The sequence below is a fragment of the Saccharothrix ecbatanensis genome (assembly GCF_014205015.1).
In the GTDB taxonomy this organism is placed as follows: Bacteria; Actinomycetota; Actinomycetes; order Mycobacteriales; family Pseudonocardiaceae; genus Actinosynnema; species Actinosynnema ecbatanense.
Window position 1 is genome coordinate 6,084,814 of the sequence record NZ_JACHMO010000001.1, and the last position, 114,249, is coordinate 6,199,062.

Annotated in this window: 113 protein-coding genes and 1 tRNA gene (2 of these 114 cut by a window edge); 45 read left to right on the forward strand and 69 right to left on the reverse strand. The window is 70.2% G+C overall.

Annotation, left to right across the window (positions count from 1 at the left end):
* From F4560_RS25885 to F4560_RS25905, 5 genes are all read right to left on the reverse strand, one after another.
* A protein-coding gene (locus F4560_RS25885) for an MFS transporter (protein ID WP_184924047.1) crosses the window boundary here: on the reverse strand, window positions 1-1,330 show its 5' portion. 41 nt of this gene lie to the left of the window's left edge; the window shows 1,330 of its 1,371 coding nt (coding positions 1-1,330); the start codon lies at window positions 1,328-1,330; its stop codon lies off the left edge, out of view.
* 171 nt (window positions 1,331-1,501) lie between these two features.
* Window positions 1,502-2,371 carry a lysophospholipid acyltransferase family protein gene (locus F4560_RS25890; protein ID WP_312869479.1) on the reverse strand — a complete coding sequence of 290 codons (870 nt, stop codon included), beginning with the start codon at window positions 2,369-2,371 and terminating at the stop codon, window positions 1,502-1,504.
* The gene (locus F4560_RS25895) at window positions 2,368-3,138 is read right to left on the reverse strand and encodes a GNAT family N-acetyltransferase (RefSeq protein ID WP_184924049.1); all 771 of its coding nucleotides are present in this window, start codon (window positions 3,136-3,138) and stop codon (window positions 2,368-2,370) included. The genes F4560_RS25890 and F4560_RS25895 overlap by 4 nt, the downstream gene beginning before the upstream one ends.
* A 158-nt stretch (window positions 3,139-3,296) precedes the next feature.
* Window positions 3,297-4,256, reverse strand: a complete 960-nt coding sequence (locus tag F4560_RS25900) for an electron transfer flavoprotein subunit alpha/FixB family protein (RefSeq protein ID WP_184924051.1) — start codon at window positions 4,254-4,256, stop codon at window positions 3,297-3,299.
* Between the two features lie 14 nt (window positions 4,257-4,270).
* Window positions 4,271-5,053: an electron transfer flavoprotein subunit beta/FixA family protein gene (locus F4560_RS25905; protein ID WP_184924053.1), complete on the reverse strand. Its 783-nt coding sequence runs from the start codon at window positions 5,051-5,053 to the stop codon at window positions 4,271-4,273.
* A 278-nt stretch (window positions 5,054-5,331) separates the two neighbouring features.
* On the opposite strand from F4560_RS25905, the gene F4560_RS25910 reads away from it, so the two are divergent.
* Both F4560_RS25910 and F4560_RS25915 read left to right on the forward strand, forming a co-directional pair.
* Window positions 5,332-6,174: a DegV family protein gene (locus F4560_RS25910; RefSeq protein WP_184924055.1), complete on the forward strand. Its 843-nt coding sequence runs from the start codon at window positions 5,332-5,334 to the stop codon at window positions 6,172-6,174.
* Window positions 6,175-6,246: 72 nt separating this feature from the next.
* Entirely contained in the window at window positions 6,247-6,390 is a 144-nt protein-coding gene (locus F4560_RS25915; protein WP_184924057.1) for a hypothetical protein, read from the forward strand.
* Here F4560_RS25915 and F4560_RS44960 read toward each other — a convergent pair.
* Window positions 6,387-6,836: a hypothetical protein gene (locus F4560_RS44960; RefSeq protein WP_184924059.1), complete on the reverse strand. Its 450-nt coding sequence runs from the start codon at window positions 6,834-6,836 to the stop codon at window positions 6,387-6,389. The two genes, F4560_RS25915 and F4560_RS44960, sit on opposite strands and share 4 nt — an antisense overlap.
* Between F4560_RS44960 and F4560_RS46695 the strand changes: the two genes are divergently transcribed.
* From F4560_RS46695 to F4560_RS25940, 4 genes are read left to right on the forward strand one after another with little or no spacing between them, the layout of a single operon-like run.
* Window positions 6,718-8,616: a pentapeptide repeat-containing protein gene (locus tag F4560_RS46695; protein WP_376775430.1), complete on the forward strand. Its 1,899-nt coding sequence runs from the start codon at window positions 6,718-6,720 to the stop codon at window positions 8,614-8,616. The genes F4560_RS44960 and F4560_RS46695 overlap by 119 nt on opposite strands.
* Window positions 8,585-9,331, forward strand: coding sequence for a class I SAM-dependent methyltransferase (locus F4560_RS25930; protein WP_184924063.1), 747 nt, complete (start codon window positions 8,585-8,587; stop codon window positions 9,329-9,331). The genes F4560_RS46695 and F4560_RS25930 overlap by 32 nt, the downstream gene beginning before the upstream one ends.
* An 11-nt stretch (window positions 9,332-9,342) precedes the next feature.
* Entirely contained in the window at window positions 9,343-10,803 is a 1,461-nt protein-coding gene (locus tag F4560_RS25935; RefSeq protein WP_184929392.1) for a 1,4-alpha-glucan branching protein domain-containing protein, read from the forward strand.
* 25 nt (window positions 10,804-10,828) lie between these two features.
* Window positions 10,829-12,079, forward strand: coding sequence for a glycosyltransferase family 4 protein (locus F4560_RS25940; RefSeq protein WP_184924065.1), 1,251 nt, complete (start codon window positions 10,829-10,831; stop codon window positions 12,077-12,079).
* A gap of 16 nt (window positions 12,080-12,095) precedes the next feature.
* Here the strand turns inward: F4560_RS25940 and F4560_RS25945 are convergent, their stop codons facing one another.
* Window positions 12,096-13,037: an NADP-dependent oxidoreductase gene (locus F4560_RS25945; protein WP_184924067.1), complete on the reverse strand. Its 942-nt coding sequence runs from the start codon at window positions 13,035-13,037 to the stop codon at window positions 12,096-12,098.
* A gap of 150 nt (window positions 13,038-13,187) precedes the next feature.
* Between F4560_RS25945 and F4560_RS25950 the strand changes: the two genes are divergently transcribed.
* The gene (locus F4560_RS25950; RefSeq protein ID WP_281391957.1) at window positions 13,188-13,511 is read left to right on the forward strand and encodes a winged helix-turn-helix transcriptional regulator; all 324 of its coding nucleotides are present in this window, start codon (window positions 13,188-13,190) and stop codon (window positions 13,509-13,511) included.
* Here F4560_RS25950 and F4560_RS25955 read toward each other — a convergent pair.
* Window positions 13,508-14,254 (reverse strand): acyltransferase, encoded by a 747-nt coding sequence (locus tag F4560_RS25955; RefSeq protein WP_184924071.1) that lies wholly within the window; start codon window positions 14,252-14,254, stop codon window positions 13,508-13,510. The two genes, F4560_RS25950 and F4560_RS25955, sit on opposite strands and share 4 nt — an antisense overlap.
* Before the next feature lie 115 nt (window positions 14,255-14,369).
* Here F4560_RS25955 and F4560_RS25960 point away from each other — a divergent pair, with 115 nt between their 5' ends.
* Window positions 14,370-15,311 carry a nucleoside hydrolase gene (locus F4560_RS25960; RefSeq protein WP_184924073.1) on the forward strand — a complete coding sequence of 314 codons (942 nt, stop codon included), beginning with the start codon at window positions 14,370-14,372 and terminating at the stop codon, window positions 15,309-15,311.
* Window positions 15,312-15,439: 128 nt separating this feature from the next.
* A complete protein-coding gene (locus F4560_RS25965; protein WP_184924075.1) occupies window positions 15,440-16,291 on the forward strand; it encodes an alpha/beta fold hydrolase in 852 nt (283 codons plus the stop codon).
* A 64-nt stretch (window positions 16,292-16,355) separates the two neighbouring features.
* Here F4560_RS25965 and F4560_RS25970 read toward each other — a convergent pair whose 3' ends face one another.
* From F4560_RS25970 to F4560_RS25985, 4 genes are read right to left on the reverse strand one after another with little or no spacing between them, the layout of a single operon-like run.
* The gene (locus F4560_RS25970; RefSeq protein ID WP_184924077.1) at window positions 16,356-17,513 is read right to left on the reverse strand and encodes a THUMP-like domain-containing protein; all 1,158 of its coding nucleotides are present in this window, start codon (window positions 17,511-17,513) and stop codon (window positions 16,356-16,358) included.
* Window positions 17,513-18,466: a class I SAM-dependent methyltransferase gene (locus F4560_RS25975; protein WP_184924079.1), complete on the reverse strand. Its 954-nt coding sequence runs from the start codon at window positions 18,464-18,466 to the stop codon at window positions 17,513-17,515. The genes F4560_RS25970 and F4560_RS25975 overlap by 1 nt, the downstream gene beginning before the upstream one ends.
* Window positions 18,456-19,235, reverse strand: coding sequence for an enoyl-CoA hydratase/isomerase family protein (locus tag F4560_RS25980; RefSeq protein WP_184924081.1), 780 nt, complete (start codon window positions 19,233-19,235; stop codon window positions 18,456-18,458). The genes F4560_RS25975 and F4560_RS25980 overlap by 11 nt, the downstream gene beginning before the upstream one ends.
* Window positions 19,236-19,271: 36 nt before the next feature.
* The gene (locus F4560_RS25985; RefSeq protein WP_184924083.1) at window positions 19,272-20,120 is read right to left on the reverse strand and encodes an ABC transporter ATP-binding protein; all 849 of its coding nucleotides are present in this window, start codon (window positions 20,118-20,120) and stop codon (window positions 19,272-19,274) included.
* An 80-nt stretch (window positions 20,121-20,200) separates the two neighbouring features.
* Between F4560_RS25985 and glgX the strand changes: the two genes are divergently transcribed.
* From glgX to F4560_RS26005, 4 genes are all read left to right on the forward strand, one after another.
* Complete coding sequence (gene glgX / locus F4560_RS25990; protein ID WP_184924085.1) at window positions 20,201-22,309, forward strand: glycogen debranching protein GlgX; 2,109 nt, start codon at window positions 20,201-20,203, stop codon at window positions 22,307-22,309.
* Between the two features lie 258 nt (window positions 22,310-22,567).
* Window positions 22,568-23,146 carry a cysteine dioxygenase gene (locus F4560_RS25995; protein ID WP_184924087.1) on the forward strand — a complete coding sequence of 193 codons (579 nt, stop codon included), beginning with the start codon at window positions 22,568-22,570 and terminating at the stop codon, window positions 23,144-23,146.
* Entirely contained in the window at window positions 23,143-23,529 is a 387-nt protein-coding gene (locus F4560_RS26000) for a rhodanese-like domain-containing protein (protein ID WP_184924089.1), read from the forward strand. Before F4560_RS25995 ends, F4560_RS26000 begins: the two co-directional genes overlap by 4 nt.
* 234 nt (window positions 23,530-23,763) lie before the next feature.
* Window positions 23,764-24,888 carry a hypothetical protein gene (locus tag F4560_RS26005; RefSeq protein ID WP_184924091.1) on the forward strand — a complete coding sequence of 375 codons (1,125 nt, stop codon included), beginning with the start codon at window positions 23,764-23,766 and terminating at the stop codon, window positions 24,886-24,888.
* An 83-nt stretch (window positions 24,889-24,971) separates the two neighbouring features.
* On the opposite strand, the gene glgP is transcribed toward F4560_RS26005, so the two are convergent.
* The 4 genes from glgP to F4560_RS26025 all read right to left on the reverse strand — a co-directional run bounded on the left by glgP (window position 24,972) and on the right by F4560_RS26025 (window position 30,191).
* The gene (gene glgP, locus F4560_RS26010; RefSeq protein WP_184924093.1) at window positions 24,972-27,542 is read right to left on the reverse strand and encodes an alpha-glucan family phosphorylase; all 2,571 of its coding nucleotides are present in this window, start codon (window positions 27,540-27,542) and stop codon (window positions 24,972-24,974) included.
* Between the two features lie 141 nt (window positions 27,543-27,683).
* Entirely contained in the window at window positions 27,684-28,559 is an 876-nt protein-coding gene (locus F4560_RS26015; RefSeq protein WP_184924095.1) for a hypothetical protein, read from the reverse strand.
* A complete protein-coding gene (locus F4560_RS26020; RefSeq protein WP_184924097.1) occupies window positions 28,556-29,890 on the reverse strand; it encodes a hypothetical protein in 1,335 nt (444 codons plus the stop codon). The genes F4560_RS26015 and F4560_RS26020 overlap by 4 nt, the downstream gene beginning before the upstream one ends.
* Window positions 29,883-30,191, reverse strand: a complete 309-nt coding sequence (locus F4560_RS26025; protein WP_184924099.1) for a DUF6403 family protein — start codon at window positions 30,189-30,191, stop codon at window positions 29,883-29,885. Before F4560_RS26025 ends, F4560_RS26020 begins: the two co-directional genes overlap by 8 nt.
* 144 nt (window positions 30,192-30,335) lie before the next feature.
* Between F4560_RS26025 and F4560_RS26030 the strand changes: the two genes are divergently transcribed.
* The 7 genes from F4560_RS26030 (at window position 30,336) to F4560_RS26060 (ending at window position 41,145) form a co-directional block, all read left to right on the forward strand.
* Window positions 30,336-31,160, forward strand: coding sequence for an inositol monophosphatase family protein (locus tag F4560_RS26030; RefSeq protein WP_184924101.1), 825 nt, complete (start codon window positions 30,336-30,338; stop codon window positions 31,158-31,160).
* Between the two features lie 222 nt (window positions 31,161-31,382).
* Window positions 31,383-33,368: an alpha-1,4-glucan--maltose-1-phosphate maltosyltransferase gene (locus tag F4560_RS26035; protein ID WP_184924103.1), complete on the forward strand. Its 1,986-nt coding sequence runs from the start codon at window positions 31,383-31,385 to the stop codon at window positions 33,366-33,368.
* Window positions 33,369-33,471: 103 nt separating this feature from the next.
* On the forward strand, window positions 33,472-35,283 hold the full coding sequence (gene treS / locus F4560_RS26040) for a maltose alpha-D-glucosyltransferase (RefSeq protein ID WP_184924105.1): 1,812 nt from the start codon (window positions 33,472-33,474) through the stop codon (window positions 35,281-35,283).
* A 5-nt stretch (window positions 35,284-35,288) separates the two neighbouring features.
* Entirely contained in the window at window positions 35,289-36,629 is a 1,341-nt protein-coding gene (locus F4560_RS26045) for a maltokinase N-terminal cap-like domain-containing protein (protein ID WP_312869480.1), read from the forward strand.
* Window positions 36,626-38,782: a 1,4-alpha-glucan branching protein GlgB gene (gene glgB, locus F4560_RS26050; protein ID WP_184924107.1), complete on the forward strand. Its 2,157-nt coding sequence runs from the start codon at window positions 36,626-36,628 to the stop codon at window positions 38,780-38,782. The genes F4560_RS26045 and glgB overlap by 4 nt, the downstream gene beginning before the upstream one ends.
* 107 nt (window positions 38,783-38,889) lie before the next feature.
* A complete protein-coding gene (gene tnpB, locus F4560_RS26055; protein WP_184924110.1) occupies window positions 38,890-40,260 on the forward strand; it encodes an IS607 family element RNA-guided endonuclease TnpB in 1,371 nt (456 codons plus the stop codon).
* A gap of 90 nt (window positions 40,261-40,350) precedes the next feature.
* The gene (locus F4560_RS26060) at window positions 40,351-41,145 is read left to right on the forward strand and encodes a class I SAM-dependent methyltransferase (protein WP_312869481.1); all 795 of its coding nucleotides are present in this window, start codon (window positions 40,351-40,353) and stop codon (window positions 41,143-41,145) included.
* A gap of 2 nt (window positions 41,146-41,147) precedes the next feature.
* Here F4560_RS26060 and F4560_RS26065 read toward each other — a convergent pair whose 3' ends face one another.
* Window positions 41,148-41,603: a hypothetical protein gene (locus tag F4560_RS26065; RefSeq protein WP_184924112.1), complete on the reverse strand. Its 456-nt coding sequence runs from the start codon at window positions 41,601-41,603 to the stop codon at window positions 41,148-41,150.
* Between the two features lie 99 nt (window positions 41,604-41,702).
* Between F4560_RS26065 and F4560_RS26070 the strand changes: the two genes are divergently transcribed.
* Together F4560_RS26070 and F4560_RS26075 are read left to right on the forward strand one after the other, a co-directional pair.
* Complete coding sequence (locus F4560_RS26070) at window positions 41,703-43,082, forward strand: neutral zinc metallopeptidase (protein WP_184924114.1); 1,380 nt, start codon at window positions 41,703-41,705, stop codon at window positions 43,080-43,082.
* Between the two features lie 64 nt (window positions 43,083-43,146).
* A complete protein-coding gene (locus F4560_RS26075) occupies window positions 43,147-44,580 on the forward strand; it encodes a neutral zinc metallopeptidase (protein WP_184924116.1) in 1,434 nt (477 codons plus the stop codon).
* Window positions 44,581-44,706: 126 nt separating this feature from the next.
* Here the strand turns inward: F4560_RS26075 and F4560_RS26080 are convergent, their stop codons facing one another.
* Genes F4560_RS26080 through F4560_RS26090 form a run of 3 tightly spaced genes read right to left on the reverse strand, consistent with a single transcriptional unit; the run spans window position 44,707 to window position 46,905 of the window.
* Window positions 44,707-45,693 carry a tetratricopeptide repeat protein gene (locus F4560_RS26080; RefSeq protein WP_376775345.1) on the reverse strand — a complete coding sequence of 329 codons (987 nt, stop codon included), beginning with the start codon at window positions 45,691-45,693 and terminating at the stop codon, window positions 44,707-44,709.
* Between the two features lie 42 nt (window positions 45,694-45,735).
* Window positions 45,736-46,581 (reverse strand): SCO6745 family protein, encoded by an 846-nt coding sequence (locus tag F4560_RS26085; RefSeq protein WP_184924118.1) that lies wholly within the window; start codon window positions 46,579-46,581, stop codon window positions 45,736-45,738.
* Window positions 46,582-46,602: 21 nt separating this feature from the next.
* Window positions 46,603-46,905 (reverse strand): MTH1187 family thiamine-binding protein, encoded by a 303-nt coding sequence (locus F4560_RS26090; RefSeq protein ID WP_184929396.1) that lies wholly within the window; start codon window positions 46,903-46,905, stop codon window positions 46,603-46,605.
* A gap of 42 nt (window positions 46,906-46,947) precedes the next feature.
* On the opposite strand from F4560_RS26090, the gene F4560_RS26095 reads away from it, so the two are divergent.
* Complete coding sequence (locus F4560_RS26095) at window positions 46,948-47,451, forward strand: MarR family winged helix-turn-helix transcriptional regulator (protein ID WP_033437496.1); 504 nt, start codon at window positions 46,948-46,950, stop codon at window positions 47,449-47,451.
* 45 nt (window positions 47,452-47,496) lie between these two features.
* Window positions 47,497-48,528, forward strand: coding sequence for a phosphotransferase (locus tag F4560_RS46285; protein WP_221483647.1), 1,032 nt, complete (start codon window positions 47,497-47,499; stop codon window positions 48,526-48,528).
* A gap of 83 nt (window positions 48,529-48,611) precedes the next feature.
* On the opposite strand, the gene F4560_RS26105 is transcribed toward F4560_RS46285, so the two are convergent.
* The 5 genes from F4560_RS26105 to F4560_RS26125 form a co-directional block, all read right to left on the reverse strand.
* Window positions 48,612-48,926 (reverse strand): DUF3817 domain-containing protein, encoded by a 315-nt coding sequence (locus tag F4560_RS26105; RefSeq protein WP_184924120.1) that lies wholly within the window; start codon window positions 48,924-48,926, stop codon window positions 48,612-48,614.
* A 94-nt stretch (window positions 48,927-49,020) separates the two neighbouring features.
* Window positions 49,021-50,064 (reverse strand): ABC transporter permease, encoded by a 1,044-nt coding sequence (locus F4560_RS26110; protein ID WP_184924122.1) that lies wholly within the window; start codon window positions 50,062-50,064, stop codon window positions 49,021-49,023.
* Entirely contained in the window at window positions 50,061-50,975 is a 915-nt protein-coding gene (locus tag F4560_RS26115) for an ABC transporter ATP-binding protein (RefSeq protein WP_184924124.1), read from the reverse strand. Before F4560_RS26115 ends, F4560_RS26110 begins: the two co-directional genes overlap by 4 nt.
* A 117-nt stretch (window positions 50,976-51,092) precedes the next feature.
* Entirely contained in the window at window positions 51,093-53,357 is a 2,265-nt protein-coding gene (locus F4560_RS26120; RefSeq protein ID WP_221484681.1) for a GH92 family glycosyl hydrolase, read from the reverse strand.
* Between the two features lie 79 nt (window positions 53,358-53,436).
* Window positions 53,437-56,652, reverse strand: a complete 3,216-nt coding sequence (locus tag F4560_RS26125; protein ID WP_312869483.1) for a GH92 family glycosyl hydrolase — start codon at window positions 56,650-56,652, stop codon at window positions 53,437-53,439.
* 216 nt (window positions 56,653-56,868) lie between these two features.
* On the opposite strand from F4560_RS26125, the gene F4560_RS26130 reads away from it, so the two are divergent.
* Both F4560_RS26130 and F4560_RS26135 read left to right on the forward strand, forming a co-directional pair.
* A complete protein-coding gene (locus F4560_RS26130) occupies window positions 56,869-57,852 on the forward strand; it encodes a LacI family DNA-binding transcriptional regulator (protein ID WP_184929399.1) in 984 nt (327 codons plus the stop codon).
* Window positions 57,849-58,913 (forward strand): class I mannose-6-phosphate isomerase, encoded by a 1,065-nt coding sequence (locus F4560_RS26135; protein WP_246477884.1) that lies wholly within the window; start codon window positions 57,849-57,851, stop codon window positions 58,911-58,913. The genes F4560_RS26130 and F4560_RS26135 overlap by 4 nt, the downstream gene beginning before the upstream one ends.
* Before the next feature lie 12 nt (window positions 58,914-58,925).
* Here F4560_RS26135 and F4560_RS26140 read toward each other — a convergent pair whose 3' ends face one another.
* Complete coding sequence (locus F4560_RS26140; RefSeq protein ID WP_184924129.1) at window positions 58,926-59,747, reverse strand: NAD(P)H-binding protein; 822 nt, start codon at window positions 59,745-59,747, stop codon at window positions 58,926-58,928.
* Window positions 59,740-60,177, reverse strand: a complete 438-nt coding sequence (locus F4560_RS26145; RefSeq protein ID WP_184924131.1) for a nuclear transport factor 2 family protein — start codon at window positions 60,175-60,177, stop codon at window positions 59,740-59,742. The genes F4560_RS26140 and F4560_RS26145 overlap by 8 nt, the downstream gene beginning before the upstream one ends.
* A gap of 92 nt (window positions 60,178-60,269) precedes the next feature.
* Between F4560_RS26145 and F4560_RS26150 the strand changes: the two genes are divergently transcribed.
* Window positions 60,270-60,860, forward strand: a complete 591-nt coding sequence (locus F4560_RS26150; protein WP_184924133.1) for a TetR/AcrR family transcriptional regulator — start codon at window positions 60,270-60,272, stop codon at window positions 60,858-60,860.
* A 29-nt stretch (window positions 60,861-60,889) separates the two neighbouring features.
* On the opposite strand, the gene F4560_RS26155 is transcribed toward F4560_RS26150, so the two are convergent.
* Window positions 60,890-61,888, reverse strand: coding sequence for a hypothetical protein (locus tag F4560_RS26155; protein ID WP_312869484.1), 999 nt, complete (start codon window positions 61,886-61,888; stop codon window positions 60,890-60,892).
* A 152-nt stretch (window positions 61,889-62,040) separates the two neighbouring features.
* Here F4560_RS26155 and F4560_RS26160 point away from each other — a divergent pair, with 152 nt between their 5' ends.
* Window positions 62,041-63,534, forward strand: a complete 1,494-nt coding sequence (locus F4560_RS26160; protein WP_312869485.1) for an alpha/beta hydrolase — start codon at window positions 62,041-62,043, stop codon at window positions 63,532-63,534.
* Between the two features lie 15 nt (window positions 63,535-63,549).
* Here F4560_RS26160 and F4560_RS26165 read toward each other — a convergent pair whose 3' ends face one another.
* From F4560_RS26165 to F4560_RS26190, 6 genes are all read right to left on the reverse strand, one after another.
* Complete coding sequence (locus tag F4560_RS26165; RefSeq protein WP_184924136.1) at window positions 63,550-64,197, reverse strand: response regulator; 648 nt, start codon at window positions 64,195-64,197, stop codon at window positions 63,550-63,552.
* 12 nt (window positions 64,198-64,209) lie between these two features.
* Complete coding sequence (locus tag F4560_RS26170) at window positions 64,210-65,787, reverse strand: sensor histidine kinase (RefSeq protein WP_184924138.1); 1,578 nt, start codon at window positions 65,785-65,787, stop codon at window positions 64,210-64,212.
* A 44-nt stretch (window positions 65,788-65,831) separates the two neighbouring features.
* Window positions 65,832-66,233, reverse strand: coding sequence for a pyridoxamine 5'-phosphate oxidase family protein (locus F4560_RS26175; RefSeq protein ID WP_184924141.1), 402 nt, complete (start codon window positions 66,231-66,233; stop codon window positions 65,832-65,834).
* Between the two features lie 342 nt (window positions 66,234-66,575).
* On the reverse strand, window positions 66,576-67,085 hold the full coding sequence (locus F4560_RS26180; protein ID WP_184924143.1) for a hypothetical protein: 510 nt from the start codon (window positions 67,083-67,085) through the stop codon (window positions 66,576-66,578).
* Window positions 67,086-67,116: 31 nt separating this feature from the next.
* On the reverse strand, window positions 67,117-68,082 hold the full coding sequence (gene meaB / locus F4560_RS26185; protein WP_184924145.1) for a methylmalonyl Co-A mutase-associated GTPase MeaB: 966 nt from the start codon (window positions 68,080-68,082) through the stop codon (window positions 67,117-67,119).
* 4 nt (window positions 68,083-68,086) lie between these two features.
* Window positions 68,087-69,274: an acetyl-CoA C-acetyltransferase gene (locus F4560_RS26190; RefSeq protein WP_184924147.1), complete on the reverse strand. Its 1,188-nt coding sequence runs from the start codon at window positions 69,272-69,274 to the stop codon at window positions 68,087-68,089.
* Window positions 69,275-69,398: 124 nt separating this feature from the next.
* On the opposite strand from F4560_RS26190, the gene mce reads away from it, so the two are divergent.
* Window positions 69,399-69,836, forward strand: a complete 438-nt coding sequence (gene mce / locus F4560_RS26195) for a methylmalonyl-CoA epimerase (RefSeq protein ID WP_184924149.1) — start codon at window positions 69,399-69,401, stop codon at window positions 69,834-69,836.
* A 56-nt stretch (window positions 69,837-69,892) separates the two neighbouring features.
* Here the strand turns inward: mce and F4560_RS26200 are convergent, their stop codons facing one another.
* Window positions 69,893-70,489, reverse strand: coding sequence for a TetR/AcrR family transcriptional regulator (locus tag F4560_RS26200; RefSeq protein ID WP_184924151.1), 597 nt, complete (start codon window positions 70,487-70,489; stop codon window positions 69,893-69,895).
* Between the two features lie 305 nt (window positions 70,490-70,794).
* The gene (locus F4560_RS26205) at window positions 70,795-71,157 is read right to left on the reverse strand and encodes an SPW repeat protein (RefSeq protein ID WP_184924153.1); all 363 of its coding nucleotides are present in this window, start codon (window positions 71,155-71,157) and stop codon (window positions 70,795-70,797) included.
* A 209-nt stretch (window positions 71,158-71,366) separates the two neighbouring features.
* On the opposite strand from F4560_RS26205, the gene ccrA reads away from it, so the two are divergent.
* Together ccrA and F4560_RS26215 are read left to right on the forward strand one after the other, a co-directional pair.
* Entirely contained in the window at window positions 71,367-72,695 is a 1,329-nt protein-coding gene (gene ccrA / locus F4560_RS26210; RefSeq protein WP_184924155.1) for a crotonyl-CoA carboxylase/reductase, read from the forward strand.
* 69 nt (window positions 72,696-72,764) lie between these two features.
* Window positions 72,765-74,039 (forward strand): chromosome segregation protein, encoded by a 1,275-nt coding sequence (locus F4560_RS26215; protein ID WP_184924157.1) that lies wholly within the window; start codon window positions 72,765-72,767, stop codon window positions 74,037-74,039.
* Between the two features lie 162 nt (window positions 74,040-74,201).
* Here F4560_RS26215 and F4560_RS26220 read toward each other — a convergent pair whose 3' ends face one another.
* Complete coding sequence (locus F4560_RS26220; protein ID WP_184924159.1) at window positions 74,202-74,912, reverse strand: alpha/beta fold hydrolase; 711 nt, start codon at window positions 74,910-74,912, stop codon at window positions 74,202-74,204.
* 49 nt (window positions 74,913-74,961) lie between these two features.
* On the opposite strand from F4560_RS26220, the gene F4560_RS26225 reads away from it, so the two are divergent.
* Window positions 74,962-75,498 carry a GNAT family N-acetyltransferase gene (locus F4560_RS26225; protein ID WP_184924161.1) on the forward strand — a complete coding sequence of 179 codons (537 nt, stop codon included), beginning with the start codon at window positions 74,962-74,964 and terminating at the stop codon, window positions 75,496-75,498.
* On the opposite strand, the gene F4560_RS26230 is transcribed toward F4560_RS26225, so the two are convergent.
* Complete coding sequence (locus tag F4560_RS26230) at window positions 75,474-76,232, reverse strand: alpha/beta hydrolase (RefSeq protein WP_184924163.1); 759 nt, start codon at window positions 76,230-76,232, stop codon at window positions 75,474-75,476. The two genes, F4560_RS26225 and F4560_RS26230, sit on opposite strands and share 25 nt — an antisense overlap.
* 99 nt (window positions 76,233-76,331) lie before the next feature.
* Complete coding sequence (locus tag F4560_RS26235) at window positions 76,332-76,625, reverse strand: Rv1322 family protein (protein WP_184924165.1); 294 nt, start codon at window positions 76,623-76,625, stop codon at window positions 76,332-76,334.
* A gap of 52 nt (window positions 76,626-76,677) precedes the next feature.
* Between F4560_RS26235 and F4560_RS26240 the strand changes: the two genes are divergently transcribed.
* Together F4560_RS26240 and F4560_RS26245 are read left to right on the forward strand one after the other, a co-directional pair.
* Window positions 76,678-77,094, forward strand: a complete 417-nt coding sequence (locus F4560_RS26240; RefSeq protein ID WP_184924167.1) for a hypothetical protein — start codon at window positions 76,678-76,680, stop codon at window positions 77,092-77,094.
* 5 nt (window positions 77,095-77,099) lie between these two features.
* Window positions 77,100-77,312, forward strand: a complete 213-nt coding sequence (locus F4560_RS26245) for an FmdB family zinc ribbon protein (RefSeq protein WP_033439483.1) — start codon at window positions 77,100-77,102, stop codon at window positions 77,310-77,312.
* Window positions 77,313-77,792: 480 nt separating this feature from the next.
* Here F4560_RS26245 and F4560_RS26250 read toward each other — a convergent pair whose 3' ends face one another.
* The 5 genes from F4560_RS26250 to dhaK all read right to left on the reverse strand — a co-directional run bounded on the left by F4560_RS26250 (window position 77,793) and on the right by dhaK (window position 82,660).
* Window positions 77,793-78,401 carry a DUF3558 family protein gene (locus F4560_RS26250; protein WP_184924169.1) on the reverse strand — a complete coding sequence of 203 codons (609 nt, stop codon included), beginning with the start codon at window positions 78,399-78,401 and terminating at the stop codon, window positions 77,793-77,795.
* Between the two features lie 58 nt (window positions 78,402-78,459).
* The gene (locus F4560_RS26255; protein ID WP_184924171.1) at window positions 78,460-80,238 is read right to left on the reverse strand and encodes a 3-hydroxyacyl-CoA dehydrogenase family protein; all 1,779 of its coding nucleotides are present in this window, start codon (window positions 80,236-80,238) and stop codon (window positions 78,460-78,462) included.
* 135 nt (window positions 80,239-80,373) lie between these two features.
* Window positions 80,374-81,033, reverse strand: a complete 660-nt coding sequence (gene dhaM / locus F4560_RS26260) for a dihydroxyacetone kinase phosphoryl donor subunit DhaM (protein ID WP_184924174.1) — start codon at window positions 81,031-81,033, stop codon at window positions 80,374-80,376.
* Window positions 81,030-81,659 carry a dihydroxyacetone kinase subunit DhaL gene (dhaL, locus tag F4560_RS26265; protein ID WP_184924176.1) on the reverse strand — a complete coding sequence of 210 codons (630 nt, stop codon included), beginning with the start codon at window positions 81,657-81,659 and terminating at the stop codon, window positions 81,030-81,032. The genes dhaM and dhaL overlap by 4 nt, the downstream gene beginning before the upstream one ends.
* Window positions 81,659-82,660 carry a dihydroxyacetone kinase subunit DhaK gene (gene dhaK, locus F4560_RS26270; protein WP_184929402.1) on the reverse strand — a complete coding sequence of 334 codons (1,002 nt, stop codon included), beginning with the start codon at window positions 82,658-82,660 and terminating at the stop codon, window positions 81,659-81,661. Before dhaK ends, dhaL begins: the two co-directional genes overlap by 1 nt.
* A gap of 131 nt (window positions 82,661-82,791) precedes the next feature.
* Here dhaK and F4560_RS26275 point away from each other — a divergent pair, with 131 nt between their 5' ends.
* Window positions 82,792-83,793, forward strand: coding sequence for an ABC transporter substrate-binding protein (locus F4560_RS26275; RefSeq protein ID WP_184924178.1), 1,002 nt, complete (start codon window positions 82,792-82,794; stop codon window positions 83,791-83,793).
* A gap of 236 nt (window positions 83,794-84,029) precedes the next feature.
* Here the strand turns inward: F4560_RS26275 and F4560_RS26280 are convergent, their stop codons facing one another.
* From F4560_RS26280 to nucS, 8 genes are all read right to left on the reverse strand, one after another.
* Window positions 84,030-85,535 carry an aldehyde dehydrogenase family protein gene (locus tag F4560_RS26280; RefSeq protein WP_184924180.1) on the reverse strand — a complete coding sequence of 502 codons (1,506 nt, stop codon included), beginning with the start codon at window positions 85,533-85,535 and terminating at the stop codon, window positions 84,030-84,032.
* A gap of 78 nt (window positions 85,536-85,613) precedes the next feature.
* Window positions 85,614-86,609 carry a DUF3558 family protein gene (locus F4560_RS26285; protein ID WP_184924182.1) on the reverse strand — a complete coding sequence of 332 codons (996 nt, stop codon included), beginning with the start codon at window positions 86,607-86,609 and terminating at the stop codon, window positions 85,614-85,616.
* 262 nt (window positions 86,610-86,871) lie between these two features.
* Window positions 86,872-87,162: a hypothetical protein gene (locus F4560_RS26290; protein WP_184924184.1), complete on the reverse strand. Its 291-nt coding sequence runs from the start codon at window positions 87,160-87,162 to the stop codon at window positions 86,872-86,874.
* 45 nt (window positions 87,163-87,207) lie between these two features.
* Window positions 87,208-88,893, reverse strand: coding sequence for a sodium:solute symporter family protein (locus F4560_RS26295; protein ID WP_184924186.1), 1,686 nt, complete (start codon window positions 88,891-88,893; stop codon window positions 87,208-87,210).
* A 190-nt stretch (window positions 88,894-89,083) separates the two neighbouring features.
* Window positions 89,084-89,389 carry a hypothetical protein gene (locus F4560_RS26300; protein ID WP_184924188.1) on the reverse strand — a complete coding sequence of 102 codons (306 nt, stop codon included), beginning with the start codon at window positions 89,387-89,389 and terminating at the stop codon, window positions 89,084-89,086.
* Window positions 89,390-89,622: 233 nt separating this feature from the next.
* Window positions 89,623-91,230: a TROVE domain-containing protein gene (locus F4560_RS26305; protein ID WP_184924190.1), complete on the reverse strand. Its 1,608-nt coding sequence runs from the start codon at window positions 91,228-91,230 to the stop codon at window positions 89,623-89,625.
* Between the two features lie 110 nt (window positions 91,231-91,340).
* Window positions 91,341-91,401, reverse strand: a tRNA-Ser gene (locus tag F4560_RS26310).
* A gap of 141 nt (window positions 91,402-91,542) precedes the next feature.
* The gene (gene nucS, locus F4560_RS26315) at window positions 91,543-92,202 is read right to left on the reverse strand and encodes an endonuclease NucS (RefSeq protein ID WP_184924192.1); all 660 of its coding nucleotides are present in this window, start codon (window positions 92,200-92,202) and stop codon (window positions 91,543-91,545) included.
* A gap of 93 nt (window positions 92,203-92,295) precedes the next feature.
* Between nucS and F4560_RS26320 the strand changes: the two genes are divergently transcribed.
* From F4560_RS26320 to F4560_RS26330, 3 genes are all read left to right on the forward strand, one after another.
* Entirely contained in the window at window positions 92,296-92,832 is a 537-nt protein-coding gene (locus F4560_RS26320) for an NUDIX domain-containing protein (protein ID WP_184924194.1), read from the forward strand.
* On the forward strand, window positions 92,829-93,530 hold the full coding sequence (locus F4560_RS26325) for a GNAT family N-acetyltransferase (protein ID WP_312869486.1): 702 nt from the start codon (window positions 92,829-92,831) through the stop codon (window positions 93,528-93,530). The genes F4560_RS26320 and F4560_RS26325 overlap by 4 nt, the downstream gene beginning before the upstream one ends.
* Window positions 93,531-93,595: 65 nt before the next feature.
* Entirely contained in the window at window positions 93,596-93,943 is a 348-nt protein-coding gene (locus F4560_RS26330) for a DoxX family protein (RefSeq protein WP_184924196.1), read from the forward strand.
* Here F4560_RS26330 and F4560_RS26335 read toward each other — a convergent pair.
* Window positions 93,940-94,713, reverse strand: coding sequence for an enoyl-CoA hydratase-related protein (locus tag F4560_RS26335; protein ID WP_184924198.1), 774 nt, complete (start codon window positions 94,711-94,713; stop codon window positions 93,940-93,942). The two genes, F4560_RS26330 and F4560_RS26335, sit on opposite strands and share 4 nt — an antisense overlap.
* 56 nt (window positions 94,714-94,769) lie before the next feature.
* Between F4560_RS26335 and F4560_RS26340 the strand changes: the two genes are divergently transcribed.
* Window positions 94,770-95,597, forward strand: a complete 828-nt coding sequence (locus F4560_RS26340) for a hypothetical protein (RefSeq protein ID WP_184924200.1) — start codon at window positions 94,770-94,772, stop codon at window positions 95,595-95,597.
* Window positions 95,598-95,611: 14 nt separating this feature from the next.
* Here F4560_RS26340 and F4560_RS26345 read toward each other — a convergent pair whose 3' ends face one another.
* On the reverse strand, window positions 95,612-96,562 hold the full coding sequence (locus tag F4560_RS26345; RefSeq protein ID WP_184924202.1) for a GlxA family transcriptional regulator: 951 nt from the start codon (window positions 96,560-96,562) through the stop codon (window positions 95,612-95,614).
* A gap of 72 nt (window positions 96,563-96,634) precedes the next feature.
* Between F4560_RS26345 and F4560_RS26350 the strand changes: the two genes are divergently transcribed.
* Entirely contained in the window at window positions 96,635-97,150 is a 516-nt protein-coding gene (locus F4560_RS26350; RefSeq protein ID WP_184924204.1) for a cysteine hydrolase family protein, read from the forward strand.
* Between the two features lie 35 nt (window positions 97,151-97,185).
* On the opposite strand, the gene F4560_RS26355 is transcribed toward F4560_RS26350, so the two are convergent.
* Window positions 97,186-99,177, reverse strand: a complete 1,992-nt coding sequence (locus F4560_RS26355) for an ethylmalonyl-CoA mutase (protein WP_184924206.1) — start codon at window positions 99,175-99,177, stop codon at window positions 97,186-97,188.
* A 131-nt stretch (window positions 99,178-99,308) separates the two neighbouring features.
* Here F4560_RS26355 and F4560_RS26360 point away from each other — a divergent pair, with 131 nt between their 5' ends.
* Window positions 99,309-99,599 (forward strand): hypothetical protein, encoded by a 291-nt coding sequence (locus F4560_RS26360; RefSeq protein WP_184924208.1) that lies wholly within the window; start codon window positions 99,309-99,311, stop codon window positions 99,597-99,599.
* A gap of 3 nt (window positions 99,600-99,602) precedes the next feature.
* On the forward strand, window positions 99,603-100,658 hold the full coding sequence (locus F4560_RS26365; protein WP_184924210.1) for a sulfite oxidase: 1,056 nt from the start codon (window positions 99,603-99,605) through the stop codon (window positions 100,656-100,658).
* 74 nt (window positions 100,659-100,732) lie between these two features.
* Here the strand turns inward: F4560_RS26365 and F4560_RS26370 are convergent, their stop codons facing one another.
* Both F4560_RS26370 and murA read right to left on the reverse strand, forming a co-directional pair.
* The gene (locus tag F4560_RS26370) at window positions 100,733-101,209 is read right to left on the reverse strand and encodes a peptidoglycan-binding domain-containing protein (RefSeq protein ID WP_184924212.1); all 477 of its coding nucleotides are present in this window, start codon (window positions 101,207-101,209) and stop codon (window positions 100,733-100,735) included.
* A gap of 110 nt (window positions 101,210-101,319) precedes the next feature.
* Complete coding sequence (gene murA, locus F4560_RS26375; RefSeq protein WP_184924214.1) at window positions 101,320-102,576, reverse strand: UDP-N-acetylglucosamine 1-carboxyvinyltransferase; 1,257 nt, start codon at window positions 102,574-102,576, stop codon at window positions 101,320-101,322.
* A gap of 95 nt (window positions 102,577-102,671) precedes the next feature.
* Here murA and F4560_RS26380 point away from each other — a divergent pair, with 95 nt between their 5' ends.
* Complete coding sequence (locus tag F4560_RS26380; RefSeq protein ID WP_184924216.1) at window positions 102,672-103,244, forward strand: cob(I)yrinic acid a,c-diamide adenosyltransferase; 573 nt, start codon at window positions 102,672-102,674, stop codon at window positions 103,242-103,244.
* Window positions 103,245-103,250: 6 nt separating this feature from the next.
* On the opposite strand, the gene F4560_RS26385 is transcribed toward F4560_RS26380, so the two are convergent.
* Complete coding sequence (locus F4560_RS26385; protein WP_184924217.1) at window positions 103,251-103,613, reverse strand: winged helix-turn-helix transcriptional regulator; 363 nt, start codon at window positions 103,611-103,613, stop codon at window positions 103,251-103,253.
* 92 nt (window positions 103,614-103,705) lie between these two features.
* Here F4560_RS26385 and F4560_RS26390 point away from each other — a divergent pair, with 92 nt between their 5' ends.
* Window positions 103,706-104,572 carry an NAD(P)-dependent oxidoreductase gene (locus F4560_RS26390; protein WP_184924219.1) on the forward strand — a complete coding sequence of 289 codons (867 nt, stop codon included), beginning with the start codon at window positions 103,706-103,708 and terminating at the stop codon, window positions 104,570-104,572.
* Window positions 104,573-104,593: 21 nt separating this feature from the next.
* Here the strand turns inward: F4560_RS26390 and F4560_RS26395 are convergent, their stop codons facing one another.
* Window positions 104,594-105,025 (reverse strand): DUF2550 domain-containing protein, encoded by a 432-nt coding sequence (locus F4560_RS26395; RefSeq protein WP_184924221.1) that lies wholly within the window; start codon window positions 105,023-105,025, stop codon window positions 104,594-104,596.
* Between the two features lie 21 nt (window positions 105,026-105,046).
* Window positions 105,047-105,412, reverse strand: coding sequence for a F0F1 ATP synthase subunit epsilon (locus F4560_RS26400; protein ID WP_184924223.1), 366 nt, complete (start codon window positions 105,410-105,412; stop codon window positions 105,047-105,049).
* 140 nt (window positions 105,413-105,552) lie between these two features.
* Here F4560_RS26400 and F4560_RS26405 point away from each other — a divergent pair, with 140 nt between their 5' ends.
* On the forward strand, window positions 105,553-106,299 hold the full coding sequence (locus F4560_RS26405) for an IclR family transcriptional regulator (protein ID WP_312869487.1): 747 nt from the start codon (window positions 105,553-105,555) through the stop codon (window positions 106,297-106,299).
* A gap of 193 nt (window positions 106,300-106,492) precedes the next feature.
* On the opposite strand, the gene atpD is transcribed toward F4560_RS26405, so the two are convergent.
* From atpD to F4560_RS26450, 9 genes are all read right to left on the reverse strand, one after another.
* Entirely contained in the window at window positions 106,493-107,929 is a 1,437-nt protein-coding gene (atpD, locus tag F4560_RS26410; protein ID WP_221483650.1) for a F0F1 ATP synthase subunit beta, read from the reverse strand.
* Complete coding sequence (locus F4560_RS26415; RefSeq protein ID WP_184924227.1) at window positions 107,922-108,857, reverse strand: F0F1 ATP synthase subunit gamma; 936 nt, start codon at window positions 108,855-108,857, stop codon at window positions 107,922-107,924. Before F4560_RS26415 ends, atpD begins: the two co-directional genes overlap by 8 nt.
* Window positions 108,858-108,864: 7 nt before the next feature.
* Window positions 108,865-110,511 (reverse strand): F0F1 ATP synthase subunit alpha, encoded by a 1,647-nt coding sequence (gene atpA / locus F4560_RS26420; protein ID WP_184924229.1) that lies wholly within the window; start codon window positions 110,509-110,511, stop codon window positions 108,865-108,867.
* Window positions 110,512-110,569: 58 nt separating this feature from the next.
* The gene (locus F4560_RS26425) at window positions 110,570-111,406 is read right to left on the reverse strand and encodes a F0F1 ATP synthase subunit delta (RefSeq protein ID WP_184924231.1); all 837 of its coding nucleotides are present in this window, start codon (window positions 111,404-111,406) and stop codon (window positions 110,570-110,572) included.
* Window positions 111,407-111,416: 10 nt separating this feature from the next.
* On the reverse strand, window positions 111,417-111,962 hold the full coding sequence (locus tag F4560_RS26430) for a F0F1 ATP synthase subunit B (RefSeq protein WP_184924233.1): 546 nt from the start codon (window positions 111,960-111,962) through the stop codon (window positions 111,417-111,419).
* 32 nt (window positions 111,963-111,994) lie between these two features.
* Window positions 111,995-112,249 carry an ATP synthase subunit C-like protein gene (locus F4560_RS26435; protein WP_312869488.1) on the reverse strand — a complete coding sequence of 85 codons (255 nt, stop codon included), beginning with the start codon at window positions 112,247-112,249 and terminating at the stop codon, window positions 111,995-111,997.
* 64 nt (window positions 112,250-112,313) lie between these two features.
* Window positions 112,314-113,093: a F0F1 ATP synthase subunit A gene (atpB, locus tag F4560_RS26440; protein ID WP_184924235.1), complete on the reverse strand. Its 780-nt coding sequence runs from the start codon at window positions 113,091-113,093 to the stop codon at window positions 112,314-112,316.
* Between the two features lie 150 nt (window positions 113,094-113,243).
* Entirely contained in the window at window positions 113,244-113,702 is a 459-nt protein-coding gene (locus F4560_RS26445) for a Cg1360 family ATP-synthase-associated protein (RefSeq protein WP_184924237.1), read from the reverse strand.
* Window positions 113,703-113,767: 65 nt separating this feature from the next.
* A protein-coding gene (locus F4560_RS26450) for a glycosyltransferase family 4 protein (RefSeq protein ID WP_184924239.1) crosses the window boundary here: on the reverse strand, window positions 113,768-114,249 show its final stretch. 679 nt of this gene lie beyond the right edge of the window; the window shows 482 of its 1,161 coding nt (coding positions 680-1,161); its start codon lies off the right edge, out of view; its stop codon occupies window positions 113,768-113,770.

The window sequence follows — 114,249 nt, forward strand, 5'->3', positions numbered from 1 at the left end:
CCGCACCGAGCACCGAGACGCCCACCATCAACAGGTCGAACGGCAGCACGGCGGCCGTGGGGGCGGCGGCCGAGGCGATGGTGGTGATCAGCACACCGCCCAGTCCGACCAGCAGCGCGGCGCCCAGCATGTCGCTGATCTGGAGGGCCGAGGAGTTGAACCCCCGGTCGACCTCGGACGACGCGCCCAGCGTGAGCACGCTCAGACTGGACATCGCCATCCCCATCCCGGCTCCGGCGACCGCCCACAGGATCGGCGTGGCCCAGGCCGGGCCCCACGAAGGTGCGATGAGCGTCACGCCGGAGATGCCCACGGCGTTGAGCACGAACCCCCAGCGGACCAGCTTCTCGCGCGGGATGTCCGGCCTGCGCGACTGCCACCAGGCGGCGCTGGACCAGCCGAGCGCGCTGAGCGTCAACGGGATGCCGGCGGCGATGGCCGAGTAGCCGTGCACGGCGGTCAGGGTGAGCGGGATGAACGCCTCGGCGGCGAAGAACGAGCCGGCCAGCAGCCCTCGGGCCAGGATCGTCACCGGCAGGCCGCGACGCGCGGTGAGCGTGCCCTTGGGCAGCAGCACGCGCAGTGCGGGAGCCAGCGCGACCAGCCCGGCCGCCCCGATCGCCAGGTTGACGGCAGTCGGGTGCTGGGCCGCCCAGCTCAGGGCCGCGACACCGAACCCGGCGCCGAGCGCGGCCAGCGGAAGTCCGCGCCGGGTGTTCTGGTCAGGCGTGTGCGGGGGCAGGTTCCGCAGCACGGGCACCAGCAGGAACACCCCGATCAGCACGAACGGCGCGAGCCCCAGGAACACCCACCGCCAGCTCACCACCTCGGTCAGCCACCCGGACACCGCCGGCCCGACCAGCGACGGCACCACCCAGGCGGACGCGAGCATGCCGAACACCGTCGGCCGGTCCCGTTCGGGGTAGACGAGCCCGATCAGCACGTAGACCGCGACCACCTGCGCCCCGCCGCCGATGCCCTGGAGCACCCGGCCGAGGAGCAGCTGGGTCATGTCCTGCGCGAGACCGGCGACGATCAGGCCCACGAGGAACAGCGTGGGCCCGATGAGCAGCGACGGTCTCGGCCCGCGCAGGTCGCTCAGCCGCCCGGACAGCACGGTGGCGACCACGCTGGCGGCCAGGAAGGCCAGGAACGGCCACGCGTACATCTCGTTGCCGTCGAGGTCCGCGACCATCCGCGGCATGGCCGTGCTGACACCCATGTTCTCGAACGCGAGCAGCGTGACGAGAAGGATGATCCCGACCGTCGGCCCCCGCCGTTCGGGCGTCCACAGATTGCTCTTACCGGTCGTCTCCGCTGTCGTCGTCACGGCTCAATGGTTCAACCTCTACCCGGGTGGAGGTCAAGGCCATATGACGCAGGTCGGCCAGGTGCGCAATCCGGGCCATGACGCCGTCCCAGCGCCGCCTCGCGACCGCGGCCTCTGGCAGTGCACCTGAGGCCGAGTCGCGGGTGACGCCGGTCAGCCACCCGCGTCCGGTCAGGCCGCCCGGGTCCGGTCGGCCACCGCGTGCACCGGTTGCACGGGCAGTTCGACCGACCCGAACGCGACCCGTTCCGACTCCTGCTGGACGAGCGCCGCCAACTCCCGGCGCGTCGACGCACGACCCGGCGCGACCTCGTCCAGCACGTGCACCTCCACCACCAGCCCACGCGCGCTCAGCACCCGTCGCATCGAGTCGACCAGCGTGTCGGACCCGATGAACGCCGGCCGCGTGGACGGCGTCGTGCCCTGGAGGTACCGCAGCACCACGGGCCGCACCGGCACACCGGCGTCCAAAGCCGCCTGGAACAGCGCGGGCCGGTAGCGGCCGGACGCCACGCCGCACCACGTCGTCCCCTCGGCGTGCACGCCGACCGCCGCGCCGTCACGCAGCGCCGCGGCCAACTCGGCCACCGTCCCCGGCAGCAGCGACAGCCGCTCCCGGTCCAGGTAGACCGTGCGCGCCGCGGTGATGAGCCGACCGAGGACCGGCCAGTCCCGGATGTCCCGCTTGGCCACCAGCCGGATCGGCTGCACCGCGTCGATCGCCAACTCGTCCAGCCACGACACGTGGTTCGACACGACCAGCACACCGCGTCCCGGGTTGTCCTGGAACACCGGCCCGATCACCCGCAGCCGCACGCCGAACGCCCCCAGCAGCGCCCGGAACCACCGCCGCAGCAACACCGTCCGGGCGTGCCCGCGAACGCACAGCACGGCCAGGACCACGAGAGCGCCACACAGCATCACCGTCGTCGCCGCCATCGCCCGCCACACCGCCCGGACCACCCCGACCGACGCCGACGAGTGGTCCACGCACCCGTCACCACAGGGCGAGACGGGCATCCACGGGTGCTTCGCGCTCACGCCGTCTCCCCGAGGAAGAACTTCAGATAACGCTGGTCCACCCGCTCCATGCCCAGCAGCACCGGCAGGTCGGCCACGCCGAAGTCGGCGTCCAACGCCGGCCGCCCGCACACCCACGCGCCCAGCCGCAGGTACCCCTTGAGCAACGGCGGCAGCACGGTCTTGTCCGGCCGCGCGACCGAGTCCACGTCCCAGGGCGTCAACGGCGTCACGCGGTACTCCTCGGGCGCGTGGTGCTTGGCCGCCACGACGTCCCACACGCCCGCCGCGAACGACCCGCCGTCGTGCAGCGGCACGGACGCGCAGCCGATCAGCCACGAGTGCCCGGAAAGCAGCATGTACCGGGCGATACCGGCCCACACCAGCGACACCACGGCGCCGTTGCGGTGGTCCGGGTGCACGCACGACCGCCCGGTCTCCACCAGGGACGACCGCAGGGGGTCCAGGGCGGACAGATCGAACTCGCCGTCCGAGTACAGCCGCCCGGCCTCGGCGGCCCGCTCCGGCGGCAGCATCCGGTACGTGCCGACGATGTCGCCGGTCCGGTCGTCCCGCACCACCAGGTGGTCGCAGAACTGGTCGAAGTAGTCGACGTCGTGCCCCGGCACGGAGGTGCGCAGCACAGCGCCCATCTCGGCGGCGAACACCTGGTGCCGCAGCCGCTGCGCGGCCACGACCTCGTCGCTGTCACGCGCGACCAACAGGGAGTAGCGCGGCGCGTCGGAAGCGGCGTCACCGGTGCTGACAAGCAGTTGCGGCTGCGTCATGGGTCTGGTCTACCGACCGGTTGGCGACCGGGAGCAGGTCGTTCCGATGACGCCTCAATGGCAGGTCGGTTAAACCCTGGTGAGGCCGCGAACGACACGGGGGCCGCGCCACCGCGGTGGCGCGGCCCCCGTGGGGTCCGATCGGACGAACGTGCAGGTCAGCCCTTGCGCTTGCCGACCTCGTCGGTGAGCTGCGGCGCGACCGCGAACAGGTCGCCGACGACACCGAAGTCGGCGATCTCGAAGATCGGCGCCTCCGGGTCCTTGTTGACGGCGACGATGGTCTTGGACGTCTGCATGCCCGCCCGGTGCTGGATCGCGCCGGAGATGCCCAGCGCGATGTACAGCTGCGGCGAGACCGTCTTGCCGGTCTGGCCGACCTGGAACTGGTGCGGGTAGTAGCCGGAGTCCACCGCGGCACGGGACGCGCCGACGGCCGCGCCGAGGCTGTCGGCCAGCTTCTCCACGACCTCGAAGCTCTCCGCGCTGCCGACGCCACGACCACCGGACACGACGACCGAAGCCTCGGCCAGTTCCGGGCGGTCGCCGCCGACGACCGGCTCGCGGCCGGTCACCCTGGTGACCAGCGCCGGGTTGGCGGCGGGCGCCTCGACGGCCTGCTCGACCGCGTCGGCCGGGGACTCGGTGGCCTCCACGCCGCCGGGCCGCAGGGCGATGACCGGGACGCCGTTGGTGACCTTGGACTTCACCGCGTAGTCGCCACCGAAGATCGACTGCGTGGCGACGCCCTCGCCGTCGATGTCGACGGCGTCGTAGAGCAGACCGGAGCCGAGGCGCACGGCCAGCCGGCCCGCGACCTCCTTGCCCTCCAGCGTCGCCGCGACCAGCACGGCCGCCGGCGACGAGGTGCCCGCGACCGCGGCGAGCGCGTCCACCTTCGGCGTGACCAGGTGGTTGGCCGCGTCCTCGGACTCCACCGCGTACACCTTCACCGCGCCGTAACGGCCCAGCGATTCCCTCACCTTGCCCGCGGTGCCGGGCGACCCCACGACCACCGCGGCCGGGTCGCCGAGACGGCGCGCGGCGGATAGAAGCTCAAAGGTGACCTTCTTGACCTCGCCGTCGACGTGGTCGACGAGGACCAGGACTTCAGACATTCGATTCCCCGCCTTCAGATGAGCTTCTGGTCGACCAGGTACGCGGCGATCTTCGAACCGCCGTCACCTGCGTCCTCGACACGCTGACCGGCGCTGCGCGGCGGCTTCGGAGCCGCCTCCAGCACCTGCGACCAGGCGGCGCCGAGACCGACCTCGCCCGCGTCCAACCCGAGGTCGGCGACCGTGAGCGTGGTGACCTTCTTCTTCTTGGCCGCCATGATGCCCTTGAACGACGGGTACCGGGGCTCGTTGATCTTCTCGGTCACGCTGACCACGACGGGCAGGCTCGCTTCGAGGTGCGAAACGCCCTCGTCGGTCTCCCGCTCGGCCTTGATGGTGGAGCCCTCGACGGTCACCTTGCGGACCTGCGTCACCTGCGGCACGCCCAGCAGCTCGGCCAGGATCGCCGGGATCGCGCCCGCACGGCCGTCGGTGGACTCGTTGCCCGCGATGACGAGGTCGAAGCCGTCGAGCGTGCCGATCGCCTTGGCGAGCACCTTGGCGGTGCTGAGCACGTCGGAGCCGTGGAGGGCTTCGTCGGAGACGTGGACGGCCTTGTCCGCACCCATGGAGAGCGCCTTGCGGATCGCGTCGGTAGCGCGGTCGGGACCCATCGCGACGACGGTCACCTCGCCGCCGTGCGCCTCCTGGAGCAGCAGCGCCTCTTCCACGGCGCGCTCGTTGATCTCGTCGAGCACGGCGTCCGCGGAGTCGCGGTCGAGGGTGTGGTCGGCGTCGGCGAGCTTGCGCTCGGACCAGGTGTCGGGCACCTGCTTGACCAGGACGACAATGTTCATGGGTCCTCTTCGACCTCCTGCGGACGGGCGGCGACGCGGGTTGGCGACGGTAGTTGCCTGCGGTCGCCGGATTGTTCGTGACCCTGCCATGTCATCACCGCGTTGGCATGGTGGTGTCGGCCACCCCGATGTTACCCACGAGTAGCCGGGGTGCAAACAGGAGCAAGCACCCACGACGCGTGATGATGCTCACTGACGGCAAGAGCGCATTCGGACAATGTCGTACCTCTCGACGGCGGCGTTACAGACCCTCCCCCTACTCGACTAGGTTCGAACGCATGTTCCGGCGAGTAGCGATTGTCACGGACTCCACCGCGTGCCTGCCGCAGCAGTTGACGGACCAACTCGGGGTTCGGGTGGCGCAACTCCAGGTTCGCATCGGATCCGTGGTGGACGACGAGGCCCGCGTGCCCGTGCCGAAGCTCGTGGACGCGATGCGCGGGCAGGTCGACGTCGGCACCTCGCCGCCCGACCCGGGCGCGTTCTTCTGGGCGTACTCCGACGCCGCCGCTTCGGGCGTGGACGCGATCGTGTCCCTGCACATCTCGACCGCCCTGTCGCAGACCGTGGAGGCGGCACGTCAGGCCGCCACGCAGGTGCGGGTGCCGGTGCACGTGGTGGACACGCAGACGTGCGGCATGAGCCTCGGGTACGCGGTGGTCGCCGCCGCCACCGCGGCCGCCGCGGGCGGTGACGCGAACCGGGTGCTGGCCGCCGCCCAGCACAGCCTCCGCAACAGCACCGAGCTGTTCTACGTGGACACGCTCGAATACCTGCGGCGCGGTGGGCGGATCGGCCGGGCCGCCGCCCTGCTCGGGTCGGCGCTGTCGATGAAGCCGCTGCTGACCGTGGCCGACGGGCAGATCACGCCGCTGGACAAGGTGGTCGGCGGTGAGCGCGCGATGCGCAAGCTGATCGACATCGCGGTGAAGCGCGCGGGCCGGGAGGCGGTGGACATCGCGGTCGAGCACTTCGACGCGTCCGAACGCGCCGGGAAGGTGCTCGAAGCGCTGCGCGAGAAGCTGCCCAACGTGCGGCGGTTCCTGGTCACCCAGGTCAGCTCGGCGATCGGCGCGCACGTCGGCCCGGGCGCGCTCGGCGTCACGGTGTCGCCCGTCTAGCGTCACCCGTTCAGCCAGTTCAGGAACTCGGAAACGGGTTTGAGCGTTGAGCTGACAGGGAAGGAGGTCCGTATGGCATCTCTGTTCAGCAAGATCGCCGAGTTCGCCCGCAGTCCCAAGGGCCGCCGCATCACCGACCAGGTCAAGCACGCGGCCAACGACCCGCGCAACCGGGCGAAGGCGCAGCAGCTGCTGCGCAAGTTCCGCAAGCGCTAGTTCCCGAGAGCCGGTTCCCCGCCCAGCGCGGGCTTCGGCGTGTCGACCGCCTGTCTCGGCAAGTCACGGACCACGGGCGTGTCGCGGACCACGTGCATGTGGCGAACTTCGTCCTGCCGCACGGGTTCCTCGGGTTCGGGGTCCGGTTCCGGGTCCGGCACGAGGGACAGCCTGGGCCGTGACGGCTCGGACGGCGGCAGTGCCGGCGGGATGCCCATGACCGGGTTGCGGTGGATCGGCCGGGTCGCGAAGTCCGCCGGCAGCCGCCGCAGGTCGATCATCGGCGTGAACCGGTCTGTCGGGTCTGTCCGGTCTGTCGTCGACGGTGTGGGCGCGGCCTGCGGGGGCGGCTGTTCGCGGTCACGCCTGAGCACGACGGACGTCAGCAGACAGCCCAACGCGAACGCCAACGCGCACAACCCGACCACGAACACCACGCCCGACACCACCGCACTCCCCTCAAGCACCGACGCGCCGCCCGTCAGTGCCCGTCTGCTCCGAACTCGCCCGCGAACCTTTCCGCGCCGAACCCTTCGGCTCCTTCTGCGCCGAACCCGTCTTGGCCGAACCGGTCTTCGCCGACCCACCCGAGGCGGGACCCACCTGGGCCGCGTCCTGCTGCGCGGAACCGCCCTGCACCGAACCCGTCTGGGCCGAACCCGTCTGGGCCGGTCCCACGGGTTCCGCGCTCACCCGTGCGGAACCCGCCTGTGCCGAACTCGTCTGCGCCGGGCCCACCTCGGCCGGACTCACCTGAGCCGGACTCGGCTGCCCCGAACTCGGCTGGACCGCGCTCACCTGAGCCGCACTCACCTGAGCCGTGTTCACGTCGGCCGCGTTCACCTGGGCCGCACTCACCTGCTCCGGAGCCACCTGCCCGGCGCTTGCCTGCCCGGCGCTTGCCTGCCCATCGCCTACCTGCCCGGCGGTCGCCTGCGCCGCGGTCGTCTGCTCGGGAATCAGGTTCGGCACCCGGTCCGCCGCCTCGTCCAGCGCGATCCGGGCCGCCGCGACCTGCGCCGCCACCGTCTGGCGCAGCTCACGCAGCGCATCCGCCTGCTGCTGGATCTCGGCAGTCCGCCGCGCCGTCTCACGCACCGCGAGCTTGATCAGGAACGCCGCCCGCGCCTTGACCAACTGCTCCTGCTCCGCGAAGTGCCGCTCGGCCTCGTGCCGCTGCCTGGCCATGGTCAGCTCGAAGAAGTTCTGCGCCTTGGTCCGCTTGGCGTCGGACTCGGACTCCAACCGACCACACCGCTCCTCGGCCTCCCGCACCAGCCGCTCACCCTCCCGCTCGGCCTTCACCACGGCGGCGGCGCACTCGGCAGCGACCTCCTCCGCGCGTGCCTTGAGGTGCGCCTCGACCTCCACCTGACGGCGTTCCAGGTCGACTTCGTGCTGCTCCAACTCGGCGGCCCGACGGTTGGCGGCCTCACGCTGCTCACGGGCGCGGGCATCGGCCTCGGCGCACCGCTCCGCCAGCTCGTCCTCCACCCCGCGCCGGTACTCCGCCATCTCGGCCTCGGTGCGCTCACGCAGGGCCGCGACATCGCGCTCGGCACGCAGGCGCAGGTCGTTCGACTCCTCCTCGGCCATCATGAGCATCCGGTGCATGCGCTCGCCGGCGCCCGTGGTCGTGCTGGGCGACATCTCCAGCCGCTCGATCCTGGTCCGGGCGTGCTCCAGGTCGCGCCTGGTCATCTCCAGCAGCTTGCGCAGGTCGGCCGCCTGGGCCAGCGCCTCGGCGCGGTCGAGGCCGAGGTACTTGAGCTGTTCTTCGAGGTTCTCCAGGTGCTCGATCACCTGACCCCGGTGGAATCCCCGGTAGACCACGTCGAAACCCGTGTGCAGCGGAACAATCTCCGGCTCTTTCGCACCCATGGCGGCCCCACTCGTCTGAAGATTGGCCGAGGTGCCGAGCGTAAGGCACCCGAGCGGCTCGTGACCACCCTCGACTACCCGCTCCGGACACCGTCCATGCGCGCCGCTGGCAGCGGAAACACCTATGGGGAAGATCTACTCAGGATCGCCGGACGTCACCCGATAGTGTTATTTGGACAAAGGAATCCACCGAAAAAGAATGCGTGCCGCGATAATCACCAACCTTCGGCAATCCATAAGTTCACACGAAACAGTGACGTCTCAGTTGGCGGGCGATGCCTACCCGTGAGTAACGAGGAACTAGGCTGGTCGGGTGACCGTCGAGCCGCTGCCCCTCACCGGTGAGCGCACCGTCCCCGGCATCGCCGCCGAGAACTACTGGTTCCGGCGGCACGAGGCGGCGTACCTGGATCTGGTCCGGCACTGCGCCGGCGTGGTCGTGCTGGAGGCCGGCTGCGGCGAGGGTTACGGCGCCGCGTTGATCGCCGAGCACGCCGCGCGGGTCGTCGCGCTCGACTACGACGAGATCACCGCCGCACACGTCGGCCGCGCGTACCCGGAGCTGGCCGTGCTGCGCGGGAACCTCGCGTCGCTGCCGCTGCGGGACGCGAGCGTGGACGTGGTGGCGAACCTCCAGGTCATCGAGCACCTGTGGGACCAGGAGGGCTTCCTCGCCGAGTGCGCGCGGGTGCTGCGGCCCGGTGGGCGGCTGCTGGTCACCACGCCCAACCGGATCACGTTCTCCCCCGGCCGGGACACCCCGCTCAACCCGTTCCACACCCGTGAGCTGGCACCCGCCGAGCTGGCCGAACTGCTGGTCGGCGCGGGCCTGCGGGTCGAGGTGCTGGCCGGTCTGCGGCACGGCCCCGGGCTGCGCCGGCTGGACGAGCGGTTCGGCGGGTCGATCATCGACGCGCAGGTGGCCGTGGTGGTGGAGGGCGGCGAGTGGCCCGCCGACCTGCTGGGCGCGGTGGCGTCGGTGCGCAGCGAGGACTTCGAGATCACCACCGACGACCTGGACGCGAGCCTTGACCTCGTCGCCGTGGCGGTGCGCCCGTGACGCACGAGGGGATGTTCTGCCTGGTGCTGCACAGCCACCTGCCGTGGCTCGCGCACCACGGCGCCTGGCCGGTCGGCGAGGAGTGGCTGTACCAGGCGTGGGCGCACTCGTACCTGCCGGTGGCGGACCTGCTGGAGCGGTTCGCCGCCGAGGGCCGCGAAGACGTGCTCACGCTGGGCGTCACGCCGGTCCTGGCCGCCCAGTTGGACGATCCGTACACGCTGCGGGGTGTGCACGACTGGCTCGGGAACTGGCAGCTGCGGGCGCACAGCGCGTCGTCCCGGCTGCCGGACCTCGCTTCGCGCGAGCACCGTTCGTCAGCTTGGGCGTTGGAGCGGTTCGAGACGCGGTGGCGGCACGGTTTCTCGCCGTTGCTGCGGTCCTTGGTGGACTCGCGGGTGGTCGAGCTGCTGGGCGGACCGGCCACGCACCCGTTCCAGCCGCTGCTCGACCCCCGGCTGCGGGAGTTCTCGTTGCGGACCGGGCTCGCGGACACGGCGTACCGGATCGGGTCGACGCCGGAGGGCATCTGGGCGCCGGAATGCGCCTACGCGCCCGGTCTTGAGGACGACTACGCGCGGGCCGGTGTGCGGCGGTTCCTGGTGGACGGGCCGTCGCTGCGCGGCGACACGTCCGCCGGTCGGCCGGTCGGCTCGTCGGACGTGGTGTGCTTCGGGCGTGACCTTGAGGTGTCGTACCGGGTGTGGTCGCCGAAGGTCGGCTACCCGGGCGACCCGGCGTACCGGGACTTCCACACCTACGACCACCCCAGCGGGCTCAAGCCGTCCCGGGTGACGGGGAAGAACGTCGCGCCGTCGGACAAGCGGCCGTACGACCCGGAACTGGCGGCGGACGCCGTGCAGCGGCACGCGGCGGACTTCGTGGACACGGTGGTGCGGCGGCTGCGGGCGTTGAAGGAGCAGCACGGCAAGCCGTCCCTCGTGGTCGCCGCGTACGACACAGAGCTGTACGGGCACTGGTGGCACGAGGGTCCGGCGTGGCTGGAGGCGGTGCTGCGGCTGATGCCGTCGGCGGGGGTGCGGGTGACGACGCTGCGCGGCGCCGTCGAGGCCGGGCACGTCGGCACGCCGGTCGAGCTGCCGCCGTCGTCGTGGGGCACGGGCAAGGACTGGCAGGTGTGGAACGGGCCCCAGGTCGGCGACATCGTGGACGGCAACGCTTCCGTGCAGCGGGACCTGCTCGCGCTCGACTTCTCGGGTGTGGTGCGCGACCCGGTCGCCGACCAGGCGGTGCGCGAGGCGCTGCTGGCGTTGTCGAGCGACTGGGCGTTCATGGTCACCAAGGACTCGGCCGCCGACTACGCCCGGTACCGGGCCAAGCTGCACGCGGACCGGTTCGCCGAGCTGGCGGCGCTGCGGCGGGCCGGACGCGGGCAGCGGCGGGCGGCCGAACTGCGGCGGGTCGACGGTCCTTTCGGGCACCTCGACGCGCGGGGGTTGGCCCTGTCGTGACGGTGCGGAGATGCGAGGATGGCCCATGCGCGTGCTGATGTTGTCGTGGGAGTACCCGCCGGTCGTCGTGGGTGGGTTGGGTCGGCACGTGCACGCGCTGGCCGGTCACCTGGCCGCGCAGGGGCACGACGTGGTCGTGCTGTGCCGCCAGCCGGCGGGGACGGACGCGATCACGCACCCGACGTCCGACTCCGTGGTCGACGGGGTGCGGCTGATCCGGGTGGCCGAGGACCCGACGCACCTGGTGTTCGAGCGGGACCTGGTGGCGTGGACGCTGGCCATGGGCCATGCCATGACGCGCGCCGGGTTGACGTTGCTGCGCGGTTGGCGGCCGGACGTGGTGCACGCGCACGACTGGCTCGTGACGCATCCGGCGATCGCGTTGGCCGACGCGTCCGGCGCTCCGTTGGTGGCGACCGTGCACGCGACCGAGGCGGGGCGCCACAGCGGGTGGCTGTCGCAGACGTTGAACCAGCAGGTGCACTCGGTCGAGTGGTGGCTGGCGAACCGGGCGGACGCGGTGATCACGTGCTCGTCGGCGATGCGGGCCGAGGTGGCGCACCTGTTCGACGTGGAGCCTTCGTCGGTCACGGTGCTGCACAACGGCATCGAGCCGCGGCGGTGGCGGGTGCGTTCGAGCGACGTGGCCGCCGCCCGTGCCGCGCACAGTCCGGGCGGTGCGCCGTTGCTGCTGTTCTTCGGGCGGCTGGAGTGGGAGAAGGGCGTGCAGGACCTGCTCGCGGCGCTGCCCCGGATCCGGCGGGCGTGGCCGGGCACCCGGCTGGTCGTGGCCGGGTCGGGGATGAGCCGGGACTGGCTGGTGGAGCAGGCGCGCAAGCACAAGGTGCGGCGGGCGGTGGACTTCGTCGGGCACCTGTCGGACCGCGCGCTGGCGGCCACGTTGGCGGCGGCGGATTCCGTTGTGCTGCCGAGCAAGTACGAGCCGTTCGGCATCGTGGCACTGGAAGCCGCCGCCGCCGGCACCCCGCTCGTGGCGTCGACCGCGGGAGGTCTGGGCGAGGTCGTGCTGGACGGCGTCACCGGCCTGTCGTTCGCGCCCGGTGACGTGGACGGTCTGACCACGGCGGTCCGGTCCGTGCTGGACGACCGCCCGTCGGCCCAACGCCGCGCCCGTGCCGCGAAAGCCCGCCTGGCGACCGACTTCGACTGGTCGAAGATCGCCGCCGACACCGCCGCCGTCTACCGGTCCGCCCGCGTCCACGACCATCCCGCGTTCGGCCGCCCCAAGATCCCCACCGGCAACGTCTTCCTCTGACGGGACGCCCGAGCCCTCAGAGGGTGAGGACGATCTTGCCGGTGGTCCGGTTGGCTTCACCGAACTCGTGCGCCTTCACGACGTCCACCAGCGGGAACGTTTCGGCGACCAGGACGTTCAGCTCACCGCGTTCCACCAGTCCGGCCACGTGCTGCAGCCCGGCGTGGTCAGGGGCCACGAAGAACGTGGTGGCCCGTACGCCCAGTTCCTCCGCCGCCACCCGGAGTTCCGGCAGCAGACCGGGGTTCGTCATGCCGACGTACACGCCGCCCGGCTTGAGCACCCGCATCGAACGACGCACGTAGTCGTCACCGCCGATCAGGTCGAGCACCGCGTCGACGTCCTCCAGCTCGGCGAAGTCCCGGGTCGTGTAGTCCACCAACTCGTCCGCGCCCAACTCGCGCAGCAGGTCGTGCTTCGCCGCACGCGCGGTGCCGATCACGTGGGCGCCCAGGGTCTTGGCGAGCTGCACGGCGAGGTGCCCGACACCACCGGCTGCGGCGTGCACCAGCACCCGGTCACCCGGCTTGACCTTGGCGGCCTCGGTGAGGGACTGCCACGCGGTCAGCGCGGCCAGCGGCAGGGCCGCCGCGTGGACGTGGTCGACGTTGGCCGGCTTGCGGGCGAAGTGCCTCGCGGGGGCGGCCACGTACTCGGCGTACGCACCGGCCGCGCGCGGGAAGTGGGGCATCCCGAACACCTCGTCGCCGACCTCGAACCGGTTCTCCCCGGCCGGCACCGACACCACCACGCCGGAAACGTCCCAACCCGGCACCCACGGCGTGGTCAGCCAGTAGCCGTCCTTCCGCACCTTCCAGTCGACCGGGTTCACGCCGGCCGCGCGCACCTCGACCACGATCTCGTCCAGTCCCGGCACCGGCCGCGCGACGTCCCCGACCTTCATGACCTCGGGCTCGCCGAAGGCCTCGACCGTCACCGCTCGCATCTCGTTCGTCATGGTCAACAGCTTCACAGGGGTGGTACCTCTTGTGAAGAAGGCACCTGAATGGTATCTAGGTACCTTGTGTATACCGTCCCTGACCTGCGTGCCCATGGCGGCGCGGACGCGTTCCTTCGGAATTGCGCGTCACGTGCCGTTCTCGACCTGTTGACCAACAAGTGGGTGTGCCTGGTGATCGGCGCCCTGCGGCCCGGCACGTTGCGGTTCGGCGAACTCCGCCGCCGGCTCGACGGCATCACCCAGAAGATGCTCACCCAGACCTTGCGCGACCTGGAACGGGCGGGCCTCGTGCACCGCGCCGTCTACCCGAGCGTCCCACCGCGGGTGGAGTACAGCCTCAGCCCGTTGGGCGCCAACGTGGGCGGTCTGATGGACGCGATCCGGGTCTGGTCGGAGACCCACATCGACGACATCCGCCGTGCGCAGGAGGAGTACGACCGGAAGGCGGGCGAGGAGTTGCAGCCGGTCTAGGAGCCGTTCCGGGACTGCTCCAAGGCCTCCTGGGCCTTGCGGGCCATGTCTGCGACGGCGGCACGGCGCACGGCGTCGGCCTCGTAGTCCGCGCGGCGGTCCTTGACGACTTTCGCCGGGATGCCCACAGCGATCTTGAAGTCGGGCACGTCGCCCCGCACCACGGCGTGCGCGCCGATCACGCACCCGCGCCCGATCCGCGTGCCGCGGGTGACGGTGACCTTCGTGCCCAGCCAGCAGTCCGGCCCGATGCGCACCGGTGACTTCACGATGCCCTGGTCCTTGATCGGCAGGGTGACGTCGGCCGTCACGTGGTCGAAGTCGCAGATGTACACCCAGTCGGCGATCAGCGTGGCCGCGCCGATCTCCACGTCCAGGTAGCAGTTCACCGTGTTGTCCTTGCCGAACACGGCCTTGTCGCCGATCCGCAACGACCCCTCGTGACAGCGGATGGCGTTGCCGTCCCCGATGTGCACCCACCGGCCGATCTCCAGCCGCCCGTAGCCGGGCCGGCAGTGCAGGTCGATGTTCTTGCCCAGGAACACCATCCCGCGCAGCACCACGTGCGGGTTCGCAATCCGGAACCGCAACAGCCTCCAGTACCGCACCAGGTACCACGGCGTGTAGGCGCGATGCCTCACCACCCAGCGCAGTGACGCGAGGGTGAGGAACCTGGCCTGCGCCGGGTCACGGCGCGACCGACGCCACCTCGTCCACACCGGCGCACCCCACATGCTCGTCACGCAGGCAGGGTAACTGTGACATCGCCGCTGCTCCGCAGACGGCGGCCAGGTCGCCCGCATCGATGCCCACCGGGGCCACCGCCCGCCGTCTGCGGAGCAGCGGCAAACTAACCGAGTGACTACTCCGCTCATCATCGACACCGACCCCGGTGTGGACGACGCCCTGGCCATCGCGCTCGCCGCCGCCAGCCCCGAAGTCGAGTTGATCGGGGTGACCACCGTCTTCGGCAACGTCTCCCTGGAGAACACCACCCGCAACGCCTTGCGGCTGCTGGCACTCCTGGGCCGTGACGACGTTCCGGTCGGCGTTGGCGCGTCCCGACCGCTGATCCACCCGCACCCGCACCTGTCCAGCGCGCACGGCGCCGACGGGCTCTCCGGCTACGCCCACACCCTCCCCGAACCGACCCGCGGCCCGGACCACCGTGACGCCGTCACGCTGATGCGTGAACTCCTCGAACAAGCCGACCGTCCCGTCACGATCGTCCCCATCGGCCCGCTGACCAACATCGCGCTGCTGCTCGCCGCGCACCCCCACCTGAAGCCGAAGATCGGCCGACTCGTCGTCATGGGTGGCGGGGTGCAGGGTGGCAACGTCACCGCCACCGCCGAGTTCAACCTCTGGAGCGACCCCGAAGCCGCCCGCCGCGTGCTGGTCGAGGAGGACGTGCCGACCACGCTCGTCCCGATGGACCTGACCCGCCGCTGCGCGGTGAGCGCCCAGTGGTTGACCGACCTGGCCAAGACCTCCGACGTCGCCGCCACGCTCGTCGGCCTCACCCCCGACTACCTGGAGACCTACCGGCGTTTCCTCGGCTGGGACGGGATGGCGGTGCACGACGCGGTCGCGGTGGCGGAGGCGGTTCGGCCGGGAATCCTGACGAGCACCCCGTTCCCGGTGGACGTCGACTGCTCGTTCGGCCCGAACCGGGGCGCGCTCGTGGTGGACCAACGGCTGGAGGTGGACAAGCCGAAGACGCTCGACATCACGATGGACGCCGACCTCGACGGCCTGCGCTCGTTCCTGTTCGAGAGGCTGGCACATCTGGCGGGCTGACTGCTCCTGACAGGATCGTTGGACGTGTCCGTAGCAGATGACGCCGCGCACGTTCGGCACCGCGTGCAGCAGTGGCTCCAGTCCGATGTGCTGCGGACCCGGTCACGGCCGGATGTGAGGATCGCGGCATGAACTCGATCTTCGTCTTCGTCCACGGCACAGGCGGCAACTCGTTCCAGTGGGCGCCCATGACCCGCGAGTTGACCCTGCGCGGCCACCGGGCACTCGCCGTCGACCTGCCCGGCCACGGCTTCGGCGCCACGTTCACGGCGGCGTACCAAGCACCCCAGGACCCGGCCGCGCTCGCCACCGCGCCGGCCGGCGCGGCACGGGTGAGCCACGCCGACGCCGTCGCGCACGTCATCGACGTGGTGCGGCGGGCGGCCGAACTCGGGCCGGTCGTGCTGGTCGGGCACAGCCGGGGAGGGATGACCGTGACATCGGTGGCGAACGCGGTGCCCGACCTGCTCCACCGGGTCGTCTACCTGTCCGCGTGGTGCTGCGTCGAGCTGGGCGCCGCCGGGTACATGGCGGAGCCGGAGAACGCGTCGAGCCTCCTCGACGACCTCGCTGACGTACTCGCGGCCGACCCGGCCGACCTGGGGGCATTCCGGTTGAACTGGCGCACCGCTAACCCGGCCGTGCTGACGAAGCTGAAGACCGCGCTACTGGACGAGGGCACGGAATCGGAGTTCCTGGCCGCCCTGAACACCCTGGAGCCGGACGACAGCCTGGACTCGGGCGACGACCGCGTCGATCCGACCGTCTGGAGCCACCTGCCGCACACCTACATCCGGCTCACCGCGGACCGATCCCTGCCGATCGAACTACAGGACCGGTTCATCCGCGAGGCGGACGCCCTGACGCCGGGCAACCCGTTCGACGTGCACAGCGTCCACACCAGCCACCTCGGGCCGCTCGTCCACCCGGAGGAAGTCGCCACCCTGCTCTCCGGGCTGGTGATGCCCGGCAGCAGCTGACCCCTGCACGCCCACCGGACAACACCCCATCCGACAAGATCAAACTATCGACGAGGTCATTCTGTTAGGACTTCCCAGTGCGCTCGGCGTGCGCGAGTAGGTAGATCGGGCGGCGGCCGACCCTGGTCAGCGCCACGGTCGCCTCACCCGATCCGCTGAGCTTCAGCCTCGGCCGCAACGCGTTCGGGTCAACGTCCAGGCCGCGCACCAGGATCTCCAGCCGCCCGACGTCGTGCGCCCGCAGCACCGACCGCAACGTCTTCTCGCTGTAGTGCCCGTGCTCCACCACCCGGAACGCCCGCACACCCGGCGGCGGCGTGGGACCGGTCAGGTAGGCGATCCGCTCGTCCAGCTGCGCCAACCCGTGCCGCGCCGCGTAGTGCCGCACCAGCCCCGCCCGCACCACCGCGCCGTCCGGGTCGACCAGCCACTCGTCGGGCTCGCCCACCGGGCAGTCGTCCGGGTCGGCGGAGGTGATCGTCCACTCAGGACCGTCCGACCGCAACACGGTCGCACGCCGCGACACGCCCGGAGTGGCCAGGCCGCGCGTCCACAGGCACGCCTCGCGCACCTGCCCGTCCAACGACACCAGCTCGACCTCGTCCGCCCACGGCGCGACCGCGAAGTCCACGCCCGGCGCGCACTTCACCGCCAGGTCACGCCCCGCATACGCGTCGGCCAGCTCGTCCAACGGGGGCGCGAAGTCGGCCGGGCGCCACGTCCGCCGCCCGGTCGCGTCCCGCCGCGCCGGGTCCGCGATCACCGGGACACCCCGCGACACCGGCCGCAACGCGTCCGCCCGCACCAGCGGCACCCCGTCACCGAGGTTGTGCCGCGCCATGGCCAGCCGCACCGGGTCCAGGTCCGACCCGATCGACCCCTCGGGCAACGCTCCCAAGTCCGCGCCGATCGAGCACGTCACGTCGTGCGCCGGACCGCTGAACCGACGTGCCCGGTGCGCCGCCACCTGATGCGGTGTGGCCTGTTGCAGGGCTTCGGAGGTGAAGAGCCCGTCCCTGAACAAGACCTTGGACGCCTTGCGGCGCAACAACAACGTCTCCAGCACCGCCGCGAAGTGCGTCGGTGACACCTGCTTCGTCAGCTTCACGTCGTCAAGCCGCGACGCGGGCGTCAACGGCAGGTCGGCCAGCGACGACAACGCGGCGCGCCCGGCATCGGAACGCAGGTACGCCACGTCGTCGAGGCTGAACGCGTACCCCATCAGACCGGCTTGCGGCCGGTCACGGAGACGTTGTAGAAGACCTCTCGCGGCAGGACCTTGGACAGCACGTTCTCGTCCACCCAGGCCAACCGCTGCCACGTCTTGTACGCGAACATCGCCCAGCCGTAGCCCAACTTCTCGCGCGGCACGGCGGCCTCGAACGTGCGCACCGGCCAGCCGAACAGCGCCGCCGACAGCTCTTCCGTCACCGCGCGCACGCCGACCGCGCCGGCCGAACGCGCCGTCCGCTCCAGGTCCGCCGGGTCGAACGTGTGCAGGTCCACCACCGCTTCGAGCGCCGCCGCGCGGGACGACTCGTCCAGCTCCTCCTGCGGCCGACGCCAGTCGCTCAGCGGACCGAGTTTCGTCACGTTGGTGGTCAGCCACCACGTCAGCTGCCCGAGCTTGCGGGCGTAGAAGTTGCCCACGTTCGTCGGGTCGCCGGCGAACACGAACTTGCCGCCCGGCTTGAGCACCCGCAGCACCTCGCGCATCGCGGCGGCCACGTCCGGGATGTGGTGCAGCACCGCGTGCCCCACCACCAGGTCGAACGTGTCGTCGTCGTACGGGATGCGCTCGGCGTCGGCCACCCGGCCGTCGACCGGCAGCTCCAGCTGCTTGGCGTTGCGCAGCGCCACCTCGACCATGCCCGGCGACAGGTCCGTCACCGAACCGCGCTCGATCACGCCGCCCTGCATCAGGTTGAGCAGGAAGAACCCGGTGCCGCAGCCCAGCTCCAACGCGTGCTCGTACGGCCCGACGTCACCCGCGACCGCGCGGAACCGGTCGGTGGCGTAGGTGATGCAGCGCTCGTCGTACGAGATGGACCACTTCTCGTCGTACGTGTCGGCTTCCCAGTCGTGGTAGAGCACGTTCGCCAGTTTGGGGTCCTTGTACGCCGCCTGCACTTCCTCTGCGGTCGCGTGCGGGTGGGGCTTGGGATCAACGGCCACTGAACTTCGCCTTCCCCGGCCCGTTCTCGATGAACGACGCCATGCCTGTCTTCTGGTCCTCGGTGGCGAACATCGCCGCGAACAACTGGCTCTCCAGCTTCAGGCCGTTGCCCAGGTCGGTGTCCAGCCCGCCGTCGATCGCGGCCTTCGCGGCGGCGTACGCGCGCACCGGGCCGTTCACGAACTGGCCGGCCCACCGGCGGGCCGCCTCGTACACGTCGTCCGGCGCCACGACCTCGTCCACCATCCCGATCCGCAACGCCTCCTCGGCGCCGACGAACCGGCCGGTGTAGATCAGGTCCTTCGCGCGGGACGGGCCGATCAGCCTCGGCAGGCGCTGCGTGCCGCCCATGCCCGGGATCACGCCGAGCAGGATCTCCGGCTGGCCGACCTTGGCGTTGTCGCCCGCGATCCGCCGGTCCGCGCACAGCGCCAGCTCGAAGCCGCCGCCCAGCGCGTACCCGGTGATCGCGGCCACGGTCGGCTTCGGGATCTCCTCAACCGCGCGCAGCGCCGACGTGAACGAGCCCGCGCGGGACGCCATCTCGGCGTACGACAGGTCGGCCATCTCCTTGATGTCCGCACCCGCCGCGAACACCTTCTGCCCGCCGTAAACGATCACGGACCACACGTCGGCGCGGTCGGCCGCCTCGTGCGCGGCGGACCGGATCTCCTCTTGGACCTGCCTGTTCAGCGCGTTCATCGGCGGGCGGTCCAGCCGGATGGTGCCGATGCCGTCCTCGACTTCGAGCCTCACGAACTCAGCCACAGGTCCTCCTCGACCTCCGCAGGTGCGCCTCGCAGGTTACCCCTCGGTAGCCTTGCGGCGGGCGAAGTACCTGTCACCCGACCGTTGGAGCTCCAACGGCTGGTCGAACGTCTTCGACAGGTTCTCCTCGGTCAGCACGTCCGCCAGCAGGCCCTGGGCCACGATGCCGCCGTCGCGCAGCAGCAGCCCGTGCGTGAAACCGGGTGGGATCTCCTCCACGTGGTGCGTGACCAGCACCGTCGCCGGCGCGTCCGGGTCGAGCGCCAGCTCCGAGAGCCGGGCCACCAGGTCCTCGCGACCACCCAGGTCGAGGCCGGCGGCGGGCTCGTCCAGCAGCAGCATCTCGGGGTCCGTCATCAACGCGCGGGAGATCAGCGTGCGCTTGCGCTCGCCCTCGGACAGGGTCCCGTAGGTGCGGTCGGCCAGGTGCTCGATGCCCATCGTGGCCAGCAGCTCCTTGGCCCGGCCGATGTCGAGCTTGCCGTATTCCTCACGCCACCGGCCCAGCACCCCGTACCCGGCGCTGACGACCACGTCGACGACCTTCTCCTCGGCCGGGACGCGCCCGTTCAACGCCGACGACGACAAGCCGATGCGGGTCTTCAGCTCGGACATGTCGGTCCGGCCGATCCGCTCGCCGAGCAGGTGCACCGTGCCCCTGGTCGGGTGCAGCTCGGCGCCGGCCAGCCGGAGCAGCGTGGTCTTGCCGGCCCCGTTGGGCCCGAGCACGACCCAGCGCTCGTCCAGCTCCACGCTCCAGTCGACGTCCCCGACCAGCGTGGTCTTGCCACGTCGAACCGAAACACCCTGCATGTGGATGACCAGATCTTCGTTTTCCACGCCTGCCCTCGCCCCGGTCGATGCCTCGCCGGCACAGTGTTTCATTGCCTCGGCTCCACGCCGGCGGCGACCTCGCCGCGTGCTGATCCCCAAACCACCCCTCCGGACTGGAAAGATCCGGGGGTATGGCTGCCGACTCGATCCTGCTCGCGGGCCGACCGTTCCCCCTCGGGGCGTACCCGGAGGCCGGAGGTGTGCGCTTCGCGGTCTCGGCACCGCCCGCGGACGCCGTCGAAGTGTGCCTGATCAGCGAAGACGGCACGGAGGAGCGGGTGGAGCTGACCGAGCGCACGTTCGGCGTGTGGCACGGTCTGATCTCCGGCGTGACGCCCGGCCAGCGGTACGGCTACCGCGTGCACGGCCCGTACGACCCGGGCCGCGGCCTGCGGTGCAACCCCGCCAAGCTGCTCATCGACCCGTATGCGACGCGAATCACGGGCACGCTGACCGACCTGGACGCGGCGCTGGGCTACGTGGACGACCCGATGCTCGGCGGCCCGTCCCCGGTCGACTCGCTGGGCAGCGTGCCGCTGTCCGTGGTCACGTCGCCCGGAGGGCCGGACACGGGCGTGAAGCCGGACGTCCCGTTCGAGGAAGCGGTGATCTACGAGCTGCACGTGCGCGGGTTCACCAAGCTGCACCCGGCCGTGCCCGAGCACCAGCGCGGCACGTACCTGGGGATGGCGCACCCGGCCGTGGTGGAGCACCTGGTGCGGTTGGGCGTGACGTCGGTGGAGCTGCTGCCGGTGCACGCGTTCGTGGACGAGCCGCCGCTGATGCGGGCGGGCAGGCACAACTACTGGGGCTACTCGCCGCTGAGCTACTTCGCGCCGCACCCCGGCTACGCCAGCGAGCCGGGCCGGGAGGTGGAGGAGTTCCGCACGATGGTGTCCGCGATGCACGCCGTGGGCATCGAGGTGATCATCGACGTGGTCTTCAACCACACCTGCGAGGGCGGGCCGGAGGGTCCGACGCTGTGCTACCGGGGCTTCGACGCGCCCGGCTACTACCTGCACATCGAGGGCGGCGGCACGCTCGACATCACCGGCTGCGGCAACACGACCGAGGCCGGGTCGCCGCAGTTCGTGCGGCTGGTGACGGACTCGCTGCGGTACTGGGCCACCGAGATGGGCGTGGACGGGTTCCGGTTCGACCTGGCGTCGACGCTGGGCCGGCCCGGTGGCGGCCGGTTCGACCGGGCTTCGGCGATGCTGACCGCGATCACGAGCGACCCGGTCCTGTCCCGGTGCAAGCTGATCGCGGAGCCGTGGGACGCGACCGGCGACGGGTACCGCGTGGGCGATTTCGGCGTGCAGTGGGCCGAGTGGAACGGCCGTTACCGCGACACCGTGCGCGACTTCTGGCGTGGGATGACGAACGTGCGCGACCTGGCGTACCGGCTGTCCGGGTCGTCCGACCTGTACGCCGACGACCTGCGCCGGCCGTGGCAGTCGATCAACTTCATCACCGCGCACGACGGGTTCACGCTGCGGGACCTGGTGTCCTACAACGAGAAGCACAACCTCGCCAACGGTGAGGACAACCGTGACGGCACGAACGACAACCGGTCGTGGAACTGCGGTGTGGAAGGCGACACGGACGACGCGGCGGTGCTGGCGCTGCGGGCGCGGCAGGCGCGGAACCTGTTCGCCACGCTGATGCTGTCCACCGGCACGCCGATGCTGGCGGCGGGTGACGAGCAGTGGCGCACGCAGGACGGCAACAACAACGCGTACTGCCTGGACGACGAGACGTCGTGGATGGACTGGAAGCTCGCCGGCGAGGGTGAGGCGATGCTGGCGTTCGCCCGGCGGGTGATCAACCTGCGCGGCGCGTCGCCGGCGTTGCGGCAGCCGCAGTTCTTCGACGGCCGGACCACGGCGTCCGGTGCGCCCGACCTGGTGTGGTTCCGGCCGGACGGCGAGGAGATGGCCGAGACCGACTGGTTCGACGAGGGCCGCAGGTTCCTCGGCATGTGGATCGACGGGTCGAACAGCCTGTCCCGTTCGCGTGACGGCGAGTTGGTGTCGGACGACTCGTGGCTGCTGCTCATGCACGCCGGGGCGGAGCCGATCGACGTGACGCTGCCGGGGCCCGAGTACGGCGGGCGGTACGAGCCGACGCTCGACTCGACGACGGCGGACGGCTCGCCGTCGGTGGCCGGGACGCTGGGCGCCGGTGCGACGGTCGTGCTGCGCGGTCGCTCCCTGTTGCTGCTCCGGGTGCCGAACTGACCGGTCCGGGTTGCCGGAAACGTCGGCCACCGAGGCAATCCTGCCTGGTGGGAGGCTGTGCGCGGGTCGTGGGTTTCGTGCCACCATGCCGGGGTGGCCCGCCCGTTGCTGACTTGGCGTGACCGCACGATCGACCTCCTGCTGGTGGCGTCGTGCGGGTGTAGCCGGACGCGACGCGGCCGGTCGTCCTGACGCTTGGCGCCGCGTCGCGTCTTGATCGCTACCCCGCCCGATTCGTAGCCATCAGGAGCGACCCCCGTGACCGCGACTCTCGCGCGCGCCGACCTGCACCCGAAACTGGACGTGCGGTTCCTGCGCGACCTCATCCACCCCGAACGCGACCTGTGGACGCCGCGCGAACTGCGTGAGCTGACGTCCGCGGTCGCCTCCGAGCTGACCACGCCGTTGCTGGACATCCTCGACTTCGACCCGGATCGGCGCTGGTGGGCACGGCTCGGGCTGACCGGTGGCGTCGAGCTGTGGCTGCTGAGCTGGCTGCCAGGTCAGGGCACCGAGCCGCACGACCACGGTGGCGCGGCGGGCTCGTTCAGCGTGTTGACCGGTGAGCTGGCGGAGGACTACCGGTACCCCGGTGGGCCGATCCGCAGCGCGTCGCGTCCTGTCGGGAGCGTTTTGGGCTTCGGGGCGGGGCGTGCGCACCAGGTGGTGAACCGCGGCGCCGTCGGTGCGGCGAGCGTGCACGCCTACTCGCCGCCGTTGGTGCCGACGCGGGAGTACGCGAGCCTGGCGGACGTCCCGCACGAGATCCCGCCGTTGCCCGCCCGGCGGCTGCCGTTGGAGCAGCTGCGCGTCCTGGCCGACCTGGAGGGTCCGTGAGTGCCGAGCAGTTGCTGGACGAAGCCCGTCGTGACCTGACCCGCGTGCCGCCGGACCGGCTGGCGGAGCTGTCGGACGTCTTGGTGATCGACATCCGCCCGCACCACGACCGTGCCGCCGAGGGTGAGGTCCCCGGCTCGATCCCGGTGGAGCGGATCGTCCTGGAATGGCGGCTGGACCCGTCCGGCACGCACCGCATCACCGGCTTCACCGCCGACACCACCGTGGTCGTGCTGTGCAACGAGGGCTACGCGTCCAGCCTCGCCGCCCGTGACCTCCAACGCGTCGGCCTGCCCAACGCCACGGACCTGATCGGCGGCTTCCGCGCCTACGCCGCCGCCGGCCTCCCCGTCCGCCCCGGCGCCACCCAAGCCGTCACCTGACCGCCGTCCCGTCCCGTCCCGAGCGTTGAATTCACCCGTCCTGAACGTAGGACTCACCCGTCCCCAACGTAGGACTCACCCGTTCTGAACGTAGGACTCACGCGAGGTTGGGGTGAGTCCTACGTTCAGGACCCGTGAGTCCTACGTTCAGGACAACCGTGTCCTACGTTCGGAACGGATGAATTCAACGTTCAGGACCGGAACCGGGGCTGGGGCGGTAGCGTCTCCAGGTTCGTGTGGAAAGTGCTGACCGGGCTGGTCCTGGTCGTCCTCGTGGTCTGGCGGCCGAGCGTCGCGACGTTCGGCGGGGCCGCGTGCGGCGTGTTGGCCGTGCTCGCCCTGCTGCAACTCGGGTTGCTGGTGGGCGCCGGGCTGTTCGGTGTGCGCGTCCCGTTGGTGGAGATCGGGGTCGGCGGCGAGGTCCGCACGTGGACGCGGCCCCACCTGCGGGTGGTGTGGCGGACGATCCCGCTGCTCTTCGCGGTCGGCCTCACGTCGGTCAAGGCGCACGCCCGCCGTCGGCTGTGGCTGACCGGGCTGACGTCCCTGCTGCTGACCACCGCGGCCACCACTGTGGTCTGGCTCGGCGCGCTGGTCTGGTCCGACTCGGACCAGCCGTTCCTGCGCGGCTTCGCGGTCGCGGGCACGGCGGTGCTGCTCAACTCCCTGTGGCCACGACGCGGCGCGGGCACCACGTCACCCGGCTGGTTCGTGTTCGCCCTGCCCCGCGTGACCGGCCGCACGGCCGCCGAGTTCGACGCCACGCCGATGGTCAACCAGGTGTCCGACGCGCTCGGCGCCGGTGACCTGGACCGGGCCGAGGTGATCGCGAACGACCTCATCGAACGCCACCCGACCCTGCTGGTCGCGATCGGCGCGCACCTCGCTGTGCTGACGTTGCGCACGAAGTACGGCGAGGCGCTGCAACTGGTCAGCGGTCTGATCGGACGCACCGACCTGGAGCAGCGGGACATGGCGTTCGTGCTGGCGGAGATGGCCAGTTCGACCGCCAACGCGATCGAGGGCGGCCAACTGCCCCTGGACGTCGGTCTCCCGGCGGCGAAACGGGCCGTGGACGGCGCGATGCAGTTCGGCTACCCACGCCACCGGTGCACCGGCACGCTGGCGCAACTGGCGTTGATCGAGAACGACCACGCCGCCGCGCTGACCCTCGCCACCCAGGCCAGGAACAGCAGCGAAAGCGGTTTGGCCCGCGCCGACGCCTTGGCCACGATGGCCCGTGCGCAGATGGCGTCGGGCGATAACGCGGCGGCCCGCGTGACGCTCGTCGAGGCACAGGAACTGGCCGGCTGGATGCCCCGCGTCGCGGAAACCACCGCCCGGCTCGGCATCAGCTGAGGACTGAGCACTGAGCACTGAGGACTGCGACAAAGCGGCGCCCGCCCCGAGATCCGAGGCGAGCGCCGCTCCCAGAAAAGAACTCAGTTCGCCAGCACGACCCGGCCCAGCTCGGCCGGTGACGCCAGCAGGTCGTGCCGGGGCAGCACGCGCACCGTGTAGCCCACCGCGCCCGCGTGCGGCAACGGCACCTCGATCTCGTAGTTCCCGTTCCCCGCGTAACGCATCCCGTGCGTGACCACGTCATACAGCTCGTCCGAGTCGCCCACGCGGCCCAACGCCACCTGCACGTCCACCTCGGACGGCTCCAACCCGGCCAGCTCCACCCGCGCACGCACGGCCACCGGCGAACCGAGGTTCGGCGTGACCGACCCGTTCAGCGACATCTCCGACTCCAGCACCCGCACCCGCGTCCACGACGCCCGCAGCCGCTGCCGGTACGCCGCCAACTCCTTCGCGCCACGGAACCCCTCACCGACCACCGAAGCAGCCGACGACGCGGCGGGCGCGTACAGGTTCTCCACGTACTCGCGCACCATCCGCGACGCCTGCACGGCCGGGCCGAGCGACGCCAGCGTGTGCCGCACCATGGCCAGCCACCGGGTCGGCACGCCGTCGTCGCCCCGGTCGTAGAACAGCGGCGCGACCTGGTTGCCGAGCAGGTCGTACAGCGCGGCGGCCTCCAGGTCGTCACGCCGGGTCGGGTCGGTGATGCCGTCGGCGGTCGGGATGGCCCAGCCGTTGCTGCCGTCGTACAGCTCGTCCCACCAGCCGTCGCGGATCGACAGGTTCAGCCCGCCGTTCAGCGCCGACTTCATGCCGGACGTGCCGCACGCCTCCAGCGGGCGCATCGGGTTGTTCAGCCACACGTCGCAGCCCCAGTACAGGTACCGGGCCATGGACATGTCGTAGTCGGGCAGGAACACGATCCGGTGCCGCACGCCCGCGTCGTCGGCGTAGCGCACGATCTGCTGGATCAGCGCCTTGCCGCCGTCGTCGGCCGGGTGCGACTTGCCCGCGACGACCAGCTGCACCGGCCGTTCCGGGTGCAGCAGCATCGCGCGCAGCCGCTCCGGGTCGCGCAACATCAGCGTGAGCCGCTTGTACGTCGGCACGCGGCGGGCGAAGCCGACGGTCAGCACGTCCGGGTCGAACACCGAGTCGGTCCAGCCCAGCTCCAACGCCGACGCGCCGCGCTGCAACCACGACGCGCGCGTGCGGCGGCGGACCTCGCCGACCAGCTTGGCGCGCAGCTCGTTGCGCAGCTCCCACAGCCGCTGGTCGGTGACCGGCTCGAACCCGTGCAGGCCGACGCCCGAGTCCTCGGAGTCGCCGAGCAGCCTGCTCATCTCGGTGGCGGCCCACGTCGGACCGTGCACGCCGTTGGTGACCGAGCCGATCGGCACCTCGGACGCGTCGAAGCCGGGCCACAGGGCGCGGAACATGTCACGGCTCACGCGACCGTGCAGCTTGGACACGCCGTTGGCGCGCTGTGCCAGCCGCAGGCCCATGTGCGCCATGTTGAACAGGCCGGGGTTCTCCTCGGCGCCGAGGGCGAGGATGCGCTGGGTGTTCACGCCCGGCAGCAGCGTCTCCGGGCCGAAGTAGTGCTGGACCAGGTCCACCGGGAACCGGTCGATGCCCGCCGGGACGGGCGTGTGCGTGGTGAACACCGTGCCCGCGCGGACCGCCGCCAACGCCTGGTCGAAGTCCAGGCCCTCGACGGTGACCAGCTCGCGGATGCGTTCGAGGCCGAGGAACCCGGCGTGGCCCTCGTTGGTGTGGAACACCTCCGGCGGGGTGTGGCCGGTCAGCTCGCAGTACGTGCGCACGGCCCGCACGCCGCCGATGCCGGCCAGGATCTCCTGCCGGATGCGGTGGTCCTGGTCGCCGCCGTAGAGGCGGTCGGTGACGCCGCGCAGGTCCTCGTCGTTCTCCTCCACGTCGGAGTCGAGGAGCAGCAGCGGGATGCGGCCGACCTGCGCCTTCCAGATCTTGGCCCGCAGCACCCGGTCGCCCGGCATGGCGACGTGCACCAGGATCGGCGCGCCGGACGGCTCGGTGAGCAGCTCCAGCGGCAGGCCGCGCGGGTCGAGGACGGGGTAGTGCTCGATCTGCCAGCCGTCCAGGCTCAGGCCCTGCCGGAAGTAGCCGGACCGGTAGAGCAGACCGACCGCGATCAGCGGAACGCCCAGGTCGGAGGCCGCTTTCAGGTGGTCGCCGGCCAGCACGCCGAGACCGCCGGAGTAGTTCGGCAGGGCCTCGGTGACGCCGAACTCCATGGAGAAGTAGGCGATCGCCTTCGGCAGCGGCTGGAGCTCGTAGTTGCCGTGCTCCCGACGCTGCTGGACCTCGTCCTGGCGGCGCTGGAACCAGCGCGGCCCGGTCGTGTAGCGGTGCAGGTCGTCGGCCAGCGCGCGGGCGTGGGCGAGGAACTGCTCGTCGGCGGACAGCGCGTCGAGGCGTTCGGGCGCGACCACGGAGAGCAGGCGCAGCGGATCACCGCTGTCGGCCCACAGCTCGGGGTCGACCGACGCGAACAGGTCCTGGGTCGGCTGGTGCCACGTCCAGCGCAGGTTCGTGGCGAGGGTGCCCAGGGCCGTCAACGGCTCGGGCAGGCTGGCTCGGACGGTGAACCGGCGAAGTGCTCGCATGGCGTCGGACCTTATCCCCCATCCAGCGGTGCGGGACAACCGTCACCCGGACCGATGCAGGGACCGATACAGCTTCACCTGCGGTTACAGGCTCCCGCGTGTTCTTTCGTACACACCCCGTCACTGTTGACGCAACCAGCGTCATCCGGTCAGGGTCGCGCACCGCTCGCTCAGCTCACGGACTCGGGCCGTGAGCGCGTCCAGGTCTCCGTCGTGCGCGTCTGCGTCGGCCACTGCCACCAGCAACCGCGAGTAGTCGGCCATGAGCGCCCGGAACCGCCGGTCGAACTCGTGGCCCTGCCCCGCGGTGTGCCGCCGGTCCAGGTCGATGACCTGCTGCGCGAGGACCGCCGTCTCGGCGCTCAGCACGCTGCGGGCGTCGGCCGACTCGTCCCGTCGCGCCGCACGGGTCACGGCGAGCCTGCCGGCGCGGCGCGCACCCGCGTAGAGGGCGAGCGAACCGGCCACCACGGCCCCGAGCGCCGCCGCCGCGACGAGGTACCGGGGCAGGGACGGGTTGATGGTGCGGGCGCCGTCGGGCAGGGTGCCGGCCTTCACGAGGAGGTCGTAGTTGACCACCGCGACCTTCAGCGCCTCCAGCGGCCGGTCGGGGAACTGGTCGACACCGCGGCCGATGACCGTCTCGGCGACCGCCGCCCGGCCGAAGTTCCCGTCGTCCCGGTCCGGGATGAGGGCGCAGCCGTAGCGCTCGTAGTCGTCGTCCTCGCGGCTGAGCACCAGCACGATCGTGCCGTCGGCCGCGCGTTCGACGTCGGCGCAGGCCGCCCGCCGGTCCGCGCCGGACGGGAGCAGCACGACGACGAGCCGCCGGTTGCCGATGACCCGCTCGGCCGCCGCCTGGTCGATCCCGGTCCCGGGCGCGGCGTAGACCGAGGACGACCGCACCTGCCGCGCGATCGGCCCGTCGAGCACGCCGCCCGACCACAGCGCCCACCCGGCCAGGACCAGGCAACCGAGGACCGCGACGCCGAACGGCGTGCGGAGGAAGCGCTTCACACGAGCCTCCCCGCGAGGTAGACGTCCGGTCGGTAGTCGGCGCGGCCCAGCGCGCGGGCGGCGGCGTCCAGCTCGGCCTCGGCGCCGTCCAGCAGGGTCCGCACGTGCCGGTCCGGCAGGTCGTTCGCCAACGCCTCCCCCGCCGCGCCGAGCTTGCCGATGCCCCGGGTGAGGTGCGGGTCGCGGGTCAGGCCGGACACCTCGACGGCCAGCGCCGTGAGGCCGGCGAGACGCGCGTTCGTGCTGTTCACCGGCGCGCGACCCGTCCTCCGGAGCACGGTCCGGGCGGACAGCGCCAGGAACACCACGACGCAGCCGGTGAACAGCCAGGGCAGCGCGGGCAGCGCCACCCGCAGCGGATCGGGCGGCTGGTAGGGCAGCGGGCGGTCGAACAGGCCCGCGTAGCGGACGTCGGCGACGCGGGCGAGGTAGGCGGCGAGCACGTTGCGCTGCGGGTAGTCGTAATGGCTGAGCCGGTCGCCGAACTGACCGTAGAAGCTCGCGGCGACCAGCTCGTCGAAGTCGGCGGCGTGCGGGCCGTGGTACTCGATCCACCACCCGTAGAGCACCACGATCGGGGTGTCGGGGAACAGCCCGGCCAGCGCGGGGCCGTACTGCGGCACGGGTTCGCCGAACGGCTGCCGCGGCAGCGCCACGTACAGCGCGGGGCGGTCCGGGAAGGCGGCCGACGCGGACTGCTCGGGCACCCGGTCGAGCGTCGCGCCCTCGGCGGTGTGCACGCCCGTGCGACGCAGGTCGTCGGCGACGGCGGCCAGTTCCGCTTCGGTCGGGTCACGCCACGTGTGCTGGTCGACCGACTCCGGCTCCGGCCGGTCGTTCAGCGCCGCGATCAGGGTCACGAGCTGGTCGGTCACGTCACCGGTGGCGAACTCGGCCCGCCAGCCCGCGACCCGGTCGGCGGACGACTGGTACAGCCCGCCGCTCACCTGGGTGCCGATCACCCGGACGGTCACGTCGTCCACCTCGCGGACGCTCTTGCGCTCGTCCTCGTCCAGTCCGGGCGGCGCGACCAGGATGCGCACGTCGTCGTCACCGATGACGTCCCGCACGCGCTCGTCGTCCCACGACGCGATGGCGCCCGGCAGGCGGACCACGTCGTCGGCGCGCACCAGGGCCGCCATCTCGTCCACCGACGGCACGGTCACGTCGCCCAGCTCGCCCGCCTCCCCTTCCCCGATGGCGGCGGACGGCGAGGGCGACCGGCCGTAGCTGACGTCGACGTCCTGCCCCTGGGAGAGCAGGAAGACCACCAGGACGGCCACCGCGGCGGCCAGCGAGCCCCAGCGCACCCACTCGGTCCGCTTACTCATCGGCGGCCCGCCACAGCGCGTCGGCCCGTTCCGCGCAGTCGGCGGCGGTCCGGGCCGCGGCCGTGCCGCCACGGTCGGCGACGAGGGCTTCGGCACGGGCCAGCAGCCGCTCGGCCTCGGCCACCTCACCGCGCGCCGCGTCCCGGCTGATCGCGGCGCTCCCGATCGCGGCCCGAGCCGCCGACCAGGCGACCAGCCGCTCCCGTTCCCGTGCCCGGAATCGGGGAACCACCACCACGGCGAACCCCGCCGCCACGATCAGCGCGCCGCCGATCGGCCACACCAGCCAGGTCAACGACATGCGCAAGCACTCCACGTGGTCGGACGAGCGAAAACTGGATCGGCCGATTCTCCACAACCACGTCCCGCTGTCCATCCCCCGGCACGACGCGCGGCCCCATCAGCGAACGTCGACGCCACACAGTGCACGAGGCACAGTGGACGGGTGCCGGACTCCGATGCCGAACTCGCCGTCCGATCCGCCGTGGCCGGGGCCGACGTCGTCCGGTCGTTCTTCGGCGGTCCGCTGGAGCGGATCGCCAAGGAGTCGGGCGACTTCGCCACCGAGGCGGACGTCGCCGCCGAACGCGCGATCATCGCCATCCTGCGCGGCGCGCGTCCCGAGGACCGGATCACCGGCGAGGAACTCGGCGACGTGGGCCCGCCCGCTTCCGCCCGGTCGTGGCTGGTCGACCCGCTGTGCGGAACGGCCAACTTCTCCGCCGGCACACCGCTCGTCGCGGTCAACGTCGCTCTTCGCGTCGGTGAGGGCATCGTCGCGGCGGCGGTGGCCGACCCGTTCTCGGGCGAGGTGTTCTGGACCGACGGCGAGGTCGCCCGGGTCCGTGCCGCAGGCCAGGACGTGCCACTGGCGCCGGACGCGGCGAGTCGCCTGGTCGACGTCAACGTCGACCCGCCGTTCCCGAACCGCGACCGGTTCCTGGCCGCGCGACTGCTGCACGACCGGGCGTTCGGTGACGCGTTCGGCGCACGGGTGCTGTCGACATCGCTGGCGCTGGCGTGGGTGGCCGCCGGGCGGCGAGTGGCCTACGTCACCGACGGGGACGTGCGCGACAGCGTGCACTTCGCGGCCGGCATCGCGCTGTGCCGGGCTGCGGGGTGCGTGGTGACCGGTCTGGCCGGACAACCTCTCCACCACGGCGCCCAAGGGCTCGTGGCCGCGTCCGACGGCGCCACCCACAGGACGCTCATCCGGATGATCACCGGCCAGGCAGACCCGCACGGGTGGCCGGTGGATGTCGATCAGTGAACGACTCGGCGGATCGTCGCCCGAACGGTAGCGGCGTGGCAACGGAGCGGTAACGATCAAGAGGTGGGATTCTGTCTTCCATGGCGAGACGAATGCCGTCACCAAGTTTGGTGATCCACCCATAAGGGGTAGGACCAAACAGGAGTCCGGTGATGTTCCATCCGATCGCTGCGGGCAGACTTGCACGTGCACGCGTCACACCAGGTGAGAAGGGCGCTGCCGATGAGCGGACGACTCGGGATCGATGACGTCTCCCCGACCGTGAGCAACGGTCGCTACCCGGCGAAGGCCGTGGTCGGCGAGCACGTTCCGGTCGAGGCGACGGTGTGGCGGGAAGGGCACGACGCCGTCGCCGCCACCGTCGCGTGGCGGGGACCGAACGACCGGGTCGCCAGACAAACGCGCATGGTCCCGCACGGCGTCGGCCTCGACCGCTGGGCCGCCACGATCGTCCCCGACGCCGACGGCGCCTGGACGTTCCGCGTGGACGCCTGGAGCGACCCCTGGGCCACCTGGCTGCACACCGTCGAGGTCAAGATCGCGGCCGGCCAGAGCGCCCAGGACCTGGAGAACGACCTCGAATCCGGCGCGCGCCTGCTCGACCGCGTGAGCCGGCGACCGGACCGGCGCAAGGACAAGCCCCTCCTTGTCAACGCCGCGAAGGCGTTGCGCGACGAGCACCGCCCGCTGCCCGAACGGGTCGCGCCGGCCCTAGCCGGCGACGTGCGCCGGATCATGCACGACCACCCGGTGCGCGAGCTGATCACCAAGGGCAGGCCGCAGAAGGTGTGGGTCGACCGGAAACGGGCGTCCTTCGGGTCCTGGTACGAGTTCTTCCCCCGCAGCACCGGCGGCGTGGACGAGGCGGGCGTCGCGGTGCACGGCACGTTCGTCACCGCCGCCAAGGAGCTGGACCGCGTCGCGGCGATGGGCTTCGACGTGGCCTACCTGCCCCCGATCCACCCGATCGGGCGAGTCAACCGCAAGGGACCGAACAACGCGCTCACCGCGACCGAGGACGACCCGGGCTCGACCTGGGCCATCGGCGCGGACGAGGGCGGGCACGACGCGATCCACCCGGAGCTCGGCACGATCGAGGACTTCGACGCGTTCGTGGCCCGCGCCCGCGAACTCGACCTGGAGGTGGCGCTCGACCTGGCCCTCCAGTGCGCCCCCGACCACCCGTGGGTGCTGAAGAGCCCGGAGTGGTTCACCACCCGCCCGGACGGGTCCATCGCCTACGCGGAGAACCCGCCGAAGAAGTACCAGGACATCTACCCGGTCAACTTCGACAACGACCCCCAGGGCATCTACAACGAGGTGCTGCGCGTCGTCCTGCACTGGGTGGACCACGGGGTGCGGATCTTCCGGGTCGACAACCCGCACACCAAGCCGCCGGACTTCTGGGCGTGGCTGATCTGGGCGGTCAAGGACCGTCACCCGGACGTGTTGTTCCTGTCCGAGGCGTTCACCCGCCCGGCCCGCCTGTACGGGCTGGCGAAGCTCGGCTTCACGCAGAGCTACACCTACTTCACCTGGCGCACGACCAAGGAGGAGCTGACCGAGTTCGGCGCCGAGCTGGTCGAGCACTGGGACGAAGCGCGGCCCAACCTGTTCGTCAACACCCCGGACATCCTGCACGAATCGCTCCAGCACGGCGGTCCGGGGATGTTCGCGCTGCGCGCGGCGCTGGCGGCGACGATGGCGCCGACCTGGGGCGTGTACTCGGGCTACGAGCTGTTCGAGCACGAGGCCGTCCGTCCGGGCAGCGAGGAGTACCTGAACTCCGAGAAGTACCAGCTCCGGCCCCGTGACTACGCCGCCGCGGTGGCGGAGGGCCGGTCGCTGGAGCCGTGGTTGCGCAAGCTGAACGCGATCCGCCGGGCGCACCCGGCGTTGCAGCAGATGCGAACACTGCGGTTCCACCACGTCGACAACCCGGCGTTGATCGCCTACTCGAAGCAGGACCCGGGCACGAACGACACCGTCGTCGTCGTGGTCAACCTGGATCCGCACAACGCGCAGGACGGCACCGTCTGGCTGGACCTGCCCACCCTCGGCGTCGAGTGGCACGAACGGCTGATCGCGCACGACGAGGTCTCCGGGGAGACCTGGGACTGGGGTCACGCCAACTACGTCCGCCTCGAACCGTGGCGCGCGCCCGCGCACATCGTGGGCGTCCAGCGCAGGTTCAGCGTCGTCAGCTAGGAAAAAACCAGCCCGGTCCCCTTTACCGAGTCCCCGTGCCCGCCGAAGAGCACGAGGGACGATCGAACGCACCCCCAATGAGGTGGGACGAGGTGGAGCACATATGCATGAAGAGGCCCGACCCGACGCGGCGCTGGTAGGTCTGGAGAACGTGCCGCACACCGGTGAGGCCATCGGCGCCGACGGTCTGCTGGTGGAGCCGCAGGCAGAGGACTTCCGGTCGGCCAAGCTCGTGCCGCGCGAACGCGACTGGTTCAAGGGCGCGGTGTTCTACGAGGTGCTGGTGCGCGCGTTCAGCGACTCCAACGGCGACGGCACCGGCGACCTGCGCGGTCTCGCGTCCCGGCTGGACTACCTGGAGTGGCTCGGCGTCGACTGCCTGTGGCTGCCGCCCTTCTACGCGTCGCCGCTGCGTGACGGCGGGTACGACATCTCCGACTTCCGCGCGGTGCTGCCGGAGTTCGGCTCGGTCGACGACTTCGTCTACCTGCTGGACGAGGCGCACCGCCGCGGCATCCGGGTGATCACGGACCTGGTGCTCAACCACACGAGCGACGCCCACCCGTGGTTCCAGCAGTCGCGGACCGACCCGGACGGCCCGTACGGCGACTACTACGTGTGGAGCGACGACGACCAGCGCTACGCGGACGCGCGGATCATCTTCGTCGACACGGAGTCCTCGAACTGGACGTACGACCCGGTGCGCGGCCAGTTCTACTGGCACCGGTTCTTCTCCCACCAGCCCGACCTGAACTTCGAGAACCCGCACGTGCAGGAAGCCATGCTGGACACCCTCCGGTTCTGGCTGGACCTGGGCATCGACGGGTTCCGGCTGGACGCCGTGCCGTACCTGTTCGAGCAGGAGGGCACGAACTGCGAGAACCTCCCGCGCACGCACGACTTCCTCAAGCGCTGCCGCAAGGTCGTCGACGACGAGTACCCCGGTCGGGTGCTCCTCGCCGAGGCGAACCAGTGGCCGTCGGACGTGGTGGAGTACTTCGGCAACCCCGAGGTCGGCGGCGACGAGTGCCACATGGCGTTCCACTTCCCGCTGATGCCGCGCATCTTCATGGCGGTCCGGCGCGAGTCGCGGTTCCCGATCTCGGAGATCCTGGCGCAGACGCCGCAGATCCCGGACGGCTGCCAGTGGGGCATCTTCCTGCGCAACCACGACGAGCTGACGCTCGAAATGGTGACCGACGAAGAACGCGACTACATGTACACCGAGTACGCCAAGGACCCGCGGATGAAGGCCAACATCGGCATCAGACGCCGACTGGCCCCGCTGCTGGAGAACGACCGCAACCAGCAGGAGCTGTTCACCGCGATGCTGCTGTCGCTGCCCGGCTCGCCCGTCCTCTACTACGGTGACGAGATCGGCATGGGCGACAACATCTGGCTGGGCGACCGCGACGCGGTGCGGACGCCCATGCAGTGGACCCCGGACCGCAACGCGGGCTTCTCCAGCTGCGACCCGGGCCGGATCTACCTACCGGTGATCATGGACCCGGTGTACGGCTACCAGGCGCTCAACGTCGAGGCCCAGCTGAACAACCAGTCGTCGCTGCTGCACTGGACCCGGCGGATGATCGAGGTGCGCAAGCAGCACCGCGCGTTCGCCGACGGCGACTTCACCGACCTCGGCGGCTCCAACCCGAGCGTGCTGGGCTACCGGCGGCGGTGGCGGCGGCCCGACGACCGCGAGGACGTCGTGCTGTGCGTGAACAACCTGTCGCGGTTCCCGCAGCCGGTCGAGCTGGACCTGTCGGAGCACCGCGGCAGCAGGCCCGTCGAGCTGACCGGCGGGGTGGTCTTCCCCACCGTGGGCGACCTGCCCTACCTGCTCACCCTGCCCGGTCACGGCTTCTACTGGTTCCAGCTCGTGGAAGCCGGCGACGACAGCGAGGCGAGGTGAGGGACGTGACCGAACCGCACGATCTGGTCGACAAGGTGATGACCGAGCTGCCCGAGTGGCTGCCGGCGCAGCGGTGGTTCGGCGGCAAGGACCGGCCGGTCACCTCTATCCGTCCACTTCGGACGTCCGTGCTGCGTGCCGAGGAGCCGGTGCTGGTGCACCTCGTGGTCGAGGTGGAGCAGCCCGACCGCAAGGAGCCGTACCAGCTGCTGGTCACCGACCACGTGGAGAACTACGACGCGACGGCCGTGCCGGAGCTGACCGGCGCGCTGCTCGACCTGATCGCCGAGGGTGGCGAGGTCGAGGGCCTGAAGTTCGAGCACGAGCCGGACGTGGAGATCACCACGGGGCTGCGCGGTCGGCCGATCACGTCCGAGCAGTCGAACACGTCGATCGTGTTCGGCAGCCAGTACATCCTCAAGCTGTTCCGCAAGCTCACCTACGGCGACAACCCCGACCTGGTGCTGCACCGCGCGCTGCACCAGGTCGGCTGCGAGCACATCGCCCAGCCGCTCGGGTCGATCACCGGCCGGCTCGACGGCCACACCACCACGGTCGGCATGCTCCAGCAGTTCATGCCCGACGCCGTGGACGGCTGGGCGATGGCCACCACGAGCGTCCGCGACCTGATGGCCGAGGGCGATCTGCACGCGGACGAGGTGGGCGGCGATTTCGCCGGTGAGGCCCATCGGCTCGGGCAGGCAGTGGCGACCGTGCACGGGGATCTGGAGCGCGCGCTCGGCATCGAGCACGCGGACGCGGCGGACATCGACCGGACCGTGCGGGCGATGACGTCGCGGCTGGACGAGGTGGTCGGGGCGGTGCCGGAGCTGCGGCCGTACGTGCCCGCGCTGCGGGAGGCGTTCGAGCAGGCCAGGGACACCCCGGACGCGGTCGTCACCCAGCACATCCACGGCGACCTGCACCTCGGCCAGGTGCTGCGCACCGTGCAGGGGTGGCTGCTGATCGACTTCGAGGGCGAGCCCGGGTCGCCCATCGCCGAGCGCACCGCGCTGCGCTCGCCATTGCGCGACGTGGCGGGGATGCTGCGATCCTTCGACTACGCGGCGCACCAGCTGCTCGTGGGTCAGCCGGAAGACCACCAGCTGACCGTGCGGGCGTTGGAGTGGTCGCGGCGCAACCGCGCGGCGTTCACCGAGGGCTACGCGGAGGCGGCGGCCTCGTCCGTCGGCGACCCGCGCAAGAGCGGCCACCTGCTGCGGGCGTTCGAGCTGGACAAGGCCGTGTACGAGGTCGCCTACGAGCACGCGAACAGGCCGGAGTGGTTGACGGTGCCGTTGTCGTCGATCGCACGGATCACTGGAGAGGGAGCGGTGCAGTCATGATCTCGCCCGAGGACGTCGACCGACTGCTGGCCGGGGCGCACCACGACCCGCACTCGGTGCTCGGCGTGCACCACGTCCCCGAGGGCGTGGTCGCGCGGGCGCTGCGTCCGGGCGCGTCCGCGGTGGCCGTGATGGCGGGTGACAAGCGCTTCGAGCTGGACCGGGTCACCGACGGGTTGTTCGCGGGCGAGCTGCCCGAGCACCCCGGCGACTACCGCCTGGACGTCGAGTACGGCGGCACGGTCGTGGAGGTGGACGACCCGTACCGGTGGCTGCCCACCGTCGGCGAGCTGGACCTGCACCTGATCGGCGAGGGTCGGCACGAGCGGCTGTGGGACGTCCTGGGCGCGCGGGTGCGCACCTACGACACGCCGAACGGCACCGTCTCGGGCGTCTCGTTCGCCGTCTGGGCCCCGACGGCGCGCGGTGTGCGGGTGTGCGGCGACTTCGACGGCTGGGACGGCCGGGCCAACCCGATGAGGTCGCTCGGCTCGTCCGGCGTGTGGGAGATCTTCATCCCCGGCATCCCGGCGGGCACCAAGTACAAGTTCCGGATCCTCGGCCGCGACGGCGTGTGGCACGAGAAGGCCGACCCGATGGCGTTCGCCACCGAGAGGCCGCCGGCCACGGCTTCCGTCGTCACCCAGTCGACCTTCGAGTGGGGCGACGCGGAGTGGGAGGCCAAGCGCGACGCCACGCAGTGGATCGACGCGCCGGTGTCCGTGTACGAGGTGCACCTCGGCTCCTGGAAGCCTGGCCTGGGGTATCGCGAGCTGGCCACCGAGCTGGCGGACTACGTGGTGGACGCCGGTTTCACGCACATCGAGCTGATGCCGGTGGCCGAGCACCCGTTCGGCGGGTCGTGGGGCTACCAGGTGACGTCGTACTACGCGCCGACGTCCCGGTTCGGGTCACCGGACGACTTCCGGTTCTTCGTCGACACGCTGCACCAGCGCGGCATCGGCGTGATCATCGACTGGGTCCCCGCCCACTTCCCGCGCGACGCGTGGGCGCTGGCGAAGTTCGACGGCTCCGCCCTGTACGAGCACGAGGACCCGCGCCGGGGCGAGCACCCCGACTGGGGCACGCTGGTGTTCGACTTCGGGCGCAACGAGGTGCGGAACTTCCTGGTCGCGAACGCCCTGTACTGGATCGAGGAGTTCCACATCGACGGCCTGCGGGTCGACGCGGTGGCCTCGATGCTGTACCTGGACTACTCGCGCGAGGAAGGCCAGTGGCTGCCGAACCAGTACGGCGGCCGGGAGAACCTGGACGCGGTCCGGTTCCTCCAGGAGCTGAACGCCACCGTGTACAAGCGCCACCCCGGTGTGGTGATGGCGGCGGAGGAGTCGACGGCGTGGCCGGGCGTCTCGCGGCCGACGCACCTGGGCGGGCTCGGGTTCGGGTTCAAGTGGAACATGGGGTGGATGCACGACTCGCTGCACTACCTGTCGCGCGAGCCCATCCACCGGTCGTACCACCACAACGAGATCACGTTCTCGCTGGTGTACGCGTGGAGCGAGAACTTCGTGCTGCCGCTGTCGCACGACGAGGTCGTGCACGGCAAGGGGTCGTTGTGGCAGCGGATGCCGGGTGACGACTGGAACAAGGCGGCCGGGCTGCGGTCGCTGCTGGCGTTCATGTGGGCGCACCCCGGCAAGCAGCTGCTGTTCATGGGTGGCGAGTTCGGGCAGCGGGACGAGTGGTCGGAGGGCCGGTCGCTGGACTGGCACCTGCTGGAGTCACCGCTGCACGCGGGGCTGCTCGGGCTGGTCTCGGACCTGAACCGGGTCTACAAGGCGTCGCCGGCGCTGTACAGCGCGGACAACAAGCCGGAGGGGTTCTCGTGGATCGACGCGAACGACTCGGCGGGGAACGTGCTGAGCTTCCTGCGGGTCGGCGAGGACGGTTCGGTGATCGCGTGCGTGGCGAACTTCGCCGGCATGCCGCACCACGACTACCGGATCGGCCTGCCGCTGGCCGGGCGGTGGCGTGAGGTGGTGAACACCGACTCGGAGGTGTACGGCGGGTCCGGGGTCGGGAACCTCGGCGGGGTGGTGGCGGAGGAGGAGCCGTGGCACGGGCGACCGGCTTCGGCGGTGCTCCAACTGCCGCCGGCGGGCGTGGTCTACCTGATGCCCGAGGGGTTCTGAACTGCTGGCGGGTTGCTGAGTGTCCGTGAGCGAATGCGTGTTTGTGTGAGGGTTCGATTCGACATCCCGGCATGGGAGTCGTACGCGTGTTCGATACGATGGGCTGTATGGGTGGCGGGGTGGTGATCCATGCGTACCGGTTCGTCCTGGATCCGAGCCCGGGTCAGGACGACGCGCTGCGGTCGCACTGCGGTGGGCGACGCTACGCCTTCAACTGGGGCTTGGCGCGGGTGAAGGCGAACCTGGGGCAGCGGGAGGCCGAGAAGTCCTACGGCATCCCCGCCGACCGGCTCACGCCGTCGGTGTCGTGGTCGGCCTACAGCCTGCGCAAGGACTGGAACCGCGCCAAGGACGCGGTCGCGCCGTGGTGGGCCGAGAACTCGAAGGAAGCCTATTCTTCCGGCCTGGCCAACCTCGCGACCGCGCTGGGCGACTGGGCCGACTCCCGGAGCGGGAAGCGGCGTGGCCCACGGGTTGGGTTCCCGGGATTCAAGGGCAAGCGGTCCGGGTTGTCGTGTCGGTTCACCACCGGCGCGTTCGGCCTGATCGACGGCGACCGGCGGCACGTGAAGCTGCCCCGCATCGGCGCGGTCCGCACCCATGAGTCCACCCGCAAGCTCGCCCGGCACGTGGAGCGCGGCGCCGCCCGCATCCGCTCGGCCACCGTGTCGCACCGGGCCGGCCGGTGGTTCGTGTCGTTCTCCGTGGAGATCGCCCGCGACGACCCCGCACCCACGCGGCCCGACTCGGCAGTGGGTGTCGACCTGGGAGTCAAGTCCCTGGCGGTGCTGTCGACCGGCGAGACCGTCCCGAACCCCCGCCACCTTGAGACCGCCCGGCGGGACCTGCGCCGCCTGCAACGCCAAGCCGCCCGTCGCGTCGGTCCGGACAAGCGCACCCGACGGCAGCCATCGCAGCGATGGCGCACGACCCAGGCGCGCATCGCGCGGCTGCACACCGCCGTGGCGAACGCGCGCCGCGACGGGCTGCACAAGCTCTCGACCCGCCTGGTCCGCACCCACGGCACGGTCGTGCTGGAAGACCTCAACGTGTCCGGCATGACGAAGAACCGCCGGCTGGCCCGGCATGTCGCCGGGGTCGGCATGGCCGAACTCCGCCGTCAGATCGAGTACAAGGCGGCATGGTCGGGCGTGCGCGTGCACCTCGCCGACCGCTGGTATCCCAGCTCCAAGACGTGTTCGGGTTGTGGCGCGGTGAAAGCCAAGCTTCGCCTGTCCGAACGCACCTTCCGCTGCGACGCGTGCGGTCTGGTCCTGGACCGGGACCTCAATGCAGCACGCAACCTCGCCGCGCTCGCGCGACGCGAGACGTCCTCCCCGAGTTGCGGGGCGACGATAAACGAGCCCGCTGGAAACCCACGTCAGACCCGCGCCACGCGGGCAACGGGTACCGCCACGGGAAGACCCGCACCGACCGGTGCGGGCCAACGTCGACACGGCAACGTGTCGACTGCCTGAACACGCTGGACTCACGTTCACTCACACTTCAGGTAACGGACCGACTGATCGATCCGGTAGTGGCGGTGCCCGCCGTGCGATCCTTGATCGGTGACAGGCGAAGTGTGGGCGGTCGGCGAGGCTTACGAGGCGTACGTCGGGCGCTGGAGCCGTTCCGTGGCGGGGCTGTTCCTGGACTGGCTGAAGGTGCCGGAGGGCCGGCGCTGGCTGGACGTGGGGTGCGGCACCGGGGCGTTGACGGCCGCCGTGCTGCGGGTCGAGGAGCCGGCGGAGGTGGTCGGCGTCGACCCGTCCGACGGGTTCCTGGCCACGGCGCGGGACCGGGTGACGGACCGGCGGGCGAGCTTCCGGGCCGGTGACGCGCGGTCGCTGCCGTTCGCCGACGACGAGTTCGACGCGGTGGTCGGTGGTCTGTCGCTCAACTTCGTGCCGGATCCGGGTCGGGCCGTGGCCGAGTTCGCCCGCGTCACCGCGCCTGGTGGCGTCGTGGCGGCGTACGTGTGGGACTACGCCGAGGGCATGGCGATCACGCGGTACTTCTGGGACGCGGCCACCTACCTCGACCCCGCCGCGAACGACCTGGACGAGGGCCGGCGGTTCCCGCTGTGCCGACCGGAGCCGTTGCAGGAGCTGTGGGCCGGGGCGGGCCTGGGTGCGGTGGAGGTGCGGGCGCTGGTCGTGCCGACCGTGTTCGCCGACTTCGACGACTACTGGCGTCCGTTCCTGGGCGGCCAGGGCCCGGCCCCCTCGTACACCGCGTCCCTGCCGGAGGACCGCCGCCGAGCGCTCCGCGAACTCCTCCGCACCCGCCTGCCCACCAAACCCGACGGCTCCATCCCCCTCACCGCCCGCGCCTGGGCAGTCCGAGGCACCACCTCGGGGTGAGGTCAGCGCCCGGCGAACCAGGCGTCCCGGCAAGCCTCCTGTTCGGCGACCGTGCCGATCAGGCCGGCCGGGTCGGCCTGACCGCCCGGGATGTCGGCGAACGTGTCCACCAGGTCTTCGTCCGTCGCCGTCGGCCCGCCAGGGCGCAGCACGTACACCTTCAACCCGCCGCCCATGTCCCGCGCCATGCCGCTCGGCCAGGTGTCGCGCCGCGCCCCCTGCACCACGACCGCCCAGCCCTCCGGTTCCAGTTGACGCCGCAGCCGGACCAGCGCCTCGAACGCGTCGGGGCCGGTGGCGGTGAACCGGTCCCGATCGGGCGCCAGTTCCACCCGGTAGGTCGGCCGCGGCCCGTCGTAGCCGTCCAGCCACACCCGCAGCGGCACCCGTTTCCGCACGTCGGCACGCACCACGAGCACTTCACGATCGACCAGGGGCCTGGGGTGGACGTCATTCACCCCACCATCCAAACGGATGACGACGCTCGCTGACAGGACATTTCCGGCCTCGCTGCCAAGCGGACCGCAGCAGGGGCCACGGGCAGGCACAATGGACCGATGCGGCGCGCATCGGCTCGGCTGGTCCTGCTGGCGACAACCCTGCTGCTGGTCACCACCGCGTGCACCCAACTGGTCCCGGGCAGGCCGACGGCGGGCGAGTCCGTCACCAGGGGCACGGTCGACCCGAGCTTCATCCGGGGCACCGACGGCGGCCCCATCGACCAGCTCGCGGCGACCGCCCTCACGGACATCGACGCGTTCTGGGAAGAAGCCTTCCCGCAGACGTTCGCCAAGCAGTGGAAACCGCTGGAAGGCGGCATCTACTCGGTCGACACCACGGATTCGTCCGCCAAGCCGCCGCCGTGCACCGAGAAGGCATCCGACGTCGAGGGCAACGCCTTCTACTGCCCCAGCGCCGACGCCATCGCCTGGGACCGCGCCGCGCTGCTGCCCGTCCTCAAGGACAGCTACGGCGACGCCGCCGTGGTGATCGTGCTGGCCCACGAGATGGGCCACGCCGTGCAGAACCGGATGGGCATCACCCCGGAGGCCGAGCGCCGCCAACCGCAGCGGTTCCCCACGATCCTCACCGAGGCGATGGCCGACTGCTTCGCGGGCGCGTTCGTGAAGTGGGTGAACGACGGCAAGTCCGAGCACCTGGACATCGGCTCCGACACGTTGGACTCGGCGCTCGGCGCGCTGATCACGTTCCGCGACCCGGTCGGCACGTCCGCCAACGACCAGTCCGCGCACGGCAACGCGTTCGACCGGGTGTCCGCGTTCCAGGACGGCTACCAGCAGGGCGTCAAGTTCTGCGCGGCCATGACGGTGGAGAACCGGGCGTTCACCCAGGAGGCGTTCACCACCGCCGACGACCGCGAGCGGGGCGGCAACCTGCCGTTCGACGAGATGCTGGAGTTCATCACCCCTGACCTGAACGACTACTACGAGAGCTTGTCCACGCAGGCCGGCAAGACGTGGGCCGACCCGAAGGCCACCCCCACCGAGGAGGAGCCGGACTGCTCCGGCGACCAGGGCCCGGTGGCGTACTGCCCGGCGGACAAGGCGGTGGAGTTCGAGGTCAAGGCGGACCTCCCCGAGCTGCACGCCGAGATCGGCGACTACGCGACGGGCGTGCTGCTCGCCAGCCGGTACGCGTTGGCCGCGATGCAGGCCATGGGCGTCGAGCTGGAGGGCGAGGAAGCGGCGACCACGGCGTTGTGCCTGGCCGGCGCGTACACGCGGGAGGTGTTCGTCCGGCAGAAGGGGTTCGGGTTGTCGCCGGGCGACCTGGACGAGGCGGTCCGCGTGCTGCTCGCGTACGACTACGCGGCACGGGACGCGACGGGCTCGGCGGCGCTCGATCCCGGGTTCAAGCGGGTCGACGTGTTCCGCGGCGGCGTCATGGAGGGAACGAAAGCCTGCGGTTTGGCGTAGCCGCGCGGGCCGGCCAAGTAGGGTTCGCACTCGGATCGGCACGGACCTGGGATGGGGCTTGGGCATGGCTCGACGGGCTTGGGTAGCTGCGACGCTCGTCGCCGCGTTGGTGTCGACCGGGTGCACCCAGGTCGTGAGCGGGGCGGGCCGGTCGGAGCGGCCGGACGTCACCAAGGTCGCCGGGTTGGACATCACCACCGGTGAAAGCGGCGCGAAGCCGGGGGTGGCGGACGCCGACCTCCAGGTGGAGGGTGGCGACGGCGGCGAGATGGACCGGCTCGCGATCAACACGCTGGCCGACGTCGAGGAGTACTGGGCCGAGCAGCTGCCCGCGCGGTTCAACAAGGAGTTCCAGCCGGTGAAGCGGCTGGTGTCGTACGACTCCAACGGCGAGGGCGTGGAGATCTGCCGCACCAACACGGCGGGTGTGGCGAACGCGTTCTACTGCTCGCTGGACGACTCGATCGCGTGGGACCGCGGTGAGCTGCTGCCGATGCTGGACGACGCGTTCGGGCCGATGTCGGTGGTGACCGTGCTGGCGCACGAGATGGGTCACGCGATCCAGTACAAGCTCGGTGAGATCGGCGGGATCAACCAGGCCACGCCGTCGATCATCAAGGAGCAGCAGGCCGACTGCTACGCGGGCAACTTCTTCCGGTGGGTGGCGGAGGGCAAGTCCAAGCACTTCCGGATCTCGACCGGGCCCGGGTTGAACCAGGTGCTGGCGACGATGTTCTTCATCCGGGACGCGGCGGGGACGTCGGCCGAGAAGCAGGGCGCGCACGGCAGCGCGTTCGACCGGGTGGCGGCGTTCCAGTTCGGGTTCGCCGGTGATCCGACGCGGTGCGCGCAGATCGACGAAGCGGAGATCAAGGCGCGGATCACGCAGCAGAAGTTCGACTCGCAGGACCAGGACAAGGGGCTGGGCAAGGGCAACCTGAAGGTGGACGACCAGAAGTCGCTGGACCTGCTTGAGGAGTCTTTGCAGAAGGCGTTCAACCAGTCGGGCGCGACGCCGCCGTCGTTGACCGATTCCGCGTCGGACTGCCCGGACGTCTCCGAGACGTCGCCCGCGTCGTACTGCCCGGCGACGAACTCGATCTCGATCGACCTGCCGGACCTGGTGAAGATCGGGACGCCGCCGAAGCGCGGGCAGAAGGGCGGCATCGGCGACTTCGCCGCGTTCGCCGAGGTGGCGTCGCGGTACGCGTTGTCGATCCAGAAGGCGACCGGGTACGAGTTGGAGGGGCCGGCGGCGGGGTTGCGCACGGCTTGTCTGACCGGGGCTTGGGCCGGGGCCACGAACCAGAACGGCGTGCGGCTGCGGTTGTCGTCCGGTGACCTGGACGAGGCGGTGGCCGAGTTGCTGGCCGACAAGAGCCTGATCGCCGCCGACGTGAACGGGACCGTCGTCCCGTCCGGCTTCGCCCGCGTGGAGGCGTTCCGGGACGGCTTCTACCAGGGCTCGGGTCTCTGCACCCGCAAGTACTCGGGCTGACCGCGCGGGAATTGTCGGTCCCTGCCGGCAGGATTAAGAACAGGGGTCCCCCTGGGCGGAGGACCCCTGCGAAGCAAACAGTGTGAACGAACCCGGTTCGAAGCGGACCGGTGCGCTGCGGGTTGGTCAGTACAGAGCGCTGGCGAGGTTGCGGCGGGCCTTGGTCACGCGTTCGTCGTCCGGCGGGAACAGTTCGAACAGGTTCACGAGGTGTTCGCGGACCTTGTCGCGGTCCTCGCCGTAAACCCGGCGCACCGTGTCGATCAGGCGCTTGAACGCCTTCTCCACGTCGTTCGTCGCCAACTCCAGATCGGCGGCGGCCAACTGGGCGTCCAGGTCGTCCGGGTTCCCGTCGGCCTTCGCGATCGCGTCCGACGGCACGGCCTCGGCCCGCGCGGTGAACCGGACCTGTGCCAGCGCGGCCTTGGCCTCGGCGTTCGCCGGTTCGGCCGCCAGGATGGCCTCGTACGCGGCCTCGGCGGCGGCGAAGTCGCCCTGCTCGAACGCTTCCTCGGCAGCCGTGAAACGCGCGTCCTCCGGCTCGGCCATCGGCTCGTCATCGCCGACGGGCGACGCGCCGCGGTTCGCTTCCGCCGCCTTGATGCCGGGCAGTCGGTCACGCAGGGCGTCCAGCAGGCGGTCGATCCACTGGCCGAACTCCGCCTCCGGCAGCGGGCCGGCGAACGCGTCGATGGGCTGACCGCCGGCGATCGCCACGACGGTCGGCACCGACTGCACGCCGAACACCTGGCCGATCCGCGGGTTCGCGTCCAGGTCGACCCTGGCCAGCAGCCAGGTGCCGCCGCCCGCCCTGGCGGCGCGTTCGAGCACGGGTGAGAGCTGGCCCGCCTCGGGGCTCCACGTCGCGGTCAGCTCGACCACGACCGGCACTTCCAGGGAGCGCTCGACAACCGACTGGAACGTCGCCTCGGTGACGTCCAGCACCCACGGGCTCGGACCGGCGTCCGAACCTCCGGCCCCGCCCGGCGGCGGGGGTGGGGTGGCGGCGCGCTGCCTCGCGGCGTCGGCACGGGCCTTCAGCGCGCCGAGGTCGACCGCCCCGGACAACGCGGCGGACATTGCGGCGGTCTTTCGGGGGTCTGGCCTTGTCACGCTCTCCATCCTGGCACGAGACCGACCGCGGGACGCGCGCGGCTAGCCGGGGAGTTGCGCGACCGGGTCGATCGCCATCGGGTTCGTCCGCATGGCCTCGTTCAGGTGCCCCAACCGGCGGGCGATCGGGGTCATCAGGTCGACGAACCGGGCGGCGCCGGGCTCACCCAGGACGTCCCACGGACGGGCGGCGGCCTCGTCGGTACGACGTTCGACGTCCTCGCGGAGCGCCCGACCGGCCGACGTGAGCCCGCCGTCGAACAGACCTCGCCCGGTGAGCGACGCTTCGGCTTCCCGCCACTCCTCCTCCGACCAGCCCCGCGCCACACGCATGTAGGCGGGATCGAGGCCCTTGTCCGCGCTGAACAGCACCAACGTCTCGCACGGGTTCAGGTCAGCGGCCACCAAAGCGGCGATGTGGCCGTCACCCCTCGACTCGCGCAACGTCGTGCACGCCTGCCACAACGCGAGGTGGGGTTCGTCGGGAACGGGCAGCGCGCGGTTCGCCGCGGCGAGCACCCGACCCGCGATCGGCGCCGCTTCAGCCGCCTGTCCGGCCAGGTCGGCGGCCTCGGCCACGTCCAGGCTCTCCAACATCCGGCGCAACGCCCGGTCGACGCCTTCCAGCCGTGCCTCGACGAACCTGGCGGGCTCGGCGACCCCCCACGCGTCGGGCAGCGCGCGGGCCACCATGCGCGGGTGGAAGCTGAAGAACGCGGCGGTGACGATCTCCGGCGGCACGGCGCCGAGCGGTGCCGCGCGCTGGGCGAAGTAGCCCATCCAGCCGCCCTTGCAGCCCAGCGCGTCGGTCACCGCCCGCGACTCCGGCGAGAAGTACGTCACGTCGTGGTAGGTCTCGAAGCGCAACCACAGGTCCCGGGGCGTCATGCCCGGCAACTTACCGACGCGTCACGCCTCGCCGGCGAGGTGACGTTCGACCCGCTCCACCTTGGCCGTCAGCTGGCACGTGAAGCCGGGCCGGATGTCGGCCTTGAGCACCAGGCTCACCCTCGGAGCGGTGGCCTGCACAGCCTCCGTCGCCTTCTTCACCACCGCCATCACCTCGTCCCACTCGCCCTCGACCAGCGTGAACATGGCGTTGGTCTCGTTGGGCAGGCCGGACTCCCGGACCACCCGCACGGCCTCGGCGACGGCCGCGGCCACCCCGTCGGACTCCCCGCCGAGCGGGCTGACGCTGAACGCGACGAGCACTGCTGCCTCCTGCGTGTCGGTACCCACTGGTAGCTTCGCCGCATGACGTCGCAGCCGTTGCCGTTCGACCCCATCGCGCGCGCCGCCGAGCTGTGGGAGAAGCGGATCGGCCCGTCGACGGCGATGGCCGCGGTCACCAGCGTCATGCGAGTACAGCAGATCATCCAGTCCGCGGTGGACGCCGCCCTCAAGCCGCACGGGCTGACGTTCGCGCGGTTCGAGGCGCTGGTGCTGTTGACGTTCGCCCGCACGGGCAGCCTGCCGATGCGGGTCATGGGCGAGCGCCTCCAGCTGCACCCGACGAGCGTCACGAACATCGTGGACCGGTTGGAGGCGGACGGGCTGGTGCGCCGCAACCCGCACCCGACCGACCGGCGCACCACGCTGGTGGAGATCACCGAGGCGGGGCACAGCAGGCGTGAGGCCGCCACCGAGGCCGTGACGAGCGTCGACTTCGGGTTGCGCGGGCTGACCGACCGGCAGACCGAGCAGCTGACCGACCTGCTGGCGAAGGTCCGCCGCGCGGTGGGCGACTTCGAGGACTGAGGTAATCCGTTCGACACGCGTCGGGGGTGCCGTCACCCTGCACTCGTGCGGGAGATCAGGGCTCTGGTGACGGTCGGCGGTCGGTACGTGGGCGAGGCCGAGCCGTTCACCGTCGACAGCCCGTGGTGGAGCGACGTGCGTCCGGTGACCGAGCACTTGGACCGGGTGCTGGGCGTGACGACGAGCGTGTTGCGGCTGGTCGGCACAACATCTGGTGGTGCGCGTGACGGCGTGGTGACGTACCAGGTGGAGGCCGACCGCGTGCCGGACGGCTTGTCCTCGACCGGACGTCACGAGTTCCCCGATCACCCGTTGCGGTTGCCTTGGGCGCGTCCGGGTGGTCCCGCGGAATTGGTCGAGTGGGCGAGGCGGCACGTCGACGTGACCGGGTCGCCCGTGCAGGTGAAGACGTGGAACCTGTCGTGCCTGTACCGGCTGCCGACGGCGTCCGGTGCGGTGTGGGCCAAGGCGACGCCGCCGTTCATGGCGGACGAGGCCGCGGTGATCCGGCTGGTGGCGTCGGTCGACCCGTCGTTGGCGCCCGAGTTGATCGCGTCGGAGCCCGGTCGGGTGCTGTTGGGCGAGGCGTCCGGGGTGGACTGCTGGCAGCCGGACGACGAGGTGATCGAGCGGATCGTGCCGCGGTGGGTCGGTGTGCAGGCGGCAGTGGCCGGTGCGCCGAGGTTGCGGGTGCGCGGCGTGCCGGTGCCCGGTTTCGGGTTGCCGGACACGGTGCTGCACGGCGATTTCCACCCCGGCAACTGGCGGTCCGGCGGGGTCGTGCTCGACTGGGGTGACGCGCACTGGGGCCACCCGGCGTTGGACGCGGCGCGGTTGATCGGGTTCGTGGCGCCGGAGGTGCGTCCGGCGGTCGAACGGGCTTGGGTCGACGCGTGGTTGAGCCACTACCCGTCGAGCGACCCGGCGAGTGCGCTGCGGCACGCGCGGCCGGCGTCACACCTCGTGGGCGCGTTGGTGTACCAGGAGTTCCTGGACAACATCGAGCCGAGCGAACGCGTGTACCACCTCGGTGACCCGGAGGCGGAGTTGGCGCGCGCCCAGGCGTTCGCGGTCTGAGCCCCAGTCGTTGAGGGTCTCAGTCGCCGGCGCTCTCAGTCGCCGGCGGTCTCAGTCGCCGGCGGTCTCAGTCGCCGGTGCTCTCAGTCGCCCGCGGTCTGCGCCTCGGCCAGCCGCCCGGTCTTGTTGGCCCAGCGCTCGAACACCACGGTGCCGAACGGCGGGATGCTCGCGAGCAGGCCGAAGATCAGCGTCCGGCGGTCCCAGCGCTGCGCCAGCATCAGCGTGACGAGGATGTAGCCGACGAAGATCACACCGTGCACCGGGCCGAAGATCTTCACGCCGATCTCGTTCCCGACCACGACGTACTTGAAGAACATGCCGATCAGCAGACCGGCCCACGACACCGCCTCTGCCATGGCGAGGAGCCGGAACCGACCAACAGCGCTGCTAAACATGGCTCCCATTGTGGCCAGTGACCGCCCTCACCAGCCCTCCACCCCCCCGTGAGTCCTACGTTCACGTCCCGTGAACGTAGGACTCACGGGTGGGTCAGTCTTCCCAGCGGAAGAGGCGGACGGCCAGGAAGCCGACCACGAGGGTGAAGCCGATCAGGACGGCGGACGGGACCAGGAGGGCTTCGACGCCCTTGCCCCGGACCAGGACGTCCAGCATGCCGTCGTTCATGTGCCGCAACGGGAACACGTTGGAGACGGCCTGGAGCCAGCCTGGCGCGTTCTCCACCGGGAAGAACGTGCCGGACAGGAACGCCATCGGCAGGATGATGATGTTCGCCGCGCCGGACGCCGCCTCCTCCGTCTTGCAGAACGCCCCGACGAGCATGCCGATCGCGAAGAACGCCGTGGTGCCCAGCACCAGCAACGGCAGCGCCAGGTACCACTGGCCGGTCAGCTTGAGCCCGAACAGGGGCAGCATCGCGACCGCGACGAACACGATCCCCTGCGCCACCGCCGTGCCCACGCTCACCAGCACGCGGGACGAGAGGACCGTCATCGCGCTCACCGGAGCCAGCCGGATCCGCCGCAGCACCTGCTTCTTCCGCCACGACACCATGGTCAGCGCCGCGCCGAACACACCCGAGATCGAGATCGCCCACGACAGGATGCCGGGCGTCAGGTACTGGATCGGCTTGAGCGACGCGTCCTCGACCGGCTTGGCCTCCAGCGTGAACTTGGGCGTGACCTGCGCCGCACCGAGGTTGATCTTGTCGACCACGCCGGACACGATGCCGATCACGGTGCCCGCCGCGACCTGGTCGCTGGCCGCGAACGTCACGTCGACCCGGTCGCCGTTCACCACCACGGCCGCGGGCAGGTCGCCGTCGTTCACCTTCTGCCGCGCGGTCGCCTCGTCCCCGTACTTCTCCAGCTCCAACGCGCCGGTCTGCTCCAACGCCGACAGCACCGGCCCGTCACCGACGGCCGCGATCTTCGTCTTGTCGCTGCCCGCGTCGCTGAACAGCAGGCCGAACACGACCAGGAACATCAACGGGAACAGGAAGACGAAGAACAACGTCATCTTGTCCCGCAGGAAACCCTTGATCATGGCGGCCGACAGGCTCTTGAAGGCGGTCATGCGCGGTACTCCCGTCCGGTCAGGTCGAGGAACACGTCCTCCAACGTGGCCGTGCGCACCTGGAGCCCGTCCAAGGTGCCGCGTTCGGCGAGCGCCGACAGGACCGGCGCGGGCTTGCGGGTGGAAATGGTCAACGAGACCTCGTCCTCGTGCGCGTCCTCGACGCCGGTGATGCCGCGGGCCGCCTCACGCGTGAGCACGCCCTTCTGCAACACGACGTGCGTCGGCGCGTTCAGGCCCCGGACCAGCGTCGCGGGCGCGTCCATGGCCAGGATCCGGCCCCGGTCCATGATCGCCACCCGGTCGCACAGGATCTCGGCCTCGTCCAGGTAGTGCGTGGTGTAGACGATGGTCTTGCCCCTCGCCTGGATCGCCCGCAGCACGTCCCACAGGTTGCGCCGGGCCTGCGGGTCGAGCGCCGCGGTCGGCTCGTCCAGAAAGACGATGTCCGGGTCGTGCACCAACGCGCACGCGATCGACAACCGCTGCCGCTGGCCCCCGGACAGCTTGTTCTCCTGCACGTTCGCCTTGTCGGTCAAGCCGACCAGTTCCAGCATGTCGTCGGCCGTCTGCCTGCTCACCCCGTACAGCGACCCGAACGTCTGCAACTGCTCCCGCGCGGTCAGCTTCTCGAAGAAGCTGGACGCCTGGAGCTGCACGCCGATCCTCGGCAGCAGCTTCGCGTTGCGCGGCCACGGCTCCTCGCCCAGCAGCGTCACCTGCCCGGCGTCCGCCTTGCGCAGCCCCTCGACGATCTCCAGCGTGGTGGTCTTGCCCGCCCCGTTCGGCCCCAGGATGCCGAAGAACTCCCCCTCGGCGACGGTGAACGAAACCCCGTCTACCGCCTTCAGCTCGCCGTAGCTCTTTCTGATGTCCGCAACCACGACGGCCGGTATGCGTGCCCCTGTCATGGCTGGACGGTAATCCGCGCCGTGAGCCGGTTGTGACCGATCCATAGGTTCACGACATAAGTGAACGTCGATCGAGACTTTCGAACGACGGTGTGGTGGCTGTCCGCGCGGAACCGGCTACGAGGGGTGCTCACCTGTGCAGGGCGAGGGTGGCGTGGAACCGGGACCGGTGGCCCACGTCGCCTCCTCCGGGTCCTCCGTGAGGCCGAAGTCGAGCCGTTCGCCCTGCTTGAGCCGGCCGTAGTTCAGGTACGCCTTGTCCCGTGGCGCGGCGCCTACCCGCAAAGACCGCACGTACTGGAGCTTGGACGAGTCCGCGCCGGCGGCGGTGATGGTGATGTCACGGCCGTTCTCCAGGTGGATCACCGCCTGGCTGAACCTCGGCGCGTTCAGCACGAACTCCCCCGTGCCAGGCATCACCGGGTACATGCCCAGCGCGCTGAACACGTACCACGCGGACATCTGGCCCAGGTCGTCGTTGCCCGTCACGCCGTTCGGCGCGTCCACGAACAACGTCTGCGCCGCCCGCACCACGGCCGACGTCTTCCACGGCTGCCCCACGAGCGCGTACATCCACGGCACGTGCAGGTCCGGCTCATTGTTCGGGTTATATCGATACTGGTTGTAGTAGTTATATGGCCCGACGACCCACTTCTCCCGGACCGTCTTCGCCGGGTCGGCCACCAGGTCGGGGTAGGCGAAGAAGTCGTCCAGCCGGGCGAGGGACGCGTCCTTCCCGCCCTGCCGTTCCACCAGCCCGGCCACGTCCTGCTGCGCCAGCCACTGGTACTGCCACGCCGTGCCCTCGTGGAACCCGTCCTGGCCCTGCGGGGTGAACGGGGTCAGCCACTCGCCATTGGCCAGCTTCGGCCGGGGGAACCCGGTGAAGCCGCGGTCGGACACCGTGCCGTCCCACAGCACCCGGTAGTTCAGCCCACGCCCGCGCAGTGCCGCCGCGTCGTCGGCGTGGCCCAGTTCAGCGGCCATGATCGACAGCGAGCAGTCCGCCAACGCGTACTCCAACGTCGCCGAAGCGCCGTGGTGCGGGTCGACGTCCTGCCCCTTCTTCGGGAAGTTCTTGTCGTACTGCACGAATCCATTCGCCAGGTACGAAGGGTTGCCCACCCGACCCTCGAACGGCGACGACGCCGGCGGCACGGAGGTCGCGTTCTGCCACAACGCCCGGTACGCCTGCTCCTCCAACCCCTCCAGCGCACCGAACCGCCACAGGTCCACCAGGAACGGGGTGACGGGATCGCCCGTCATGGTGTTGGTCTCCTGGTTGGCGTACGCCCACCGGGGCAGCCACCCGCCCTGCTCGTGGATCGCCAGCACGGACCGGGCGATGTCCTTCGCACGCGCGGGCCTCAGCAGCGCCAGCAACTGGTTCTGGGCGCGGTAGGTGTCCCAGAGCGAGAAGTACTCGTAATACGTCCAGCCGTCCGCGTGGTGCACCTGGTTGTCGAACCCGCGGTACCGGCCGTCCACGTCGTTGCCCGTCAACGGCTGCAACAGCACGTGGTAGAGCGCGGTGTAGAAGACCGTGCGGTCCGTCCCTGCAGCGGAGACCTCGACGCTCGACAGCTCCCGTCGCCACGCGTCCTGCGCCGCGGCACGCAACGCGTCGAACGACTTGCCCTTGGACTCGCCGAGGTTCTTCGTCGCGCCTTCCGCGTCCACGTGCGAGATCGCGGTGGCCGCGGTGACCGGGCCGTCGTCGAACGTCACCCACTGGCCGCGCAGCCCCGAACCGCCGTCCGCGCCACCCCAGTTGCCGGTCGCCTCGAACGGCCGGTCGAACGTCGTGGTGAAGTACGTCGTGTAAGCCTTGCCGCCGCAGAACGCCTGCGACACCACGGTTCCCGCCAACGTCCGGTCGTCCACCACCCGGATCGAACTGGCGAACACGGGCTCCTTGTCGTTCGCCTGACCGACGTTCACCAGCACGTGCGGCGTCACACCCGCGGGGAACGTGAACCGCTCCACCCCCGAACGGGTCGTCGCCGTCGTCTCCACCGTGATGCCGGACGCCAGCCGCACGCGGTAGTAGCCGGGCTTGCCGACCTCGCCGTCGTGCGTGTACCTGGCGCCGTAAGAGCGGTGGTCGAAGCTGCGCGGCAGACCCGTGGTCGGCAGGATCGACACCAGCCCGCCCTGCTCGTAGCAGCCCGCGCCGGACAGGAAGAAGTGCCCGAACCCGCGGATCACCGGGTCGTCGTAGCGGTAACCGGCGTAGTGCGAGCCGATCGGGCTGGAGTGCGCCATGCCGAACGGCATCGACGCGCCGGGGAACGTGTTCCCGTCGTCCTTGGTACCGATGAACGTGTTCACCGACTCGACGGGATCAGGACTGGCTGCCGTTGCCGTCACGGGACTCACCATAACCGCCACCACCAGGGCCGACAGGATCACACGGAACACGGTCTCTCCCTTCCAACCGAATGGATCAACCCTTGAGGGATCAGGCGGAGCCGATGGAGAACACGTGGAACGTCCCGCCGGTCACCGAATCGGGCAGCGTCACCGACCGGATCTGCTTGCCCGCCTGCAACGCGATCGGCGCGGTGGCGAAGACGTGCACCTTGAGCTGCTGTGGCGTGCCGCTCGAGTTGTTCCGGTACGGCGTGGTGGCCACGATCCGGTTGCCGAACGACGGCGGCAGGTTCGCGCTGCCGCCCAACGCCCAGTCGGAGAACCCGACCTCGGCGTTCTGCGTGCTGCCGTCGGTGTAGGTGATCGTGAGCGTGCCGGACGCCTTGCCACCTCCGGCGCTGCCCAGCAGCCCGAGCTTCGTCGCACCGGCGGGCACGCCGACCGTCACCGTCTCACCGGAGGCGTTGACGTTGTCCGACTCACCGACCGGCGACGTCGGCCAGGCATAGGTGAGCCCGTCGGACGTGACCGTCCCGCCGGGCGTCAACCCCACGGCCGCCAGCGCCTCACGCGAGTAGCTCCACCCACCGCCGTCGAAATTGCCCACGGCCTGATCGGCGTCCGGTGACGTGCCGACGTTGTCGAACGCCGCACGCAGGCTCCCCGGCTCCGCCACCAGCACGGAGATCGTGGAGCGCTGGCCGTTGGAGAACGCCACGGGTATCCGGTGGGTCTGCTCGGCCGCACCCGCCGCGACCGCGACGGTCACCGTCACACCGGCCTTCTCCCCCGCCGGCACGGTCACCTCACCGGACGTCGGGGTGAGCGTGATCCCGGCCGGCGGCTGCGCGGTCCACGACACCTTGCCGCCGTCGCCGGAGAAGTCCTGGGCGCCGATCTTCACCGTGCCGCTGCCACCGGCGGGCAGCACCAGCCGTCCCGGTTCCACGTAGGCCTGCTGACCGACCTCGCCGTCCCGGAACGACGGCGGCGCGTCGGCCGGACCCGTGCCCCAGGTCGTCGGCGTCTCGGACAGCCCGAACTCCACCGTGCCGCCGTTGGCCACGAACGACTCGGGCAGCCAGGTACGCGTCTGCGCACGGCCGTTCAGCTTGAGGTCGGACACGTATGTGCCGCTGCCGGACGACTTGATCACGATCGGCGCGCCGTTCGGCCGGGTGATCGTCACCTCGCTGAACAGCGGGCTGTTGAGCACCAACTCGGCCCGGCCGGGGATCACCGGGTACATGCCCAGCGCCGCCCACACGTACCAGGACGACATCTGGCCGAGGTCGTCGTTGCCCATCAGCCCGTCCGGGTCCGGACCGAACAGGTCGTCCACCGCGCGCCGCGTCACGGCCTGCGTCTTCGCGGGCGCGCCGGCCCAGTTGTAGAGCCACAGCGAGTGCATGATCGGCTCGTTGCCCAGGAACGCGTGCGGCTCGTCCGGACCGGCGTTGAGCTTGGTGAAGAACGTGTCCAGCCGGTCGCGGACCTTCGCGTCGCCGCCCATCGCGGTGAACAGGCCGCGCGCGTTGTACGGGACCATCCACGTGTACTGGGCCGCGTTGCCCTCGACCCAGTTGTCCGGGCTGCCGGGCGTGAACGGCTCCACGTACGACCCGTCCCGGTTTCGCGGCTGGGTGTAGCCGGTGGCCGGGTTGAACACGTTCTGCCAGTACTGGGCGCGCTTCATGAACGTCTGCCAGGTGGCGCCGTCACCCAGCCTGCGGGCGAGGTCGGCGATGGCGAAGTCCGCGGTCGTGTACTCCAGGGTCGTCGCGGGCGCTCCCCACACGTTCCGCGCGCCCACCGGCACGTACCCGAGGTCCATGTACTCGGTCAGGCCCGGCCGTTCCTCGTAACCCTGGGTCGGCTGCGTCGCGCCGCGCAGCATCAGCAGCAACGCCTTCCGCGCGTCGAAGTCCTTGGCCCCGAACGCATACGCGCTGGCCACCATCACGTGGTACGGGTCGCCGACCATCACGCCGGTGTAGCCGTTGGCGACCGTCCAGCGGTCCCATGCGCCGCCCTGCTCGGCGAACGCGACCATCGAGCGGACCATGTCCGACGCCTCGGCGGGCGCGAGCAGCGACAGCAGCTGCATCTCCGAGCGGTAGACGTCCCAGCCGGAGAAGTTCGTGTAGACGGCGTGGCCCCGCTCGGCGGTGTGGAGGCGGCCGTCGAAGCCCGGATACCGGCCGTCCACGTCGGAGAAGACGTTGGGCTGCAACAAGGAGTGGTAGAGCGCGGTGTAGAACGTGGTGCGCTGGGCGTCGGTGCCGCCGGTGACCTTGATCTGGTTGAGCCGGTCGTTCCACGCCTTGCGTGCGGCGGTGTGGACGGCGTCGAACGACTTGCCCGCGTTCTCCGCCTTGAGGTTCAGCTTCGCGCCGTCGATCGAGACGAACGACAGGCCGACGCGCATGGTCACGTCCGGGTCGTCGAACGTCACCCAGCCGCCGGAGCCCGGCCCGGACACCGTGGTGTCCTCGTCCTTGGCTGAGCGCTCACCTTGCGCCTCAACGGTTTTCGGTGCGTCGCCGAGCCCTTCTCGGATGCCGGAACCGCCCCGCTCGGACGACCGGCCGGGCGTCACCGCGCCGTTCTTCCACGTGCCGACGGACGCGAACCGCTGGTCGAACTCGGCGTGGAAGTAGACCCGGTAGCGGTGGTCCGCGCCGCAGAACCGGCCGCTGGTGGCCCAGCCGCTGATGCTGTCCGTGCCGATGGTGACCTCGGCGTCGTCCGTGCCGGAGACCGAGCCGGACGTGTTGACCAGCAATGTCGACGTCGAGCCGCCGGTGTAGGCGAACCGGCCGACGCCGGTGCGTTGGGTGACGGTCAGCTCGACCTTCGTCCCGCTGTCGAGCGTCACGCCGTAGTAGCCGGGGCTCGCGCTCTCGTTGTCGTGCGAGAACGTCGAGACGTACCGGTCGGGGTCGGCCGCGGGTGACGTGGTGACCTCGCCGGCGAACGGCATGATCGGGATGTCCTGGTAGGTGGAGCAGCCCGCGCCGGACAGGTGGGTCAGGCTGAAGCCCTTGATCCGGTCGTCCTCGTACGCGTAGCCGCCGTGCTGCCGGGTCACCGTGTCCGGGCTCCACTGGACCATGCCGAACGGCACGTCCGCGCCGGGGAAGTTGTTGCCCGCGCCGCCGCCCGTGCCGTGGTCCGGGCCACCCGGCTGGGTGCCGACGAACGGGTTCACCCATCGCGCCAGGTCGTCCACTTGGGCCTCGACCGCCACCGGATGGACCACCGAGAGTGCCACCGCCCAGACCAACGCCAGTGCCGCCTTCACGAGCCGCCTCCTCGCTGACAACGCTGTCCACGAACTACGCGTAATCACATACTTGCGGAGAGTGCCGGGGTGCCGTCAACCTCGTGGCCCGGGGTTGTCCGGTTCGAGACAGGTCCGGTCGTTGACATCTGTGAACGCGAGGTGTGTGATTCGGCGACTATGACAACGTTGTCCCCGAACGGCGTGGCAGGCGCGCGCAAGGTGCGGCGGGCCACGATGAACGACGTGGCGCGGATGGCGGGCGTCAGCATCAAGACGGTCTCCCGCGTGGTCAACGACGAGGCGGGCGTGCACCCGGCCACCGCCGAGCGGGTGCTCGCGGCGATCGACCAACTGGGGTTCCGGCGCAACCTGAGCGCACGCAACCTGCGGCGCGGGTCGTCCACCGGCACTATCGGCCTCGTGCTCGAAGACGTCGGCAACCCGTTCTACTCCGGTGTCACGCGCGCCGTCGAGGAGATCGCACGGCTGCGCGGGCGGCAGGTCATCACGGGATCGTCCGATGAGGACCCGGTGCGGGAACGCGAGCTGTCGCTGGAGTTCTGCTCGCGGCGGGTGGACGGGCTGCTGGTCGTGCCGGCCGGATTGCAGCACGGGTACCTGGTGCCGGAGATGCGGGCGGGCACGCCGGTGGTGTTCCTGGACCGGCCGGCCGGTGACGTGGTGGCGGACACCGTGCTGGTGGACAACATCGGCGGCACCGTCGAGGCGGTCGCGCACCTGGCGTCGTTCGGGCACCGGCGGATCGCGTTCCTCGGTGACGCGCCGGACATCTTCACCGCCAACGAACGCCTGCGCGGCTACCGCGAGGGCTGCTTGCGTGCCGGTCTCAGCTATCACGAGTCGCTGGTGGTCATGGGGCCGCACGACGCGGAGTCGGTGCGCGCGGCGTTGCACGGCCTCCGGAACGCCGCCGAACCCGCGACCGCGGTGGTGACGGGGAACAACCGGATCACCGTGCACGCGGTGCGCGCGCTGGCCGGGTGCCCCGCGCGTCCCGCCCTCGTGGGCTTCGACGACTTCGAACTGGCCGACCTGCTGTCGCCGCCGGTGACCGTGATCGCGCACGACGCGAGCGCGCTCGGCAAGGCAGCGGCGGACCTGCTCTTCGCCCGGCTGGACGGCGACGCCTCCCCACCGCGCCGCGTCGTCCTGCCGGTCCGTTTGGTGGCCCGTGGATCAGGAGAGGTTCAAGTATGAGTTCCCGCGAGTCCTCCGCTCGGACACCGCGAGTCGATCGGTCCGGCACGGCGAACCCGCCGGTCGAGCCCATCGCGCTGGAGGCCAACCAGCCCCGGCAGTTCTACCGGGGCGGTGCGGCGATCGCGGCGTTCCGGCGGCGGGCCGATGCCGATCGCGGGCCGGAGGACTGGGTCGCGTCGACCACCACGCAGTTCGACAAGGACGAGTCGGGGCTGACCCGGTTGCCGGACGGTCGGTGGCTGCGGGACGCGGTGGCGGCGGACCCGGTGTCGTGGCTGGGTGACGAGCACGCGACGGAGTTCGGCGCGGACACGGCGCTGCTGGTGAAGCTGCTCGACGCCGGGCAGCGGCTGCCGGTGCACTGCCACCCGTCGAACGCCTTCGCGTCCACCCACCTGGGGTGCCGGCACGGGAAGACCGAGGCGTGGATCGTGATGGGCACGTCCGGCCCGGACCCGACGGTCTACATCGGGTTCAGGGAGGACGTGCCGGCCGCCGCCGTCGCCGAGTGGGTGTCCACTCAGGACTCGCCTTCGATGCTGCGGGCGTTGAACCCGGTCAGGGTTTCGCCCGGTGACACGGTGTTCGTGCCCGCCGGTGTGCCGCACGCGATCGGCGAGGGTGTGTTCATCGTCGAGCTCCAACAGCCGACGGACTTCTCCGTCACGTTGGAGTGGCGCGGTTTCCTGGCCGACGCGGAGGCCGGGCACCTCGGTCTTGGCTACGACAAGGCGTTGGACTGCGTGGAGCGCCGGGCCCAGTCCCCCGACCGCCTGGTGCGGCGGACGCAGGCGTCGACCGGCGAGTCGGTGAACCTGTTCGACGCGCAGGCCGACCCGTTCTTCCGCGCCGACCGGCTGCACGTGTCCGGCACGGCGGCGTTGGAGCCCTCGTTCGGTGTGTTCGTGGTGCTGGAAGGCGCGGGCACGCTCGGTCCCGTCGCGGTGCACCGGGGCAGCACGGTGGTCGTGCCGCACGCGGCGGGCGAGGTCGTGGTGACCGGCGACGTCGTCGCCATCCGGTGCCGGCCACCATCGGTGTCGAGCCTCAAGGGCTGAGCCGGGGCGTTGCTACCGGATCTCCGCCTCGGCGAACTCCCGGAAGCCGCGTGCCGGGCGGCCGGTGACGCGTTCGACGGTGTCGGTGACCCGGTCCTCCGACCCCGCCGCGATGTCGGTGTCGAGCGCGGCCAGCACGGCGGCGTAGGCGGCGGGAATGCCGTGCCCGGTCAGGCGCAACGCCAGTTCGTCCGCCGTGACGGCTCGGTGGCGCACCGGCCGGCCGAGCCTCCGCGCGACGATCGCGGCGGCGTCGGCGTAGCTCAGCGCCTCGGGGCCGGTCAGCACGTGCTCGGTGTTGTGCGGCACCTCGTCGACCAACGCGTGCCCGGCGACGGCGGCGATGTCTCCCGCGTCCACGAACGCCACCCGACCGTTCCCCGTCGCGGTGACGATCTCGCCGTCACGCGCGTCCCGTGCGAGTGGGCTCTCCCCGGTGAAGTTCTGCATGAACCACGACGGCCGCAGGACCGCCCACTCGGGCACGGTCGTGCGGACCAGGTGGTGCACCGCGCCCAGGCCAGGCGCACCCTCCGGCATCGCCGACGAACTGAGCTGCACGACCCGCCGGACGCCCTGACGTGCGGCTTCCGCCAGGAACGGCTCGACCGACGGGACCGGATCGGGCTCTGCCAAGGGCGCGATGAGGTAGACCGCCGACACCCCGTGCAACGCGGGCGCGTGGGTCTCCCGGTCCGCCCAGTCGAACCGCACCTGGCCGGCGACGGTCGGCGTGCGGGTCGCCGACCGGACCACGACACCACGTTGGGCCAGGAACGCGGCGACCCTCGACCCGGTGGTGCCGGTCGCGCCGAGGACCAGGACCTCAGACATCCGCACCTCCCGAGAACGCGGCGTTCAGCTCTCCCGAACCACCCATGGCCTCGGCCGCGGCCAGTGGGTTCCAGTAGTCGCGGTAGTGCCGGATCTCGCCGTCCCGGACGGTGACGACCGCGATGTAGCGCAGCCGGTACGGCCGCCCGGTGGCGACCACGATCCCGGCGGCCTCGAACTCCACGACCACCACTTCCGGGTCGAGGGTCCGGTGCAGGACCCGGTCGGTGATCTCCCGGACGTCGAGCAGGTCCGGGTAGCCCCGCATGTACTCGTGCACCGCCGCACGGCCCTCCACGCGCTGCGGATAACCGGGCGGCGCGAACGGGAACTCGATCACGCCGTGCTCCGCCCACAGCCCGGCGAAGGCGGTCATGTCCTTGGCAGGCAGGAGTTCCAGGGCGTGTTCGACCAGCTCATCAGCGTTCACCAAGTGCTCCTCAACGCTAGGACGGAACGGCACCGTCCCGTCCTAACGTACACAGGACGGGTCGGTACCGTCCACTCGCTACGATCGCCGCCATGAGCCCTCGCACGCCCACCGGCGCAGCCGTGCTGCAACCCGCCATCACCCGGGCCATCGCCGAAGCGGTCCTGGCCGAGTTGGCCGAGCACGGCTACGCCCGGCTGTCGATGGAAGCGGTCGCGAAGCGGGCCGGGGTCGGCAAGAGCGCGCTCTACCGCCGTTGGCCGTCCAAGCAGGAGATGGCGACGTCGGTGATCTCCGAGGCCACTGCGGCGCAGTCGCCGCCGACCGCGGACACCGGCTCGCTGCGGGACGACCTGCGCGCGACCGTGAACGCGCTCATGGCCTGGCTGGCGCACCCGCTGTTCTCACGCATCCTGCCCGACCTGGTGGCCGAGATGGCGCGCAACCCGGAACTGGGCGACGTCGTCGACGCCGTCGTCTGCGGGCCACGGCGGGAGCTGGCCGCCACCATGTTCCAACGCGCCATCGAACGCGGTGAGCTGCGCGCGGACATCGACCTGGAGATCACGCTCGACCTGTTCGCCGCGGCGATCCACTGGCGGCTCACCGTCCGCGCCGCGCAGGCGGAACCCGGCTACGTCGACAAGCTCATCGACACGATCCTCCGCGGGATCGGCGCCTGACCGGCGGCTCCACCCGATCGACAAGGCACCTAGAGGTACTTGTTCGCCAGGTCCGAGTACTCCTTCTCCAGGTCGTCCGCCAGGTAGGCGACGTACGCCCACGGCACCTCGTGCACGTGGTCGCGCATGCCGAGCAGGTGGCGCTTCGCCCGGTGCGAGTCCTCGGCCAGGGCGAACGCCGCCGCGAACAGGTTGTGCGCCTGCAAGGCCCGCGGGTGCGGCTTGGTCGGGGTCGAGTCCCACTTGTCCGCCGCGGTGGCGATCTCGTCGCGGTGCCGGCTGAAGTACCGCATCTTCAACGTCGCGATCTTCAACGCCGACCGCGCCTGCACCGCGTCCTCGAACTGCTCCAGGAAGATCTCGAAGTGGGCCAGCGGCAGCATCGCCACCACCGGGTCGCCGGGCGGCGCGGCGTCCACGCTGCCCTGGGCGAACGCCATCATCTCCTCGGCCGACCCGCCCCACTTGGCCGCCAGGATCTGCAACCGGGTCCAGTGCGCCGGGTACAGCGACGCGCACCGCGCCACGATCTCCCGCCAGACCTCGTCCTTCTGGTCTCGGTCCACCTGCAACCCGAGCCCGGCGGTCTGCAACTGCGCCCACGGCACCGCGTCGCGCGGCAGGAGCTTCGCGGCCTCGTGCAGCGGGGCGACGGCCTTGCGGAGGGTGCCGAAGAAGACCTTGAACCGGTCCTTGCCGACGCTGTCCGCCCGCCCCGAGCCGCGGATCGCCCAGGCCTCCCGGATGAACGCGGTGCCGGCCAGCAGCCACAGGTCCGGGTCGGTGTTGTTCTTCGCCAGCTCCAGCAGCTCGTCGGCGTGGCCGATGGCGTGCTCGCCCAGCACCTCGACCCGCAACGCGCGCACCTCGGGCTCGTCCCGGCACTCCGCGAGCACCGTGGTGGCCGCCCTCAGGTGCCCCGCATCCATCTCCTCGGCCGCGATGTCCAGGATCGCGTCGTCGTAGGTGTGGTCCCGCACCACTTCACGGGCAACCGCGGCAGGCCGCTTCCTCCGGAAAATCCCCACTCCAGCGACCTTACTTTCCTCCGAGACCGAGTGGCCTAAGTCTTTCGTAGAGCCGAACAGGGCCTTTCTGCGGTTGCCCTCCAGCCTACGGGCGCGATGGAGTAGTGCCCTCGACGGAGGGGGAATCCATGCGAGGAAGTCTCGTTGTAGCCGTGTCCGCCGCACTGCTCGCCGCCGCGCTGCCGACCTATGCGCAGGCCGAGCCGGAGCCGCGGCCGGAGCAATCCATCACGTGGTCGGCGTGCGCCGACATCGAAGGGCTCGAGTGCGGGACGTTCCAGGCGCCGTTCGACTGGCGCACGCCCGCCGACGGCCGGAAGATCACCATCGCGGTGAGCCGGCTCAAGCCTCGCGGGGGCGAGGCGAAGGGTTCCGTGCTGACCAACCCGGGCGGTCCGGGCGGGCCGGGGCGGACGTTGCCGCTGCTCTTCGCGGGTCGCGCCAAGCTGGTCGACGCCATGGAGATCATCGGCATCGACCCGCGCGGCACGGGGGCGAGCACGAACACCACGTGCGGCGGGCTGGACTGGATGTCCGTCACCGATCCGCGTGACCGCGGCCGTGCCAACACCAAGCTGCTCTACGACGCCGCCGAGCTCCAGGCCACCGCCTGCCAGACCCGCTCCGGCGAGTTCGGCAAGGTGGTCAACACCGAGCAGACGGTCCGCGACCTCGACCTGCTGCGCCAACTGCTGGGCCGGGAGAAGGTCAGCTGGATCGGCTATTCGGGCGGCAGCTGGATGGGCGCCTACTACGCCACCTACTTCCCGGACCGGGTGGACAAGTTCGTGCTCGACTCGAACACCGACTTCACCAGCACGTTCCAGGACATCTTCGACAACTTCGGCTACGGCTTCGAACGCCGGTTCCGCACCGACTTCCTGCCCTGGGCGGCCAAGTACGACAGCCTCTACCACCTGGGCACGACCGGTGAGCAGGTCCGCCAGATCTACGAGACGACCCGCGCGAAGCTGGCCGCGAACCCGCTGCCGCTGGACGACGGGACCGTGGTCGACGGCGTCCGGCTGGACCTCTTGCTGATCCGCGCGCAGTACAGCAAGCAGTCCTTCCCGCCCGCCGCGGAGGCGTTGGCGTGGATCAGCCAGGCCACGACGTCCGACGTCAAGACCCTGGCCGCGGCTCCGGCGGCGCTGGCGCAGTACCCGGACGCGTCCAACGCCACGCTGTTCGCCATCGCGTGCAACGACACGAAGTTCCGCCACAACCGCGCGACCCTGGCCGCCGAGGCCGAGCGGCTGGGCAAGCAGTTCCCGCTGTTCGGCTACTACCAGGTGCTCGCGCCGTGCGCGTTCTGGGACCGGCCGAAGCTGGACCTGAAGACGCCGACCGGCAAGGGCGTGCCGCCGATCCTCATGGTGCAGTCGGTGCGCGACCCGGCGACGCCGCTGGAGGGCGCACAGCGCGCCCACCGCAACTTCGAGGGTTCACGGCTGCTCACCGTGACCGACGAAGGCGACCACGGCGTCTACGGCTTCGGCAACGGGTGCGTGGACGACGTCGTGGAGTCGTTCATCGTGGACGGGAAGGTGCCGACGGCCGACCTGACGTGTCCGGGCATGCCGTTGCCCGACCCGACCGCGCCCGCCGCCGCGGCCACCCGTCCGCTGGTGGGCTGGCCGTTGTAGCGCACGAAGCACCGCCTAGATCGCACCGGTCTGCCGCCTGCGGGCGGCGTAGACACCGGCCTCGGTCCGCCGGTCGAAGCCGAGCTTGTGCAGCAGCGAGGAGACGTAGTTCTTGACCGTCTTCTCGGCCAGGTACAGCCGGTTCGCGATCTGCCGGTTGGTCAGGCCCTCGGCGATCAGGTCGAGGATCCGCCGCTCCTGCGGGCTCAACGCCGCGTAGCGCGGGTCCTCGACCGGTCCGCCGCGCAGCCGTTGCAGGACGGTCGCGGTGACGCTGGAGTGCAGCAGCGAGCCGCCGGCGGCCAGCGTGCGGATCGCGGACACCAGGTCGTTCCCGGAGACCTGCTTGAGCAGGTACCCGGCCGCGCCCGCCATGATCGCCCCGAACAACGCCTCGTCGTCGGAGTACGACGTCAGCATCAGGCACGCGGGCGGCGGCTGGACCGTCGAACGGATCTCCCGGCACACGGTGACGCCGTCGCCGTCGGGCAGCCGCACGTCGATCACGGCCACGTCGGGCCGGTGGAACGCGGCGGCGGACACGGCCGTGGCGGCGCTCTCCGCCTCACCGACCACCTCGATGTCCGGCTCCACCGCCAACAGCTGTTGCAGACCACGCCGCACGATCTCGTGGTCGTCCACTAAAAGCACCGAGATGGACATGGTCCTCTTCCCCTACACCGACACCAAAGGCACGCGCCACGTCACGCTGACGCCCCGGCCCCCGGTCGACTCGACCTCGCACGAACCGTCCCACCTGGCCGCCCGCGCGGCCATGTTGACCAGGCCGCCGGAGTGCCTGCCGCGGCGGTTCGGCAGGCCTTCGCCATCGTCCCGCACGACCAGTCGCAGCTCGGTCGCCGCGCGATCCACCGACACCTCCACCTCGACCTTCTTCGCCGACGCGTGCCGGGCGGTGTTGGCCAACGCCTCGCGCAACGTGGCCAGCAGGTCCGGCCGCACCTGGTCGGGCACCACCGAGTCGACCGGCCCGTCCATCGCCAGCGACGGCTCGAAGCCGAGCAGCCGGGCCGACTCCTGCACCACCTTCAGCAGCTGCGCGCGCAGGTCGGCCGCGCCTGCGGGTGGTTCCTGCAACGAGAAGATGGTGCGCCGGATCTCCCGGATGGTCTGGTCGACCTCGGTGACGAAGTCCGCCAGCCGCTGCGCCACCATCGGCTGCTCCACCAGCCCGTTCATGCTCTGCAACCCGAGGCCGAGCCCGAACAGCCGCTGCACCACGAGGTCGTGCAGGTCGCGGGCGATCCGGTCGCGGTCCTCCAGCACGGCCAGTCGGCGTCCCGCGCCGGTGGCCCGGGTGAACTCGAGGATCAGCGCGGCCTGCCGGGCGAACGACTCCACCAGCGCCACGTCGGAGGCGTCGAACGCCCGCTGGTCACGGGCACGCGCCACGATCAGCACGCCGAGCACCCGTTCCCCGGCGGCCAGCGGCACGAACACCACGGGCCCGATCCGGTCCTGGCCGGGCAGCCCGTCGAGCACCTTGGCCCGGCCGCTGTCGAACACCTCCCGCGCGGCGCTGCCCTCGCTCGACACCCCGAACCCGCGTCCCTCGCCGTCGAGCACGCGGACCGACAGGTCGCCCTGCACGTCGGGCAACGCCAGCAGCGCGTTCACGCCGTCCGCGGCCAGCCGGGCGCGCACCGCGACCAGCCGCAGCGCGTCCCGGTCGGGGGTGCCGGTGAGCAGCGCGTTCGTCACCTCGTTGGACGCGCGCAGCCACACCTCGCGCTGCCGCGACTGCTCGTAGAGCCGGGCGTTCTCGATCGCGATGCCCGCCGCCGCGGCCACCGCCACCACGATCTCCTGGTCGGCGCGGCTGAAGTCCGCGCCGCCGTCCTTGTCGGTCAGGTAGAGGTTGCCGAACACCTCGCCGCGGACGTGCACCGGCACGCCGAGGAACCCGGGCGCGGCCGGGTCGAACGCCGCCGCCACCGATCCGGGCTGGTCGGAGTCGGTGTGGTGGCCGTCGCCGTAGGTGAACTCCAGCAGTTGGCGATCCGGCCCCACCACGGCCAGCGCGCCGTACCGGGCGCCGACGAGGCTGCACGAGGACTCCACGATCCGGCGCAGGACGTCCGGGAGCGACAGGTCGCTGGCCAGGGACACGACCGCGGCCAGCAGCCGGTGCAGCCGTTCCTGCGAGACGATCACCTCGGCGGTCCGGTCGGTCAGTTCGCGCACCAGGCCGTCCAACCGCACCGCGGCGTTCGCGTCCGGGGATCCAGGCACCCGAGACCACCCTCCGTTTCGGAGGATTCCGAGGTTAACGCCTTCTACCGGGGGATGCGACGGCCGGTGAGGAGTTCGAGGTCGACCGCCAGGTAGCGGTCGTGGTCGCCGTAGGCGCGCGACGCCAGCGGCAGTTCGCGCAGCCGGGCCAGCCACGGCTCGTCGACGACCTCCGTGACGTGGCCGACGGCCATCACGGACCAGCCGCGGGACAGGTCGGGGGCCACGTCGTCGATCTGGAACGCCACGATCGTGTCGCGGGCGACGAGGGTCGCGCTGCGGTCCGGCACGCGGAGCACGACGCAGTCCCCGTCGAGCGCGAACACGACGGGGTGCACCACCGGCAGCGCCTTGTGGGTGTAGACCAGGCGACCGACGGCGGCCGTGTCGAGCAGCTCCAGGCATTCCTCGCGGGAGAGGACCTGAAGTCCCGCGGAGTCGTACATCGCACCCCTTCGCCCCCGGTCGCAGGACTAAGACGTTCGGCGTTGTGATCGTCCTTGCCTAGAGTCGGAAGTCCCGGCTTCCTCGCCTTCCACCCGGATGGGGGATTTCCAGTGGCGTCACCCGATGTAGGCGCGTTCCTCCGACGCCTCGGTCTGACCGAGGCCGAACCTCCGAGCGTGGCCGCGTTGACGCGGTTGCACCAGGCGTACGTGGAGCGCGTGCCGTACGAGACGGTGGAGATCCAGCTCAGCCGGATGACGTCGATCGACCCGCGTGACGCGGTGGCACGGGTGCTGTCCGGTTTCGGCGGGTCAACGGGGCGTTCGCCGAGCTGCGACCGCCTAGTACTCGGTGAAGTGCCGCTCGAACCCCTGGTAGAGCTGCGGTGCGTACCGCTGCAACGCCAGGTCGAGCATGGGGCCGCCGGTCTCGTCCGCCAACTGGATCCAGTAGCCGTACATGTTCTTCGGGATGGTGCGGTAGGCGGCGGCGAACCCGTTCTGATCCCTGGGCTCCAGGTGCATCCACAGCGACGGCTTGTCGCCACCGGTCCGCGACAGCCCCACCGCGCGCAACTCGTACCACGGCACCGCCCACGACGCGCCCTTCTCCACCCAACGCAGGCCTTGCGGATCCACGACCAGCCGACGCAGCCGTGCCCGCCGCCGCCAGACGCCACCGCCGATCAGGCCGCCGAGCGCGACCAGCGGCCCGACGAACATCGCCGCCAAGTGGCCGTCGGAGTACGCCAGGAACATCAGCAGCACCCCGAGCGCGGTCAACCCCAGCTGCGCCGCGAGCGCGACCCGCCGCTCGGTCCGATGGCCGAACGGAATCTCGATCTCGTTCACGTCAACCCCACGGGCGTCTTACCCCCCGGCATCATGCGCCTACCCCTTCGACCAGTCGATCAGCCGCAGCGTAGGGGTCCAACTCACCCGCCACGACCCGTTTGGCGAGGGTTTCGAGCGCGGACGCGCCGCGCAGGCCGCCGATCCGGGAGCGCAGCCCCGCCAACGCGATCGCCTCGATCTCGCCGGCCGCCCTGGTGGCACGCCGTCGTTCCAGCTCACCGCGTTCCACCAACCAGGTGTGGTGCGAGTCGATGGCGTCCACGACGTCGTCCAGGCCTTCGGAGCGCGAGGCGACCGTCTTCACCACGGGAGGCCGCCAGAGCCCTCCCTCCCGGTCCCGGCGGCCCAGGGAGATCATGTGCTTGAGGTCGCGCGCGGTCTGGTCGGCGCCGTCGCGGTCGGCCTTGTTCACCACGAACACGTCCGCGATCTCCAGGATGCCCGCCTTCGCGGCCTGGATGCCGTCACCCATGCCGGGCGCGAGCAGCACTACCGTCGTGTCGGCCAGCGACACCACCTCGACCTCGGACTGCCCCACCCCGACCGTCTCGACCAACACGACGTCGAACCCGGCGGCGTCCAGCACTCTCAGAGCCTGTGGCGTGGCCCACGACAGGCCGCCCAGGTGACCTCTCGTGGCCATGGAGCGGATGAACACGCCGGGGTCGGTGGCGTGCTCGCCCATCCGCACCCGGTCGCCGAGCAGCGCGCCGCCGGAGAACGGCGACGACGGGTCCACAGCCAGCACGCCGACCCGTTTGCCGCGCGCGCGGTAGGACGCGACCAGCGCCGACGTGGACGTGGACTTGCCCACGCCCGGAGCACCCGTCAAGCCGATGACCCGGGTGTTCCCGCAGAACGGCGCCAGCGCGGCAGCCACCTCGCGCAACTGCGGGCTGGCGTCCTCCACCAGCGAGATCAGCCTGGCGACCGCGCGCGGTTGTCCCTCACGCGCGCGGTCGACCAGTTCCGCTACGTCAACGGTGCGAACCACACCGCTAGACCTTAGGGACGCGGACGATCAGGGCGTCGCCCTGACCACCGCCGCCGCACAGGGCGGCCGCGCCCACGCCGCCACCGCGGCGCTTCAGCTCCAGCGCGAGGTGCAGCGCGATCCGGGCGCCCGACATGCCGATCGGGTGACCGAGGGCGATCGCACCGCCGTTGACGTTGACCTTGTCCTCGGCGATGCCGAGTTCCCGCGTGGAGACGAGGCCGACCGCGGCGAACGCCTCGTTGATCTCGACCAGGTCCAGGTCGGCGGGGTCGATGCCCTCCTTGGCGCACGCGGCCTTGATCGCGTTCGCGGGCTGCTCGTGCAGGCTCGCGTCCGGACCGGCCACCACGCCGTGCGCGCCGATCTCGGCCAACCAGGTCAGGCCAAGCTCCTCGGCCTTGGCCTTGCTCATCACGACCACCGCAGCCGCGCCGTCGGAAATCTGCGACGCCGAGCCCGCCGTGATGGTGCCGTCCGAGGCGAACGCCGGGCGCAGCTTGGCCAGCGTCTCCACGGTGGTGTCGCCGCGCACGCCCTCGTCGGTCGAGACCAGCACCGGGTCGCCCTTGCGCTGCGGGATCGAGACCGGGGCGATCTCCTCGGCGAACACGCCATTCCCGGCGGCCTTGGCGGCCAGCTGGTGCGACCGGGCCGAAAACGCGTCCTGCTCCTCGCGGGTCAGGCCGTAGCGGGCGTTGAACTTCTCCGTGGAGGAGCCCATCGCGACCTGGTCGAACGCGCAGAACAGGCCGTCGTAGGCCATGTGGTCGATCATCGACACGTCGCCGTACTTGAACCCGCCGCGCGACTTCGGCAGCAGGTGCGGCGCCTGGGTCATCGACTCCTGGCCGCCCGCCACCACGATGTCGAATTCACCCGCACGGATGAGCTGGTCGGCCAGCGCGATCGCGTCGATGCCGGAGAGGCACACCTTGTTGATCGTCAGCGCGGGCACCGACATCGGGATGCCGGCGTGCACCGCGGCCTGGCGCGCGGGGATCTGGCCCGCGCCCGCGGTGAGCACCTGGCCCATGATCACGTACTGCACCTGCTCGGGCGCGACACCAGCCCGTTCGAGGGCCGCCTTGATCGCGACGCCACCGAGCTGGGCGCCGGAGAAGTCCTTCAACGATCCGAGCAGTCGCCCCATCGGGGTTCGGGCCCCGGCGACGATGACGGAACCGGACACAACAGCCTCCACAGCGGGTGTAAGCGAGTGTTAACACGCCACGATACCCACGGTTACCGCGCGGTAGCCTGTGAGGCGTCGCACAGCAGGACCTGCACCGATTCGGTCATTACCCTTTCCTGCCATGGAAGAGATCCGAGCTTTTGTGACGGCCGTCGACCACGTCGGGATCGCCGTGCCCGACCTCGACCGGGCCATCGCGTTCCACCGGGAGACCTTCGGCCTGGTCGTCGCGCACGAAGAGGTCAACGAAGAGCAGGGCGTGCGCGAGGCGATGATGCGCGCGCCGGGCGACGACGGGTCGGGCGCGGGCGTCCAGCTGCTCGCGCCGCTGACGCCGGAGTCGACCATCGCCAAGTTCATCGACCGGTCCGGGCCGGGGCTCCAGCAGCTGGCCTACCGGGTGTCCGATGTGGACGCCGCGTCCGAAGCGCTGCGCGCCAAGGGGATGCGGCTGCTGTACGACGCGCCGCGACGCGGTTCGGCGGACAGCCGGGTGAACTTCGTGCACCCCAAGGACACGGGCGGCGTCCTGGTGGAACTGGTGGAGCCGGCCCACTGAAGGGTTGCTCGAACGCGGGCCTGCCCACCACCGGCCCGATCGCTGTTCGTTGAGGTTCAGTCGAGCGCGGGCCTGCCCACCACCGGCCCCTGCCGCTCGAGCGCGGCGGCCACGAACGTCAGCTCCAGGTCCATCCGGTCGTCTTCCGGCGCGTGCCGGGCGACCGCGTGCCGGTAGCTGACCGCGAGCGCGAGCAGCGCCGACGCGCTGTCCACGTCCTTCGTCGCCACCGCCGCCCCACCGGCCGCGATGATGACGTTGCGGATCTGCCGCACCACCGACTGGTAGCGCTCGTGCAGCGCGTCACGGACCGCCGTGTGCGTGTCCGCCTCACGCCACAGCAGGTGGCTGAGCAGCGGTGATGCGTTCAACCGCGCGTCCAGCGCCGCGACCAGCCTGCGCAGGCTCTCCGCGATGTCGCCGACCACCACGACCCGGCGCGCGTCCACCGTGCCGTCCGGCAGGCGCTGCACGAGTGCCGCGAGCAGGTCGGTCTTGCGGCGGAAGTAGTAGTGCACGAGCCCTTTCGGCACCGCGGCGCGTTCGGCGATGCGCGACGTCGGCGTGGCGTCGAACCCCGACTCGGCGAACAACTCCTCGGCCGCTCGCAGGATCCGATCACGGGCCGACGAGTCCGACGAGTCCTCTGCCAACGCTGTCTCCTGTGTTGAATTGCTGTGTTGAATTGCCGCTGCTCCGCAGACGGCGGCTCGGTCGCCTGGAAGTCGATCGCTCGTGGCCCGGTTTTCGACGATCGAAGGGCGTGATCGCCGAAAACCGGGCCACGAACGATCGACGCGACCTCGCGGGGGTTGCGATTCGCCGGGCTGACAAGTGCGGTTGCCGACGAACGGGCTTGCCGGCTTGCCGGGGTTGCCGGCTTGCCGGGGTTGCCGACTCGCTGGGGCTGCCGGGCTTGCCGAGGCTGCCGGGGTTGCCGACCGTTCGTTGGGTCGGATTAGGCGGTTCCGGCTACTCGGCCGCTGTGGGCTGCGTTTGCCAGTGGGAGGGCCATTGCGCCTGCCGCGACGGTCAGCACGCCGCCGACCCACGAGACCCACGCCGCGCCCATCATGTCGCTGTAGCCGATCACCCACGGCGAGATGAACAGCAGCGCGCCGAGGACCATCTGGAACCACTCGCCGTAGACCATCCCGGGCATCGCGAGCGACGCGAGGCCGTCGATGGCGATCAGCCCACCCAGCACGATCATCGTCCACATGGCGCCCGTGGTGGTCTCCACCACCAGGGGCGAGAGCAGAACGAGAGCGCCGATGCCGACCTCGGCCCAGTCCTGCCACCTGGTCCATGCCTTTGCCATGACCACTACCTCCGTCCTTCGACTTCGGACACCAACGATGGTGCGCTTGGTTGGCCGCCCGGTCAAGAACCGCCGATCGGCGGGAGAGCACCGTTCGGGGGAAAAGTCAGTGCGGTGTCTCACAGGTTCAGGTTCTGAATCGGTTACCCGTGGGTAACCTCCGGCCACCTGCGTGGACCTGGCGCCACCACATCCCTACTCACCCCCAAATGGGAGGGAACCCCGTGCGGAAGATCCTCGACGCGATCCTCGCCGATGAACTGGACGCGATCGGATCGCTGGACGTACCGGAGAGTTACCGGGGCGTGACGGTGCACGCCGACGAGGTGGCGATGTTCGAGGGTCAGGCCACCAAGGACAAGGACCCCCGGAAGTCGCTGCACGTCGACGAGGTCCCGACGCCCGAACTGGGCCACGGCGAGGCGCTGGTGGCGGTGATGGCCAGCGCCATCAACTACAACACCGTGTGGACCTCGATCTTCGAGCCGCTGCCGACGTTCGCGTTCCTGAAGAAGTACGGCGGCCGGCACGACCAGCCGTTCCACGTGGTCGGCTCCGACCTGGCCGGCGTGGTGCTGCGCACCGGTCCCGGCGTCAACTCGTGGAAGCCCGGCGACCGGGTGGTCGCGCACTGCCTCGACGTGCAGCTGGAGCACTCCGACGGGCACAGCGACACCATGCTCGACCCGGAGCAGCGGATCTGGGGCTTCGAGACCAACTACGGCGGCCTGGCCGAGATCGCGCTGGTCAAGGCCAACCAGCTGATGCCGATGCCGAACCACCTGACGTGGGAGGAAGCGGCGTCACCCGGTCTGGTGAACTCCACGGCGTACCGGCAGCTCGTGTCGACCAACGGCGCGAACATGAAGCAGGGCGACACCGTGCTGATCTGGGGCGCGTCCGGCGGCCTCGGCTCGTACGCCACCCAGTTCGCGCTGAACGGCGGCGCGACCCCGGTGTGCGTCGTGTCGTCGCCCGAGAAGGCCGAGATCTGCCGCAAGATGGGCGCGGAGTTGATCATCGACCGCAGTGCCGAGGGCTACAAGTTCTGGAAGGACGAGCACGAGCAGGACGTGCGCGAGTGGAAGCGGCTCGGCGCGAAGATCCGCGAGCTGACCGGCGGCGACGACCCGGACATCGTGTTCGAGCACCCGGGCCGTGAGACGTTCGGCGCGTCGGTGTACGTGGCGCGCAAGGGCGGCACGATCGTGACGTGCGCGTCCACCAGCGGGTTCATGCACCAGTACGACAACAGGTACCTGTGGATGCACCTCAAGCGGATCATCGGCTCGCATTTCGCGAACTACCGCGAGGCCTGGGAGGCCAACCGGTTGGTCGCCAAGGGGAAGATCCACCCCACACTGTCCAAGGTGTACTCGTTGGAGGACACCGGGCAGGCCGCGCACGACGTGCACCGCAACGCCCACCAGGGCAAGGTCGGTGTGCTGGCGCTGGCACCGGAAGCAGGGCTCGGCGTGCGTGACCACGATCTTCGTGCCGCGCACCTGACCGAAATCAACCGATTCCGGGGCGTGTAAAGCGAAATCACCCTTGAAGTGCGGCCGGCAGGTGCCGGCCGCACGTCAAGAGCGGGTAGCGTGAGCGGCATGGGCCTCGCCGACGACCGTGACCTCGTCCCCCTGGGATCCGGCTTCGACATCGTCAAGCGCGGGTACGACCGCGCCCAGGTCGAGGACCACCTGGAACGCCTGGACTCCGACCTGCGCCTGCTCGCGGCCGACCGCGACGCGGCGGTGTCGCAGACCAACGACCTGACCCGGCAGCTCGAAGCGGCCCGGTCGGAGATCGCCGAGCTGCGCGGGCAGGTGGAACGGCTGTCGCTGCCGCCGACCACGCTGGAAGGGCTGAGCGAGCGCTTGCAGCGGATGCTGCGGCTCGCCCAGGACGAGGCGAACGAGATCAAGGCGCGGGCCGAGGCCGAGGGCGGGCACGTCCGGGCCAAGGCCGAGGCCGACGCGGGGGTGCTGCGCACCCGGTACGAGAAGCTGATCGCCGAGCTGGACCAGCGTCGCGCCGACATGGAGGCCGAGCACCGGGGCGTGCTGGAGAAGGCGCGCGCCGAGGCCGACCGGGTCGTGGGCGAGGCGCAGGCGGAGGCCGCGAGGTTGGACGCGGAGTCGCTCCAGCGCCGGAACACGATCGAGGAAGACTTCGAGATCGCGATGGCGGCCCGGCGGGTCGAGTCGATGAAGGTGCTGGCCGAGCAGGAGGCGTCGTCGAAGGGCGAGGCCGAGCGGCGGCTGCGTGAGGCGGCCGAGGAAGCCGCGCGCGTGCGTGCCCAGATCGCCCAGGAGCAGGCCGCTTCGAACGCCGAGGCGCAGCGTTTGGTGCGTGAAGCCACCGAAGAGGCCAACCGCCGTCGTCACGACTCCATCAGCGAGGCCACGGCGCGCGTCCAGGAGGCGACGGACGAGGCGAATCGCCGGGTACGCGAGGCCACCGAGGACGCCAACCGCCGCGTCACCCAGGCCACCCAGAAGGTCGACGCCCTCAGGCAGCTCCGCAACCGCCTGTCCCAGCAACTCCACTCCGTGCGCACCGCACTACACGACGTGACGCCGCTCCTGGACCCACTGGAAGAAGAACACCCCACCCCGGCCTCCACCAGCGGCTCCGCCCCCTCCACCCCCGCTCCCGCGGCCCCCACCTCCGGCACCGCCACCCCTCCCGCCACCGGCACCGCCGCCCCCTCCACCCCTGCCAGCGGCTCCGCCACCCCCACTCCCGCGGCCCCCAGCACCGGCGGCGCCACCCCGGCCAGGCCCCAGCCCACCCAGCCCGAAGCCACCAAACCGTCCCCCGACGGCCCCACCCAAAAGATCGCCCGCCCCAACCCCAGGGCCAACGCCGGCAAGCGCTAACCCGCGCGAGTCCTACGTTCAGAACGCGTGAGTCCTACGTTCAGGACCCCCGAATTCAACGCTCAGAACGCGCGAGTCGAACGCTCACGGCCCGCGAATTCACCACTCAGGTACCGCGAATCGCGCGCTCGGGCACGGCGAACCCGACGAGGACGACCGCCGTCACACACCGACGCGGTGACGCCAGTCGAGCACCGCCGAGGCGAACGCGTCCGGCGCCTCCATCGGCGTCAAATGCCCGGCCCCCGCCACCTCGACGTACTCGCCCTGCCGCAGCACCGCGACCAACTCCCTGGCCAACGCGGGCGGCGTGAGGGCGTCGTGCTCCCCCACCAGCACCAACGCGGGCACGTCCACCGACGCCAGCACCTCCGTCGAGTCGGGCCGCACGGCCATCGCCCGCTGCGCCCACGCCACCTCCGCCGGGTCCTGCCCGGAGATCAACTCCCGCACCTGCTCGACCACCGCCGCGTCCGCCGCAGGCCCGAGCAACCCGCCGACCACGGTGTCCGGCACCCACCCGACGCCCTCGGCCTCGACCCGCGCGGCCATCGCCAGCCGGTTCGCCCGCGCCTCGTCCGCGTCCGCCCCGGCACGCGTGTCGGCCAGCACCAGCCCGGCCACCCGCGACGGATCCCGCCGCAGCACTGCCATCGCCACATACCCGCCCATCGAGCACCCGCCGACCACCGCCCGCTCGATCCCACGCTCGTCCAACAACCGCAGCACGTCGTCCGCAACGACCATCAGATCGGGTGAACGACCCCCACCACGCTGCTCCGGCGTGATCGGTTTCAGCAGGTCACGCACCCCGTCCCACATGCGCGAGTCGAGCGGGAAGGCGTGCAGCAGGACTAGCGGAACAGACTCCATACCGGCTTCCATACCCAAATTGTCAGACCCCCTCCCTACCTTCATCCCCATGGCCTCCAACCCGGAACCGGACGAGATCCGAACCGACCGCCTCCTGCTGAGGCGCGTCGGCCCGGGTGACGTGCGCTCCGCGATCGCCGTGATGTCCGATCCGGAGACGAACCGCTTCAACCCGGCCGGCACGCCGTCCGCGGAGCAGGCGGCGAAGATGCTGGTGGAGTGGCAGGCCCACTGGGCACGTGACGACATCGGGTACTGGGCGGTGGAGCTGTCGGAGACCGGGGAGGTCATCGGCTTCGGCGGCCTCCGCCACCACGAGCTGGACGGGGAACCGACGCTCAACCTGTTCTACCGGTTCCGTCCCCGGCACTGGGGTCGCGGCTACGCGCCGGAGATGGCACGCGCGGCCATCGACTGGGCGAGCCGAGACCGGCCGGGCCGTCCGGTGGTGATCATCACCGATCCCGACAACACGCCCTCCCAGCGCGTCGCGGAGAAGCTGGGCTTCGCGCACGTGGGCGAACGCACGACCGATGAGGGACCGATGGTGGTCTGGCGGCGTCAGGAGGTCACGATGGTCACTTGACGCCGTTCGTGGGGGCCGGACCAGGTGCGCGGCAACGGCGTGGGCACCTCGGGCACGGCCGCGGACACGATCGCGTCGAGCACCTTGTCGGAGTGCCCGACCATGAGGTGCTTGGCGCCGGGGAAGTCGATCACGTCCGCGGTCGGGATGTCCGCGCCGAACCGCCGCCTGGCCTCGGCCGGTGGCAAGTAGGTGTCGAACTCGGGCACCAGGCACACCACCGGTTTGCCCGTACGCGCCCACACGCGCAGATGATCAGGCTCGCTCCAACGCAGAGGAGGTGAGATCAGGACAGCGCCCTCGACGATCGGGTCGCACCCGTGCATCAGCGCGAGGTCGGTGCCGAACGACCAACCCACGAGCCACACCGAGGGCAACCCTCGATCGGCCGCGAACGCCAAGGCCGCGGCGACATCCAGTCGCTCGCCCACGGCGTGGTCGAACGCGCCCTCGCTGCGCCCCGCCTCACTGACCGTGCCACGCGTGTTGAACCGCAACACCGCGAGGTCGGCCAGCGCGGGCAGCCGCCACGCCGCCTTGCGGTAGAGGTGGGAATCCATCATGCCGCCGTGCGTGGGCAACGGGTGCAGCAGCACGAGCGTGGCGCGTGGAACCCGGTCCGCCGGCAACGCCAACTCGCCGACCAACGCGAGACCGTCGTCGGTCCGCAACGTCACCGCTTCCCGGCGTGCCGGGAGCACGGTGTCAGCCTTGATCCGGACTTCGTCGACCACGGCGACATCCTGCCGGCCGCCGAATCACCGGCAGTGGGCGCGGGACGCGAGCAGTTGCGGGGTAGACGGCTGCCCGGGTGCAGCGGCGGGCACAGAGCGTCACCAACGACGGGCTGTGGGGCCTCTTCGGCCGCGTGACGACCAGCAGGCCTGGTGCCAGTGGCGGCGGTCTTCGACCGAGCCGTAGTCGGCGGCGGGCCAGGCGACGACGTGGGCGGTGCCGGGGCGGATCTCGTGGTCGCAGCCCGGACAGCGGTAGGTCTTGGTGGTGGCGGCGCCGGAGACGGTGCGCACCAGCCACTCGCCGTCCGGCCCGTTCTCCGCGCGCGCCCAGCCGTGGCCACCGATTGGTGACGGCTCGTCGGGGCGGTGCTGGCGGTTGCGGCGGGGCACGGGGAACGAGGGTATCCGGGCTTGCGGTGGGTGATCGCCTACGGTCCACGGGGTGAGCAAGTGGCGACGGGTCATATTAACCCTGCTTCTGATCGTTGAAATGGCCGTGACGCTCCTGCCCGTGGTGCGCGGGCTGCTGATCGAACCGTCAGCGGCGGACGTTTCGCCTGGTGGTCGGGTCAGGCCGGTGATCGAGGAGCACGACGTGCCGGTCTGGCAGCCGGTCGGACTCCGGCAGGGCGTGCTGCTGGCCACGACAATGTTGATGCTGGTCACAGCAGCGTCCGCGCTGGCGCCGGTGTGGTTGCGGCCGAAGGCACGGACGTGGGTGGCGACGTTCACCGGAACCCACGTGGCCGCCGCGGGATTGGGATGGGTGCACGGCCTGCCATTGCTGACCCTGCTCGCCACGGTGTCCGCTGTTGGGGTGCCCTTGCTGGTGCTCGCGCCGCAGCGGCGGGGAGAATGAGGGACGTGCCCACCTACGAGTTCCGTTGCAAGGCGTGCGGGTCGACGTTCGACGTGAAGCGGTCGATGAGCGAAGCCTCCGCCCCCGCGCCGTGTCCGAACGGCCACGACGACACCGTGAAGCTGCTGTCCATGGTCGGCCTCGGCGGCAAGGCCAACGCCCCCGCTGGCGGCGGTAACGGTGGCGGCGGGTGCTGCGGCGGCGGCTGCTGCGGCTGACCCGAGCAATCCCAGGGCCTCTGCAGCCAGTCTCAGCAGCCAGTCTCGGCAGCCAGGCTCAGCGGGCCTGCCGGAATTCTCACGCGCGCGCCCTCAAAGCCCCACACGCACGAGTCCGCGCCCTCCAGCCCCACACGCACGAGTCCGCGCCCTCCGAGCCTCACACGCTCGAGTCGGGATGCGGGCTGGGCGGCTCAACGGTTGACCCGTGCGACGTCTGGCCGGTGCAAGGGTTGGCCGGTGCGAGGGTTTGACTCGCTGGCGCGGCGGTTGGCCGGTGCCGGCTTGGGTGCCCGTGCTCGGACCGGAACAGGTAGCTCAGATGAGAGTCCGGCCGATAGGCGCCCTTGACCCGCCGTTGACCGCCGTTGACCGCCCCGGGACCACCATTGGCCCCCCTGATGGCCCCGGACCGCCCTCGACCGCTCTGGACCGCTCTGAACCGCTCTGAACCGCTCTGAACCACCCTGATGGCACCGATCAGGGAGTGGGTTCCTTGGTCAACAGCACCTCGGCGACCTTCTTACCCTGGTCGCAGATGGCGCCGAACCGGGCCGACCCGTCGATCACGATGATCCCGATGCCACCACCGGCATAGTCCATCACCAGCACACACGACGGCTGCACCGACGTGTCCGTGGTCCGGTCGAAGTACTTCACCTTCCGGTCCGCCAAGTCGAACTCGCCGTTGCTCTGCTCCAGCGTGATCGCCTTCCCCTCACGGAACCTGAGCGTCACGCCCACGTCCAGCGAGTCGACCGACGTCTGCCACTTGCACGACTGGTCGAACGACGTGTCGTACCCGGTGTCGGTGGGCTTGGCGCCCTTGTCCGGCACGTCGTAGGGCAAGTCCTTCCACCCGATCAACGCACAGATGTCACCCACCGCCGACGGCTCACTCGACCCCGACGTCGTCGGCGACGGCTTGGTGGACGACTTGCCGGACCCCGTCGGTGTGGGCTTGGTCGAGGTGAACGGTGGGTCCACGTCGAGCACCTGTTCCGCCACCGGAGTCCCGTTGACCGTGTACGCGCAAGCGCTCGTCAGACCGAACGCCACCACCAGGAGCGAGATCACCACACGCCGCATGGTGCCCACGATGCCAAACGCCGATTCCCACCACTCCATCAGGCCGCGTAACCGACCGTCAGACCGAGTAATCGCGGAACCCCTTGCCGGTCTTGCGACCCAGCCTCCCGGCCTTCACCAGGTGCTCCAACAACGGCGCGGGGGCGAAGCCGGCTTCACGGAACTCCAGGTAGAGCGTCCGCTCGATGGCCAGCGACACGTCCAGCCCCACCACGTCCAGCAGCTCGAACGGCCCCATTGGCAACGAGCAGCCGACCTTCATCGCGTTGTCGATGTCGTCGGCCACCGCGTAGTGCGCCTCCAACATCTTCACCGCGTCGTTCAGGTACGGGAACAGCAGCGCGTTCACGATGAACCCGGCCCGGTCACCGCAGTGCACCGGCACCTTGCCCAGATCCAGGCACACCCGCCGGGCGGTGGCCACCACGTCGGCCGACGTCGAGATCGTCTCGACCACCTCGACCAGCTTCATCACCTGGGCCGGGTTGAAGAAGTGCAGGCCGACCACGTCACCGGGTCGCGCGGTGGCGGCGGCGCACTCGATCACCGGCAGCGACGACGTCGTGGTCGCCAGCACCGCGCCCGGCTTGCACACCTCGTCCAACGCCTCGAACACGGCCTTCTTGACCGACAGCTCCTCGGCCACCGCCTCGACCACTAGATCGCAATCGGCCAGGTCCGAGAACTCGACAACGGGCGTGATGCGGGCCAGCGCCGCGTCCCGATCATCCGCCGACAGCTTGCCGCGCGACACGGCCTTCTCCAACGACTTGCCCACCTTGGCCACGGCGGCGGAAGCCTTCTCCGACGACCGAGCCCGCAGCACCACGTCGTACCCGCGCTTGGCGAACACCTCGACGATGCCGGTGGCCATGGTCCCGGTGCCGATCACCCCGACCCGCTGGACCTCCCGAGTGGGCACGCCCTCCTCGGCGGCAACCGGCGTCTGCACGTCCGGCACGACGACGGGCGAGTCCGGCCCGTCGTAGGTGTAGAAACCGCGCCCGCTCTTCCGACCCAGCAGACCCGCCGTGATCATCTGCTTCAGCAACGGCGCGGGAGCGTGCAAACGATTGCGCGACTGGTGGTACATCGTGTCGAGGATTTCGTACGCGGTGTCCAACCCGATCAAGTCGAGCAGCGCCAACGGACCCATCGGGTAGCCGCAGCCGTACCGCATGGCCGCGTCGAGGTCTTCCCTTGTCGCGTAACGGGATTCGTACATCCGGACCGCGTGGTTCAGGTACCCGAACAGCAGCGCGTTGGCGATGAACCCGGCCCGGTCGCCGATCACGACCGGCGTCTTGCCCAGCCCCTCCACGAACGCCACCACGTCGGTCACCACGTCGGGCTCGGTGACGACCGTCCGGATCACCTCGACCAGCTTCAACACCGGCGTGGGGTTGAAGAAGTGCATCCCGACGACCTTGCCCGGCCGTCCCGTGTGGACACCGATCTCGGTGATCGACAGCGACGACGTGTTGGACGCGAACACCGTGTCCGGGCCGCAGATCCGGTCCAGCTCGGCGAACACCTCGGCCTTGAGCTCGATCCGCTCCGGCACCGCCTCGATCACGAGGTCCGCACCCGCCAACGCGTCCAGCGACGTGGCATACGAGATGCGGGCCAGCGTGGCGTCCCGATCAGCCGAAGAGAGCTTCCCGCCCGCCACGGCGCGGTCCGTCGAGTGGGTCAGATGACCACGACCTCGGTCCAGAGCGGTCTCGTCCACGTCCACCGCCACGACAGTGACGCCGGTCCGGGCGAGCACCTCGGCGATACCGGCGCCCATGGTGCCGAGACCGACGATTCCGACCGTGTTGAACTGGCGCGTCACTGTTTACCTCCCACTCACCGGAGTGGCTACCGGACGGTAACTTGACGCGACTATCCCACGGTCGTCACGCGTCGTTCGCGTGAGCTTCACCATCGGTATCGTGCAAGTAATCGGTCCAGGGCACGTCTCAACAGCTCATTCGTCGAACCGGCGCGCGGCCAGCTCCTCCACCCGCCGCACGGCCTCCGCCGCGTCGGCGCCACTCGCCGCGACCTCGATCCGCGCACCACCGGGCGCGCCCAACCCCATCAACGCCAGCACGCTCTTGGCGTCCGCCTCCTCCTCCCCGAACCGCACCACCACCGCGGCGTCCAACGAGGCCAACGCCCGCGCCACCAACGCCGCCGGCCGAGCGTGCAGCCCGACGGAGTTCGTCAACGAGACCTCCGCCCGCACCACATCCCCACCCACCTCGACCGAGTCCTGCCCACCACCACCGGCCGAAACAGCAGCCGCCGCCACCTCCGGCAGGCCGGCGCCACCCTGCGCGCGAACGGCAGCAGCCACCGCGCCCTCGACCAACGGCGCGTCCACGACCATGACCGACCCGGCAGCCTCCTCAGCAGCCATGTCGGCGACCATCTTCGCGCTGCCAAGATCGAACAGAACCACCACACCGGCACCCGAATCGGCTTGGGAAATGGCCTCCCCGACAGCCTCGTAGGAAGTGCCCAACCCGCCCATCCCATCCCCGCCGGACGGCACGATCTTCACCGAAGGCGCCATCTGACCGGCCAACTCGGCCACCCCGAAAGCCAGCTGCCGACTGTGCGACACCACCACCAGCCCGATCACCGCGCACGCCCCGCGAACGTCCGAAGCAGCAACGACGTCGAGCGCGCCCCCGGATCAAGATGACCGGCACTCCGCTCGCCCAGGTACGACGCACGCCCCTTCCGCGCCACCAACGGCACGGTCGAATCGGCCCCCAACTCCGCCGCATCAGCCGCCGCCGACAACACCTCGGCCACCCCACCACCACTTGCCGCGACAGACTCGGCAGCAGCCACCGCAGGCGTGAGGGCGTCCACCATCGTCTTGTCCCCCACCTCGGCCTTACCGCGCGCCACGACGCCCTCCAGCGCGGCCCGCAACGCCTTGGCCACCACCGTGCCGTCCATCGAAGCGACGTCACCGACCGACGTGGCCGCACGCAGGAACGCCGTCCCGTACAACGGCCCGGCCGCGCCACCCACCGTGGAGATCAAAGTCGTCGCCACCAACCTCAACACCCCACCCGGCGACGCGGGCGCATGACCGTCCAGTTTGGACACCAACGCGGTGAACCCGCGAGCCATGTTCTCGCCGTGGTCGCCGTCGCCGATCTCCCGGTCCAACCGCAGCAGCTCGTCCCGGTGCTCCACCACCACCGCCGCCACCGCACGCATCGCCTCGGCGACGGATTCCGCCGTGCACTCCATCAGACACCCCACCGCAGCGCCGGCGTGTGCACGGGCGCGTCCCACAGCTCGACCATCTCGTCGTCCAACTTCAGCAACGTCAGGCTCATGCCCTGCATCTCCATGCTCGTGATGAACGGGCCGACCAACCGCCGCTCCACCGTGATCCCCCGCTCGGCAAGGAGCCGCTCCGCGATCCCGTGCGCCAGGTACAGCTCGATCAGCGGCGTCCCACCCATGCCATTCGTGAACAGCAGGACGCGATCCCCGTCCCCGAACGGCAGGTCTTCCAGAATCGGGTCCAACAAAGCAGGCACCAACTCCTCGGCGGTCCCCACCTTCACCCGCTGACGACCGGGCTCACCGTGGATGCCGATCCCCAACTCCATCTCGTCATCCGCCAACGTGAACGAAGGCTCCCCCGCGTGCGGCACGGTGCAGGCCGTCAACGCCAACCCCATCGACCGGACCTGCGCGACAACCCGCCGCGCCAACGCCTCACAGCCATCAAGGTCGACCCCGCGCTCGGCCGCCGCCCCGACGATCTTCTCCAGCAGAACAGTCCCACCCACACCGCGCCGACCAGCCGTGAACAGCGAGTCCTTGACCGCGACGTCGTCATCGATCACAACGGTCCGCACGTCCACGCCATCAGCCGCCGCCAGCTCGGCGGCAGTCTCGAAGTTCAGCACGTCACCGGTGTAGTTCTTCACGACCAGCAACGCCCCCGCACCACCATCGGTACGAGTCACAGCCGCCGCGACCTGGTCAGGAGTAGGCGAGGTGAAAACAGCACCAGGACAGGCCGCGTCGAGCATCCCCCGCCCGACGAACCCGCCGTGCAACGGCTCATGCCCCGACCCACCACCGGAGATCAGAGCGACCTTGCGGGACACCGGAGCATCCGCCCGAACCACCACCGCCGGGTCGTAATGGATCTCCAAAAGGTCCGCGTGCGCAAGCGCCATCCCGCGCAACGCGTCCACCACCACTGTCGCCGGATCGTTGATGATCTTCTTCACGGTGACCTCCCGATCGACGCTGATCACCCCATTACTACTCCACCGGAAGCGGCCCGGAAAGCGGAAGCTACGGTGAGGCTGCCCTAAGAACAGCAGGTCAGTGACCTGGAGTAGCGGAGGAAACCCCTAGAGTGGCAATCACCAGGATCGCGGCCCTGCTCGTCACCGCACTCGCCCTCAGCGCGTGCGGCCAAGCTGAAACCGCCGACAAGCCCGCAGTGGCCCAGGGTGGCGCGGAATTCGGCCAGGCGGGACAGAAGAGCTCCGGTTTCGGAACGGACGCCCAACCAGGCCAGTTCCCCCGGACGATCAAGCACGCCATGGGCGAGACGGTCATCGAGAAGCGCCCCGAACGAGTGGTAGTCCTCGACGGCGGCGAACTCGACAACGTGGTCGCGCTCGGCATCAAGCCCGTAGGCGTCGCCTACCCCGACGGCGCACCCACGATGCCGACCTACGTCGGTGACAAGGCGGGCACCCCGGAGAACGTCGGCGGCATCACCAGCCTGAACCTGGAAACGATCGCCAAGCTCCAGCCGGACCTGATCATCGGCTCACAACTGCGCGCCGAGCAGCAGTACCCCAAGCTGTCCGAGATCGCCCCCACCGTCTTCGCCGTCCGCCCCGGCTACACCTGGAAGGAGAACTTCCGCCTCAACGCCGCGGCACTTGACCGCGTCACCGAGGCCGAGAAGCTCATCACCGACTACGAGGCCCACGCCAAGCAGGTCGGCGAGAACATCGAGCGCAAGGCAGGCAAGCGCCCCACCGTCACCATGCTCCGCTTCATGCCGGGCAAGACCAGGCTCTACGCCAAGAAGTCGTTCATCGGCACCATCCTGATCGACGCAGGCATCCCCCAGCCCCAGGCCAGCCAGGCAGACGACCTGGCGGTAGAGGTCAGCACCGAGCAGATCAGCCAGGCCGACGGCGACTGGATCCTCATCGGCACCTACGGCGACCAGACCAAGACCGCCCAACAGCAAGTCCAAGGCGGCCCGCTCTGGCAGACCCTCAGCGCAGTCAAGGCCGGCCACGCCAAGCTCGTAAGCGACGAAACCTGGTTCCTAGGCCTAGGCGTCCTAGCCGCAGAAGAAGTCCTGACCGACCTGGAACAAACCCTCACGACCTAACAACACAAAACCAGGCCGCAGAACTTTGACACCCACCCAAACCACCAGGAACCCACAAGGCTCGATTTGACATGGGTTCGGGTGCCATAGGCTGGACGAAGCCGGGCAGGCTTGGCGGACGCTCTTCCCGCCATGCCTGCCCGGCTTTGGCCTGCCTGGGGTGCCCGTAAGGGCCCCATGTCAAATCGAGCCGAACCCACCCACCCACGCACACACACCCAACCAAACCCAACCCACTACCGCCCGTACAACACCCGAACCAACCGCACAACCCGCCGAATAGTCCGAGACCCCCGCTCATAGGTCATCGGATCCAGCACCGCCCCAAACCGCTTCCGAGTAACCGAATGGGCATACGTGAACTCCCGCAACCCATCCTCCCCATGAATCCGCCCGAACCCGGAATCACCGACCCCACCAAACGGCAGCCCAGGCACCGACGCATAAGCCAGCACGGAATTCACCGAAACCATCCCGCACCGCAACTTACCCGCCAGCTCCTCCCCCCGATTCCGGGAGAAAACCGAAGCGCCCAACCCGTAGGCCAACGAGTTGGCCTGCCGAACCGCCTCATCCGCGTCGGCAACCCGGTTGATCACCAACGTAGGCCCGAACGTCTCCTCCACCGCCGCCTTGGCGTCAGCCGGCACGTCCACCAGCACCACCGGCTCCACATACGGCGCCCGGATCGACTCCAGCCCACCCACGACCGCCCGCGCCCCACGCTCCAACGCGTCCGCGACGTGCGACTGGATGATCCCCACCTGCGCCGGCATGGTGATCGGCCCGAAATCGGCATTCGACTGGCCACCGGGCCGCAGTTTCGACGCCTTCTCCGTCACCAACCGGACAAACTCTTCGTAAACGGCCTCAGCCACGTAAACCCGCTCAACCCCGGCGCAAGTCTGCCCGGCGTTGAAGATCCCACCCCACACCGCACCATCGGCCGCCGCCATCACATCAGCGTCCTCGGCCACGATCATCGGGTCCTTGCCGCCGCACTCCAGCAACACCGGCGTCAAAGACTCGGCACAAGCCGCCATGACCTTCTTGCCAGTCTGCGTGGACCCGGTAAACGCCAGCTTGTCCACTCCGGACTTGCACAACGCAGCGCCCACGTCACCAAATCCGGTCACCACCTGGAACACCGGAAACTCCGGCACGACCTCGCCGAACGTCGACGCCAGGAAAACGCCCACCCCCGGCGTGAACTCGGAAGGCTTGAACACCACCGTGTTCCCCGCCGCCAACGCGTAAGCGATCGAACCCATGGGCGTGAACGCCGGGTAGTTCCACGGCCCGATCACCCCGACCACACCCAACGGCCGGTACTCCAGCGACGCCGCGTGGTTGTACATCAGCATTCCGGACGAGATCTTGCGCTTGCCCAGCACCTTCCCCGCGTGCTTGGCCGCCCAATGCAAGTGGTCGATCACCAACGCCAACTCGGTACGCGCGTCGTCCGCGGACTTCCCGGTCTCCGCGCTGATCAACGTCTGGAGTTCCTCCAGCCGTTTGACCAGCAGCTTCCTCCAGGCGTCCAGCCGAGCACGCCGCCCGTCGAACCCGAGCTCCGCCCAGAACTCGGACGCGTCACGCGCCATCCGCACGGCCTCGCGCACGTCGTCCTCCGACGCCACGGAGTGGTGGCCGACGACTTCGCCGGTGCGGGGGTCGAGCGAGGCGAACCGCCGGCCCTCGTCCTCGCCCCGCGCCGGAGTGGTGGGAGCGGTCTGCGTCATCGGGCCCTCCAAGCAATACACAAAACGCGGGCGTTACTCGACAGTAACGGGTAGGTCCGGACGGTGTCAGCCCCCGTTTCAGGCTTTCGGGATCTTGCCCACCAGCCCCTTGGCGAACGCCACAGCCGTGGCGCACCGGTCGAACTGCGACTCCTTCGGCCCGGCGGACTTCACCTCGACCACCTCGCCCTTGTTCTCGTCCCCGACGAGTTGCACCCACTTGACCTCGCACGACGGGAACGCCGTCACGCTGTCCACCTGGTAGCCGGTCACCCCGCCACCCAGGTCGACCTCGGTCTGCTTGTCGTCGAAGTCGCGGTCACGCGGGACGAACGTGGCACGGAAGTCCAGCGTCAGCTCACGGTCGTCACCCACCCACGAGCAGTTGTGCAGCCCATACGGGTACACCCGACGGTCGGCGCCCACCGCCGTGTCGATCGCCGCCTGGTCCGGCAGCGCACACGGGTCCAGCGTGATCAGCGAGCCCTTGACCGGCTCCCTGGTGGGCGGGTCCTCCCTGATCCGCTTGACCACCGACTCCGCGACCACCCGCCCGGGCGTGCACGCGTCGCCGTCCTCGTAGCCGATCTGCACGGTGATGCCCAGGCCCGGCTTGTCCTGGGTGATCACCGAGACGAAGCAGGCGCTGTTCTCCAGCGTTTGCTCGTGGCTGCGCAGGCCGGCGATCTGCTTGTCCGCGTTCTTCAGCTCGGAGGTCATGGTCTGACCGGTTTCGACGGTGACCGCGAGGTCCTTGCCCGCCTTGTCCTTCATGAAGTTCGAGCACCTGGCGTACCCGCTGCGCGACTGGTCGCCGGGCGTGCCGAACTGCTTCAGCACTTCCTCGTCCAGCAGCTCGCACGGGTCGATCAGCCGCATCTTGTCCGACGCGAACGCCGGTTCGACCGGTTCCCCGTCCGGCGCCGGCGTGGTGCGCGTCGTCCCGGTCGGATCGGACACCTTCTCCGCGTTCGCCGGGATCGTGGTGCGCGGGAACTTCTGCTTGGCCAGATCCGCCCCGGCGCAGCCGGCAAGGAGGAGGATCGCGCTCAGGACGGCGACGAGACGGTGCACGACGTGCACGGTAGCGACCGACTGCGCCATTCGGGGCGGGAACCCTGTGTTCGCCCTCACGGCAGTGCTCGGGAACGATCCAGAAGATCGACGCGCTGCACCTGGTGACCCCGATGAAACCGACGAGAGGAGCACCGAATGCGCACCCGCATCCGACGCACCATCCAGTGGCTCGACACCTGGACCGTCGAGGCGTTCAACCCGATCTACCCCCGGCGCTGAACCCTCCAGCCGACACCGGCTGAACCCTGACGAAAGCAGATCAGTCCGTCCCAGGACTGACCGGCCCAGTATCAACCGTGCCCGGCCCACCAGGGCCGGGCGCACCCGCATCAGGCACGATCACCGGCCGCAACGCGGCCCACCCGGCGAACAACGCCGACAGCACGACCATCCCCACCCCGGACCACAGGTTGATGTTGAGCCCGTCGGCCTTCGCCAGGTCGGCCTCCTCCGTGAACCCGAGCCCGACCACCAGCAACACCACGCCGAAGATGGCGAAGAGCATCGCGATCACCAGCCGCAGGTCGAACAGACCGGCCTTGTGCGCCATGACGACCTACCTCCCTCCCTCAGCCGAATCAGCAGATCAGCCGAATCAGCCGAAGATGATGTTGAGCACGAACGTCAGCACCAGCACGCCGATGCCCAGCAGCAGCGGCGACCGGTACCACCCGGCGTCCTCACCGGTGGTGGAGTGCATCCGGTCCGCCTTGGGCGTCAGGCTGTAGACCAGCCCGACCAGCCGTTCCTCCGGCACCGGCCGGGTGAACGACGTCACCACCACGCTGACCACGATGTCGACCGCGAACGCCACACCCGCGCCGAGGAAGCTGGCGCCCTGGCCCGGCAGGTCCAGCACTCCCGTCTCCGCCAGCACGAACACCGCCACCGCCGCGATCGTGCCCGCGACCAGACCGGACCACCCCGCCGCGGCCGACATCCGCTTCCAGAACATGGCCAGGATGAACGTGGCGAACAGCGGCGCGTTGAAGAACGAGAACAGCGCCTGGATGTAGTCCATGATGTTGCCGTAGCCGGCCGCGAGGAACGCGGTGCCGATGGCGACCACCGTGCCGCCGACCGTGGCCAGCCGGCCGACCCGGAGGTAGTACTCGTCCGGGCGGTCCTTGCGGATGTAGTCCTGCCACAGGTCGTACGTGAACACGGTGTTGAAGCTGGACACGTTCGCCGCGACACCCGCCATGAACGACGCCATCAGACCGGTGATCGCGATGCCCAGCATGCCGTTCGGGAGCAGCTCGCCGATCAACGCGGGCAGCGCGTTGTTGTACGTGACGCCGGAACCCGTGTCGCCCGCCTTGAGCGCCGCCATCTCCGGCACGACCAGCGCCGCGATGATGCCCGGGATGATGATCACGAACGGGATGAGCATCTTGGGGTACGCGCCGATGATCGGCGTGCGCCGCGCAGCCGACATGCTCTTGGCCGACAACGCGCGCTGCACCTCGGCGAAGTTCGTCGTCCAGTAGCCGAACGACAGCACGAAACCCAGGCCGAAGACGATGCCGATCACGCTCAGCACCGGGTTCTGGATGCCGGTCAGCTCCGTCGCGGGCCACGCGGACAGCTGTTCGGCGCCACCCGGACCGCCGGTGACCCGAGCCACCAGACCGTCCCAGCCGCCGACCTTGTGCAGGCCCACGATGGTCAGCGGCAGCAGCGCGGCGACGATCACGAAGAACTGGAGCACCTCGTTGTAGATCGCCGCCGACAGTCCGCCCAGCGCCGTGTACGTGAGCACGATCGCCGCCGCGATGACCACGGACAGCGGGATCGGCCAGCCGAGCATGAGGTTCAGCAGGAACGCCAGCGCGTACAGGTTCACGCCCGCGATCAGCACCTGGGCCGCGGCGAAGCTGATCGCGTTGACCAGGTGCGCGCCCTTGCCGAAGCGGCGGCGGAGGAACTCGGGGACGCTGCGGACTTTGGAGCCGTAGTAGAACGGCATCATCACCAGGCCGAGGAAGACCATGGCCGGGATCGCGCCGATCCAGTAGTAGTGCACGGTCGCCATGCCGTACTGAGCGCCGTTGGCGGCCATGCCGAGCAGTTCGATCGCGCCGAGGTTGGCGGAGATGAACGCCAGGCCCGTCACCCACGCGGGCAGCGAACGGCCGGAGAGCAGGAAGTCCAGGCTCGACGAGACCGATCTGCGGGCCAGGAAGCCGATGCCGAGCACGAACACGAAGTAGATCGCCAACAGGCTGTAGTCCAACGGACCGGCGTCAAGCCTGAGATCCACCTGGGCCAGCACGGGCACCTTCGCCCACCTCCCCGATCAACCACCGTCTCCGACACCGTCGAACACCGTCGATCACCACCGCACAGCCGCACCACCGCTTTACGGCACCACCACACAGCCGATCAAGCCGACGGTAATGCACCTCGACCCGGCCCGCCGGTTTGAACTACCCACGGCCAAACCTCAGGTGCCCGGCAGGTGAGCGTGCCTAGCGGGTGATGACGAACGTCGTCTCGGCGTAGATCGGCCCGGACGTGGCCCCGATGGTGAACTGGGTGCCCGGAGCGGAATCGCCGAACGAGTCGGGCACGCGGACCGGGACACCGGCGAACCGACCGGCCGCGTCCGCCGTGGTCTCACCGATCTGACCGCCGTGGAAGGTGAACAACACTCGCCCATGCGCCGGATAACCCTCGCCGCTGAGCCGGAAGTCCCCGCCGGCGTGGCCGGCAAGGGGCTGGGCCGTGAGACGTGCGGCCGAAGGAGCCGCGGAAGTGGAACTGAATACCGTCACGACCGGCAGTGGAGCCGGCTCACCAGTGCAGCCGCCCAGCGCCACAGAGAACACCACAGAGAACACCAGAACCAGTGCACCGGGTCTTCGCACCGCGCCTCCCGGGCCGGTCGACGGGAAGTCAGCGTATATCGCCGAATCCGCCAAGCCATGCTGCCAAACGGCCCTCGTCGGTCCGCACTTCCGCGGACCGACGAGAACCGACGACAACCGACGGGAACCACTGAACCGCCTCAGAACGGCCAGGCCGCGTTCCGACCGCTCTCCAGCAACGGGATCATCCGGAAAGCCTGGTCGGTCAGCCCGCCGAACGTGTGCCGGTCACGCCCGCCGCTCGGCGCGTGGCCGTGCCGGTACCCGGCCAGGTTCCACGTGTACAGCGGCACGTGCGCGGGCAGCGCCCGGTGGACGTCACCGTCCGAGGCCTGCTCGTCGGTCAGGATCACCACGCGGTCGTGGCCGGTGAAGTGCCGGCGCAGCGCACCGGCGGTGTCGGTCCCGCCGCCGAGGAAGTAGCCGCCGTCCTTCCACCGGTCGACCGACCGCAGCAACGACTCCCCACCCCGGACCGGGAACACCATCGTCTTCGCGCCGGGCGGATCGCCGGCGTAGTACTGCGCGGAGCTGAACGACACCACCTCGGCGTCCGCGCACCGGGAACCGAGGGCGATGCCGAACACCGCCGCCGCGTCCCAGCGCATCAGCGACCCGTCCTTGCTGAACGACGCCTGCATGGAGCTGGACGTGTCCACCAGGATCAGCGTCCGGCCGGCCAACGCGGGCACGTTGGCGAGCGAGTGCGTGATGGCCTGCTCCAACGCCCAAGCCCACCGCAACGACGGCGCCGCCCGGAACGCCGACAGGAACCGCATCGGCAGCTGCCGGGACCGCGCCACCTGCGCCGGGTCCGCCAACCGGGCCGCGACCTCCGCCGCCACCTCGTCGGAGACGCCCGCCTCGTCGAAGTTCCGCAACTGGCGCAGCAGCGCCATGTACCCCATGGACGGGACCAGCGCCTCCCACACGTCGGCGGTCATCGGGCCCTGGAGCCAGCCGGCGACCGACTCCCACGTCATGCCCGCGTTCCGGAGGGTCGACGTGACAGTGTCGCGGTCCTGCTGGAACAGCGCGCGCCGCTGCTCCACGGGCCACGCCAGCAGCTCCGCGCGTGCACGCAGCACGTCCAGCGACGCCGGAACCCCGTCGATGCTGCCGTGACGGCGGTCGAGGGCATGGCGGAACAGGTCACCCTGCTTGTCGGTCACCGCCGACGGGTGCACGAGGTTGAGCACGTCGCCGAACCGGAAACCGCGTGCCTCCGAATCCCACTTCGCCAACGCGCGCTCGTCGTACAGCCGCCGCACCGCGTCCGCCACGCCGCGCTTGACCGGCTTCGGCAGCGTCCGGCCGTGGTACGAGGACCAGTAGGCCAGGAACTCGCCCGGCTCGTCGGCACGCTGGAGCACCGAGTCCACCACTTGCCGGGACATGCCCTGCTCACCGGCGTCCAAGCGGGCCTTGACGAAGTGCGCCGCACCCACCAGGGACGCCGAGCGCATGTTCGCCGCACCGCGCAGCCACGCCAGGAACCGGGCCGTCCACTCGGGGTCGGCGATGGTCACGGCGCGCACGAGCTCGGCATAGCGGTCGTCCCGCTTGTCGGAGGCCTCGTAGAAGGTCTGCTCGCCGACCATGTTCGTGACGGCGAGCAAGAACAGTTCGGACTTCGGCTCGCGCACATATCCGGCGCCGCCCTCGTGGGTCAGCCCGCTCGGAACGGACTCGGACACGACGGGGCTGGACACCAGCGCGCGGACACGGGCGGAATTGAACTTGCTCATTGCTCGGCCTCAAGTTTCTTGAGGGAGCGACTACAGCCTCACACGTGCCCGAGATCAAAGTCGGCGAAGGTACGGTTGGTGTCCTGGGCCGCTAGACGACACCGACCACCGGCCGGCGACGGGATTCGAACCCGCGTCACCCCTTTGGAAGAGGAAGTAACCCTCGCCTGCGCACCGGGCACGTGTGAAGTTGTGGGCTCCCGAGATCAAACTTGTCCGGCGGGGGAATTCTTATCAGGAAGTATCCGCAGGACATCGCACCGGGAGTGCGTGACCAAGCCTAGTCCGTGCCGGTCCAGGATCAACTTGTTTTCAGAACAGCCGGAATTCGTCCGACTCGATACCGCGCAGCACGTCGTAGTCCAGCACGACGCAGCGGATGCCCCGGTCCTCGGCCAACGTGCGCGCCTGCGGCTTGATCTGCTGGGCCGCGAACACGCCCTTCACCGGCGCGAGCAGCGGATCACGGTTGAGCAGCTCCAGGTACCTGGTCAGCTGTTCCACGCCGTCGATCTCGCCCCGCCGCTTGATCTCCACCGCGACCGAACCACCCGACGCGTCCCGGCACATCAGGTCGACCGGGCCGATCGGGGTCGGGAACTCGCGGCGGACGAGGGTCCAGCCCTCGCCGAGCGTGGTGACGTGCTCGGCCAGCAGCTTCTGGAGGTCGGACTCCACGCCATCCTTGACCAGGCCGGGCTCGGGGCCGAGTTCGTGCTTGGAATCGTGCATCACCTCGGTCAGCGTGATGATCAGCTTCTCGCCCGCCTTGTTCTGCACCACCCACATGTCCGGTTCCTCGATCAGCCAGCACGGCGGGCTCATCCAGTTCAGCGGCTTGTACGCGCGGTCGTCGGAGTGGATCGACACCGAGCCGTCCGCCTTGATCAGCAGCAGCCGCTGCGCCATCGGCAGATGGGCGGTGAGACGTCCGACGTAGTCGACCTTGCAGCGAGCGATGACGAGGCGCACGGCGGACAGGCTACGGGGTGCGGGGCCTGTTCCACCGGCAGGTACCGTCGGCCGACGTGTCACCCGGTCGTCGTTGGCACAGGGAGAGTGATCGTGGAAACCCTCGGATCGCGTGAGGTGTACGCGAACCAGTGGATGGTGGTCCGTGAGGACGCCATCGGGCGCGCGGACGGGACCACCGGGATCTACGGCGTGGTGGACAAGCCGGACTTCGCACTGGTGATCCCCATGGAGGGCGAGCGCGTGCGGCTCGTCGAGCAGTTCCGCTACCCGCTGGGTCTGCGGCGTTGGGAGTTCCCGCAGGGCACCGCGCCGGAACGCGCGGACGAGGACCCGATGACGCTGGCCGAGCGCGAGTTGCGCGAGGAGACGGGGTTGCGGGCGGGCAAGCTGGTGCAGTTGGGCGTGCTGGACGTCGCGCCCGGCATGTCGAGCCAGCGTGGTCGGGTGTTCCTGGCGACCCAGCTCACGGAGGGCTTCCACGAGCGGGAGCACGAGGAGCAGGACATGCGCTCGGCGTGGTTCCCGCGGGCGGAGTTCGAGGCGATGGTCGCGCGGGGTGAGATCACCGACGCCCAGTCGATCGCCGCCTACACGCTGCTCTTGTTGCACGAGAACGCGCAGCCGTGAGCGAGCAGGTGGCCGCGGACGAGGCCCGTGTCGTGAGCGAACGAGCCGCCGAGAACAAGCCCGGAGCCGTGAGCGAACGCGCCGCTGAAAACGAGGCCGGTGTCGTGAGTGAACGTGCCGTCGCGAACGAGCCCGGAGCCGTGAGCGAACGCGCCGTCGCGAACGAGCCCGGGGCCGTGCGGGCCGAGATCGCGGAGCTGACGTCCGCTGGTGTGCTGGCGTGCGCGGACGGGTTGACCGACCTGCTGGCGGACGCCGTCGCGGGTGGCGCGTCGGTCGGTTTCCTCAGTCCGCTGTCCCGCGAGGACGCGCTCAAGTGGTGGCGTGCGCTGGCCGCGCCCGTCGCCAACGGCGTGCTGGCGTTGTGGGTGGCGCGGGATGGGGAGCGGGTGCTCGGCACCGTCCAGCTGCGGTTCGCCTCCATGCCGAACGGCGCGCACCGCGCGGAGGTGGCCAAGCTGCTGGTGCACCGCGACGCCCGACGTTCGGGGCTGGGTCTTGCGCTGCTGGACGTGGCCGAGCGTGAGGCGGCGAAGCGTGGCGTGACCCTGCTCGTCCTCGACACCGAGACCGGCTCAGGCGCCGAACCGCTCTACCGGCGGGCGGGCTGGACGGAGGTCGGCGTCATCCCCGACTACGCCACCGACCCGACCGGCGTGCCGCGGCCGACGACGGTGTTCTACAAGCAACTGGGATAGGCGGTCACCTTTAGCGGCGGACGCACGTCGAGTGGGTGAAGACCCGCTTCCCGCTTGGAGGTTCCATGTCCACCGCTCACGTCGTCGTCACCGTCCTCACGATCGCGGCCAACGCCGGTATCGCCGTCGCCGACTTCCGCAAAGCGGACTTCGTCCTGGCGAACTCGGCCGAAGTGCACGTGCCGCCGTCGTGGCTGCCGGCGCTGGGCCTGCTGAAGGGCGCGGGCGCGGTCGGCCTGCTCCTCAGGCTGCTGGGCGTGCCCCTGGTCGGGACGGCGGCGGCGGTCGGGCTGGTGGCGTTCTTCGTCGGCGCGATCGTCGCTCACGTGCGTGCGCGCGTCTGGCACAACATCGCCTTTCCCGGCGGGTTCCTCGCGCTCGCCGTGGCGTCCCTGGCCCTCTCGGTCACCTAGTCGGTCCACGCCGGCGGGCGCTTCTCCAGGAACGACGACATGCCCTCCTTGGCCGCCGGGGTCTGCGACGCGGCGGCCATGACCTCCACCGCGATGCCGTACGCGTCGGCTTCCGGCCGGTCCAGCTGGGCGTAGAGCGTCTGCTTGCCCAACGCCTTGCTGGCCCGGCTGCCCCTGGTGGCCCGGCGCATCAGGTCGTCCACCGCGTCGTCCAGGTCCGCGAGCGGCACGACGCGGTTCACCAGGCCCCACTGCTCGGCGGTCCGCGCGTCCACGGTGTCACCGGTCAGGGCCATCTCCATCAACCGCTTGCGCCCCACGGCCCGCGCCACCGGCACCGCGGGGGTGTGGCAGAACCAACCCGCCTTGCCGCCGGGCAGGGCGAACCCGGCCTCCTCCGCCGCCACCGCCAGGTCGCACGACGCCACCAGCTGGCAGCCGGCCGCCGTGGCCAGACCGTGCACCCTGGCGATCACCACCTGAGGCACGGACTCGATGGTCCGCATGAGGTCGGTGCACAGTGTGAGCAGGTCACGCACGCCCTCCAAGTCGCGTGCCGACACGTCGGCGAAGTCGTGCCCGGCGGAGAACACCGGCCCTTCCCCCGCGAGCACCACGCCCACCGCGTCCGTCGCGGCGACCTCGCGGAACGCGGTCAGCAGCTCCGCCAGGTGCTCGGCGGACAGCGAGTTGCGCCGGGCGGCGCGGTCCATGGTGACGCGCACGACGTCGTCCGTGCGGTCGACGCGGATGTGCTGGTATTCGGCCATGTTCCGACCGTAACCGGCCGTGCAACCACCTGCCCGGGGACTGCCGTCCAAGCGGTATGAGACTTCGCCTGTTGGCCCTCGGGTTGCTGGTGGCGGGTTGCGCCGGAACGCCGTCAGCGGTCCACCCTGTCGCGCCCGGTGCGCCGACCGCGCCCGGAGCACCCACCGCCCCCGCTCCGGTCGACTTCCCGGTGAGCGCCGTTCCGCGTCCGATCGTGCTGATCGGCTCGCCGTGGGAGCCGCTGGAGACGGTCGGCAGCGAGGCCGAGAAGGTGGCGGTGGGCAACGGCCGGTTCACGTTCACCGGTGGGGAGCCCGCGACCCCGGGACTGATGTCGGTGGAGCTGCCCGACGGTCCGGCCACGTTGCCGCTGATCGGCGTGCGGGCTGCGGTGGACGCGGTGAACGCGACGACCGAGGACGGGCCGCAGGGGTCGCCGCTGGAGCTGGTGAGCGCCGAGCTGGGCACGGCGGCGTTCCGGACCGACCGCGGCGAGCTGGAGTTGCCCGCGTGGCGGTTCCGCAGTTCGTTCGGGAGCGTGTGGGCGTGGCCGGCGCTCACTCCGGAGGCGTTCTGGAAGCTGGGCGAGGTCGGCTTCGCCACGCACCACGCGGCGACGTTCGACGGGGTGGAGCTGGTGGTGCAGCTGCCCGACCCGGGGCCGCCGTGTCCCGGTGAGGAGCCGTCCGTCAGCGAGGCCGTGGTGACCGAGGGTGCGGCGTTCGTGACGGTCGGTCTGCGGATTACGGGTGGCGGCACGGGCACCTGCGCGCGTGACGCGATGTACCGGAGCAAGCCTTACACGGTGAAGCTGAAGGAGCCGTTGGGCGCACGGCTGCTGGTGGACGAGAACAACGGCGTGATCCCCGTGGCGGTGCAGTAGTTCGGGCGCCACGGTCAGGAGGCGGCGGGCACGCGGAACGTTCGGCGGTAGGCGTCCGGGGTTACGCCCAGTTCGGCGCGGAGCCGGCGGCGGAGGTTGGTGGGGGTGCCCAGGCCTGAGCGCTCGGCCACCCGATGCACCGGCAGGTCCGTGGTCTCCAGCAGGCGTTGTGCCAGTCGCACGCGCTGGACCTGGAGCCAGCGGCCGGGCGTGCTGCCGGTCTCAGCCAGGAAAGTGCGGTGGAAGGTCCGGTCGCTCATGCCGGCGTGTGCGGCCAGGTCGGCGACGCCGATCGGCGTGCCAAGGCACCCCACCGCCCAGTCCACTGTGGACGCGATACCGGCGCGGTCCGGCCTGGCGGGCAAGGGCGGGTCCACGTACTGGCGTTGACCTCCCTCACGGCTCGGCGGCATCACCAGGCGACGCGCCAAGGCCGCGGCCACGTCAGCGCCATGTGCCCGGCGCACCAGGTGCAGGCACAGGTCCAATCCACCGACCACACCCGCCGACGTCAAGACCTCGCCACCGTCGGTGAACAGCACATCCCGGACCACCCGCGCCCGAGGTGCGGCGTCCTCCAGCGCGTCGAGCAGCCGCCAGTGCGTGGTCGCCTCCCGACCGTCGAGCAGCCCCGCCGCCGCCACCGTGAACGCCCCGGAGCACAGCGCCGCCACCGTCCCCGAGAACGACCGGAGCGCGCGCACCACCGCAGGCGGCACCGGTGCCGAGGGATCGACCCGACCGGGCACCACCACCAGGTCGCAGTCCTTCAGACCGGCCAGCCCGTGCGTCGCCGGGATGACGCCCACAGGATCCACCGGCGTCGCCACCCGCCCCGGAGCGCAGAGCCGCAACGAGAACGCGCCGATCCCACTGTCGGTCCGGTCGACGCCCCACACCTCGCTCACCACCGAGACGTCGAACATCCGACTGCCCGGCAGCACCAGGACACCCACCGTGCGCATGGCAGGAAAGTACCTGAACATGCCAGACCTGCCACTCACACGCCGGGCCGCACCCGATCCAGACTTGTCACCATGACCGCTTTGATCCTCATCGACGTGCAGCGCGGCTTCGACGACCCCTACTGGGGCAAGCGCGACAACCCTGATGCAGAGGCGAACATCGCCCGTCTCCTCGCCTCCTGGACCGGCCCACTGGTGTTCGTCCGGCACGACTCGACCACGCCGGACTCACCGCTGCGCCCCGGCCAGGACGGCAACCGGTTCAAGCCGGAACTCGACCGGGCCGAACCCGACCTGGTGTTCGGGAAGAACGTCAACTCCGCGTTCCACGGCGAGGTCGACCTGCACGAGTGGCTGAAAGCCCGGCACATCACCGACATCGTGCTTGCCGGCGTCCAGACGAACATGTGCGTGGAGACGACCGCCCGGGTCGGCGGCAACCTCGGCTACCGGGTCAAGGTCGTCCTCGACGCCACGTTCACGTTCGGCCTGGAGGACCTGACCGCCGAACAACTCGCCCAGGCCACCGCCACCAACCTGCGTGGCGGCGGCTTCGCCGAGATCGTGTCCACCGACGACGTCATCTAAGAGCCAGATTCCGTGCGGCCTGGATTCCGTGCGACCTAGATTCCGTGCGCCGACCGCACCACGGTCACGATCTCGTCCATGATCTGGGTCAACTCGTAGTCCTTGGGCGTGAACACCCGCGCCACACCGCGCTCACGGAGCTTGTCGGCGTCGTCGGGCGGCACGATCCCCCCGACGATGACCGGCACGTCACCGGCGCCGGCCGCACGCAGGCCGTCGACCACCGCGGGCACGACCTCCAAGTGCGAGCCGGACAGGATCGACAGGCCGACCACGTGCACGTCCTCCTGCACGGCGGCGGCGACGATCTGCGCGGGCGTGAGGCGAATGCCCTGGTAGACGACCTCGAAGCCGACGTCGCGGGCCCGCACGGCGACCTGCTCGGCGCCGTTGGAGTGCCCGTCGAGCCCCGGCTTGCCGACCAGGATCCGCAGCCGCTCGCCCAACTCCTCGCCGGTCGCCCGCACGCGCTCGCGCACCCGACCGATCTCCGCCCCGGCCTCACCGGACGCCGACGCGGCGGATACACCCGTAGGAGCCCGGTACTCGCCGAACGTCTCGCGCAGCGCCGACGACCACTCACCGGTCGTCACCCCCGCACGGGCGCACGCGATGGTCGCCTCGACCAGGTTCTGATCCGTCTTGGCCACCGCACGCAGGTCGTCCAAAGTGGACTTCACCAGAGCGTCGTCCCGTGAGGCCTTCCACTCCCGGAGGGCCTCGATCGCGTGCTGCTCCACCACCGGGTCGATCTGGAGGATCGAGTTCGCGCCCTCGGCCTGCAACGGCGAAGGCTCGGTGGTGGCGAACTTGTTCACGCCCACCACGACGGCGTCACCCGACTCGACCCGCCGCCGACGTTCCGCCAACGACGACACCAGCGCCGACTTCATGTACCCGGACTCGACCGCCGCCACCGCGCCGCCCATCGCCTGCACGCGGTCGATCTCGGCCCGTGCGCCCTCGACGAGCTCGTCCACCTTGGCCTTGACGACGTGCGAGCCGTCGAAGATGTCCTGGTACTCCAACAGGTCCGTCTCGTAGGCCAGCACCTGCTGCATGCGCAGCGCCCACTGCTGGTCCCACGGCCGGGGCAGGCCCAGCGCCTCGTTCCACGCGGGCAGCTGGATGGCACGGGCGCGCGCGTCGCGGGACAGCGTCACGGCCAGCATCTCCAGCACGATCCGCTGCACGTTGTTCTCCGGCTGCGCCTCGGTCAGCCCGAGCGAGTTCACCTGCACGCCGTACCGGAACCGGCGGTGCTTGGGGTCGGCGATGCCGTACCGGTCACGGGTGATCTCGTCCCACAGCTGGACGAACGCCCGCATCTTGCACATCTCCTCGACGAACCGCACCCCGGCGTTCACGAAGAAGGACATCCGGGCGACGACCTCGCCGCGCCGGTCCTCGGGCACCTGGCCGGAGTCGAACACCGAGTCCAGCACCGCGATCGCGGTGGACAGCGAGTACGCGATCTCCTGCACCGGCGTCGCGCCCGCCTCCTGGAGGTGGTACGAGCAGATGTTGATCGGGTTCCACTTCGGCACGTTCGACACGGTCCACGCGACCACGTCGGTGATCAGCCGCAGGCTCGGCCCGGGTGGGAACACGTACGTGCCGCGGGACAGGTACTCCTTGATGATGTCGTTCTGCGTGGTGCCCGCGAGGGTGGCACGGTCCGCGCCGTGCTCCTCGGCCACGCTCACGTACAGCGCGAGCAGCCACATGGCCGTCGCGTTGATGGTCATGGACGTGTTCGCCTCGCCCATCGGGATCTGGTCGAACAACAGCCGCATGTCGCCGATGTGGCTGACCGGCACGCCGACCTTGCCGACCTCGCCCCTGGCCAGCTCGTCGTCCGGGTCGTAGCCCGTCTGCGTGGGCAGGTCGAACGCCACGGACAGGCCCGTCTGGCCCTTGGCGAGGTTGCGGCGGTACAGCGCGTTGGAGGCGGTGGCGCTGGAGTGACCCGCGTAGGTCCGCATCACCCACGGACGGTCGCGCTCTCGGTCGGCCGGGTACGGCACGGCAACCTCCTGAGTTGAATTGCCGCTGCTTCGCAGACGGAGGGCTCGCGTTGGTCCGTAGCGTACTGACGGGTAACACGGGGCGCGCGTGCCGTTGCTCACTGAATCGAAGCTGGAGCACCATGTAGGGCGTGACCACGCTCACCCCACTGCTGCTGCTCCTAGTCCTCTTCGCGTTCTTCGCGCTGGTGCTCAAGTGGGCGTTCGGCAACGACAAGCGTGCCGTCCCCGATTACACCGGAGACGACTTCGGCCTGCTCACCGAAGTCACCGTCGTGTCCAGCCCGGCCGCGGCGGAGGTGCTGGCCAAACGCTTGCGGGCGGCTCGGATCAAGGTGACAGTGGTCCGGCGGGACGGGCTGCACCGGCTCATGGTGTTCCCCGCCGACGCGTCCGACGCCAAACTTCTGCTCCGGGAGTAAGACATGACGACCATCGGCCAGTCCCGGATCGCCGCCGACGACGAGGACATCTCGGTCGAGGAGTTGCGCCTCGCCGCCCGCAACCACGGCATGCCGCTGGAGGCGCTGCGCTACGACGTCACGCCCGCCGGCCTGCACTACCTGCTGATCCACTACGACATCCCGGACACCGCCGACTGGTCGCTCGACGTGCTCGGCCGCAAGTGGACGCTCGACGAACTGCGCGCGCTGCCCGCCGTGACCGAGCAGGTGACGCTGGAGTGCGCGGGCAACGGGCGGGCCAAGCTGCACCCGCGGCCGGTGAGCCAGCCGTGGCTGGACGAGGCGGTGGGTTGCGCGGCGTGGACCGGCACGCCGCTGGCGCCACTGCTGGCCGACCTGCCGCCGGACGCGGTGGACGTGGTGTTCACCGGGCTGGACCACGGGCTGGACCGGGGCGTGGAGCAGGACTACCAGCGGGCGCTGCCGGTGGCCGAGGCGTTGCGGCCGGACGTGCTGCTCGCCTACGAGATGAACGGTCAACCGCTGCTGCCCCAGCACGGCGCGCCGCTGCGGCTCGTGGTGCCCGGCTGGTACGGCATGACGCACGTGAAGTGGCTGGGTTCGATCACCGCGCTGGACCGGCCGTTCGACGGGTTCCAGCAGGCCGTCGCCTACCGGATCACGCACGAGCCGGACGACGAGGGCACGCCGGTCACGCGCATGCTGCCCAAGGCCCTGATGGCGCCGCCGGGGTTCCCCGACTTCATGACCCGGCAGCGGTTCGTGGACGCCGGGCGGGTGGTGCTGACCGGTCGAGCGTGGAGCGGTCACGCGCCGGTGGCGAAGGTCGAGGTGGAGCTGGACGGGACCTGGGTGGAGGCGGAACTCGGCCCGGCCGGCGACCGGTACGCGTGGCGGCGCTGGGAGTGCGCGTGGGACGCGACACCCGGTGAGCACGTGTTGCGCGTGCGTGCGACCGACGCCGACGGCCTCACCCAACCGCTCGACCAGCCGTGGAACCGGCAGGGCATGGCGAACAACACGGCCCAGCGGGTGCCGGTCACCGTCCGCCCATGACCGTCAGGCGCTGACGCGCTCCAAGAAAAGCCCTCCTGACCGGCGGGTCAGGAGGGCTGTCCGGCACGCGTGGCTCAGCGCCGGTAGGCGTAGCAGTCGCGGTTGCGGTCGTCGATGAACTTCATCCGGTCGCGGGTGTTCGGGCCGTAGATGCCGTCCGCGGCGGTGCCGATGTAGCGCTGCACGGCCTTCAACGCGGCCTCGGTGCGCGCCCCGAAGCTGCCGTCGGCGTAGAGGTCGCCCACCTTCTCGCTCGAGTAGGGCGACGCCAGGTTCAGCGTCGGGTAGCACCGGCGCATCGTGAACTGGAACCGGGACACGACCGTCGCGTTCGCCGCGTAGTCGCGGCCGATCTGGCACAAGGTGCTGCCCTTGGCCGTCGGCACCGCGATCGTGTGACCCGATCGCACCATGTCCGTCAACGTGGTGCACCGGGGCGGCTCCGCGGCCGACGCCGGCGTGGAGAACGCGACGGCCGCCGCCCCCACCGCCAGGACGACCAGGCCGAGCGCCCTCCCGCGCCGGCCCCGGCCGCCGAACGATTCCCGCATGGATCTTCCCCCTGGAAGTCGGAACAACCTGCTCCGACTCTGGGGAAACCGCTGCTCAGGCGATGTCCGGTGAACACCCGACACCGGACGAGGGGGAATGCCGGCGCGGGTCAGGCGCTGACGCGTTCCACGGTCGCGCCGAGCTTGCGCAGGTTCTCCACGAAGCCCGGGTAGCCGCGCTCGATGTGGAAGATCTCGTACACCTCGGTCGCGCCGTCCGCGCACAGCCCGGCCAGCACCAGCCCCGCGCCCGCACGGATGTCCGACGCCCACACCGGCGCGCTGGACAGCCGCTCCACACCGCGCACCACCGCGTGGTGGCCGTCGGTACGGGCGTCGGCGCCCAGCCGGATCATCTCCTCGATGAACCGGAACCGCGCCTCGAACAGGTTCTCGGTGATCATCGACGTGCCCTCGGACACGCTGGACAGCGCGATCGCGAACGGCTGGAGGTCGGTGGCGAAACCGGGGTAAGGCAGCGTCACGAAGTCCACCGACCGCGGCCGGGCGCGCTGCACCACGCGGAAGCTGTCGTCGGAGACGGTCACCTCGGCGCCCGCCATCCGCAGCTTCTCCAGCACCAGGTCGAGGTGGTGCGGGTTCACGCCGTGCACGGTGATGTCACCGCGGGTCATGACCGCCGCGAACGCCCACGTCGCGCCGACGATCCGGTCGCCGATGACGCGGTGCTCGGTCGGCCGCAACGACTCGACGCCGTGCACCGTGAGCGTGGACGTGCCGGCGCCCTCGATCTTCGCGCCCATCTCCTGGAGCATCACGCAGATGTCCACGATCTCCGGCTCGCGGGCGGCGTTGTCGATGACCGTGGTGCCGTTCGCCAGCACCGCCGCCATCAGGATGTTCTCCGTCGCGCCCACGCTGGGGAAGTCGAGCCAGATCTGGGCGCCGTGCAGGCCCTCGGCCTCGGCGACCACGCAGCCGTGCTCGATCTCGCTGTGCGCGCCGAGCTTGCGCAGGCCGGCCTGGTGCATGTCCAGCGGCCTGTTGCCGATCGCGTCACCGCCGGGCAGCGCGACCACCGCGCGCCGGCAGCGGCCCACCAGCGGCCCCAGGACGCAGACGGACGCGCGGAGCTTGCCCATCGCCTCCGAGTCGGCCCGGTGGTTGAGCTCCTTCGGGGTGGTGATGGTGACGACGCTGCCGTCGAGCACCACCTCGCAGCCCAGGCTGCGCAGCACGTCCGCCATCAGCGGCACGTCCAGGATCTCCGGGCAGTTGGTGATGGTGGTGGTGCCCTCGGCCAGCAGCGCCGCCGCCATCAGCTTGAGCACGCTGTTCTTCGCGCCTACGACGTCGACGTCGCCGACGAGGCGCCCACCGCCCTGAACCCGGAAGTGCTCACTCACGTAAGGAACTCCTTGCTCGATGTGCGGGCAATCCTACGGACGGTCTGAATCGTGCCCGTCCGTGGTGGCCCACTGCGGTGTCTACAGTGCTTGGCATGGCCGTGCACCTGACGAAGATCTACACCCGCGTCGGCGACGACGGGAGCACCGGACTCGGCGACTTCTCCCGCGTGCCCAAGACCTCGCCGCGGATCGCGGCGTACGCCGACGTGGACGAGACCAACGCCGCGCTCGGCGTCGCCCTGGCGCTCGGCGCGTTGGAGCAGGACGTCGCCGAGGTGGTGCGGCAGGTCCAGAACGACCTGTTCGACGTCGGGGCCGACCTGTGCACGCCGATCGTCCCGGACCCGAAGTACCCGCCGCTGCGGGTCACCCAGGCCTACGTGGACCGGTTGGAGTCGTGGTGCGACTCCTTCAACTCCCGGTTGGACAAGCTGGAGTCTTTCATCCTCAACGGCGGCACGCCCGGCGCGGCCCTGCTGCACCAGGCGCGGACCATCGCACGGCGGGCCGAGCGCGGCACGTGGGCGTTGATCGAGGTCGAGGCGGAGCAGACGAACGCGCTGACCGCGAAGTACCTGAACCGGCTGTCCGACCTGCTGTTCATCCTGGCCAGGGTGGCGAACCCGGACGGCGACGTGCTCTGGCAGCCCGGCGCCAACGCCTGAGCGCGGTCAGCTCGCCGCGTAGACCACCTTCTCGGCGCCGATGCGCCGGATCCGCTCGGTGCCCCACTCGCCCAACGCGGACAGCGCGTCGTTGAGGGACAGCCCGTGCTCGGTCAGCGTGTACTCCACCCTGGGCGGCACCTCCGGGAACACCTCGCGGCGCACCAGGTCGTCCTCTTCCATCTCGCGCAGCTGCTGGACGAGCATCTTCTCGCTCACCCCCGGCAGGCCGCGGCGGAGCTGGGCGAACCGCCGCACGCCGTGCTCGTGCAGCTCCCAGAGGATCAGCGACTTCCACTTCCCGGACACGACGTCCATCGCGGCGTCGATCCCGCAGAAGTAGGGGCCGCGTCGAGCCTTCGTCGCCATATGCCCTCCTCAGACCATGCTTACCAAAAGGTGGGTACTGCACTAATTAGTCCGTACTGGTGAAGACTACCGGTACCGGCGAGGATTCAGGCATGACAAAAACCTCTGTGAGCGTTCTCGGACTGGGCGAGATGGGCTCCACGCTGGCGGCGGCGCTGGTCGAGGCGGGCCACCCGACCACGGTCTGGAACCGGTCGCCCGGCAAGGCCGACGCCCTCGTCGACATGGGCGCCATCGCCCCCGCGACGGCACGTGACGCGGTGAGCGCGAGCGACGTCGTGGTGGCGTGCCTCTTCGACGCGGCCTCGGTCCACGGAGTCCTCGACCCGATCGCCGACCTGCTCAGCGGCCGGACGCTGGTCAACGTCACCACGACCACTCCCGAGCAGGCCAGGGAGATCGCAGGCTGGGCGGCCGACCACGGCGTGGTGTACCTGGACGGCGGCATCATGGCCGTGCCGTCGATGATCGGGCAGCCCGGCTCGTCCGTCCTCTACAGCGGTTCGGCCACCGCGTTCGAGCAGTTCCGTCCGCTGCTGGACCTGTGGGGCGACAGCACGTACTTCGGTGAGGACCCAGGCCTGGCGTCGCTGTACGACTTCGCGCTGCTCTCGGGCATGTACGTCATGTTCGCCGGGTTCCTGCACGGCGCGGCGATGGTCGCGGGCGCGGGCGTCTCCGCGACGGAGTTCGCCGGCCGGGCCGCGCCGTGGCTGTCCGCGATGACCGGGGGTTTCGCCGGGTACGCCGCGGTGGTCGACGGCGGTGACTACACCGTCGCCGGGCAGCAGAGCCTGGAGTTCTCCGACCTCGGCGACATGGTCGAGGCGAGTGCCGCGCAGGGGATCAGCACCGAGGTGATCGGCATGGTGCAGAACCTCATCCGGCGGCAGATCGACGCCGGTCACGGCAAGGAGGGCTTGGCCCGCATCTACGAGAGCATCAAGCAGCCCGGCTGAGCGCTGCCGGGAACACCGCGATCAGGAGGCCCAGGGAATGGAGCGGCCCGGAGGCGCTGATTCCAACCAGGACAGGAATCCTGTCAGCGCGTCCGGGCCCATCGCGATCTCGACTTCGCCCCTGTTGCCACGACAGCGGAGCACTACCGCGCCCGTGGGCATCGCGTACGTCTCCGGCGGGGTGGGCTCGCGGCGGTCGTCGATCTCGAATCCCTCGCGGGAGATGACCATGTCCGGGCCGGAGCTGAGGCTCAGCACGCGGAACCAGGTGAACTCGTCACCGCGGTAGTGCCCGACGCCCAGGTGCCAGCCCCGGCCGGACCCTTCGAGTCTCGATCTCAGCGCGACGTGCACACCGCCCGCGCGCAACAACCGCACGCGGCGCCACGCGAGGTACGCGAGGACCACCACCGCGCCGAACAGGACCACCCCGACCAGTTCGGCGATCCCCACGGCGTTGTCCGCTCGTCCGCGTCAGGCCGTGTGACCCGCGGCGCGGAGCCGCGCGATGGCCCTGGCCCGCTGCACGTCGTCCATGTTCTGGACGTTCGCGCGGGCCCGTTCTACGTCGATCTCGTGGGAGAGTTCCGCGTCCTCGGCCAGGATGCTCACACCCCCACCGGTGACGGAGAGGAAACCGCCGTGCACGGCCGCCGTCACCAGCTCGTTGTCCGTGGTGCGGATCCGGACCACGCCGCCCTCGACCAACTGCCCGAGCACGGGCTCGTGGCCGGGCAGGATGCCGATCTCGCCTTCGAGCGTCTGCGCGACCACCGAGGTGGCCGTGCCGGACCACAGACGGCGTTCCACGGCGACCAACTGGACGGACATCTCGGCCACGCGCATCTCCCTCGTCGACTGGAGTCAGGTGCAGTCTAAACGGTGACCGGAACTGCTCGCCGCACCAGCCACCCCCTGGGGCTCTCGCCGTGCCGTGTCGGGCGGCCGGCGGAGGTTCCGGTGGGTGCGAGACTGGGCCCGTGTCCACGCCGAAGTCGCTGCTGGAGCGGGTGTTCTCGCTGCTGTCGGTGTTCACCGCGGACCGGCCGGCGGTGACGTTGTCCGAGCTGAGCCGCCACTCCGGGCTGCCGTTGAGCACCACGCACCGGCTGGTGGCGTCGCTGGTGGAGCTGCGCGCGCTGGACCGTGCCGCGGACGGCCGGTACTCCGTGGGGCTGAGGCTGCTGGAGCTGGGCGTGCTGGCGCCGGGGAGCCTGGACCTGCGGGAGCGGGCGTTGCCGTTCCTGGAGGACCTGTACGAGGTGACGCGGCACAACGTGCAGCTGGCCGTGCGGGACGGCACGGAGGTCGTGTACGTCGAGCGGATCTCGGCGCGGGACGCGGTGAACGTGGTCACGCGGGTGGGCAGCCGGATGCCGTTGCACTGCACGGGTGTCGGGCTCGTGATGCTGGCCGCCGCGCCGGTGGCGGTGCAGGAGGCGGTGCTCGCGGAGCCGTTGAGGCGGTACACGCCGAAGACGATCGTGTCGCCGGGTGAGCTGCGCGAGGTGCTGGCGCGGGTGCGGCGGGACGACTACGCCATCAGCGACCGCCAGATCGAGATGATCACGTACTCGGTGGCCGCTCCGGTTCGCGGCCTGGACGGGGACGTGGTGGCCGCTGTGTCGGTCGTGGTGCCCACCGGGACGGGTACGGAGGCCATCGTGCCCGCCGTGCGCACGTGCGGGTTCGCCATCTCCCGCGCCCTTGGCTGGGCTTCGTCCTGACCGCGCGTCTCGCGGGACCTGAGCGTTGAATTCAGGCGTTCCGAACGTAGGACTCACGGGACCTGAGCGTTGAACTCGGGGGGCCTGGAGGTTCGACACGCGGGGCCTGAGCGTTCGACTCGCGGGTTGAGGGAGGAAGCGGCAGGGCCGCCCCCGCGCTTGGCGGGGACGGCCCTGGAGTGCCCGGTGGGGCTTACTTGCCCGCGAGCTTCTTGGCGTTGGCCTCGACGTCGTCCAACCCGCCGCAGGAGAAGAACGCCTGCTCCGGGAAGTGGTCGAACTCGCCCTTGCAGACGCGGTCGAACGCCTCGATCGTGTCCTTGATGGACACGAACGAACCCGGCTGGCCGGTGAACTTCTCGGCCACGATGAAGTTCTGGCCGAGGAAGCGCTCCAGGCGACGGGCGCGACCGACGAGGACCTTGTCCTCTTCGGACAGCTCGTCCATGCCGAGGATGGCGATGATGTCCTGCAGTTCCTTGTACTTCTGGAGGATCCGCTTGACCTCCTGCGCCACCCGGTAGTGCTCCTCGCCGACGATCGACGGCTCGAGGATCCGGGAGGACGAGGACAGCGGGTCCACCGCCGGGTAGATGCCCTTCTGGGAGATCGGACGGGAAAGCTCCGTCGTCGCGTCCAGGTGGGCGAACGTGGTGGCCGGCGCGGGGTCGGTGTAGTCGTCCGCGGGCACGTAGATGGCCTGCAGCGAGGTGATCGACTTACCGCGCGTCGAGGTGATGCGCTCCTGGAGCTCACCCATCTCGTCCGCCAGCGTCGGCTGGTAACCCACGGCGGACGGCATGCGGCCCAACAGGGTCGACACCTCGGAACCCGCCTGGGTGAACCGGAAGATGTTGTCGATGAACAGCAGCACGTCCTGGCCCTGCACGTCGCGGAAGTACTCCGCCATCGTCAGCGCGGACAGCGCGACCCGCATACGCGTGCCGGGCGGCTCGTCCATCTGACCGAACACCAGGGCGGTGTCGTTGAGAACGCCCATCTCCTCCATCTCGAGGAGGAGGTCGGTGCCCTCACGGGTGCGCTCGCCGACACCGGCGAACACCGACGTGCCGGAGAACTCGCGGGCGATACGGGTGATCATCTCCTGGATGAGCACCGTCTTGCCCACGCCCGCGCCGCCGAACAGGCCGATCTTGCCGCCCTTGACGTACGGGGTCAGCAGGTCGATGACCTTGATGCCCGTTTCCAGGATCTCGGTCTTGCCCTCGAGCTGGTCGAACGCCGGAGCCTTGCGGTGGATGCCCCACTGCTCGCCGTCACGGCCGAGACCGGGCTCGTCCAGGCAGTCGCCCAGCGCGTTGAACACGTGGCCCTTGACGACGTCGCCGACGGGCACGCTGATCGCCTTGCCGGTGTCGGACACCGTCGCGCCGCGGACCAGGCCGTCCGTCGGCTGCATCGAAATGGTGCGGACCAGGTTGTCACCCAGGTGCTGGGCGACCTCCAGGGTCAGCGTCTTGGCCACCGCTTCTGCCGTGATCTCCACGTGCAGAGCGTTGAACAGCTCCGGCACCGCGCCACGCGGGAACTCCACGTCGACGACGGCACCGATCACCCGGACCACACGGCCGGTGCGGGTGGTGGTGGCAGTAGCACTCATGTCACTCATCACTTCCTGCGCCCCCGGTAAGCGCGGAGGCGCCACCGACGATCTCGCTGATCTCCTGGGTGATCTGGGCCTGGCGCGCCTGGTTCGCCTGGCGGCTGAGGGTGCGGACCAGTTCGGTGGCGTTGTCCGTCGCCGCCTTCATCGCGGTCCGTCGCGCCGCCGACTCCGAGGCCGCCGCGTCCAGCAGTGCCGAGAAGAGCCTGGTCTTGACGTACTTGGGCAGCAGAGCGCCCAACAACGTCTCCGCGCTCGGTTCGAACGAGTACACCGACCGGATCTTCTGCGGCTCCGGGTCGTAGTCGACCACCATCGGCGCGATCCGCTTGGCGACCGGCGTCTGGCTGAGCATGGACTTGAACTCGGTGTAGACCACGTGCAGCTCGTCCACGCCGAGGACGCCGTCCGGGCCGGGCTGGTCGCCCTCGTCGTCGCTTCCCGCGACGAACGCCTTGACCAGCGCGTCACCGGCTTCGGAGGCGTTGACGTAGTGCGGGAGCTGGGAGAACCCGCTCCACTCGCCCGCGATCGCGCGCCGGCGGAACCGGTAGTACCCCGCGCCCTTGCGGCCGAGGACGTAGAGCACGGGCTCCTTGCCCTCGGACCGCAGCAGCGTCAGCAGCTCCTCGGCGGCACGCAGCACGTTGGCGTTGTAGCCGCCGCACATGCCCTTGTCACTGGTCACGACCAGCACGCCGGCACGACGCGGGTTCTTGCGCTCGGTCAGCAGCGGGTGGTCGAGGTTCGCGGACGCCGTCGCCAACGCGGAGAGCACCGAGGTGATCTCCTCCGCGTAGGGACGGGACGCCGCGACCCTCGTCTGCGCCTTGGCGAGACGGGACGTGGCGATGAGCTCGTACGCCTTGGTGATCTTCTTGGTCGAGTTGACCGTGCGGATCCGCTGGCGCAGCTCTCGAATCTGTGCCGCCATGCCTACGTCACTTCTCGGTCGGAGCGGGCCGGTTGACCTTCACCGACTCCTGTCCGACCTTGTCGGCGTCCATCGCTTCGGCCGGTGCCTCGTTGACCACCGTGGCGCCGTTCGAGGCGGTGAACTGCTGCTTGAACGCGTTGACAGCGTCCACGATGCCCCTCTCCGTGTCGTCCGACAACTTCTTGGACTCGCGGATGTCGGAGAAGATCACGTCGTGGCTGCGACGCACGTGGTCCAGGAACTCCGACTCGAAGCGGCGGACGTCGCCCACCGGGATGTCGTCGTAGTGGCCGTTCGTGCCGAGGTAGATCGAGACGACCTGCTCCTCGACCGGGACCGGGGAGTACTGGCCCTGCTTGAGCAGCTCGACCAGGCGTGCGCCGCGCTCCAGCTGGGCGCGGGAGGCCGCGTCGAGGTCCGAGGCGAAGGCGGAGAACGCCTCCAGCTCGCGGAACTGCGACAGGTCCAGCCGCAGCGAGCCGGCGACCGTCTTCATCGCCTTGATCTGCGCGGCGCCACCGACGCGGGAGACCGAGATACCCACGTTGACGGCCGGCCGCACACCGGCGTTGAACAGGTCCGACTCCAGGAAGCACTGGCCGTCGGTGATCGAGATGACGTTGGTCGGGATGTACGCCGACACGTCGTTCGCCTTGGTCTCGATGATCGGCAGGCCGGTCATCGAGCCGCCGCCCATCTCGTCCGACAGCTTCGCGCAGCGCTCCAGCAGGCGCGAGTGCAAGTAGAAGACGTCGCCCGGGTAGGCCTCACGGCCCGGCGGGCGGCGCAGCAGCAGCGAGATGGCGCGGTACGCCTCGGCCTGCTTGGTCAGGTCGTCGAAGATGATCAGGACGTGCTTGCCCTGGTACATCCAGTGCTGGCCGATGGCCGAGCCGGTGTACGGCGCGAGCCACTTGAAGCCGGCCGAGTCGGACGCGGGGGCGGCGACGATGGTGGTGTACTCCAGCGCGCCCGCCTCCTCCAGTGCGGTCTTGACGCCCGCGATGGTGGAGCCCTTCTGACCGATGGCGACGTACACGCAGCGGACCTGCTGCTGCGGGTCGCCCGAGTCCCAGGCCTTCTTCTGGTTGATGATCGTGTCGATGCAGACCGCGGTCTTGCCGGTCTTGCGGTCGCCGATGATCAGCTGACGCTGGCCGCGACCGATCGGGGTCATCGAGTCGATGGCCTTGATGCCGGTCTGCATCGGCTCGCTCACCGGCTGCCGCTGCAACACGGAGGCGGCCTGGAGCTCGAGGGCGCGGTTGTCGTCGGCCACGATGTCACCGAGGCCGTCGATCGGCTGGCCGAGCGGGTTCACCACGCGGCCCAGGAAGCCGTCGCCGACCGGCACGGAGAGCACCTGGCCGGTCCGCTTGACCTCCTGGCCCTCTTCGATCTTGTCGAAGTCACCCAGGATGACCGCGCCGATCGTGCGGACCTCCAGGCTCAGGGCCACGCCGAGCACGCCGCCGGGGAACTCCAGCAGCTCGTTGGTCATGGTGCCGGGCAGACCCTCGACGATGGCGATGCCGTCGTAGGTCTCCGCGACGACGCCGACCTCTTCCCGGCTCACTTCCGGGGAGTAGGCCGAGACGTACTTCTCGATCGCACTGCGGATCTCGTCCGACGAGATCGTCAGCTCCGCCATGTCGTTCCTGCTCTCACTTCGTTCTGGGAAGGGGCTTGTGGGCCGCGGTTCCGGTCGGTCAGCCGGCCAGGTCGCGGCGCAGTGACGCCAGCCGACCGGCCACGCTTCCGTCGATGACTTCGTCACCGATCTTGATCAGCAGACCGCCGCGCAGCGTGGGGTCGACCTCCACGTGCAGCGCGATCGGCCTGGAGTAGATCCTGGTCAGCGTGGCTTCGAGCCGGTCACGCTGGGCCGCGTCCAGCTCGACGGAGGAACGGACGTACGCGACTGAACGTTCCCGGCGCTTGGCCGCGAGCGACGCGAGGTCGCTCAGGCCGTTGACGACTCCCTGACCGCGCGGCTCACGGACGAGCTGGTCCACCAGGGTCTTGGTGGTCCGGTCGACCTTGCCCGCGACGAGGCTGTCCACCAGCGCGACCTTGCCGGCGGACTCGGCCGCCGGGTCGGACAGCGCCAGTTCGAGGGCGTGGTTGCCGGCGATGATGCGGCCGAGCCGGAACAGCTCGTCCTCGACCGAGTCGAGCTTGCCGTCCCGCTCCGCCCGCACCAGCAGCGTGGTGCGTGCCAGCGACTCGACGCCGTCGACCAGCTCACGAGGGCTGGACCAGCGGGCGGTGACGACCGTGGTCAGCACCTGGAGGGCCGAGTCGGAGACCTTGCCGCCGAGCAGCCCGTGCAGCAGCTGGTCGCGGGACGCGGCCTCGGAGGAGTTGTCGGCCAGTGCCCGGCGCAGCGCGGGCTGCGCCGACAGCAGGCTCACGACGGCGAACAGCTCCTCGCCCAGCTTCGCCAGCGACTCGCTGGCGGTCGGGCCCGTCGTGCCGTCCACGACCTCCAGCAGCCGGAGTTCGGCGGCGGCGAGGGCGTCACGGCTTGCGGCGTGCAGCGTCATCGGCGTTCCCTCACTTGGCGGCCGGAGCCGACGTGCCGTCGAGCTCGGAGAGGAACCGGTCGACGGTGCCCCGGCGGCGCACCTCGTCCTCCAGCGACTCGCCGACGACCCGGTCCGCCAGGTCGATGGCCAGCCTGCCCAGCTCGCCGCGCAGCTCCGCGACGATCTGCGCGCGCTGCGTCTCCAGCTGGGTCTGCCCCTGCGCGACGATCCGCGCGGACTCTTCCTGGGCCTTCGTCCGCAGCTCGGTGATGATCTGCTCACCCTCGATGCGGGCGTCATCCCGGATGCGCGCCGCCTCGGCGCGCGCCTCGGCGAGCTGAGCCTTGTACTGCTCCAGCATCTTGTGCGCTTCGGCCTGAGCCTGCTCCGCCTTCTCGATGCTGCCTTCGATCTTGGCGGCACGCTCGGCGTACAGGGTCTCGAACTTCGGCGTGACGAACTTCTTGATGATGAAGAAGAGCAGCAGGAAGGCGATCAGTCCGATGATGATCTCGGCCGTGTGCGGCAGGACCGGGCTCGGCACCTCTTCCGCCGCCACGATGAGTGTATTCATCACAACTGTCTCCTTATGCGATGAATGAACACTCAGCCAGTGGCGAGGAAGAAGACGACGAAGCCGAGCAGGGCGAGGACCTCGACGATGGCGAAGGTGGTCCAGGCCAGACCCAGCAGCACGCCGCGGGCCTCAGGCTGGCGGGCAGTGCCGTTGATGACCGCGGAGAAGATCATGCCCACACCCAGCGCGGGGCCGATCGCGGCGAGGCCGTAGCCAATGGCGGCCAGGCCCGCGTCGGTCATACCCGGGTTGGCGGCTTCCTGCGCAAGAACGATAGCGCTCACTTGTGCCGTTCCCTTTCCAATTCGGTCCACGACGCTCGTCGCGGATCGGAGGCTTGCTTTTTTATCAGTGCTCTTCCGCCAGCGCCGCGCCGATGTAGCCGGCGGACAGCAGAGCAAAAATGTAGGCCTGCAACACCATGATCAGCGCTTCCAGGAACGTCAGCGCGATGGCGAAGAGGAAGGAGATCGGCGCGACCGCGATTGCCACGCCGCCCGAGAACAGGAGGGCTTCACCGGCCAGGATGAACACCATCAGCAGAAGGTGACCCGCGAACATCGCCGCGAAAACACGGAGGGCGAGCGTGAGCGGGTTCAGCACGAACTTCTGGAGGAACTCGATCGGGATCAGCAGCGGGAGCACGAACCACGGCGCGCTGGGCGGCATGGTCTGGTGCTTCAGGTAGCCGAGGAAGCCGTGCCGCCGGATGCCCACGAAGTGGTAGACCGGGTAGACCACCAGGAGCGAGACGGCAAGCGGGAACCCGATGTGCGCCATCGTCGGGAACTGCACGAACGGCACGATCCCGAACAGGTTGTTCACCAGGATGAAGCTGAAGATTGTGATGATGAGCGGGACGAACGGCTTGAAGTCCTTGCTGCCGATCTGCTCACGCGCGATGCCGTTGCGCCCGACGTCGTAGAACGACTCCGCCAAGAACTGGAACTTGCCCGGCACCAGCTTCATGTTGCGGCTGGCGGCCAGGAAGAAGGCGGAGATGATGAAGATCGACAGCACCACTAGGACCATCGGTTTGGTGACTTCGCCGAAGATCGGCGGGAGGAAGAAGTCCTTCACACCGGGTGCGACGAACTCATCACCCGCAGCCAGCACCATCGTGGTCACTGTGTTCCTTCCGGTTCTCCCGGCCGGCGTTCACTCCGCCGGGGGAATCGTCACGATCTGGACAGAACGTACCTTACGGACCGCAAGCGGCTATGAGAGGCACCCCACTACCGGGTGTCCCGTCCTGCGCGAACCGTACCAGCCGGTAGATCAGGTGTTGCCAGGGGTGGGGATGACGATCTGACTGCGACTGCGCTTCGAGGCGCGCACCTCCATGAAGGTGGTCACCACGATGGTCGCGACAGTGGTCAGCGCCAGTGCGTTGACGTGCAGCGCCGGGAACGCGCGCAGCAGGAACAGCACGCCGACGAGCAGGATCAGCTTGCCGAAGAAACCGCCCAGGGCGGCGACCATGACGAACTGCACGGGCAGCGCCGCGGTCTTGCGCATGAGGACCAGCGTGCCGACCGAGGACAGGCACGCGATCACACCGCCGATCAGCGCCGAGACCAAGCCGGTGACACCGGCGACGACGGTCCACACCGCCAGGCACAAGGCCACCGTGGCGAGCGCCGCCCACATCGCGCCGCGAAACATCTCGACGGCGAGCCGTTCGACGACGGCCTCGTGGCTCCACTCCTTGGCGTCCTGGGAGCTGTCCTGGCTCATGTCACCCTCCCCACTCTTCACGACCGAGTGTAAAGAAGCCTTGCCGGTGGACAGCCCATCGGGGGTCAGGTGCGGCGGACTTCACGAAGTCTGGGTATCGCGGAGACCAACAGTGCGAGAAGAAGTCCGATGCCGAGGCACCACACCACGACCACGACGTCGAACAGGGTCAACGCCACCGCGCCGAACGCCAGCACGCCGGCCCACAAGTAGATCAACAGCACCGCGCGGCGCTGGGAGTGGCCGATCTCCAGCAGCCGGTGGTGCAGGTGCATCTTGTCCGCGGAGAACGGGCTCTCACCGCGCCGCGTTCGCCGGACCACGGCCATCAGCAGGTCGAGCATCGGCACGAACAGCACGGCGGCCACCACGACCAGCGGCGACAGCAAGCCGAGGACGTCGGTCGCGCGCACCGACTCGTAGTTGATCTTGCCGGAGGCGGAGACGGTGGACGCGGCGAGCATCAGGCCGATCAGCATCGACCCGGAGTCGCCCATGAAGATGCGGGCCGGGTTGAAGTTGTGCGGCAGGAAGCCCAGGCACGCCC

Bases quoted from the DNA above. Each gene is read 5' to 3' on its own strand.
- F4560_RS25895 (WP_184924049.1), bottom strand. From the start codon at position 3,138: ATGACGCAGCCGCAACTGCTTGTCAGCACCGGTGACGCCGCTTCCGAC.
- F4560_RS25900 (WP_184924051.1), bottom strand. From the start codon at position 4,256: ATGTCTGAAGTCCTGGTCCTCGTCGACCACGTCGACGGCGAGGTCAAG.
- F4560_RS25905 (WP_184924053.1), bottom strand. From the start codon at position 5,053: ATGAACATTGTCGTCCTGGTCAAGCAGGTGCCCGACACCTGGTCCGAG.
- F4560_RS25910 (WP_184924055.1), top strand. From the start codon at position 5,332: ATGTTCCGGCGAGTAGCGATTGTCACGGACTCCACCGCGTGCCTGCCG.
- F4560_RS25915 (WP_184924057.1), top strand. From the start codon at position 6,247: ATGGCATCTCTGTTCAGCAAGATCGCCGAGTTCGCCCGCAGTCCCAAG.
- F4560_RS25935 (WP_184929392.1), top strand. From the start codon at position 9,343: ATGTTCTGCCTGGTGCTGCACAGCCACCTGCCGTGGCTCGCGCACCAC.
- F4560_RS25940 (WP_184924065.1), top strand. From the start codon at position 10,829: ATGCGCGTGCTGATGTTGTCGTGGGAGTACCCGCCGGTCGTCGTGGGT.
- F4560_RS25945 (WP_184924067.1), bottom strand. From the start codon at position 13,037: ATGACGAACGAGATGCGAGCGGTGACGGTCGAGGCCTTCGGCGAGCCC.
- F4560_RS25965 (WP_184924075.1), top strand. From the start codon at position 15,440: ATGAACTCGATCTTCGTCTTCGTCCACGGCACAGGCGGCAACTCGTTC.
- F4560_RS25970 (WP_184924077.1), bottom strand. From the start codon at position 17,513: ATGGGGTACGCGTTCAGCCTCGACGACGTGGCGTACCTGCGTTCCGAT.
- F4560_RS25985 (WP_184924083.1), bottom strand. From the start codon at position 20,120: ATGAAACACTGTGCCGGCGAGGCATCGACCGGGGCGAGGGCAGGCGTG.
- glgX (WP_184924085.1), top strand. From the start codon at position 20,201: ATGGCTGCCGACTCGATCCTGCTCGCGGGCCGACCGTTCCCCCTCGGG.
- glgP (WP_184924093.1), bottom strand. From the start codon at position 27,542: ATGCGAGCACTTCGCCGGTTCACCGTCCGAGCCAGCCTGCCCGAGCCG.
- F4560_RS26020 (WP_184924097.1), bottom strand. From the start codon at position 29,890: ATGAGTAAGCGGACCGAGTGGGTGCGCTGGGGCTCGCTGGCCGCCGCG.
- F4560_RS26025 (WP_184924099.1), bottom strand. From the start codon at position 30,191: ATGTCGTTGACCTGGCTGGTGTGGCCGATCGGCGGCGCGCTGATCGTG.
- F4560_RS26035 (WP_184924103.1), top strand. From the start codon at position 31,383: ATGAGCGGACGACTCGGGATCGATGACGTCTCCCCGACCGTGAGCAAC.
- treS (WP_184924105.1), top strand. From the start codon at position 33,472: ATGCATGAAGAGGCCCGACCCGACGCGGCGCTGGTAGGTCTGGAGAAC.
- glgB (WP_184924107.1), top strand. From the start codon at position 36,626: ATGATCTCGCCCGAGGACGTCGACCGACTGCTGGCCGGGGCGCACCAC.
- tnpB (WP_184924110.1), top strand. From the start codon at position 38,890: ATGGGTGGCGGGGTGGTGATCCATGCGTACCGGTTCGTCCTGGATCCG.
- F4560_RS26070 (WP_184924114.1), top strand. From the start codon at position 41,703: ATGCGGCGCGCATCGGCTCGGCTGGTCCTGCTGGCGACAACCCTGCTG.
- F4560_RS26075 (WP_184924116.1), top strand. From the start codon at position 43,147: ATGGCTCGACGGGCTTGGGTAGCTGCGACGCTCGTCGCCGCGTTGGTG.
- F4560_RS26085 (WP_184924118.1), bottom strand. From the start codon at position 46,581: ATGACGCCCCGGGACCTGTGGTTGCGCTTCGAGACCTACCACGACGTG.
- F4560_RS26095 (WP_033437496.1), top strand. From the start codon at position 46,948: ATGACGTCGCAGCCGTTGCCGTTCGACCCCATCGCGCGCGCCGCCGAG.
- F4560_RS26105 (WP_184924120.1), bottom strand. From the start codon at position 48,926: ATGTTTAGCAGCGCTGTTGGTCGGTTCCGGCTCCTCGCCATGGCAGAG.
- F4560_RS26110 (WP_184924122.1), bottom strand. From the start codon at position 50,064: ATGACCGCCTTCAAGAGCCTGTCGGCCGCCATGATCAAGGGTTTCCTG.
- F4560_RS26115 (WP_184924124.1), bottom strand. From the start codon at position 50,975: ATGACAGGGGCACGCATACCGGCCGTCGTGGTTGCGGACATCAGAAAG.
- F4560_RS26120 (WP_221484681.1), bottom strand. From the start codon at position 53,357: ATGGTGAGTCCCGTGACGGCAACGGCAGCCAGTCCTGATCCCGTCGAG.
- F4560_RS26130 (WP_184929399.1), top strand. From the start codon at position 56,869: ATGAACGACGTGGCGCGGATGGCGGGCGTCAGCATCAAGACGGTCTCC.
- F4560_RS26135 (WP_246477884.1), top strand. From the start codon at position 57,849: ATGAGTTCCCGCGAGTCCTCCGCTCGGACACCGCGAGTCGATCGGTCC.
- F4560_RS26140 (WP_184924129.1), bottom strand. From the start codon at position 59,747: ATGTCTGAGGTCCTGGTCCTCGGCGCGACCGGCACCACCGGGTCGAGG.
- F4560_RS26150 (WP_184924133.1), top strand. From the start codon at position 60,270: ATGAGCCCTCGCACGCCCACCGGCGCAGCCGTGCTGCAACCCGCCATC.
- F4560_RS26165 (WP_184924136.1), bottom strand. From the start codon at position 64,197: ATGTCCATCTCGGTGCTTTTAGTGGACGACCACGAGATCGTGCGGCGT.
- F4560_RS26175 (WP_184924141.1), bottom strand. From the start codon at position 66,233: ATGTACGACTCCGCGGGACTTCAGGTCCTCTCCCGCGAGGAATGCCTG.
- mce (WP_184924149.1), top strand. From the start codon at position 69,399: ATGGAAGAGATCCGAGCTTTTGTGACGGCCGTCGACCACGTCGGGATC.
- F4560_RS26205 (WP_184924153.1), bottom strand. From the start codon at position 71,157: ATGGCAAAGGCATGGACCAGGTGGCAGGACTGGGCCGAGGTCGGCATC.
- ccrA (WP_184924155.1), top strand. From the start codon at position 71,367: ATGGGAGGGAACCCCGTGCGGAAGATCCTCGACGCGATCCTCGCCGAT.
- F4560_RS26215 (WP_184924157.1), top strand. From the start codon at position 72,765: ATGGGCCTCGCCGACGACCGTGACCTCGTCCCCCTGGGATCCGGCTTC.
- F4560_RS26220 (WP_184924159.1), bottom strand. From the start codon at position 74,912: ATGGAGTCTGTTCCGCTAGTCCTGCTGCACGCCTTCCCGCTCGACTCG.
- F4560_RS26225 (WP_184924161.1), top strand. From the start codon at position 74,962: ATGGCCTCCAACCCGGAACCGGACGAGATCCGAACCGACCGCCTCCTG.
- F4560_RS26250 (WP_184924169.1), bottom strand. From the start codon at position 78,401: ATGCGGCGTGTGGTGATCTCGCTCCTGGTGGTGGCGTTCGGTCTGACG.
- dhaL (WP_184924176.1), bottom strand. From the start codon at position 81,659: ATGGAGTGCACGGCGGAATCCGTCGCCGAGGCGATGCGTGCGGTGGCG.
- F4560_RS26280 (WP_184924180.1), bottom strand. From the start codon at position 85,535: ATGACGCAGACCGCTCCCACCACTCCGGCGCGGGGCGAGGACGAGGGC.
- F4560_RS26290 (WP_184924184.1), bottom strand. From the start codon at position 87,162: ATGGCGCACAAGGCCGGTCTGTTCGACCTGCGGCTGGTGATCGCGATG.
- F4560_RS26305 (WP_184924190.1), bottom strand. From the start codon at position 91,230: ATGAGCAAGTTCAATTCCGCCCGTGTCCGCGCGCTGGTGTCCAGCCCC.
- F4560_RS26330 (WP_184924196.1), top strand. From the start codon at position 93,596: ATGTCCACCGCTCACGTCGTCGTCACCGTCCTCACGATCGCGGCCAAC.
- F4560_RS26335 (WP_184924198.1), bottom strand. From the start codon at position 94,713: ATGGCCGAATACCAGCACATCCGCGTCGACCGCACGGACGACGTCGTG.
- F4560_RS26340 (WP_184924200.1), top strand. From the start codon at position 94,770: ATGAGACTTCGCCTGTTGGCCCTCGGGTTGCTGGTGGCGGGTTGCGCC.
- F4560_RS26345 (WP_184924202.1), bottom strand. From the start codon at position 96,562: ATGCGCACGGTGGGTGTCCTGGTGCTGCCGGGCAGTCGGATGTTCGAC.
- F4560_RS26350 (WP_184924204.1), top strand. From the start codon at position 96,635: ATGACCGCTTTGATCCTCATCGACGTGCAGCGCGGCTTCGACGACCCC.
- F4560_RS26365 (WP_184924210.1), top strand. From the start codon at position 99,603: ATGACGACCATCGGCCAGTCCCGGATCGCCGCCGACGACGAGGACATC.
- F4560_RS26370 (WP_184924212.1), bottom strand. From the start codon at position 101,209: ATGCGGGAATCGTTCGGCGGCCGGGGCCGGCGCGGGAGGGCGCTCGGC.
- F4560_RS26380 (WP_184924216.1), top strand. From the start codon at position 102,672: ATGGCCGTGCACCTGACGAAGATCTACACCCGCGTCGGCGACGACGGG.
- F4560_RS26385 (WP_184924217.1), bottom strand. From the start codon at position 103,613: ATGGCGACGAAGGCTCGACGCGGCCCCTACTTCTGCGGGATCGACGCC.
- F4560_RS26390 (WP_184924219.1), top strand. From the start codon at position 103,706: ATGACAAAAACCTCTGTGAGCGTTCTCGGACTGGGCGAGATGGGCTCC.
- atpD (WP_221483650.1), bottom strand. From the start codon at position 107,929: ATGAGTGACATGAGTGCTACTGCCACCACCACCCGCACCGGCCGTGTG.
- F4560_RS26415 (WP_184924227.1), bottom strand. From the start codon at position 108,857: ATGGCGGCACAGATTCGAGAGCTGCGCCAGCGGATCCGCACGGTCAAC.
- atpA (WP_184924229.1), bottom strand. From the start codon at position 110,511: ATGGCGGAGCTGACGATCTCGTCGGACGAGATCCGCAGTGCGATCGAG.
- F4560_RS26425 (WP_184924231.1), bottom strand. From the start codon at position 111,406: ATGACGCTGCACGCCGCAAGCCGTGACGCCCTCGCCGCCGCCGAACTC.
- F4560_RS26430 (WP_184924233.1), bottom strand. From the start codon at position 111,962: ATGAATACACTCATCGTGGCGGCGGAAGAGGTGCCGAGCCCGGTCCTG.
- F4560_RS26445 (WP_184924237.1), bottom strand. From the start codon at position 113,702: ATGAGCCAGGACAGCTCCCAGGACGCCAAGGAGTGGAGCCACGAGGCC.